The sequence below is a fragment of the Cellulophaga tyrosinoxydans genome, from assembly GCF_900176415.1.
Lineage (GTDB): Bacteria > Bacteroidota > Bacteroidia > Flavobacteriales > Flavobacteriaceae > Cellulophaga > Cellulophaga tyrosinoxydans.
In genome coordinates this window covers 1-115,343 of the sequence record NZ_FWXO01000006.1, presented here as the reverse complement: position 1 = coordinate 115,343, position 115,343 = coordinate 1, and the positions used below count along the sequence as shown (strand labels likewise).

Annotated in this window: 104 protein-coding genes, 1 rRNA gene and 1 other RNA gene (1 of these 106 running past the window's edge); 59 read left to right on the top strand and 47 right to left on the bottom strand. The window is 32.7% G+C overall.

Features of this window, described 5'->3' with window-relative positions:
* The 3 genes from B8963_RS14645 to B8963_RS14635 all read left to right on the top strand — a co-directional run.
* Nucleotides 1-399 carry the 3' end of a DUF3810 domain-containing protein gene (locus B8963_RS14645; RefSeq protein ID WP_084062906.1) on the top strand. Its footprint begins 669 nt before the window's first position, so only the last 399 of its 1,068 coding nucleotides appear in the window; its start codon lies off the left edge, out of view; its stop codon occupies nucleotides 397-399.
* 142 nt (nucleotides 400-541) lie between these two features.
* Nucleotides 542-3,493, top strand: coding sequence for an amidohydrolase family protein (locus tag B8963_RS14640; protein ID WP_084062903.1), 2,952 nt, complete (start codon nucleotides 542-544; stop codon nucleotides 3,491-3,493).
* Between the two features lie 10 nt (nucleotides 3,494-3,503).
* Nucleotides 3,504-4,796, top strand: coding sequence for an amidohydrolase family protein (locus tag B8963_RS14635; RefSeq protein ID WP_084062901.1), 1,293 nt, complete (start codon nucleotides 3,504-3,506; stop codon nucleotides 4,794-4,796).
* Between the two features lie 59 nt (nucleotides 4,797-4,855).
* On the opposite strand, the gene B8963_RS14630 is transcribed toward B8963_RS14635, so the two are convergent.
* The 9 genes from B8963_RS14630 to B8963_RS14590 form a co-directional block, all read right to left on the bottom strand.
* Nucleotides 4,856-6,046 carry a molybdopterin molybdotransferase MoeA gene (locus B8963_RS14630; protein ID WP_084062898.1) on the bottom strand — a complete coding sequence of 397 codons (1,191 nt, stop codon included), beginning with the start codon at nucleotides 6,044-6,046 and terminating at the stop codon, nucleotides 4,856-4,858.
* Nucleotides 6,043-6,819 (bottom strand): sulfite exporter TauE/SafE family protein, encoded by a 777-nt coding sequence (locus B8963_RS14625; protein ID WP_084062896.1) that lies wholly within the window; start codon nucleotides 6,817-6,819, stop codon nucleotides 6,043-6,045. Before B8963_RS14625 ends, B8963_RS14630 begins: the two co-directional genes overlap by 4 nt.
* Nucleotides 6,806-7,876: a HesA/MoeB/ThiF family protein gene (locus B8963_RS14620; RefSeq protein ID WP_084062893.1), complete on the bottom strand. Its 1,071-nt coding sequence runs from the start codon at nucleotides 7,874-7,876 to the stop codon at nucleotides 6,806-6,808. The genes B8963_RS14625 and B8963_RS14620 overlap by 14 nt, the downstream gene beginning before the upstream one ends.
* Complete coding sequence (locus tag B8963_RS14615) at nucleotides 7,876-8,469, bottom strand: NTP transferase domain-containing protein (RefSeq protein WP_084062891.1); 594 nt, start codon at nucleotides 8,467-8,469, stop codon at nucleotides 7,876-7,878. Before B8963_RS14615 ends, B8963_RS14620 begins: the two co-directional genes overlap by 1 nt.
* Entirely contained in the window at nucleotides 8,453-8,926 is a 474-nt protein-coding gene (moaC, locus tag B8963_RS14610; RefSeq protein ID WP_084062888.1) for a cyclic pyranopterin monophosphate synthase MoaC, read from the bottom strand. Before moaC ends, B8963_RS14615 begins: the two co-directional genes overlap by 17 nt.
* Nucleotides 8,926-9,909, bottom strand: a complete 984-nt coding sequence (gene moaA / locus B8963_RS14605; protein WP_084062886.1) for a GTP 3',8-cyclase MoaA — start codon at nucleotides 9,907-9,909, stop codon at nucleotides 8,926-8,928. The genes moaC and moaA overlap by 1 nt, the downstream gene beginning before the upstream one ends.
* A gap of 3 nt (nucleotides 9,910-9,912) precedes the next feature.
* Nucleotides 9,913-10,329 (bottom strand): molybdenum cofactor biosynthesis protein MoaE, encoded by a 417-nt coding sequence (locus tag B8963_RS14600; RefSeq protein ID WP_084062883.1) that lies wholly within the window; start codon nucleotides 10,327-10,329, stop codon nucleotides 9,913-9,915.
* 2 nt (nucleotides 10,330-10,331) lie between these two features.
* Entirely contained in the window at nucleotides 10,332-10,574 is a 243-nt protein-coding gene (locus tag B8963_RS14595) for a MoaD/ThiS family protein (RefSeq protein ID WP_084062881.1), read from the bottom strand.
* A gap of 72 nt (nucleotides 10,575-10,646) precedes the next feature.
* Nucleotides 10,647-11,444, bottom strand: coding sequence for a DUF6503 family protein (locus B8963_RS14590; RefSeq protein ID WP_084062878.1), 798 nt, complete (start codon nucleotides 11,442-11,444; stop codon nucleotides 10,647-10,649).
* A 77-nt stretch (nucleotides 11,445-11,521) separates the two neighbouring features.
* Here B8963_RS14590 and B8963_RS14585 point away from each other — a divergent pair, with 77 nt between their 5' ends.
* The 5 genes from B8963_RS14585 to B8963_RS14565 are packed head-to-tail and all read left to right on the top strand — an operon-like array spanning nucleotide 11,522 to nucleotide 17,639.
* Entirely contained in the window at nucleotides 11,522-12,331 is an 810-nt protein-coding gene (locus B8963_RS14585) for a TrmH family RNA methyltransferase (protein WP_084062876.1), read from the top strand.
* A gap of 31 nt (nucleotides 12,332-12,362) precedes the next feature.
* Nucleotides 12,363-13,595, top strand: coding sequence for a M48 family metallopeptidase (locus B8963_RS14580; RefSeq protein WP_084062873.1), 1,233 nt, complete (start codon nucleotides 12,363-12,365; stop codon nucleotides 13,593-13,595).
* A gap of 44 nt (nucleotides 13,596-13,639) precedes the next feature.
* Complete coding sequence (locus tag B8963_RS14575) at nucleotides 13,640-15,844, top strand: RelA/SpoT family protein (RefSeq protein WP_084062987.1); 2,205 nt, start codon at nucleotides 13,640-13,642, stop codon at nucleotides 15,842-15,844.
* 43 nt (nucleotides 15,845-15,887) lie between these two features.
* Nucleotides 15,888-16,355: a Fur family transcriptional regulator gene (locus tag B8963_RS14570; protein WP_084062870.1), complete on the top strand. Its 468-nt coding sequence runs from the start codon at nucleotides 15,888-15,890 to the stop codon at nucleotides 16,353-16,355.
* A gap of 12 nt (nucleotides 16,356-16,367) precedes the next feature.
* Nucleotides 16,368-17,639, top strand: a complete 1,272-nt coding sequence (locus B8963_RS14565) for an adenylosuccinate synthase (protein ID WP_084062867.1) — start codon at nucleotides 16,368-16,370, stop codon at nucleotides 17,637-17,639.
* 67 nt (nucleotides 17,640-17,706) lie between these two features.
* On the opposite strand, the gene B8963_RS14560 is transcribed toward B8963_RS14565, so the two are convergent.
* Nucleotides 17,707-18,318: a hypothetical protein gene (locus B8963_RS14560; RefSeq protein WP_143312551.1), complete on the bottom strand. Its 612-nt coding sequence runs from the start codon at nucleotides 18,316-18,318 to the stop codon at nucleotides 17,707-17,709.
* Between the two features lie 187 nt (nucleotides 18,319-18,505).
* Between B8963_RS14560 and B8963_RS14555 the strand changes: the two genes are divergently transcribed.
* From B8963_RS14555 to B8963_RS14515, 9 genes are all read left to right on the top strand, one after another.
* Nucleotides 18,506-20,299: an OstA-like protein gene (locus B8963_RS14555; RefSeq protein ID WP_084062863.1), complete on the top strand. Its 1,794-nt coding sequence runs from the start codon at nucleotides 18,506-18,508 to the stop codon at nucleotides 20,297-20,299.
* Between the two features lie 4 nt (nucleotides 20,300-20,303).
* A complete protein-coding gene (locus B8963_RS14550; RefSeq protein ID WP_084062861.1) occupies nucleotides 20,304-21,479 on the top strand; it encodes an aspartate aminotransferase family protein in 1,176 nt (391 codons plus the stop codon).
* A gap of 100 nt (nucleotides 21,480-21,579) precedes the next feature.
* Entirely contained in the window at nucleotides 21,580-22,980 is a 1,401-nt protein-coding gene (locus B8963_RS14545; RefSeq protein WP_084062858.1) for a tetratricopeptide repeat protein, read from the top strand.
* A 26-nt stretch (nucleotides 22,981-23,006) separates the two neighbouring features.
* A complete protein-coding gene (locus B8963_RS14540; protein ID WP_084062856.1) occupies nucleotides 23,007-23,924 on the top strand; it encodes a polyprenyl-phosphate transporter in 918 nt (305 codons plus the stop codon).
* A 3-nt stretch (nucleotides 23,925-23,927) separates the two neighbouring features.
* Entirely contained in the window at nucleotides 23,928-24,938 is a 1,011-nt protein-coding gene (locus tag B8963_RS14535) for a DUF368 domain-containing protein (protein ID WP_084062854.1), read from the top strand.
* On the top strand, nucleotides 24,919-25,668 hold the full coding sequence (locus tag B8963_RS14530) for a shikimate dehydrogenase family protein (protein ID WP_084062852.1): 750 nt from the start codon (nucleotides 24,919-24,921) through the stop codon (nucleotides 25,666-25,668). The genes B8963_RS14535 and B8963_RS14530 overlap by 20 nt, the downstream gene beginning before the upstream one ends.
* Before the next feature lie 129 nt (nucleotides 25,669-25,797).
* Entirely contained in the window at nucleotides 25,798-27,786 is a 1,989-nt protein-coding gene (locus B8963_RS14525; RefSeq protein WP_084062847.1) for a DUF349 domain-containing protein, read from the top strand.
* Between the two features lie 310 nt (nucleotides 27,787-28,096).
* Nucleotides 28,097-29,437 carry a carboxypeptidase-like regulatory domain-containing protein gene (locus tag B8963_RS14520; RefSeq protein WP_084062844.1) on the top strand — a complete coding sequence of 447 codons (1,341 nt, stop codon included), beginning with the start codon at nucleotides 28,097-28,099 and terminating at the stop codon, nucleotides 29,435-29,437.
* 197 nt (nucleotides 29,438-29,634) lie between these two features.
* A complete protein-coding gene (locus tag B8963_RS14515) occupies nucleotides 29,635-30,687 on the top strand; it encodes a S66 peptidase family protein (protein ID WP_084062842.1) in 1,053 nt (350 codons plus the stop codon).
* On the opposite strand, the gene recQ is transcribed toward B8963_RS14515, so the two are convergent.
* Entirely contained in the window at nucleotides 30,684-32,885 is a 2,202-nt protein-coding gene (gene recQ, locus B8963_RS14510; RefSeq protein WP_084062840.1) for a DNA helicase RecQ, read from the bottom strand. The two genes, B8963_RS14515 and recQ, sit on opposite strands and share 4 nt — an antisense overlap.
* Nucleotides 32,886-33,086: 201 nt before the next feature.
* Here recQ and B8963_RS14505 point away from each other — a divergent pair, with 201 nt between their 5' ends.
* The 4 genes from B8963_RS14505 to lptB all read left to right on the top strand — a co-directional run bounded on the left by B8963_RS14505 (nucleotide 33,087) and on the right by lptB (nucleotide 36,117).
* Nucleotides 33,087-34,052 (top strand): KpsF/GutQ family sugar-phosphate isomerase, encoded by a 966-nt coding sequence (locus B8963_RS14505; RefSeq protein WP_084062837.1) that lies wholly within the window; start codon nucleotides 33,087-33,089, stop codon nucleotides 34,050-34,052.
* Complete coding sequence (gene tatC / locus B8963_RS14500; RefSeq protein ID WP_084062835.1) at nucleotides 34,052-34,888, top strand: twin-arginine translocase subunit TatC; 837 nt, start codon at nucleotides 34,052-34,054, stop codon at nucleotides 34,886-34,888. Before B8963_RS14505 ends, tatC begins: the two co-directional genes overlap by 1 nt.
* Nucleotides 34,881-35,231: a carboxymuconolactone decarboxylase family protein gene (locus tag B8963_RS14495; protein WP_084062832.1), complete on the top strand. Its 351-nt coding sequence runs from the start codon at nucleotides 34,881-34,883 to the stop codon at nucleotides 35,229-35,231. The genes tatC and B8963_RS14495 overlap by 8 nt, the downstream gene beginning before the upstream one ends.
* A 145-nt stretch (nucleotides 35,232-35,376) precedes the next feature.
* The gene (gene lptB, locus B8963_RS14490) at nucleotides 35,377-36,117 is read left to right on the top strand and encodes an LPS export ABC transporter ATP-binding protein (RefSeq protein WP_084062830.1); all 741 of its coding nucleotides are present in this window, start codon (nucleotides 35,377-35,379) and stop codon (nucleotides 36,115-36,117) included.
* A gap of 289 nt (nucleotides 36,118-36,406) precedes the next feature.
* On the opposite strand, the gene B8963_RS14480 is transcribed toward lptB, so the two are convergent.
* Nucleotides 36,407-37,168, bottom strand: a complete 762-nt coding sequence (locus tag B8963_RS14480; protein WP_084062825.1) for a CDP-alcohol phosphatidyltransferase family protein — start codon at nucleotides 37,166-37,168, stop codon at nucleotides 36,407-36,409.
* Between the two features lie 99 nt (nucleotides 37,169-37,267).
* On the opposite strand from B8963_RS14480, the gene B8963_RS14475 reads away from it, so the two are divergent.
* The 7 genes from B8963_RS14475 to B8963_RS14445 all read left to right on the top strand — a co-directional run bounded on the left by B8963_RS14475 (nucleotide 37,268) and on the right by B8963_RS14445 (nucleotide 46,909).
* Entirely contained in the window at nucleotides 37,268-38,446 is a 1,179-nt protein-coding gene (locus B8963_RS14475; protein WP_084062822.1) for a lipoprotein N-acyltransferase Lnb domain-containing protein, read from the top strand.
* A 27-nt stretch (nucleotides 38,447-38,473) separates the two neighbouring features.
* Nucleotides 38,474-40,348 (top strand): ABC-F family ATP-binding cassette domain-containing protein, encoded by a 1,875-nt coding sequence (locus tag B8963_RS14470; RefSeq protein ID WP_084062819.1) that lies wholly within the window; start codon nucleotides 38,474-38,476, stop codon nucleotides 40,346-40,348.
* A 6-nt stretch (nucleotides 40,349-40,354) separates the two neighbouring features.
* The gene (locus tag B8963_RS14465; protein ID WP_084062816.1) at nucleotides 40,355-40,843 is read left to right on the top strand and encodes a hypothetical protein; all 489 of its coding nucleotides are present in this window, start codon (nucleotides 40,355-40,357) and stop codon (nucleotides 40,841-40,843) included.
* Nucleotides 40,844-41,059: 216 nt separating this feature from the next.
* Nucleotides 41,060-41,632: a cob(I)yrinic acid a,c-diamide adenosyltransferase gene (locus B8963_RS14460; protein ID WP_084062813.1), complete on the top strand. Its 573-nt coding sequence runs from the start codon at nucleotides 41,060-41,062 to the stop codon at nucleotides 41,630-41,632.
* A gap of 127 nt (nucleotides 41,633-41,759) precedes the next feature.
* On the top strand, nucleotides 41,760-41,984 hold the full coding sequence (locus B8963_RS14455) for a DUF2795 domain-containing protein (RefSeq protein ID WP_013551418.1): 225 nt from the start codon (nucleotides 41,760-41,762) through the stop codon (nucleotides 41,982-41,984).
* A 176-nt stretch (nucleotides 41,985-42,160) separates the two neighbouring features.
* Nucleotides 42,161-45,523, top strand: a complete 3,363-nt coding sequence (gene secA, locus B8963_RS14450; protein ID WP_084062811.1) for a preprotein translocase subunit SecA — start codon at nucleotides 42,161-42,163, stop codon at nucleotides 45,521-45,523.
* A gap of 183 nt (nucleotides 45,524-45,706) precedes the next feature.
* Entirely contained in the window at nucleotides 45,707-46,909 is a 1,203-nt protein-coding gene (locus B8963_RS14445; protein ID WP_084062808.1) for a sensor histidine kinase, read from the top strand.
* A 116-nt stretch (nucleotides 46,910-47,025) separates the two neighbouring features.
* Here B8963_RS14445 and B8963_RS14440 read toward each other — a convergent pair whose 3' ends face one another.
* Both B8963_RS14440 and B8963_RS14435 read right to left on the bottom strand, forming a co-directional pair.
* A complete protein-coding gene (locus B8963_RS14440; protein ID WP_084062806.1) occupies nucleotides 47,026-47,268 on the bottom strand; it encodes a hypothetical protein in 243 nt (80 codons plus the stop codon).
* 184 nt (nucleotides 47,269-47,452) lie between these two features.
* Nucleotides 47,453-48,133, bottom strand: coding sequence for a peptidoglycan DD-metalloendopeptidase family protein (locus B8963_RS14435; protein WP_084062803.1), 681 nt, complete (start codon nucleotides 48,131-48,133; stop codon nucleotides 47,453-47,455).
* Nucleotides 48,134-48,265: 132 nt separating this feature from the next.
* On the opposite strand from B8963_RS14435, the gene msrA reads away from it, so the two are divergent.
* Entirely contained in the window at nucleotides 48,266-48,931 is a 666-nt protein-coding gene (gene msrA / locus B8963_RS14430; RefSeq protein ID WP_084062801.1) for a peptide-methionine (S)-S-oxide reductase MsrA, read from the top strand.
* Between the two features lie 8 nt (nucleotides 48,932-48,939).
* Here msrA and B8963_RS14425 read toward each other — a convergent pair whose 3' ends face one another.
* From B8963_RS14425 to B8963_RS14415, 3 genes are read right to left on the bottom strand one after another with little or no spacing between them, the layout of a single operon-like run.
* On the bottom strand, nucleotides 48,940-50,433 hold the full coding sequence (locus tag B8963_RS14425) for a cell envelope integrity protein TolA (RefSeq protein WP_084062799.1): 1,494 nt from the start codon (nucleotides 50,431-50,433) through the stop codon (nucleotides 48,940-48,942).
* Nucleotides 50,411-50,998, bottom strand: coding sequence for a hypothetical protein (locus tag B8963_RS14420; protein ID WP_084062793.1), 588 nt, complete (start codon nucleotides 50,996-50,998; stop codon nucleotides 50,411-50,413). Before B8963_RS14420 ends, B8963_RS14425 begins: the two co-directional genes overlap by 23 nt.
* Nucleotides 50,976-51,539: an RNA polymerase sigma factor gene (locus B8963_RS14415; RefSeq protein WP_084062790.1), complete on the bottom strand. Its 564-nt coding sequence runs from the start codon at nucleotides 51,537-51,539 to the stop codon at nucleotides 50,976-50,978. Before B8963_RS14415 ends, B8963_RS14420 begins: the two co-directional genes overlap by 23 nt.
* Nucleotides 51,540-51,628: 89 nt before the next feature.
* Here B8963_RS14415 and B8963_RS14410 point away from each other — a divergent pair, with 89 nt between their 5' ends.
* Complete coding sequence (locus B8963_RS14410; RefSeq protein WP_084062788.1) at nucleotides 51,629-52,531, top strand: aldose epimerase family protein; 903 nt, start codon at nucleotides 51,629-51,631, stop codon at nucleotides 52,529-52,531.
* A 53-nt stretch (nucleotides 52,532-52,584) separates the two neighbouring features.
* Here the strand turns inward: B8963_RS14410 and B8963_RS14405 are convergent, their stop codons facing one another.
* The gene (locus tag B8963_RS14405; protein WP_084062785.1) at nucleotides 52,585-53,010 is read right to left on the bottom strand and encodes an Ohr family peroxiredoxin; all 426 of its coding nucleotides are present in this window, start codon (nucleotides 53,008-53,010) and stop codon (nucleotides 52,585-52,587) included.
* Nucleotides 53,011-53,095: 85 nt separating this feature from the next.
* Between B8963_RS14405 and meaB the strand changes: the two genes are divergently transcribed.
* Genes meaB through B8963_RS14390 form a run of 3 tightly spaced genes read left to right on the top strand, consistent with a single transcriptional unit; the run spans nucleotide 53,096 to nucleotide 56,063 of the window.
* On the top strand, nucleotides 53,096-54,223 hold the full coding sequence (meaB, locus tag B8963_RS14400; RefSeq protein ID WP_234989679.1) for a methylmalonyl Co-A mutase-associated GTPase MeaB: 1,128 nt from the start codon (nucleotides 53,096-53,098) through the stop codon (nucleotides 54,221-54,223).
* A 33-nt stretch (nucleotides 54,224-54,256) separates the two neighbouring features.
* Complete coding sequence (locus B8963_RS14395) at nucleotides 54,257-55,213, top strand: glycosyltransferase family 2 protein (protein WP_084062782.1); 957 nt, start codon at nucleotides 54,257-54,259, stop codon at nucleotides 55,211-55,213.
* A complete protein-coding gene (locus B8963_RS14390; RefSeq protein WP_084062779.1) occupies nucleotides 55,197-56,063 on the top strand; it encodes a lysylphosphatidylglycerol synthase transmembrane domain-containing protein in 867 nt (288 codons plus the stop codon). The genes B8963_RS14395 and B8963_RS14390 overlap by 17 nt, the downstream gene beginning before the upstream one ends.
* Nucleotides 56,064-56,066: 3 nt before the next feature.
* Here the strand turns inward: B8963_RS14390 and B8963_RS14385 are convergent, their stop codons facing one another.
* From B8963_RS14385 to mazG, 5 genes are all read right to left on the bottom strand, one after another.
* Nucleotides 56,067-57,728 (bottom strand): ArnT family glycosyltransferase, encoded by a 1,662-nt coding sequence (locus B8963_RS14385; protein WP_084062777.1) that lies wholly within the window; start codon nucleotides 57,726-57,728, stop codon nucleotides 56,067-56,069.
* The gene (locus tag B8963_RS14380; RefSeq protein WP_084062775.1) at nucleotides 57,725-58,294 is read right to left on the bottom strand and encodes a phosphatase PAP2 family protein; all 570 of its coding nucleotides are present in this window, start codon (nucleotides 58,292-58,294) and stop codon (nucleotides 57,725-57,727) included. The genes B8963_RS14385 and B8963_RS14380 overlap by 4 nt, the downstream gene beginning before the upstream one ends.
* A gap of 5 nt (nucleotides 58,295-58,299) precedes the next feature.
* Nucleotides 58,300-58,527 (bottom strand): hypothetical protein, encoded by a 228-nt coding sequence (locus B8963_RS14375; protein ID WP_084062772.1) that lies wholly within the window; start codon nucleotides 58,525-58,527, stop codon nucleotides 58,300-58,302.
* 65 nt (nucleotides 58,528-58,592) lie between these two features.
* On the bottom strand, nucleotides 58,593-59,969 hold the full coding sequence (locus tag B8963_RS14370) for an MATE family efflux transporter (protein WP_084062769.1): 1,377 nt from the start codon (nucleotides 59,967-59,969) through the stop codon (nucleotides 58,593-58,595).
* Nucleotides 59,970-60,052: 83 nt separating this feature from the next.
* Nucleotides 60,053-60,826 (bottom strand): nucleoside triphosphate pyrophosphohydrolase, encoded by a 774-nt coding sequence (gene mazG, locus B8963_RS14365; RefSeq protein WP_084062767.1) that lies wholly within the window; start codon nucleotides 60,824-60,826, stop codon nucleotides 60,053-60,055.
* A 111-nt stretch (nucleotides 60,827-60,937) separates the two neighbouring features.
* Between mazG and B8963_RS14360 the strand changes: the two genes are divergently transcribed.
* On the top strand, nucleotides 60,938-61,453 hold the full coding sequence (locus tag B8963_RS14360; protein ID WP_084062764.1) for a GNAT family N-acetyltransferase: 516 nt from the start codon (nucleotides 60,938-60,940) through the stop codon (nucleotides 61,451-61,453).
* A gap of 7 nt (nucleotides 61,454-61,460) precedes the next feature.
* Here B8963_RS14360 and B8963_RS14355 read toward each other — a convergent pair whose 3' ends face one another.
* Complete coding sequence (locus B8963_RS14355) at nucleotides 61,461-62,402, bottom strand: NAD(P)H-dependent flavin oxidoreductase (RefSeq protein ID WP_084062762.1); 942 nt, start codon at nucleotides 62,400-62,402, stop codon at nucleotides 61,461-61,463.
* A 1-nt stretch (nucleotide 62,403) separates the two neighbouring features.
* On the bottom strand, nucleotides 62,404-63,594 hold the full coding sequence (mnmA, locus tag B8963_RS14350) for a tRNA 2-thiouridine(34) synthase MnmA (protein ID WP_084062759.1): 1,191 nt from the start codon (nucleotides 63,592-63,594) through the stop codon (nucleotides 62,404-62,406).
* 259 nt (nucleotides 63,595-63,853) lie between these two features.
* On the opposite strand from mnmA, the gene B8963_RS16210 reads away from it, so the two are divergent.
* Nucleotides 63,854-65,869 carry a fasciclin domain-containing protein gene (locus B8963_RS16210; protein WP_084062757.1) on the top strand — a complete coding sequence of 672 codons (2,016 nt, stop codon included), beginning with the start codon at nucleotides 63,854-63,856 and terminating at the stop codon, nucleotides 65,867-65,869.
* A gap of 269 nt (nucleotides 65,870-66,138) precedes the next feature.
* On the opposite strand, the gene yidC is transcribed toward B8963_RS16210, so the two are convergent.
* The 3 genes from yidC to B8963_RS14330 form a co-directional block, all read right to left on the bottom strand.
* Nucleotides 66,139-67,995 (bottom strand): membrane protein insertase YidC, encoded by a 1,857-nt coding sequence (gene yidC / locus B8963_RS14340; RefSeq protein ID WP_084062754.1) that lies wholly within the window; start codon nucleotides 67,993-67,995, stop codon nucleotides 66,139-66,141.
* Between the two features lie 94 nt (nucleotides 67,996-68,089).
* Nucleotides 68,090-69,703, bottom strand: a complete 1,614-nt coding sequence (locus B8963_RS14335) for a CTP synthase (protein ID WP_084062752.1) — start codon at nucleotides 69,701-69,703, stop codon at nucleotides 68,090-68,092.
* 60 nt (nucleotides 69,704-69,763) lie between these two features.
* Nucleotides 69,764-70,000: a DUF3820 family protein gene (locus B8963_RS14330; protein WP_084062750.1), complete on the bottom strand. Its 237-nt coding sequence runs from the start codon at nucleotides 69,998-70,000 to the stop codon at nucleotides 69,764-69,766.
* Nucleotides 70,001-70,198: 198 nt separating this feature from the next.
* Between B8963_RS14330 and B8963_RS14325 the strand changes: the two genes are divergently transcribed.
* A complete protein-coding gene (locus B8963_RS14325; protein WP_084062747.1) occupies nucleotides 70,199-71,065 on the top strand; it encodes a hydroxypyruvate isomerase family protein in 867 nt (288 codons plus the stop codon).
* 7 nt (nucleotides 71,066-71,072) lie between these two features.
* On the opposite strand, the gene B8963_RS14320 is transcribed toward B8963_RS14325, so the two are convergent.
* From B8963_RS14320 to guaA, 4 genes are read right to left on the bottom strand one after another with little or no spacing between them, the layout of a single operon-like run.
* Entirely contained in the window at nucleotides 71,073-71,552 is a 480-nt protein-coding gene (locus tag B8963_RS14320) for a DUF922 domain-containing protein (RefSeq protein ID WP_234989678.1), read from the bottom strand.
* A 32-nt stretch (nucleotides 71,553-71,584) separates the two neighbouring features.
* A complete protein-coding gene (locus B8963_RS14315; RefSeq protein WP_084062741.1) occupies nucleotides 71,585-71,989 on the bottom strand; it encodes an OsmC family protein in 405 nt (134 codons plus the stop codon).
* 5 nt (nucleotides 71,990-71,994) lie between these two features.
* Complete coding sequence (locus tag B8963_RS14310) at nucleotides 71,995-74,148, bottom strand: LysM peptidoglycan-binding domain-containing protein (protein ID WP_084062738.1); 2,154 nt, start codon at nucleotides 74,146-74,148, stop codon at nucleotides 71,995-71,997.
* Nucleotides 74,149-74,202: 54 nt separating this feature from the next.
* Nucleotides 74,203-75,735 (bottom strand): glutamine-hydrolyzing GMP synthase, encoded by a 1,533-nt coding sequence (guaA, locus tag B8963_RS14305; RefSeq protein WP_084062735.1) that lies wholly within the window; start codon nucleotides 75,733-75,735, stop codon nucleotides 74,203-74,205.
* Between the two features lie 174 nt (nucleotides 75,736-75,909).
* On the opposite strand from guaA, the gene B8963_RS14300 reads away from it, so the two are divergent.
* Nucleotides 75,910-76,455 (top strand): pyridoxamine 5'-phosphate oxidase family protein, encoded by a 546-nt coding sequence (locus B8963_RS14300; protein ID WP_084062732.1) that lies wholly within the window; start codon nucleotides 75,910-75,912, stop codon nucleotides 76,453-76,455.
* A 1-nt stretch (nucleotide 76,456) separates the two neighbouring features.
* Here B8963_RS14300 and B8963_RS14295 read toward each other — a convergent pair whose 3' ends face one another.
* The 3 genes from B8963_RS14295 to bshC are packed head-to-tail and all read right to left on the bottom strand — an operon-like array spanning nucleotide 76,457 to nucleotide 80,844.
* Nucleotides 76,457-77,827 (bottom strand): pyridoxal phosphate-dependent decarboxylase family protein, encoded by a 1,371-nt coding sequence (locus tag B8963_RS14295; protein WP_084062729.1) that lies wholly within the window; start codon nucleotides 77,825-77,827, stop codon nucleotides 76,457-76,459.
* A gap of 17 nt (nucleotides 77,828-77,844) precedes the next feature.
* Entirely contained in the window at nucleotides 77,845-79,233 is a 1,389-nt protein-coding gene (locus B8963_RS14290; RefSeq protein WP_084062726.1) for an ArnT family glycosyltransferase, read from the bottom strand.
* Between the two features lie 3 nt (nucleotides 79,234-79,236).
* Entirely contained in the window at nucleotides 79,237-80,844 is a 1,608-nt protein-coding gene (gene bshC / locus B8963_RS14285) for a bacillithiol biosynthesis cysteine-adding enzyme BshC (protein WP_084062724.1), read from the bottom strand.
* A 163-nt stretch (nucleotides 80,845-81,007) separates the two neighbouring features.
* Here bshC and B8963_RS14280 point away from each other — a divergent pair, with 163 nt between their 5' ends.
* The 9 genes from B8963_RS14280 to B8963_RS14235 all read left to right on the top strand — a co-directional run bounded on the left by B8963_RS14280 (nucleotide 81,008) and on the right by B8963_RS14235 (nucleotide 92,921).
* On the top strand, nucleotides 81,008-83,458 hold the full coding sequence (locus tag B8963_RS14280; protein WP_084062722.1) for a M14 family metallopeptidase: 2,451 nt from the start codon (nucleotides 81,008-81,010) through the stop codon (nucleotides 83,456-83,458).
* A gap of 82 nt (nucleotides 83,459-83,540) precedes the next feature.
* The gene (locus B8963_RS14275) at nucleotides 83,541-84,332 is read left to right on the top strand and encodes a hypothetical protein (RefSeq protein ID WP_084062719.1); all 792 of its coding nucleotides are present in this window, start codon (nucleotides 83,541-83,543) and stop codon (nucleotides 84,330-84,332) included.
* 202 nt (nucleotides 84,333-84,534) lie between these two features.
* A complete protein-coding gene (locus tag B8963_RS14270) occupies nucleotides 84,535-85,314 on the top strand; it encodes a hypothetical protein (protein ID WP_084062716.1) in 780 nt (259 codons plus the stop codon).
* A 170-nt stretch (nucleotides 85,315-85,484) separates the two neighbouring features.
* The gene (locus B8963_RS14265; protein WP_084062713.1) at nucleotides 85,485-85,973 is read left to right on the top strand and encodes a P-loop nucleotide/nucleoside kinase family protein; all 489 of its coding nucleotides are present in this window, start codon (nucleotides 85,485-85,487) and stop codon (nucleotides 85,971-85,973) included.
* A gap of 220 nt (nucleotides 85,974-86,193) precedes the next feature.
* Nucleotides 86,194-86,883 carry a hypothetical protein gene (locus B8963_RS14260; RefSeq protein WP_084062711.1) on the top strand — a complete coding sequence of 230 codons (690 nt, stop codon included), beginning with the start codon at nucleotides 86,194-86,196 and terminating at the stop codon, nucleotides 86,881-86,883.
* 248 nt (nucleotides 86,884-87,131) lie between these two features.
* The gene (locus B8963_RS14250) at nucleotides 87,132-87,716 is read left to right on the top strand and encodes a hypothetical protein (protein WP_143312550.1); all 585 of its coding nucleotides are present in this window, start codon (nucleotides 87,132-87,134) and stop codon (nucleotides 87,714-87,716) included.
* Nucleotides 87,717-88,095: 379 nt separating this feature from the next.
* Nucleotides 88,096-89,241 (top strand): hypothetical protein, encoded by a 1,146-nt coding sequence (locus B8963_RS14245; RefSeq protein ID WP_084062699.1) that lies wholly within the window; start codon nucleotides 88,096-88,098, stop codon nucleotides 89,239-89,241.
* Between the two features lie 88 nt (nucleotides 89,242-89,329).
* A complete protein-coding gene (locus tag B8963_RS14240) occupies nucleotides 89,330-90,073 on the top strand; it encodes an MORN repeat-containing protein (RefSeq protein WP_084062694.1) in 744 nt (247 codons plus the stop codon).
* A 4-nt stretch (nucleotides 90,074-90,077) separates the two neighbouring features.
* Nucleotides 90,078-92,921, top strand: a complete 2,844-nt coding sequence (locus B8963_RS14235) for a CHAT domain-containing protein (RefSeq protein ID WP_084062692.1) — start codon at nucleotides 90,078-90,080, stop codon at nucleotides 92,919-92,921.
* A 180-nt stretch (nucleotides 92,922-93,101) separates the two neighbouring features.
* On the opposite strand, the gene B8963_RS14230 is transcribed toward B8963_RS14235, so the two are convergent.
* The 5 genes from B8963_RS14230 to B8963_RS14210 all read right to left on the bottom strand — a co-directional run bounded on the left by B8963_RS14230 (nucleotide 93,102) and on the right by B8963_RS14210 (nucleotide 98,517).
* Nucleotides 93,102-95,969 (bottom strand): M16 family metallopeptidase, encoded by a 2,868-nt coding sequence (locus tag B8963_RS14230; RefSeq protein ID WP_084062690.1) that lies wholly within the window; start codon nucleotides 95,967-95,969, stop codon nucleotides 93,102-93,104.
* A gap of 159 nt (nucleotides 95,970-96,128) precedes the next feature.
* A complete protein-coding gene (rny, locus tag B8963_RS14225; protein ID WP_084062688.1) occupies nucleotides 96,129-97,700 on the bottom strand; it encodes a ribonuclease Y in 1,572 nt (523 codons plus the stop codon).
* Nucleotides 97,701-97,749: 49 nt separating this feature from the next.
* Nucleotides 97,750-97,858: non-coding RNA, 6S RNA (gene ssrS / locus B8963_RS14220), on the bottom strand.
* 61 nt (nucleotides 97,859-97,919) lie between these two features.
* On the bottom strand, nucleotides 97,920-98,216 hold the full coding sequence (locus B8963_RS14215) for a cell division protein ZapA (protein WP_084062686.1): 297 nt from the start codon (nucleotides 98,214-98,216) through the stop codon (nucleotides 97,920-97,922).
* Between the two features lie 10 nt (nucleotides 98,217-98,226).
* Nucleotides 98,227-98,517 (bottom strand): hypothetical protein, encoded by a 291-nt coding sequence (locus B8963_RS14210; RefSeq protein WP_084062985.1) that lies wholly within the window; start codon nucleotides 98,515-98,517, stop codon nucleotides 98,227-98,229.
* Nucleotides 98,518-98,700: 183 nt separating this feature from the next.
* Between B8963_RS14210 and B8963_RS14205 the strand changes: the two genes are divergently transcribed.
* The 3 genes from B8963_RS14205 to B8963_RS14195 are packed head-to-tail and all read left to right on the top strand — an operon-like array spanning nucleotide 98,701 to nucleotide 103,497.
* Nucleotides 98,701-100,392: a M23 family metallopeptidase gene (locus B8963_RS14205; protein ID WP_084062684.1), complete on the top strand. Its 1,692-nt coding sequence runs from the start codon at nucleotides 98,701-98,703 to the stop codon at nucleotides 100,390-100,392.
* 51 nt (nucleotides 100,393-100,443) lie between these two features.
* Nucleotides 100,444-102,840: a TonB-dependent receptor gene (locus tag B8963_RS14200; protein WP_143312549.1), complete on the top strand. Its 2,397-nt coding sequence runs from the start codon at nucleotides 100,444-100,446 to the stop codon at nucleotides 102,838-102,840.
* A 9-nt stretch (nucleotides 102,841-102,849) separates the two neighbouring features.
* Nucleotides 102,850-103,497 carry a hypothetical protein gene (locus B8963_RS14195; RefSeq protein WP_084062679.1) on the top strand — a complete coding sequence of 216 codons (648 nt, stop codon included), beginning with the start codon at nucleotides 102,850-102,852 and terminating at the stop codon, nucleotides 103,495-103,497.
* A 2-nt stretch (nucleotides 103,498-103,499) separates the two neighbouring features.
* On the opposite strand, the gene B8963_RS14190 is transcribed toward B8963_RS14195, so the two are convergent.
* Nucleotides 103,500-104,648 carry a cysteine desulfurase family protein gene (locus B8963_RS14190; RefSeq protein ID WP_084062677.1) on the bottom strand — a complete coding sequence of 383 codons (1,149 nt, stop codon included), beginning with the start codon at nucleotides 104,646-104,648 and terminating at the stop codon, nucleotides 103,500-103,502.
* Between the two features lie 178 nt (nucleotides 104,649-104,826).
* Between B8963_RS14190 and B8963_RS14185 the strand changes: the two genes are divergently transcribed.
* Entirely contained in the window at nucleotides 104,827-105,333 is a 507-nt protein-coding gene (locus B8963_RS14185) for a hypothetical protein (RefSeq protein WP_084062674.1), read from the top strand.
* Here the strand turns inward: B8963_RS14185 and B8963_RS14180 are convergent.
* On the bottom strand, nucleotides 105,330-105,875 hold the full coding sequence (locus B8963_RS14180) for a Smr/MutS family protein (RefSeq protein ID WP_084062671.1): 546 nt from the start codon (nucleotides 105,873-105,875) through the stop codon (nucleotides 105,330-105,332). The genes B8963_RS14185 and B8963_RS14180 overlap by 4 nt on opposite strands.
* A 234-nt stretch (nucleotides 105,876-106,109) precedes the next feature.
* Here B8963_RS14180 and B8963_RS14170 point away from each other — a divergent pair, with 234 nt between their 5' ends.
* From B8963_RS14170 to B8963_RS14155, 4 genes are read left to right on the top strand one after another with little or no spacing between them, the layout of a single operon-like run.
* The gene (locus tag B8963_RS14170) at nucleotides 106,110-106,409 is read left to right on the top strand and encodes a DUF2752 domain-containing protein (protein ID WP_084062664.1); all 300 of its coding nucleotides are present in this window, start codon (nucleotides 106,110-106,112) and stop codon (nucleotides 106,407-106,409) included.
* Nucleotides 106,410-106,427: 18 nt separating this feature from the next.
* Nucleotides 106,428-106,763 carry a CCC motif membrane protein gene (locus tag B8963_RS14165; protein ID WP_084062661.1) on the top strand — a complete coding sequence of 112 codons (336 nt, stop codon included), beginning with the start codon at nucleotides 106,428-106,430 and terminating at the stop codon, nucleotides 106,761-106,763.
* A gap of 36 nt (nucleotides 106,764-106,799) precedes the next feature.
* A complete protein-coding gene (locus B8963_RS14160; protein ID WP_084062658.1) occupies nucleotides 106,800-107,138 on the top strand; it encodes a CCC motif membrane protein in 339 nt (112 codons plus the stop codon).
* A 2-nt stretch (nucleotides 107,139-107,140) separates the two neighbouring features.
* Nucleotides 107,141-107,455, top strand: a complete 315-nt coding sequence (locus B8963_RS14155) for a CCC motif membrane protein (RefSeq protein ID WP_317043723.1) — start codon at nucleotides 107,141-107,143, stop codon at nucleotides 107,453-107,455.
* Nucleotides 107,456-107,518: 63 nt separating this feature from the next.
* Here B8963_RS14155 and rocD read toward each other — a convergent pair whose 3' ends face one another.
* Nucleotides 107,519-108,799 (bottom strand): ornithine--oxo-acid transaminase, encoded by a 1,281-nt coding sequence (gene rocD / locus B8963_RS14150; RefSeq protein WP_084062653.1) that lies wholly within the window; start codon nucleotides 108,797-108,799, stop codon nucleotides 107,519-107,521.
* A gap of 253 nt (nucleotides 108,800-109,052) precedes the next feature.
* Between rocD and rlmD the strand changes: the two genes are divergently transcribed.
* Genes rlmD through B8963_RS14135 form a run of 3 tightly spaced genes read left to right on the top strand, consistent with a single transcriptional unit; the run spans nucleotide 109,053 to nucleotide 111,744 of the window.
* The gene (gene rlmD, locus B8963_RS14145; protein ID WP_084062648.1) at nucleotides 109,053-110,462 is read left to right on the top strand and encodes a 23S rRNA (uracil(1939)-C(5))-methyltransferase RlmD; all 1,410 of its coding nucleotides are present in this window, start codon (nucleotides 109,053-109,055) and stop codon (nucleotides 110,460-110,462) included.
* Nucleotides 110,463-110,486: 24 nt separating this feature from the next.
* Nucleotides 110,487-110,984, top strand: a complete 498-nt coding sequence (locus B8963_RS14140) for a DUF6452 family protein (protein ID WP_084062644.1) — start codon at nucleotides 110,487-110,489, stop codon at nucleotides 110,982-110,984.
* On the top strand, nucleotides 110,965-111,744 hold the full coding sequence (locus tag B8963_RS14135; RefSeq protein WP_084062640.1) for a DUF6048 family protein: 780 nt from the start codon (nucleotides 110,965-110,967) through the stop codon (nucleotides 111,742-111,744). Before B8963_RS14140 ends, B8963_RS14135 begins: the two co-directional genes overlap by 20 nt.
* Here the strand turns inward: B8963_RS14135 and B8963_RS15975 are convergent, their stop codons facing one another.
* The gene (locus tag B8963_RS15975; protein WP_159447303.1) at nucleotides 111,745-111,897 is read right to left on the bottom strand and encodes a hypothetical protein; all 153 of its coding nucleotides are present in this window, start codon (nucleotides 111,895-111,897) and stop codon (nucleotides 111,745-111,747) included.
* 81 nt (nucleotides 111,898-111,978) lie between these two features.
* On the bottom strand, nucleotides 111,979-113,142 hold the full coding sequence (locus B8963_RS14130) for a THUMP domain-containing class I SAM-dependent RNA methyltransferase (RefSeq protein ID WP_084062635.1): 1,164 nt from the start codon (nucleotides 113,140-113,142) through the stop codon (nucleotides 111,979-111,981).
* Between the two features lie 79 nt (nucleotides 113,143-113,221).
* Between B8963_RS14130 and B8963_RS14125 the strand changes: the two genes are divergently transcribed.
* Complete coding sequence (locus B8963_RS14125; protein ID WP_084062631.1) at nucleotides 113,222-113,893, top strand: ZIP family metal transporter; 672 nt, start codon at nucleotides 113,222-113,224, stop codon at nucleotides 113,891-113,893.
* The gene (locus B8963_RS14120) at nucleotides 113,894-114,322 is read left to right on the top strand and encodes a DUF4268 domain-containing protein (protein WP_084062628.1); all 429 of its coding nucleotides are present in this window, start codon (nucleotides 113,894-113,896) and stop codon (nucleotides 114,320-114,322) included.
* A 2-nt stretch (nucleotides 114,323-114,324) separates the two neighbouring features.
* On the opposite strand, the gene trhA is transcribed toward B8963_RS14120, so the two are convergent.
* Nucleotides 114,325-114,957 (bottom strand): PAQR family membrane homeostasis protein TrhA, encoded by a 633-nt coding sequence (trhA, locus tag B8963_RS14115; protein ID WP_084062624.1) that lies wholly within the window; start codon nucleotides 114,955-114,957, stop codon nucleotides 114,325-114,327.
* Between the two features lie 99 nt (nucleotides 114,958-115,056).
* Nucleotides 115,057-115,168 (bottom strand): 5S ribosomal RNA (gene rrf / locus B8963_RS14110).
* Nucleotides 115,169-115,343 lie beyond the last annotated feature (175 nt).

Below are 115,343 nucleotides of genomic sequence, written 5' to 3'. Positions count from 1 at the left end.
TTTAGATTCCCTGTTATTTGCGGGCATGAAATTGGGCATCAAATTGGCTATTCTGCGGAAAACGAAACGAATTTAATAGGTTATTTGGCAACCCTATATAATGATGATATTTATTTTAAATACGCGGCCTATTCCTATGCCTTGAGCTACTGTTTAAGTAATTTAAAGGAGAATGATGAAAAAACGTTTAATTCACTCATTTCGAAAGTAAATCCTGGTGTTCGTAAAAACTATCAAGAACTTAATGACTTTTGGTTGCGCTACGAAAATATTTCAGAACCCATTTTTAAATCGGTTTTTAATACCTTCTTAAAAGCAAACAATCAGGAAGACGGTATAAAAAGTTATAGTAAAGTTGTTTTGTTAATGGTGAGTTATCATAAAAAGCACCCACTATAATTCTATCATTTTTAAAATGCTAATTATTTTTTTAAGGATTCATAATTACATGCCAAATAACTGTTAAAAAATGGCGTATCCTATACCTCTTAAAATGATTTAACTTATTTTTAAGACAGACTAATTAACTAATTCTAACATTATGAAACTGCGATTACTCGTGCTCACCTTCCTATGGTGCAGCAGCCAATTATTTGCGCAAGATTATTTTCCTAAAAATGATGGCGTAAAATCAAAAAACAACAATTACACCGCCTTTACCAATGCTAAAATCTATGTAACACCTACCCAGATTATTGAAAAAGGAACTTTGCTAATTCAAAATGGTAAAGTAAAGCAAGTTGGGAATACAGTTACCTTGCCTAAAAATGCGGTGGTGATTGATTTAAACGGAAAATCTATCTATCCCTCCTTTATTGATATTTATTCAGATTTTGGGGTAGAAAAGCCAAAAAGACCATCTGGTGGTGGAAGAACAGCAGAGTACGAACCTTCACGCGAAGGGTTTTACTGGAATGACCATATTATGCCAGAAACCAACGCGGTAGCTCAATTTAAATACGATGCTAAAAAAGCCAAAGAATTACGTGAAGCTGGTTTCGGAGTTGTAAATACCCACCTACAAGATGGTATAGCGCGTGGAACAGGGGTTTTGGTAGCTTTAAATAACGAAGGCACAGATGCCAATAGAGTATTGGATAACAAATCGGCTCAGTATTTTTCTTTTGATCGCAGTGTAGTTAAAAATCAGTCTTACCCAACTTCTTTGATGGGTACCACTGCTTTATTACGACAAATGTATAGCGATATGAATTGGTACGCACAAGGAAAATCTGATACCCGAGACCAATCCTTAGAAGCATTAATAGCTAATAAAAATTTAATTCAAATATTTGAAGCGAAAGATAAAGGCAATGATTTGCTTGCCGATAAAATTGGTGATGCTTACGGCATTCAATATGTAATTTTAGCAGGTGGAGATGAATACGAGAATATAGCTGATATAAAAGCGACCAATGCCAAATATATTGTGCCTTTAAACTTTCCTGATGCGTATGATGTTTCAAACCCATATCAAGCAGGTTATGTTTCATTGGAAGATATGAGATATTGGAACCAGGCTCCCGCCAATCCAAAAACAATGGCAGAAAACGGAATTACTTTTTCATTTACCATGTATGATTCAAAATCTTCATCAAAATTCAATGAGAATCTACAAAAAGCCATTTCATTTGGTCTTTCTAAAACCAAAGCTTTAGAAGCCTTAACAACAGTTCCGGCTAGTATTTTAGGAAAGAGTGCACAAATTGGATCTTTACAACCAGGTAGTTTTGCCAATTTTTTAATTACTTCAGGTGATATTTTTGACAAAAGCACTACACTTTACGAAAATTGGGTTCAAGGTGATAAAAGTGTGGTGAATGACATCAACACTATAGATATAAGAGGAGATTATAACCTGCCTATTGATGGCACAACGTTTAACCTATCTATTACAGGGGAACTAAGTAAGCCAAAATTAGAGGTTAAACAAGATACTTTAAAACTGAGCTCTAAACTTAGTTATGCCGATAATTGGATGGATATTTCTTTTAACACAAAAGAAAGCGAGAAGATTTATCGTATGACTGGCATGGCGCGTAATAATTCCGATGAATTATCCGGAAGGTTAATTCTACCCACTGGAAAAGAAGCTTTTTTCAAGGCGGTAAAAACGAAAAGTTTTACTGAAAAAGAAAAAGAAGAAAAGACAGAAGAAACGCCCAAAATAATGGCTGTTACTTACCCCAATATTGGATATGGTAATGCAACAAAACCAGTACAAGAAACCATTCTTTTTAAAAATGCTACTGTTTGGACTGGTGAAGCTATTGGAATATTAGAAAATACCGATGTTCTTGTAAAAAATGGAAAAATAGCCAAAATTGGCACAAATTTAAATGGTAGTGGCGCCAAAGTTATTGATGCAACCGGAAAATACTTAACTGCAGGTATCATAGACGAACACTCTCATATTGCACTATTAGATGTAAATGAAGCAGGACAAAATTCTTCAGCAGAAGTATCTATGGAAGATGTGGTGGATAACGAGGATATGAATATTTACCGCAATCTTGCAGGTGGAGTTACCTCAGCACAATTACTACATGGTTCTGCAAACCCAATTGGTGGTCGTTCTGCTATAATAAAATTAAAATGGGGAGAATCTGCACAAAATATGATCTACGCTAACAGTCCTAAATTCATAAAATTTGCTTTAGGAGAAAACGTAAAACAATCCAACTGGGGAAGCTTTAGCCGTTTTCCACAAACAAGAATGGGTGTGGAACAAGTTTTCATTAATTATTTCCAAAGAGGAAAAGAATATGATGCTTTAAAGAAAAGCGGAAAGCCCTACCGTTATGATCAAGAAATGGAAGTAATTGCCGAAATTTTAAATGGCGAACGTTTTATCTCTTGCCACTCATATGTACAAAGTGAAATTAACATGTTAATGAAAGTTGCAGAAAAGTTTAATTTTAAAATTAACACTTTCACTCATATTCTTGAAGGGTATAAAGTAGCGGATAAAATGGCTGAACATGGCGTTGGTGGCTCTACATTTAGCGATTGGTGGGCCTACAAATACGAAGTAAATGATGCCATACCTTATAATGCAGCGATAATGCATAGTCAAGGGATTACAGTAGCTATTAATAGTGATGATCGCGAAATGTCTAGAAGACTAAACCAAGAAGCTGGTAAAATTGTAAAATACGGTGGAGTTTCGGAGGAAGAAGCTTGGAAAATGGTAACCATTAATCCTGCAAAATTATTACACTTAGATCAGCGAACAGGTAGTATCAAAGAAGGTAAAGATGCTGATTTAGTATTATGGTCAGATCATCCATTATCTGTTTATGCAAAATCTGAAAAAACACTCATAGACGGAGCTGTTTATTTTGATATTGAAAAAGATAAATTGCAAAGAGAGGCGATACAAACAGAGCGTAATCTTTTAATTAATATGATGTTAAAAGAAAAAGACGGAGGAAAACCTACACAAGGTCCTAGAAAAAAGGATAAAGAAGAATTTAACTGTGATAGTTTATAAAATTAGAAGCATGAAAAATATAAAACAAATACTAGTATTACTTTGTTGCTCTACTCTTGCTTTTGCGCAGCAAACACCTGCAGCCAAACAAACAGAGGCAATAACTATTGAAGGCGCCACTGCACATATTGGTAACGGCACCATAATAGAAAATTCACTTTTAATGTTCGAAGACGGTAAACTAACTTTTGTTGGTGATGCCAAAATGAAAATTGCACGTAAAGGAAAAATAATAAATGCCGCAGGCAAACATGTTTATCCTGGATTTATAGCACCTGCCAAAACTTTAGGTTTAGTAGAAGTTGATGCAGTTAGAGCGAGTGACGATCAGGATGAAATTGGAGAAATGATTCCTCATGTTCGTAGTTTAATTGCGTATAATGCTGAGTCTAAAGTTGTAGAAAGTATGCGCCCAAATGGTGTTTTATTAGCACAGATTGCACCACAAGGAGGACGTATTTCAGGAACTTCATCTATTGTACAATTCGATGCATGGAATTGGGAAGATGCTGCTGTAAAAGTTGATGATGGTATTCATTTAAATTGGCCAAATTCTTTTAAACAAGGACGTTGGTGGGCAGGTGAAGAACGTGGCTTTAAACCAAATGATAAGTATAAAGATGAACTGGATGAAATCAGCATGTTTCTGAAAAATTCCATTGCCTACGGGAAGGCTTCTGCTCCAGAAATGAATCCTGCATTTGCAGCTATGCAAGGGTTATTTACTGGCGCTCAGAAATTATATATTTATGCAGATGGCGAACGCGAAATGATTGATGCCGTAACTTTAGCAAAAAACAATGGCATTAAAGAAGTAGTAATTATTGGCGGCTATGAAGCACATAAAATAACCGATTTTCTAAAAGAAAATAACATTGCTGTTCTTATCAACTTTACCCATAATACTCCTGAATTTGAAGATGATGATTACGATTTACCTTATAAAAATCCGAAATTATTGGTTGATGCAGGTATTTTAGTGGGATTGCAAAATGCATCTGCAGCAAATTTCCAAACTAGAAATTTACCCTTCTACGCAGGTCAGACTGTTGGACAAGGATTAGATAAAGAAATTGCATTACAATTAATCACCAGTAATACGTCTAAAATATTAGGTATAGATGCTCAATACGGTACTCTAGAAGTTGGCAAAAGTGCAACTTTATTTATATCTGAAGGCGATGCTTTAGACATGCGAACCAATATATTAAGTCACGCTTATATTGATGGTAGAGCCTTATCTTTAGAAACGCACCAAACAGAACTTTGGAAACGTTATATGGGAAAATATCAAGGAAAATAACTAGTACAACCAAGTATAAAAAAAAGCGTCTAATAAAAATAGACGCTTTTTTATTGCTATTATTTTACTGGTATATAAGGCACCAAAAGCCCTCGATAATAAGGAATTTCTTGAGGCGGCAAACAAACGAATCCGTCGGAATAGGCTAAACAAGTTAAATCCCCTGATCCACTATTTTCGATTTTTCGAGCCATTAAAGTTCCTTTATCCCAAAAAGTTTTTACAGGTATAAAAAGAGTTAAAGGTGTAGTATTAGGTAGGTCTTCATCTAAGATCACAAATTCACTTTCATTATCAACACCTAAAGAGTTGTATAACCATGGAAGAAAATAAATATGATAATTAGCGAAGGTAGAAACAGGATTACCAGGAAAAGAAAACACAGCTGTTTTTAAGCTTTCATGCCTGCCAAACCACATAGGTTTGCCAGGTCTTTGTAAAACTTTGTGAAACACTTTATCAACGCCAAGATCGTCTAAAACCTCAGGAATAAAATCGTATTTACCCTTGGATACACCTCCACTAAGTAATAACACATCGTATTCTCTCAAAGCCACTGTTAATTTTTGGGTTATGCTTTTTTTATCATCTAATAAATGAATATGATCCGCATGTATATTTTCAGACGCCAATGCTGTCTGAAGTGATAACACATTAGAAGTCCGTATTTGATGTGCTAATGGTGTTTCTGAAATGTCTACTAATTCATTACCTGTAGAAATAACACAAACTTTGGGTAATTTTTTTACTAAAACCTCAACCTTACCTACAGTAGCAAATACCCCTATATCTGCAGGTGAAATTCGGATTCCTTTTTCTAAGAGGACTTCACCTTGTTTTTTATCTTCCCCTTTTTTATGAATATTCTGTCCTTTTCTAGGGTTTGATTTAATGGAAGCAAAGCCATCTACTATCTCGATATCTTCGTACATCACAATGGTATCTGTATTATGTGGTAAGACAGCACCTGTCATTATTTCCAAACAATTTTCTTCACCAATTAATTTTTGTTGTGGCATTCCTGCACTGACCACTCCTTCTACATTAAAATAAGGGATTCCTTTTTCAAATGATTCATACTTTATAGCAATGCCATCTTTTGTAGCTCGATCAAAAGGAGGAAAATCACGATCCGCATAAATAGATTCTGCTAAAATTCTATTGGTACTTTTCATCAAATCTACCGCTTCATCACCAAAATCCTTGGTATTAAGCATAATTCGTCTATATGCTTCTTCAAATGTAATCATAGCACTTCAAATCCGTTTTTTAATACTACTCTAATACCCACTACTAAAACTAATATAGCAGTTACCCGTTTAATTCCGTTTGGAGTTAGCTTTTTTAAGCTAATTCTAATTCCCAATTGTCCTCCTAATAAAACCATCACTACCAATAAAATTGTCTCTTTCCAAGGTAATTCTAAGGTATCGTTTAAATATAATCCCGCTAGTCCAGAAATGGAATTCACCAAAATAAAAAAACTAGCTAAAGCAGCTATTCTAATAGCGGTACTCCATTTAAAATGATTGAGTATAGGTGCTAAAAATATACCTCCGCCAATTCCCACAAGCCCAGAAAGCAATCCGATGGCTCCTCCAATAAGATAGCTAAAATAAGAAGGATAAGTTCTTACTTCATTGTCTTTTGTACTATGACCATAGGTCTGTCCAATCAATGCCAAAGCTGAAAATACTAATGAAAAACCTAATATAATAAAAAACACATTTTCTTTTAATGGATACGTTGCTCCAATAAATGCTAATGGTATACTGGTAATGATAAAAGGTAAATATGACTTAAAATTAGTATGATTATTTTTAAAATATAAATATGTACTTGAAGAAACTACTACTAGATTACAGACCAACGCAATAGAACGAATTACAAAAAAGCTAGTTACAAACAATGTTAAAAGTGCCAAATAACTGGAGCCCCCGCCAAAACCAACCGATGAGTAAAGCGTAGCAATCACAAAAAAACCTAAACACATTAAAATTAGATTTTCATTACTTAGCAGCATATACCGTAAATTTATTTAATCCTCCATTTACATGTATAAAAGATGTTCGTGGTTGCATTTTTTCTAAAATAGTTATCGCCTGCTGACTTCTAATTCCTGATTGACAAACAACATAAACAGTATTAGAAAAATCGAGTTCATAGGCTCTATCTTCTAATTCTAAAATAGGAATATGAATCGATGAATTTATATGAAAATTCTCGTATTCTTCAGCTGTGCGAACATCTAATAATTGTACTTTTTTTGATTTTAAAAGTGCCTCAAATTCATTAGCCTTTATACTAACTATAGCGCTATCACAGCTAAAATCATAGGTTTCTTGCAACTCCTTTATTTCGCCATTTTCAAGAACTTTTGAAAAATTTATTTTCTGGTAATTTTGGTTTAACCCATCAAATAATAATAGTTTTCCAGAAAGTACTTTTCCAATTTCAGTAATTACTTTGACGGTTTCTAAAGCTTGTAAATTTCCAATTATTCCCGGAACAACTCCTAAAACCCCATTTTCATCACAATTAGGGACCTCCATAGCATTAGGCATTTTTGGAAAAAGACAACGGTATGTTGGTCCGTTTTTATAATTAAACACACTTACTTGTCCTTCGAAACTATGCAATGCTCCATATACACATGGCTTGCTTAAAATTACACAAGCGTCGTTCACTAAATAGCGTGTTGCAAAATTATCTGATGCATCTACGACAACATCGTAACCCACTATAATTTCTAAGGCATTTTCTTTCGTTAAAAACGTTTGATATGAAATAAGCTTTGTTTTGGAATTTTGAGCCTTTAATTTTTGTATTAGCGTTTTGATTTTTGAATGCCCTAAATCTTTTTCCTCATAAGCCACTTGTCTGTGCAAGTTAGATTCACTAACCACATCATTATCAATAAGCCCCAGAGTTCCAACACCCATCGCATTTAAATAGGTAAGTACTGGAATGCCCAAACCACCTGCGCCTACTACCAAAACTTTAGCATTTAAAAGTTTCTTTTGAGCTTCTAGACCAAATTCTTTTAACTGTGTTTGTCTGGAGTAGCGGTCAAAATTCATTATTGTGCAACAATTTTTATGGCTTCCTGGTAATCATTTTCAGAATTTGCATTGAGTAATACTCTTTCATCAGTAGGAAAAATTAATTCCACATCATTATTAATCAGAAATTTACGCGGACAACTTCCTTGTTGACTGTTCATATAAAGTACCGAAGCTTTTAAACCATCAGCTTCCCAAATAGCGCATAATGGCTCTGGCAAAGGATTTTCTTTTACAGCAAATGCTGTTGCAAATTTGGTTGTATTTCTTCCTTTAATTAATTCTTTTAAAGCAGCTACATCAATTAAAGGCAAATCGCAAGCTAAAACTAACCAAGCTACATTTGGGTATTTTTGATGTGCAGATAGTATGCCATTATAAGGGCCTTTATACACATCTTCATCTACAATTACTTGAAATTCTTTTGGTATTTCAGTCACTTGATCCTTTCTGACACTTAGAAAAGTTTCATCGCAAACTTGGGTCAATAAATTATAAATATAATCGCGCTGAGGAATTCCATGGTATTCAATAAGTCCTTTGTCTTTTCCCATTCGCGTACTTTTACCTCCTGAAAGTACTAATCCGTATAGCTTATCTCTTGAAGTCATGCTTCCCTCCTGTTTTTTTATCTAACCGAATATCAGAAATAACAATGTCCTGCGAAAGCGCTTTACACATATCATAAATAGTCAATGCACTTACGGAAACTCCTGTTAACGCTTCCATTTCTACACCTGTTCGTTCGGTACATTTTACAGTACATGTTATTACTAAGCTGGTACCAACAGGCTTAATATCTATATTAATTTTAGACAATGCTATTTGATGGCAAAGCGGAATTAAATCTGATGTTTTTTTTACTGCTTGAATACCTGCAATGATAGCAGTTTGTATAATGCTCCCTTTCTTACCTAAAAATTCTTGATCAGCCAGCGTTTTAAAAACAGCATCGGGAAATAGAACCTTACCAGTAGCTATAGCTACTCTTGCTGTGGCTTGCTTATCAGAAACATCAACCATAGTTGCGTTACCTGAATCATCTATATGTGATAGTTTTTGTTCCATTACCCTCCTATTGATGTCATCGAATTAGAAAAAACATTTTTGTATTTCTTTTGTGCTTCGAATCCTGTTTTTGCTCTACTGCCTATAGCTTTTTCTATATATTCTTTTACTTTTTCATCGGTATCAGTTTCGCGCAAAGCAGTTAAAAGATTACTACTTGCTTTTGCGTACAAACAGGTAATTATATCGCCTGTTGCAGAAATTCTTAACCGGTTACAAGAACCACAAAAAGTTCTACTAAACGAGGGTATTAGTCCAAAACTACCTTCAAAACCAGATATTTTATAATTAATGGATGTAGATGTTTTTGGGGATTCTAACTGATAATAATCTGGATACACTCCAGCAATATGCTCTAAAATTCGCTTATAATCCCAATTGATGGTAGTAAAACTTTTACTCCCACCATTAAAGGGCATTTCTTCTAAAAAGCGCACACAAACATCGTAATGTTTGGTTAAATCCAGCATCGGAATAATATCGTCTGTATTCTGACCCTCAAGAGCAATAAAGTTAATACGAACATTAAAACCTTCTGTTATTAAGCGGATGATATTTTCATACACCACATCGTATTGATTACGCCGGGTAATTTTTTCAAAAGTTGCCTTTGAAATAGCATCCATACTCACATTGATATTTTTAATTCCCAATGTTTTTAATTCGGATATATATGGACCAATAAGGGTAGCATTTGTAGTTATCGAAATGTCCTCTAAACCATTCATTGCAGAAAGTTCCCGAAGCAATACCATTAAATCTTTCCGCACAAAGGGCTCACCGCCAGTTATTCTAATTTTATTTATTCCTTGAGCAACCACTATTTTACTTAACCGAATCAACTCTTCAATGGAAAAAAGTTTATCATTGTTCGCAAAATTTATCCCTTCAGATGGCATGCAGTAATTACAGCGTAAATTACAACGGTCTGTAACCGCCAAACGCAAGTAATTAATGGTTCTATTGTGATTGTCTACCAACATATTTTAAGGATGTGCCGAAACCCAAACGGATTTATTACTAAATACTTCTTTTTTCCAAATTGGAACACGCTCTTTTAAGGTATCAATTAAAAAACGACAAGCTTCAAAACAAGCATCGCGGTGTGCAGATGATGCCCCAACGACAACAACAGGTTCTTCTACTTTTTTTAGTCCTACAGCATGCCGCATAACTACCTTATTTAACTGCCATTTCTCTATTGCTTCTGCTGCAATTTTCTCCATTTCTTTAAGTGCCATGGACTTATAGGTTTCAAATTCCAAAGAAACTACAGCTTCATTATTTGTAAATTCTCTAACTGCTCCTACAAACACACAAATTCCACCACTACCAGCATCTGACAAATCTTTATAAACCTGTGCAGTATCAATTTCATCAACTATTTCTATGTACATTTTCATTCTTAACCTCCGCTTACTGGTGGAATAATAGCAATTTCATCACTCAAATGTAAAGACACGTCTTCGCTAGCATATTCGTTATTAACGGCAACCGCAAAAGAGGACAGTTTCCCAAAATCTGGAAACAAACGAACCAAAACATCCTTCAATTCTAATACGGTTGAAGGGTATTTTGGTTCGGAAGGCACTTCAAATTCTGAAGTTCCAATAATGTCTTTTGCGATGCCAAACAATAATACTTTCATTGCTTTTTTATTAAAGCAGAAAGTTAAGGATAATCGCTGGCATTAAAAATCCATTCTTGTTATATTTTTACATTACTTTCTCTCGGCTATTTTAGCACTTTCAGGCTTAGCGTAATACGTATGGTCCATAGCATTTGTGGAAAGTGTTGCATTTTCAAAAACAACAGTATTAGCTACCTCCATAATTTTATTCCCTTCGGACTTATGCCAAGAAATAGATTTTGGGAGTTTAACCCCCGAAATAACGGTCCATTCATTATAATGAATCCAACTTATTTTATCTGATTTTTCACCAGTTCTGTAGGTCACGGTATAACCCAACCAAGCCATTTGGTTCGTTTCGTCATCATAATACAAGTAGTATTCATCTTTTGGTGATTCCCCTACTCCATCACCAAAAGTTATTTTTATTCCTGGATAAGAAACACCTTCTACCTCCAAATTATCAACCTCGCTGTAGTGTAATCCTTTGTCTGCTAGCACAAATGGCATTGCATAAAAATAGAAGTACAAGTTTTTATAAAAAATAGCATCACCTTTAAACTGGTTTTCAGGGTCTAGAACCCAAACATTTTCTCCATCAAAACCACGCACAACAGTGCCACTAGTCACCTTTTCTTTTCTAGTTTGCAAATCAATAGTATACACCTCATTAACTTCGGAAGTAGGTTTATTAAATACCAAAGTTTTTTGTGCTTTCCATGTTTCAACACCTCCATGTGCTTGTAAAACTTTCGCTAGTGCTTCAGGATAGTTAGCTGCTACCTTAGTTTGTTCTGTGGTTGATGGAACAGGTGATTTTATAGACTTGTCATTTTCTTTACAAGCTACAATGGTAATAAGTACTAATAATAAGCTGATTGTTTTCATTATATCTTTTTTAAAGTGATGTATGTTTCGTCGATCATAAGTACATTAGTTTACAAGATTAAATTACTTTTGTATTAATGAATGCTATCAAACTAATTAGTAGTCTACAAAACCCGCTTATAAAGAGCGTACTGGTGCTTAAAGAAAAATCTCGAGAACGTAAAAAAACAGGTGAATTTGTTCTGGAAGGTTTTAGAGAATTTCAATTAGCGTTAAAAGGAAATTACACCATTAAAACTCTATTGTTTAACGAAGATATAATTTCTGAGGCTGAAGTAAATTCTTATACTACAACATTGAATCAAGCGCCTGAACTTATAAAAGTTTCGAAAGAGGTGTATCAAAAAATTGCTTATCGTGAAACCACAGAAGGTATACTGGCTATTGCCAAAGCAAAATCGCACCTTTTAACCGATTTAAAACTTAGCACAAAAAATCCATTGGTTTTAGTTGCCGAAGCCACCGAAAAACCAGGTAATATTGGCGCCTTATTGCGTACGGCAGATGCTGCCAATTTAGATGCTGTTATAATTGCCAACCCAAAAGGAGATCTATATAACCCAAATATAATACGCTCTAGTATTGGCTGTGTATTTACGAATACCATTGCCACTGGCAGCACTGAAGAAGTTATAAAATTTTTAAAAGAGCATAATATTGCAATCTATTGCGCAGCTTTAAGCGCTTCTGAAAATTATACCAAAACCAATTTTACCAAACCATCTGCAATTGTTGTTGGCACCGAAGCAACAGGACTTTCTAATGAATGGCTTGAAAATTCTACTCAAAATATAATTATACCAATGGAAGGCGAAATAGATTCTATGAATGTATCTGTCTCCGCAGCTATTGTTATTTTTGAGGCTAAAAGACAAAGAGCAGTGTAGCTACTTTTGCTAACCAAATTAAACCAACCAAATGACAAACGAATATTTATTTTTTATAATTATTGGTATTCTAACACTTCAATTTATCATAGAAACCTGTTTAGATTATTTAAATGCCAAACATTATAATGACCCTATTCCGAGTGAATTACATGATGTTTTTGATAAAGAAGAATATCAAAAATCTCAAGATTACCAAAAAACCAATTACAAATTTGGTATAATAACTTCTACATTTTCTTTTGCGCTAACCTTATCATTTTTACTCTTTGGTGGCTTTGAGTGGATAGATACATTTGCAAGGAGTATTACGGAAAACCCAATTATAATTGCCTTAATTTTCTTTGGTATAATAATGATTGGTAGTGATATTATAACCACCCCATTTTCGTATTACGCTACTTTTGTTATTGAAGAAAAATTCGGATTCAATAAATCTACCCGAAAATTATTTATTCTTGATAAGTTAAAAGGATGGTTAATGCTAGCCATTTTAGGAGGAGCTATTTTAGCCCTAGTTATATGGTTTTTTGAGTGGGCTGGAGCTAACTTCTGGATGTACGCTTGGGCAGTTATTGCGGTATTTTCCTTAGCTATGAATCTTTTTTACAGCAAATTAATTGTTCCATTGTTCAATAAGCAAAAACCTTTAGAAGAAGGTTCTTTAAAAACTAAAATTGAACACTACGCCAAAAAAGTTGGGTTTGAGCTTCATAACATTTTTGTAATCGACGGCTCAAAAAGATCCACTAAGGCAAATGCTTATTTCTCTGGATTTGGAAAAGAAAAAAGAGTAACCTTATACGACACCTTAATCAATGATTTAGAAGAGGACGAAATTGTGGCCGTTTTGGCACACGAAGTGGGGCATTATAAGCGCAAACACATCATTTTTAATTTAATTAGTTCTATTGCCTTAACAGGTTTTACCTTATATTTATTATCCCTATTCATTAATACACCTGCAGTGTCATTGGCTATAGGAGTTAGCGTTCCAAGTTTTCATGCTGCATTAATTGGTTTCGGAATTCTATACAGCCCTATATCTGAAATAACCGGATTAATTATGAATTATATGTCGAGAAAATTTGAATACGAAGCAGATGATTATGCTAAAAATACATTTAACGCTCAACCATTAATTTCATCACTAAAAAAACTATCAAAGAACAGTTTAAGTAATCTTACACCGCACCCGGCATATGTTTTTATGCATTATTCACATCCACCATTAATTGCAAGAATAAAAAATCTAAAGGCATAATTTTTGTAGGATACTTAAAAGTATTGTATTAATTTTAAGATATGATGACAGAAGCTGCCATAGAAAAAGAAAATAAGCAAATTGCCAAGCAATACAAAGAATTGCTGCGAATTAGTTATCAAACCCTTACCGAGGATGATAAGAAGCTAATACGTTCCGCTTTTGATGTAGCTGTTGACGCCCATAAAAATCAACGCAGAAAATCTGGAGAAGCCTATATTTTTCATCCAATTGCTGTGGCTAAAATAGTAGCATCGGAAATTGGTTTAGATGCCGTTTCTATTGCTTCTGCTTTATTACATGATGTAGTTGAAGACACCGAATATACCTTAGATGATATTGAACGTATGTTTGGAGAGGCTGTTGCCAGAATTGTAGACGGACTCACAAAAATTGCTCACCTTAAAAAAGATATGAACATATCGCAACAGGCAGAGAATTTTAGAAAAATGTTATTAACACTCAATGATGACATAAGAGTTATCATTATTAAAATTGCAGACCGTTATCATAATATGTTAACGATGGATTCTATGCCTGAATACAAACAGGTGAAAATTGCATCGGAAACCTTATATATCTATGCGCCACTTGCTCACAGAATTGGGCTTTACAACATAAAAACAGAATTAGAAGATTTAAGCTTAAAATACACAGAACCAGAAGTCTATAACGATATTCTAGGCAAGATTGAAGAAACGAAAGAAGAGCAAAAAGAATATATTGAAAACTTTTCTGCGGTTATTGGGGATTCGCTTGATAAAGAAAATTTAAACTACCACATAAAGGGTAGAATGAAATCCATTTATTCTATTCGAAGAAAAATGGTAACCCAAAATGTGACTTTTGATGAAATTTATGACAAGTTTGCGATCCGTATTATTTATAAATCCGATAAGCAAAACGAAAAGTTTTTGGCATGGAAAATTTACTCTATCGTAACAGACCACTTCACCCCTAATCCTGTGAGATTACGTGATTGGATTTCTTCGCCAAAATCTACAGGTTATGAAGCGTTACACATTACCGTAATGGGGCCAATGGGAAAATGGGTAGAAGTTCAAATTAGAAGTGAGCGAATGCACGAAATTGCAGAAAAGGGTTATGCTGCGCATTTTAAATATAAACATGGTAATCAAAAAGAACAAGGTATTGAAGAATGGTTAAACAAACTTCAGGAAGCCTTGGAAAATGCGAATACGAATGCAGTAGATTTTGTTGAGGAATTTAAATTAAACTTGTATTCAAAAGAAATATTTGTATTCACACCTAAAGGAGAATTAAAGTCGTTACCAAAAAATTCCACTCCCTTAGATTTTGCATTTAATATTCATACCGAAGTAGGTATGCATACGCGTGGTGCAAAAGTCAACGGAAAATTGGTTCCACTAAACACCACCTTAAACAGTGGCGATCAAGTAGAAATTATTACCTCAGAAAACGCACAACCAAATCAAAGTTGGTTAGATTATGCAACTACTGCCAGAGCAAGAGCCAAAATAAAATCTACTTTAAGAGAAGAAAAAAAGAGTGTTGCCCTAGAAGGCAAAGAAATATTACGCCGAAAATTAAGATCGCAAAAAGTTAATTTCTCAGAAGATACCATTAACAAAATGGTGCTTTATTTTAAATTAAAAACAAGCCTTGATCTTTTTTATCGTGTGGGAATTGGTGCTATTGATAATCAAAAAATAAAAGATTTTACTTCGTCTGATAACAATGCTTTTATTAACTTCTTTAAAAATAAAATACGAAGAGCACAGACTGTAGAAGATATTGATAAAGATGAAATCACCTCTAAATACGATTTATTAGTTTTTGGCAAAGAAGAGGAAAAATTACCTTATAAATTATCCCCGTGTTGCAACCCTATTCCAGGCGATGATGTTTTTGGTTTTGTAAGCATAAATGAAGGTATTAAAGTACATTCTAAAAATTGTCCAAATGCCATAGCATTGCAATCTAACTACGCTTACCGCATTATGTCCGCAAAATGGATAGATTCTAGTCAACAGGAATTTACCTCTGAAATAAATTTAACCGGAATAGATAATTTAGGTTTAGTTAGCAAAATAACTGAAGTAATTTCAGGAAACATGCATGTAAATATGCGTAATCTTAATTTTAGCACAGATGGCGGAACTTTTAAAGGCCATATAACGGTTGTTGTAAAGAATAATGAGATTCTAAAAAAACTTATCAACAATTTAAAGGGGATTAACGGTATTGACAAAGTAACTAGAATTTAAATTTTAGCTGTACATTTGTAATCTGAATGATGCAAAAGTTCTTATGAGCAATAACAAGAACCAAGACATCGTAAAAAATGTCTTTACCAATTTTTTAGAAGAAAACGGGCACAGAAAAACACCTGAACGTTACGCTATACTCCAAGAAATCTACGCTAGTGAAGATCATTTTGATATAGAGAGTCTTTATATTAAAATGAAAAACAAGAACTATCGTGTAAGTCGTGCTACATTATACAATACCATAGAACTACTATTGGATTGTAAACTAGTGCGTAAACATCAGTTTGGCAAAAACCAGGCTCAATATGAAAAATCTTATTTTGATCGCCAGCATGATCATGTTATTTTAACCGATACAGGAGAAGTAATGGAGTTCTGCGATCCACGAATTCAATCTATTAAAAAAACCATAGAAGAAGTTTTTGATATAAAAATCAATACGCACTCACTCTATTTCTATGGAACGCGCAATAAAGAAGAAAACAAAGAAGATAATACAAATAACTAACCAATTACACTAATGGCAGTAGATTTACTACTTGGGCTTCAATGGGGAGACGAAGGAAAAGGAAAAATTGTTGATGTACTAACAGAAAATTACGATATCATAGCGCGTTTTCAAGGTGGACCAAATGCAGGGCACACCCTTGAGTTTGACGGAATTAAACATGTTTTACATACCATACCTTCTGGAATTTTCCACAAAGGTGCCATGAATATAGTGGGTAATGGTGTTGTTATTGATCCTGTTATTTTTCAAAAAGAACTTGAAAACCTAAAGAAGTTTAATTTAGACATAAAATCTATTTTATTAATTTCTAGAAAAGCGCATTTAATTTTACCTACTCACCGTTTGTTAGATGCTGCGTCGGAAGCTGCAAAAGGAAAAGCTAAAATTGGTTCTACTTTAAAAGGTATTGGCCCAACATACATGGATAAAACTGGCCGTAATGGTATGCGTGTTGGTGATCTTGAGTTTTCTGACTGGAAAGAAAAATATCGCAATTTAGCTGACAAGCACGAAGCCATGATTGGTTTCTATAATGTTGATGTACAGTACGATCTTGAAGAATTAGAAGCAGACTTTTTTAAAGCTGTAGAAGAATTAAAGAAACTTACGTTTATAGATAGTGAGGAATATTTATTCAAGGCTCAAAAAGAAGGAAAGAAAATATTAGCTGAAGGGGCTCAAGGTTCATTACTAGATATAGATTTTGGTACCTACCCATTTGTTACTTCCTCTAACACAACAGCCGCTGGTGCTTGTACTGGTTTAGGTGTTGCACCAAACCAAATTGGTGAAGTAAAAGGTATTTTTAAGGCATATACTACACGTGTAGGTAGTGGCCCTTTCCCAACCGAATTATTTGACGAAGATGGCGCCACCATGGGAAGAGTTGGAAACGAATTTGGTGCTACAACAGGTAGACCAAGACGTTGTGGCTGGTTAGATTTAGTAGCATTAAAATATGCTGTACAAATAAATGGCGTTACTGAATTAATGATGATGAAAGGCGACGTACTTAGTGGTTTTAAAAAGCTAAAAGTATGTACAGCCTATGATTATAAAGGTGAAAAAATCACCCATTTACCTTATAACATTGAAGCAGAAAATTTAACCCCTATCTATACTGAAATGGATGGCTGGGCTGCCGATTTAACAAAAATGACTTCGGCCGATCAATTACCAAAGGCATTAAATGATTATATTCAATTCCTTGAGAAGGAATTAGAAGTTCCAATAAAAATTGTTTCTGTTGGTCCAGACAGAAAACAAACAATTCACAGATAATAAAAAAGCCACTTTCGAGTGGCTTTTTTAATATGAAATATCTTTTATAGTTAACCTCAACGACCTGTTATTTATCACATTCTTTATTATAAAATTCAACAATAGCTTGTATATCTTCTTTATTGAAATCTTTGTTTTCTATTTTTTCAACTAATTTGGGGCAATCATTAAAATAGAAAGAAGCGGCTTTTTTAAAATTTTTACTAAACAAAAGATTTGAACCTAAGGAAGTTGCTTCTTTTTCTCCCTCTTTTAATACATATAAATTATTTATGGCGTAATAATTTCCGCCTGTGAAAATAGGGGCCCCACCAGCATTCATAGGTCCCATACCTATTGTGTATCCTTTAGAAACTAAAGTATAAAGTGATACTTTTCCTTCTACAATTTCTTCCAACACCAAATGACTTTTTTTACCAGAAACGGGCACAAATTTATATATAGCTACTTTATCTCCATAATAGAATTTTGCATAATCCAATTCCGAAAAATGATATTTTATAGCTTTTTCATACTTTTCGGGTTTTAATTTCACATTTTCAGCTCCAGAAAATTTTAAGAAACCTTGTTTACTATTTCCATCTTTAAACATTAAGACTCCAGGAGTAGTTTGTGAGAATAATGTATCGCTACCCATGAAGAAAAACACAAGTATTGCAAGGAACTTAATTTTAATCATATATTCATATTAAAGATTGTAATTATCAGTCTAAATAAAATTTAACAAAAAAAATTCATGTCATAATATTCAGAAGAGCAACTAAAATAGCAAAATACTTTCTTTTTCATGGGAGCAGTTACTAAAATTATCCCAATCTATTTATGTCTGTATTAAAATTCGCTATTTTTGACCAAAATTATTTTTAGTGCAAAAGCTATTCTATTTTTTATTATTCATCGTATTTTCCAACTTAGGCTTTAGTCAAGACAAACCGGTAGAAGACAAACAAATAAACATTGTTTACGGTGGTACATTTACCAAAGACGAAGTAAAAGCTCCAGGCGCGTCTATCTTTAGTAAAGATGATCGTCAAGTGCAATTTCAACATCAGGGTGCTGATTTATGGTGCGATTATGCTATTTTTTATCAGAAAGAGAACCGATTAAAAGCTGTTGGCAACATAAGACTACAACAAGGAGATTCTGTACAGATGACCAGTGGTAAAGTAGATTATGACGGGAATACAAAGCTTGCAAAAGCTTGGGAAAGTGTTGTGCTCGAGCAAACGCCCGGTATGAAATTACAAACCGATACCTTACGATTTGATCGAGAAAAACAAGAAGCCTATTACAAAGATTTTGGAACGGTAATAGATTCTGTGAATACTTTAACAAGTCAGATTGGAAGGTATTATATGGAAACTAAAAAATACCAGTTTTTAGATAGTGTACATATTGACAATCCTCAGTATACCGTAGATTCAAAGCAATTAGATTATTACACCACTTCTAAGAATGCCTACATGTATGGTCCTTCTACCGTTACTGGCAAAGCCTATAAAATATACTGTGAACGTGGTTTTTATGACACCAAAATTGAAAGTGGTTACGGAATAAAAAACACCAGAATTGATTATAACAACAGAATCATAGTTGGTGATAGCGTATACTTTAACAAAGCTCGTGAATTTGCCTCCGCAACAAATAATATAGTGATAACAGATACCATAAACAAAGGTATTGTTCGTGCTCATTATGCCGAAGTATACAAAGCCAAAGATTCGGTGTTTGCTACCAAAAGAGCGGTCGCTATTAGTCTTGTAGAAAATGACTCTTTATACCTGCATGGCGATAAATTAATGATTACTGGAAAACCTGAAAAAAGAGTTTTAAGAGCATTTAAAAATGCGAAATTTTATAAAACAGATCTAAGCGGTAAAGCCGATTCTATTCATGTAAATCAAGAAACGGGACTTACAAAGCTCATTGGACGAAAAATACCTGCTTCCACAGAAGAAATAGATTTTCCAAAATTCTATCCTATTATTTGGAATGGAGAAAACCAAATGACAGGGGATAGTATTCATTTAATATCAAACGTAAAAACCGAAAAACTAGATTCCTTAAAAGTGCTGGATCATGCTTTTATAGTTTCCTTAGATACAGTAGGAAAAGTAGGCTATAATCAAGCAAAAGGAATAAATTTATTTGGAAAATTTATTGAAAATGAACTTAAGGAAGTAGATTTAATAAGCAACACAGAAGTTATCTATTGGATGTATAACGATGATCAAGAATTAATAGGGATCAATAAAACAAAGTGTAGTAAAATAAACATCACATTTGCCAATAACGATGTTGAAGACCTTACTTTTTTCACGAATCCTGATGGAGAAATCTCACCTGAAAAAGATATGCCCGAAGAAACTAGAATATTAGAAGGAATGGTCTGGCGTGGCGATGAGCGTATTTTAACCAAAGACGATATTTTTGACGAAGATGATAACAACATAAAATTAGTAGTTATTCAGGGTATTGAAAATCCGATAGACATAGACGCAGAAGAGGCCGAACGGAGCAAAAACAGTTCTGATCCTATAAACAAAATACCGGAAAACAAGGCCACCAATTCGAAAACAACTAAAACTACTCCTAAAAAACCAGACGTATCTCCTAAAAAAGATAGTAATCTAAATGCACAATTAAAAAAGTCGAACTAGTTTCATGAAGGAGGATTTTTACAGATATCAAACACAAACATCTCCACACCCTTTGGCATTAGAAATTTCACATGCCAAAGGAAGCTATATTTATGATATTGATGGCAATGCTCATTTAGACTTTGTTGCTGGGGTATCAGCATGTAGCTTAGGCCATTGCCATCCCAGAGTTACTAATGCAATTAAAAATCAGTTAGACAAATATGCTCATGTAATGGTTTATGGCGAATATATTCAAGAACCAGCAGTTGCATATGTCAAATTATTAGCATCGCATTTACCAGAAAATTTAGAAACTACTTATTTAGTAAATTCCGGAACCGAAGCTATAGAAGGGGCTCTAAAATTAGCAAGGCGAGCTACAGGAAGAACAGAGCTAATTTCCGCAAATAGTGCTTATCATGGAAATACTATGGGTAGTTTAAGTGTTATGGGCTATGAAGCACGAAAAGGAGCATTCCGACCTTTAATACCTGATGTACATTTTATTAATTTTAATGATGAAAGTGATCTTGAAAAGATTACTGAAAAAACAGCAGGCGTCTTATTAGAAACCATTCAAGGTGGCGCAGGATTTATTGAACCTGAAAACAACTATTTAGCTAAAGTAAGACAAAGATGTACGGAAGTTGGCGCTCTGTTAATCCTAGATGAAATACAGCCTGGATTTGGCAGAACAGGTAAATTATTCGCATTTGAACATTACAATTGCATTCCTGATATTCTTGTGATCGGCAAAGGAATGGCTGGTGGATTACCCGTTGGTGCATTTGTAGCATCTAATAAATTAATGCAAACTTTACAACATTCCCCAAAACTAGGGCACATAACTACTTTTGGTGGCAATCCTGTAATTGCAGCGGCAAGCCTAGCAACTTTGCAAGAAATCACAGAAACTAATTTAATTGCTGAGACACTAGAAAAAGAGGTTCTTTTTAGAACATACCTACAACATAAATACATAAAAGAAATAAGAGGAAAAGGGTTAATGCTTGCGCTAATAATGGAAAACAGTGAAGTAGCAAATGAACTTATTTTAACAGCAGCAAAAGAAAAATTAATACTGTTTTGGTTGTTATTTGAACCTAATGCAGTACGATTATCACCTCCATTAACCATATCAAACAGCGAAATAAAAGCAGGTTGCGATCAAATAATATCTATATTAAATAGGTTCTAATACTATTTTGTTAACTATTTTGTTAATAATATAGACCCTAAACCGACTTTTAGATAAGTTCTAAATACTATTTTTAAAACAAGACAAAATAGAAAGGCCTATGGCATTAGATGCAGAGGAAAGACCTAGCCAACCAATTACCAAGTTTGAATCCATGTTGAAAACCGATGACGTCTATTTCTTTGACGCTGAGGATTTTGAAGATATAATACACCACTATTTAAACAATGGAAAAATAGCGCTTGCTAAAAAAGCTATAAAAATTGGTTTGCAGCAACATCCAGAATCTATTGAAATAAAATTATTACACATAGAGGTTCTTGTTTTTGAAAACAAACTTGAAGATGCGGAGAAAATGTTGGATGAGCTTCAAACATTAGATATGCATAACGAGGAAATCTATATTCAACGTGCTAATATTTTCTCTAAAAAAGACAACCATATTGCCGCTATAAATCTTTTAGAAAAGGCACTTGAAATTAGCGAAGATACTTTTGACATCTACTCTCTTTTAGGAATGGAATATCTTTTTATGGATGATTTTGAATTAGCCAAAAAGAGTTTCATGAAGTGCGTGGAGTTCGACGATGAAGACTATTCATCTTTATATAATGTAATTTATTGTTTTGAATTTTTGGAGGACTTTGACGGAGCCATTCATTATTTAAATGATTACTTAGAAAAAAATCCTTATGCAGAAGTAGCATGGCATCAATTAGGAAAACAATATTTTTCCAAAAAAATGTACAAAGAAGCTTTAAGTGCTTATGATTTTGCCATCATTTCCGACGATACTTTTATTGGAGCTTATTTTGAAAAAGGCAAAGTCTTAGAAAAATTAGGATTATATAATGAAGCCATTGAAAATTACGAAACTACGATAAGCATAGAGGATCCAACATCACACGCCTATTTAAGAATTGGTAAGTGTCATGAAAAACTTGGAAATACTGATATGGCAAAATACTATTTTTACCATACGGTGCACGAAGATCCTTTGTTAGATAAAGGTTGGCTAGCGATAACAGATTTTTACTATCGCTTAAAAAATTATGAAAAAGCAGCATACTATATCAATAAAGCAACAAATATTGATGGCGAAAACCCACTATATTGGAAAAAATGTGGTAAAATAAAAACTGCGTTAAATAAACTTGACGAAGCTGATTTTGCTTACAAACAGGCTGTAGACTTTGGCAATTATGATCTTGACACATGGTTGTTGTGGGCAGATGTAGTTCAAAAAAATAATGACCTAGAATCAGCAATACAAATATTAAAACAGGGAAGAGAATTTCACCCAGATGACGCGGCTATTCTATTTAAACTATCTGGAATTCATAGTTTATTATCAGAAACCAAAAAAGCTCAAAAATATTTGGCAGAAGCCATCATTTTGAATGCTAATGGGCTTGAAAAATTTCAAATTAACTTTCCAGAATTTTGCGCAACTGATTGGATGAAAAACATATTGGAACAATATAAAAATGCTTCCAAATAAAAAAACTATTTTTGTTTTTTTAGTGTATGGGAAATCGAAATTTTATTAGCTACTTTTTTATTGTTTTAAAAGGAATGGCAATGGGAGCTGCAGATGTAGTTCCAGGTGTTTCTGGCGGAACAATTGCATTTATTTCTGGCATCTATGAAGAATTAATAGAATCCATTAACAATGTTAATTTATCCTTATTCAAAACCTTAAAAAAGGAAGGCATAGCCGCTTTTTGGAAACAATTAAACGGTAATTTTCTAGTTGCTTTATTTTGTGGAATACTTATTAGCGTTGTTTCATTAGCAAAAGGCATCAGTTGGTTACTTTTAAATCAGCCCATACTATTATGGTCGTTCTTTTTTGGCTTAGTAGTCGCAAGTATTTTATTTGTTGGTAAATCAATTAATAAATGGAATCTAGCAACTATTGTAATGTTAATAATTGGCGCTATTGCCGCCTATTATATTACGACCTTACCACCATCAGAAAATACAGATAGTTTACCCTATTTATTTTTCTCAGGAGCATTAGCCATTTGTGCAATGATACTTCCTGGAATTTCTGGAGCGTTTATTCTTGTATTATTAGGTTCTTATAAGGTAATTTTAGATGCAGTACATGAAAGAGATATTAAGATAGTTGCCACCGTTGGATTGGGTGCAATTTTTGGACTATTAAGTTTTGCAAGACTCTTAAAATGGATGTTTAAAAACTACAAAGATCTTACCTTAGCCATACTTACTGGCTTTATCCTAGGCTCTTTGAATAAGATTTGGCCATGGAAAAAAGTTCTAGAAACAAAAGTATTTGGCGACAAAATAATAACAGTAGATGAACAAAGTATTTCTCCCTTTGCTTTTGAGGGTGATAATCAATTATTATTTGCAATTCTACTTGCTGTATTAGGATTCTCACTTATTTTACTTTTAGAAAAATTAGCTTCTAAAAAATAAATCATGTACGAGCCTCGGACATTTATAGATAAATTTTGGCTCTTTATTAAAGGATTGTGCATGGGTGCAGCCAATAAAGTTCCAGGTGTTTCCGGAGGAATTGTAGCATTTGTTGGTGGCTTTTATGAAGAATTTATTTACTCACTACAAAAAGTAAACTTAAAGGCATTTAAACTATTATTCAACGGCAGATTCAAAAGCTTTTATCGTTATGTGAACGGGCAATTTTTAAGCTTGCTTATATTTGGAATGCTGGTTAGCTATTTTAGTATTTCAAAAATTCTAGATTATTTTTTAGAGCGAAAAGAGCTTTTTGTTTGGTCTGCTTTTTTCGGAATGATTTTAGGCTCTATTTACTATATCGCCAAAGATTTTAACTTTTGGAATAAGAAAACAGGCATTGCTGGTATTATTGGTTTAACAATCGGCATTGCCATAAGCTTTTTAAGTCCAGCTACACAAAACGATAATTTAATATTTATATTTTTCTGCGGAATAATTAGCGTTTCCGGCATGACACTCCCAGGGTTATCAGGCTCTTTTATCCTTATTTTATTAGGGAATTATGTGTTACTATTAGTAGATTCCGTAAATGCATTATTTGACACCATGGCAGAACTATTGAAAGGGGATTTTAGTTTTGTACGGAACACCAAAAGATTGCATACCCTAAAAATTCTAGCAGTATTTACCACAGGATCTGCCGTAGGTCTTGTTACATTATCACATGTGTTAACGTATTTACTTAAACATTATAAACATATAACGACCGCAATAATAATAGGATTCATTACTGGTTCTTTAGGAGTAGTTTGGCCATGGAAAAAAACTATTTACAAAACAAACATAGATGGTGTATTAGCAGTAGATTCCAATGGTAATGCCGTTATAATAAATTACGAAAGGTATATTCCTAATTTTTCTATTTCAGAAACATGGTGGGCATTTTTCTTTATAATTGTAGGCATTGCTATTCTTTTAGGCTTAGATTGGTATGGAAAAAACAGAAAATAAAAATAGATTTGGATTAATAGGTAAAAACATAGACTACTCTTTTTCACGTGGCTATTTTACCCAAAAATTCAAAGATTTACATTTAGAAAATTACACGTATGAAAATTTCGATTTTCAACATATTGATGAATTTAATACTGTCTTAACAACAGAAAAAAACATTAGAGGTTTTAACGTAACCATTCCTTACAAAGAAGCCGTAATCCCTTTTCTCACCGAAATAGATGAAATAGCACAAGAGATAGGTGCTGTTAATACCATAAAATTTACTCCAAAGGGATTAAAAGGTTTTAATACTGATTATTATGGCTTTCAAAGATCTATAGAGCCATTCATAAAAAAGCACCATAAAAAAGCATTAATATTAGGTACCGGAGGAGCTTCTAAAGCCATTGCATATGTTTTAAAGCAGTTTAAAATAGCATATACCTTTGTTTCTCGTAATCCTAAAAAAGGCGAAATTGCCTACTCCGATTTAGATAAAACCACATTAGAAAATTATACCATAATTATAAATTGTACGCCTTTAGGCACTTATCCTGAAATAGATCGAAAACCTGATATTCCTTATCAATTTCTAAACAATAAACACTTACTTTTTGATTTAATTTACAATCCTGCTAAAACTGCTTTTTTATTAGAAGGAGAATCACGAGGTGCAACGATAAAAAATGGTGATAAAATGCTAGAACTCCAAGCTGAAAAAGCATGGGAAATATGGAATAGTTGATAAGCTTTCCTTATCATTCGAAGAAATCTTCGTTTTATTTCTGAAATATCTTCTTTATATTTTTTTTGCTATTCAAGAGGTTGTTACTATCTTACCAATGAAATAGGCAATAAGCCAAATACGTACAAAATGTTGGACGAAAAAGATGAGAAACTATCTAATGATAGTAGCGATGATAAGTTAATAGAAACAAACAATACTTCTGAGGAGTCTCAAGAAGAAGTTTCTAATGACAATACTGAAGAAAATAGTGTAAATTCTAAAAATTCAGATGATGACGTTCTGAATGAAATAGACGATTCTAATGCAGAAGATGCTGAAGATGCAGATAATCATCAGAGGCATATAATTCCTGTGTTGGATTATCATTCCATGTCTATGGAAAATTTGGTGGGCGAACTACAACGTTTAGTAAAGAATGAAAAAGTTCAGGCCATTAAAAAACATGTAGATGGTATTAAATACGAGTTTGATTTAAAATTTCAAGAATTTTTAGATCATAAAAAAGAAGAGTTTATTAGTAATGGCGGTAATGAAATAGATTTTAAATACAACTCTGTTACTAAAAGACAATACAATGAAGTCTATACAGAATACCGGGAAAAACGAAACCAATATTACAAAAACTTAGAGAAAAATCTAAAAGACAATCTCGCACATAGGTTACAAATAATAGAAGATTTAAAGGGACTAATTAATGTAGAAGAAGATATTAATACCACCTATAAAAACTTTAAAGATTTACAAGAAAGCTGGAAGTCTGCAGGCCCAATACCTAGAAACAATTACAATGATGTTTGGCGCACTTATCATCATCATATTGAAATGTTTTATGATTTTCTACATCTTAACAGAGAGCTAAGAGATTTAGACTTTAAGCGAAATTTAGAAGAGAAAGAAAAACTTGCTGAGCGTGCCGAAGCATTAGAAAAAGTAGAAGATTTAAATGTTGCTTTTCAAGAATTACAAACATTGCATAAAATCTGGAAAGAAGATATTGGACCGGTAGATAAAGAACACCGAGAAGCTATATGGGATAGATTCAGTAATGCAACAAAGGCCTTGCATAATAGACGTCAGAATTATTATTCAGAACTAGAAAAAACATTTGAAGTTAATCTGATTAAGAAAAATGAAATAATTGAATCTATAAAAAGGATTACCGCTAAAGTATCTGATTCGCACAAAGGACTTCAGCAGCAAATAAAGGAAATTGAAAAATTACGCGACGAGTTCTTTAAAGCGGGTAAGGTTCCACAAAAAGTAAATGAAAAAACATGGTCAAGATTTAAAGACAGTGTTCGCGATTTTAATAGAAAAAAGAACGCCTTTTACAAAGAACAAAAAAGAGAACAGCAAGACAATCTAGATAAAAAAAGAGCGCTTTTAGATTTAGCTATATCACTTAAAGACAGTGAAGACACTGCAATGGCTACCGCTGAAATGAAGCGTATTCAGAACGAGTGGAAAAAAATAGGCCACGTTCCTAGAAAATTCTCTGATAAAATCTGGAAGCAATTTAAAGAAGCCTGCAATCATTATTTTAATCGTTTGCACGCCAGCAAAAATGAATCGCAAAAAGATGAACTAGAAAATTTTGAAAAGAAAACAGAATGTCTTGAACGCTTACAGGCTTTTGAATTAACCCAAAAACGAGGTAAAGATATTGAAGTAATAAAGGAGTTCATAGCCGAATGGAAATCTTATGGTAGAGTACCATTCAACAAGAAGAACATTAATGTTAAGTTCAATAAGATAATAGATGCACTTTTCAAAAAGCTCGATGTAGATAGACAAGAGGCTGAACTCATGAAGTATGGCAATAAAATTCAAGAAATATCCGATGGAGAGAATACTGAATATGCCTTACAAAGGGAACGCACCTTTATACGCCGCAAAATAGATGAATGTAAAAGTGAAATTAGACAGTTAGAAAATAATTTACAATTCTTTTCAAATGCCTCCGAAGATAGTCCAGTGGTTAAAGATGTTGTAAAAAACATTAACATACACAAAGAAGAACTTGCCACCTGGAAGGCCAAACTTAAAAAGCTTAATATTTTTAAAAATAATTTAAATAAAGAAGAGGACGCTGAGGATAACTTAGATGAAGCTTAACTAGTTATTTTCCATAAAATCATTCATGAATTGACTTCTTAGAACCTCTGTACTAAGAAGTCAATTTTGTTTTAATGCAATTAGCGTAAGCAACTTATACGTAGCATGGCGCATTATCACGAAAAAGAAGGAAGCACATAAATTATAAAAAACCAGTATAACCTTATTCCATTAGGAGCGGTATGTTGCTTCTTTCTCAGTTCGAATATCCAGATAAATGTAAAATATTTAACAAACAATTATTAGCCTAGTATTCTAAAAATCACTAACTTAAGTGGTAATATTTGTCTCAACTTAATATTCTAACACTATGATACAGAAATTTTTAACAATCCTAAACAAATCCTTAGCAGCAGCAATGGTAGTATTGCTTTTTGTTGGGGTCACACAGAAGATTGAAGCAGCCATTTTGTTTCAAGACCAAACAGAGAATGAATCATTTAATCAATACAAAGGAAAAGTAGTTGATGAAGATTCTAATAAAGAATTAGTTTTCGCCAGTTTATCTGTTGAAGGTTCTAACATTAGTACTGTAACCAATACAGAAGGTGAATTTTCCTTAAAGGTTCCATCTAGCATGAATGAAAAAAGCGTTATTGTAAGCTTTTTAGGATATAAATCTAAAACTATAAATTTATCCGACTTAAAAGAAAACAATAATAAAATAGCATTAAAAACTTCTGTAATGGAACTTTCAGAGGTAAATGTAATTGTTCCAAAGAATGCTGAAGAACTGTTACGAGAAACACTGAAAAACAAAGGAGAAAACTATTTTGAAAGTCCTACGCTAATGACAGCTTTTTATAGAGAAACTATAAAAAAGAGAAAAAAGAATGTTTCATTATCTGAGGCTGTAGTTAATATCCACAAGAGTCCTTATACTTCCAATCAAAGGGATAATGTAGAATTATACAAAGCAAGAAAAAGTACTGATTATGATAAGTTAGATACTCTTGCATTAAAACTACAAGGAGGACCTTTTAATGCATTATTTGTAGATCTAATGAAGTACCCAGAATATGTATTTACAGAAGAAACATTGCCGCTATACACCTATAGCTTTGAGCGATCGGCTAGAATTAATGACAAGCTTATCTATGTAGTTAATTTTAAACAAAAAAATGAAAATATAGATCGGCAATTATACCAAGGTCAATTATTTATTGATGCAGAAAATAAAATCTTAACTAGTGCTATATATTCTTTAAACATTACAAATAAATATGTTGCTTCAGAAATGTTTGTAAAGAAAAAGCCAGCTAAGGCGAATGTTTACCCAACCGAAGTAGCCTACAGAGTGGATTACAGAGAAAAAGACAACAAATGGTATTATGGCTATAGCAATGTACTTTTAGAATTTAAAATTAATTGGGACGATAGATTATTCAACTCGGTTTATAGCATGACCTGTGAAATGGCTGTTACGGATTGGGAGAAGAATTTATCTGGAAATTTAAAAGCCAAAGAAAAATTACGTAGAAATATTATTCTAAGTGATGAAGCTATAGGATTCTCAGATCCTGATTTTTGGGGTGAATACAACATTATAGAACCAGAAAAATCTATAGAATCTGCCATTAAGAAAATTCAAAAACAATTAAAGAAAGATAAAATAGGTGGTACTGTTGCAGTATCTGACCCAAACCCTTAGATTTAATTGATTTATATTAATACACAAAAGACCGCAAATAGCGGTCTTTTTTTTATTCTTCTACGAGAAAGAAACACTTTCCCTGTCAAATAATAACTAGAAGTAAATAATAGCGGTAATAGATACTTTATGCTTTTATGACAACATTTTGTTCATAGAAATTAAATCTATTATATTTAGTAGATAATACTACAAGAATGAAAACACGCAGACACTTTTTCACTAATCTTTTTGGTATCTCAGCCGCAGCTTTTTTACCTGCCACTCTTTTTGGAAATACACCAAAAACTACGCATGATTTAATTACAGTAAAACCCAAAAAACTTAAAAAAGGAGATACCATTGGCTTAGTTGCCCCAGGTTATGCTATTAAACCTGAGGTTTTAGAAAAAGCAATAAGCACTTTAGAAGAAATGGGATTCATTCCATTTTACACCAATCGCATTCTTGGAAATCATGGTTATTTTAGTAACACCGATGAAGAACGCGCCAAAGATGTAAATGAAATGTTCGCCAACCCTAAAATCGATGGTATATTGTGTGCGCGTGGCGGGTATGGATGTACACGAATCATGCAACTTATAGATTACAATAGCATTAAAAATAACCCTAAAGCACTTATTGGCTTTAGTGATATAACTGCACTAGCTAATGGCATTTATAAAGAAACAGGACTAGTCACTTTTCATGGCCCAGTAGGCAGCACGCTTAATGATGCGTATTCTATAAATGAATTTAAAAAAGTGCTTATGCACCCTAAGGAAAAAACACTTATTGAAAATGTAACTTTAGATGAAAAATTAAAAAAAGATTCAGAATTTGAACGCTATACGATTACTTCTGGATCTGCCACTGGAAAATTAATTGGTGGAAGTTTAACATTAATAAATGCCCTAATTGGCACTCCACATGAAATAGATTTCACAGGAACCATTGTGTTTATTGAAGATGTTGAAGAATCTCCTTATCGGATTGATAGAATGCTCACCCAACTTATTGAAGGCCCAACATTTAATAAAGCAGTGGCTATAATGATAGGTGTTTGTAAGGGATGCGACAAACCTGCCAAACCCGAAACTTTTACACTTAAAGAAGTAATTCTTGATCGTATAAAACCTTTAGGCATTCCTGCAGCCTATGGTATGAGCTTTGGTCATGTAGCCAATAACTTTACCATTCCTATAGGAATTGCCGCAAACTTTAATGCAGATAAAATGACTTTAGAATTATTAGAAGAAGCCGTATCTTAATTGGCTACTTCACTAATAAATTTAATGCGGAACAATCGCAATTCCTCATCCTCATAATCACCATCAAACTCTTTTATAGCAACATCAATACCATCCGAATCTGCATCAATAAAATAGTCATGAAGTTCTTCTTGCTGATCTTCATCTAAAATTTCATCAATCCAATAGCTTATATTTAATTTGGTACCACTATAAACAATCTGCTCCATTTCTTTTATGAGCTCAGGAATCTCTAATCCTTTAGCAGAGGCTATATCATCTAGTGGTAATTTACGGTCCACATTCTGAATAATGTATAATTTTAAAGCAGAATTAGCTCCAGTACTTTTTACAACTAAATCATCTGGTCTGATAATATCATTATCTTCTACGTATTTTTTAATAAAATCTACAAAAGGTTTTCCATACTTTTTTGCCTTCCCTTCTCCTACTCCATGAATATTTACTAATTCTTCAACACTAACGGGGTATTTAAGCGCCATATCTTGCAAAGACGGATCTTGAAATATTACAAAAGGAGGCACTCCAAGTTTTTGACCTTCTTTTTTTCTAAGATCTTTTAATATTTTTAGTAGATTTTCATCGGCAACGCCACCACTAGTCTTAGCTGCACTTACAATAGCGTCATCCGCTGCTTGACTATAAATATGATCTTTAGTCATCATAAAGGAAACAGGATTCTTTAAAAACTCCTCTCCTTTTTCGGTCACATGTAAAATACCGTATTGCTCGATCTCTTTTCGTAAATAACCAGCTACTAATGCTTGACGAACTAGTGCCATCCAATGCTCCTTATCTTTATCTTTTCCAATGCCAAAAAAGTCTTTATCATCAGATTTATGTGATGCGATAATAGCATTTGTTTTCCCTATAATAACCTTTACGACTTCTTTTGATTTAAATTTCTCCATAGTTCCTTGAACTACTTTAATAACTTTTACCAAATCGTCTTTTGCCTCTTCTTTTTCTTTAGGATTTTTGGTATTATCATCCATCATGGCCCCATCGCCATTTACTTCATCAAATTCCTCACCAAAATAATGCAGTATAAACTTTCTCCTAGACATGGAAGTTTCTGCGTAGGCTACCATTTCTTGTAGTAAAGCATTTCCTATTTCCTGTTCTGCAACAGGTTTTCCAGACATAAATTTTTCTAGCTTTTCTATATCCTTGTAAGAATAGAAGGCCAAACAATGCCCTTCACCACCATCTCTACCAGCTCTTCCAGTTTCTTGATAATAACTTTCTATACTTTTCGGAATATCATGATGAATTACAAAACGCACATCGGGTTTATCTATTCCCATTCCAAAAGCAATGGTTGCTACCACAACATCTACATCTTCCATTAAAAACATGTCTTGATATTTAGACCTTGTTTTAGTATCAAATCCTGCATGGTAAGGAACAGCGCTAACTCCATTCACTTGAAGTACTTGAGCTAATTCTTCAACCTTTTTTCTGCTTAAACAATAAACAATTCCAGATTTACCAGAATTCTGTTTTACAAAACGGATAATATCCGCTTCAATATTCTGAGTTTTAGGTCGGACTTCATAAAAAAGATTAGGCCTATTAAATGATGCTTTAAATAAGTCTGCATCACCTATACCTAAGTTTTTAATTATATCTTCTTGTACCTTTGGCGTAGCGGTAGCCGTAAGACCTATTACAGGTATACTATCATCCAATCGACTGATAATGTTTTTTAGATTTCTATATTCTGGTCTAAAATCATGGCCCCATTCCGAAATACAGTGGGCTTCATCCACTGCTACAAATGATATCTTTACAGATTGTAAAAACTCCACATACTCATCTTTTGTTAATGACTCTGGAGCAACATATAAAAGTTTAGTAATACCATTGGTAATATCCGCCTTTACTTGTTTAATTTCTGTTTTTGTTAATGAAGAATTTAATACATGGGCTATACCCATTTCTGCAGATACTCCACGAATGGCGTCTACTTGATTTTTCATTAAAGCAATTAGTGGGGAAACTATTATTGCCGTTCCTTCTTGCATTAACGCAGGAAGTTGATAACAAAGCGATTTTCCACCGCCTGTAGGCATTACAACAAAACAATTTTTACCTTCAAGAATACTTTTTATTACATTTTCTTGAAGACCTTTGAACTTTGAAAATCCAAAATATTTTTTTAGTGAGGAATGCAAATCAATTTCACTCAAACTCATAATATTATTAACGATTAATACTAACGCTAAGACTTCAACGCATTATAATTTAATGAATTTCTTAGCAGGATTAAAATTAAGATAAAAACAAATGTTACTTTAAAGATTTTAAAATATCTTATAACATTAAGTTTATGTAATTTTGTAACTAAATATAAGACATTCTTTTAGGAAAACAATCAGATAATTGAATTAATTACCTTGAAAAAAACTACTGCAATACTTGATATAGCAAGAAAAACGATTGAAAATGAAGCGGAAGCAATTCAAAATTTATCATCTCTTTTAGATGAAAATTTTTCTAATGCAGTACTTCATATTTTTAATTCCACTGGGAGAGTTGTTATATCAGGAATAGGAAAAAGTGCATTAATTGCTTCAAAAATTGTAGCAACTTTAAATTCTACCGGAACTCCATCAATATTTATGCATGCTGCAGATGCAATTCATGGTGATTTAGGCACAATTCAAGAACACGATACCGTTATTTGTATTTCTAAAAGCGGCAACACTCCAGAAATTAAAATGTTAGTACCCCTTATTAAAAAAGGAGGCAATACGCTAATGGCTATTACTGGAAACCTTGAATCTACTTTAGCAAAACAATCTGATTTTGTACTTAATTCTTTTGTAGAAAAAGAAGCTTGCCCTAATAACTTAGCTCCAACAACCAGTACAACTGCGCAGCTTGTTATTGGAGATGCCCTTGCTATTTGTCTACTAGAACTAAGAGGATTTGGCAGCAAAGACTTTGCTAAATACCATCCAGGTGGTACCTTAGGCAAAAGATTGTACTTACGTGTTGCAGATATTGCAGAAAACAACTTAAAACCTCAAGTAGATATTAATGCTGATGTTAAAAAAGTTATTGTAGAAATATCTGAAAAAATGTTAGGCGTAACAGCAGTAATTGAGCATAATAAAATTGTTGGAATTATAACTGATGGTGACATCCGTAGAATGCTTAGTAAACATGACAATATTAAAGGATTAACCGCTAAAGATATCATGAGTGCAAATCCAAAAACAATTGAAAATGATGCCCTAGCAGTAAAAGCTTTGGAGCTTATGCAAGCTAAAAATATATCGCAACTACTCGCAGTAAAAAATAACACTTATATGGGTGTTGTACATATTCATAATTTAATCAACGAAGGAATTTTATAATGGCAAAGAAGCAAGAACCTAAAGAGATGTCTTTTTTAGACCATCTAGAGGAATTACGTTGGCACTTGATCCGTTCAACCATGGCAGTGGTCATTATTGGTTGTGTGGCATTTGCTATGAGTGGTTATATTTTTGACAATATCATTTTTGCACCTAGCAAAATGGATTTTCCTACCTACCGCTTTTTTTGCGAATTAGGCAATTACTTTAATTATGTATCGGATTTTTGTGCAGAAACACTACCTTTTACCATACAGAGTAGAACTATGGCGGGACAATTCTCTGCTGATATTTGGACCTCTATTTGGGCAGGTTTTATCATAGCATTTCCTTATGTGCTCTATGAAATGTGGAAATTTGTGAGTCCTGGTTTACATGCAAAAGAACGTAAAAATTCAAGAGGATTTATTTTTATAGCCTCTGTTTTATTTTTTCTCGGGGTTTTATTTGGCTACTATGTAGTAGCACCTTTTTCTATTAACTTTTTAGGTTCCTATTCCGTTAGTGATACGGTAACTAATGAATTTGATTTAGACTCGTACATTGCCACACTAAGGTCATCGGTAATTGCTTGTGGAGTAATTTTTGAGCTACCTATAATTATATTTTTTCTAACTAAAATAGGCTTAGTGACACCTGAAATTATGAAAAAATATAGAAAAATAGCCTTAGTTGTAATTCTAATATTATCAGCGGTAATTACACCACCAGATGTTGCCAGCCAGATTGTTGTTGCAATCCCTGTTCTATTGTTGTATCAAATTAGTATTTACATCTCTGCCTATGTTTTAAGGAAAGAAGCAAAAAGAGAATTAAAAAGAAAAAGCAATGCCTAATCAAATCGAAGAATTTAATGCTTACCGTTCTAAAATGAACGAAAAATTGTTAGCGGATAATAACAAAATCATTAAAAGAATATTTAATCTAGATACCAATGCTTATGCTGCTGGGGCTTTAGATGTAAAAACAAAAGAATTACTTGGACTCGTTGCCTCTGCAGTATTACGTTGTGATGATTGTGTAAAATACCATTTAGAAAGCTCGTATAATGAAGGCGCCACTAAAGAAGAAGTTATGGAAACTCTTGGTATTGCCACCTTGGTAGGTGGTACTATTGTGGTGCCGCATTTACGAAGAGCCTATGAATATTGGGAAGCATTGGAACAACAAGAAGGTTAAAAATTAATTAATTACTTTCATTGACAGACTTTTAGGTTTAGATTTGAAACAAAAATGATAAACTCTGATCTTAATTCAGAGTAAGTTCAACTTAATATTTTGATGTATTTGTGTTTAACAACTATGTCAAAAAACAGCATACTACATGAAGTTACGTGCAGAAAATATAATGAAGTCATACCGAGGCCGACAAGTAGTTAGAGGTATTTCTTTAGAAGTTAATCAAGGTGAAATTGTTGGACTCTTAGGACCAAATGGAGCTGGAAAAACAACCTCTTTCTATATGATTGTTGGACTTATTAAGCCCAATGGAGGTAATATTTTTCTAGATAATATGGACATTACCAAATTCCCCATGTACAAACGTGCACAAAACGGAATTGGTTATTTAGCACAAGAAGCATCTGTGTTTCGTAAACTAAGCATTGAAGAAAACATTTTGAGCGTTTTGCAACTTACAAAGTTGAGCAAAAAAGAGCAAGAAATGAAAATGGAATCGCTTATTGAAGAGTTTAGCCTTGGTCATATTCGTAAAAATCGTGGTGATTTACTTTCTGGTGGTGAGCGTAGACGTACTGAAATTGCTCGCGCATTAGCAACCGATCCTAAGTTTATTTTATTAGATGAACCTTTTGCTGGTGTAGACCCTGTTGCCGTTGAAGATATACAGCGTATTGTAGCGCAATTAAAAAATAAAAACATTGGTATTTTAATTACCGACCATAACGTACAAGAAACGCTAGCGATCACAGAACGTTCTTATTTAATGTTCGAAGGAGGAATTTTAAAATCGGGGATTCCTGAAGATTTGGCTGCCGACGAAATGGTTCGTAAAGTATACTTAGGCCAGAATTTTGAACTTCGGAAAAAGAAATTGGATTTTTAATTTTAATCTAATACTGGGACTGCCAGTAATAGCCAAACCCAAATCACACTCCATATTAAGCCCAAACTATTCAGTAGGATGACACCTATGTTTTCTCTGTACTTTTTTTTAAAAGTAAAAAAAGCTATAACCAGAAATATAAGACTTGAAATAGCAATTGAAACCATTAATCCACTAATTGTATCTCCTTCAGAACTCACTAGTGTCCTTATTAAAAAAAGCAATAAATAACAATTAACCAATATAATTAGAATTGCCAATATAGAATTTAAGAGTTTCATTTTAAAAATTAAATGGATCCATTCTTACTTTCTTTAATTGAGCTCATCAACGAAAGTAAAATATACAAGGCTATAATTGCTGGAATTGCTAAATATTTAAGGGTTGCTAGACATAGTATGCTTATGATAATAAAAATGTATCGCATTGCATTATCATTAAAACTCCAGTTTTTAAACTTCAACGCAAATAATTTCAGCTTAGAATTAAGCAAAAAAGCACTTAAAAAAGTAAGACCAATTAAAAACCACTGATTTAGAATTATACTATTTAAAATATCATTATTATGATACAGCATAATTAGCGGTAATGATATAATTAATAATGTATTTGCAGGTGTTGGCAAACCAATAAATGAATCTGTCTGGTTTTCATCAATATTAAATTTAGCCAATCTATAAGCAGATGCTAAGGTAATTATCAAGCCTAAAAGTGGTATCAAACCTTCTACATTAGATCCAAAATTCTTCCAAAAATTCGTTTCGGATCCTGCACTCCAACCACCCGTCGAGGCCATTTCTAACATTTTAAACATAACAATTCCGGGCACAACACCACTTGTAACCATATCTGCTAACGAATCTAATTGCAAGCCTAGTTCACTTTTTACATTTAATAATCGTGCTGCAAAGCCGTCAAAAAAATCAAAAACAATACCCAGAAAAACAAAAACTGCTACCATTTCAAACATACCGTGCACCGCAAAAAATATAGCAATACAACCACAGAAAAGATTAAGCAATGTTATCAGGTTTGGAATATGTTTTTTCATTTGTTAAGCTTTTGGTAAAAATAGGATATTTTTGCGGGAACCAAATATGTATCCCATTTTCTTCGCATATTTGTTTGTAGAAAAATTTCAATAAAAACTATGAGATTATATAAATGTATTCTTAGTTTACTTTTAGTCTTTTCAACTCTTGCATTTGCACAGCCAACATTATCAGATCATGCTAAAATAAGCATACTTACCATAGGGACTGCTGATGAATTATACGCCAAATTTGGACATAGTGCCATACGAATCCAAGATGCCGCTCAAGGTATTGATGTGGTTTACAATTATGGTCAGTTTGATTTTAACACACCAAATTTTTATTTAAAATTTACACAAGGAAAATTACTATACCGTCTTTCAAGAATTTCATTCGCCAACTTTTTATATGATTATGAAGTAGAAAACCGATGGGTGAAAGAGCAACAACTATTACTTTCTAGCAAAGAAAACAATGAATTATTCGCGTTCTTAGAAAACAACTACTTACCAGAAAATAGATATTATAAGTACGATTTTTTGTTTGATAATTGCTCCACCAGAATACCAGCGGCTTTAAAATCTGTTTTAGGCAATAAGTTAATCTTTGAATATGGCCATTTAAAAGATCATTATACTTTTAGAGAGCTTATTCATCAAAATTTAGAGGTGAATTCATGGTCTAATTTTGGAATTGATTTAGCACTAGGATCTGTAATAGATCGTAAAGCGACACCTTCTGAACATATGTTTTTACCTATATATGTGTATAAACAGTTGCCAAATACAAAAATTAATAAACAGCCATTAGTCCTTGACGATAAACTATTGTTAGACACAAAACCGGTTGTAAAAAACACTAATTTTTTCACTTCACCATTATTTTGGTTAACATTAGTGTCAATTGTAATTATCGGTATAACCTATAGCAATTTTAAATCTAAAACAAGATCCAGAATAGTAGATTTCACCTTGTTTTTTATAACTGGACTCGCAGGACTAATAATAGTTCTTTTATGGTTTGCAACGGATCATCAAGCCACTGCTAAGAACTTTAATTTTTTATGGACATTTCCTTTAAACCTAATAATTGCATTTGTGGTATTAAAAAAGAAGAAAATGCCCAAATGGATACTAAGTTATATGTATTTGTTACTGGCAGGGATTTTTATTTCTTTAGCAATTTGGCTATTTAAAGTGCAGATCTTCAACATTTTAATAATACCAATACTAATAGCGCTGGTAGTTCGATATTCCTTTTTAATTTATTCGGAAAGGTCAAACATAGTTCACTAACTTTGCCATCGTTAATAAATAAAGTTCATGAACCTACTCTCGGTAGAAAATATTGCCAAAGCCTATGGCGAACACGTATTATTTTCTGATATTTCATTTGGAATAAATAAAGATCAGAAAATTGCCCTAATAGCTAAAAATGGAAGTGGAAAAACATCCATATTAAACATTCTCTCTGGAATCGACACACCTGATTCTGGTCAGGTAAATTACCGCAAAGGCATTCGAGTATCTTTTTTAGACCAAGAGCCAAATTTAGACCCTAATTTAACCATTGAGGAAACCATTTTTGCTTCCGATAATGAAGTACTTCAGGTTATCCGTGCTTATGAAAATGCACTAGAAAATCCGGATGATGCTGATGCCTACCAACATGCTTTTGAAGGTATGGAGCGTTTTCAAGCTTGGGATTTTGAAACACAATACAAGCAAATCTTATCCAAGCTTAATTTAAATGATATTCATTTAAAAGTTGCCATACTCTCAGGTGGACAAAAAAAGCGTTTGGCACTAGCAAATGCTCTTATTAATAAACCAGATTTATTAGTACTTGATGAACCTACCAACCACTTAGATCTTGAAATGATTGAATGGTTAGAGGAGTATTTTGCTAAAGAAAACATGACACTTTTTATGGTGACGCACGATCGTTACTTTTTAGAAAGAGTATGTAATGAAATTATAGAACTTGATGAAGGTGTAATGTATCCTTACAAAGGAAACTATTCTTATTATTTAGAAAAGAAAGAAGCTAGAATAGAACAAGAAGTTACCGAGCAACATAAGTCTAAACTACTATTTAAAAAAGAATTAGATTGGATGCGTAGACAGCCTAAAGCTAGAACCACTAAATCTAAATCAAGAATAGATGATTTTTACGAGATTAAGGATAGGGCCAGTAAACGTAGAAATGAAAATCAAGTAGAACTCGAAATTAATATGGAGCGCATGGGAAGTAAAATTCTTGAGCTTCATAAAATTTCAAAATCATTTCCAGGAAAACCTATATTAGATAAATTCGAATATAATTTTCTTAGAGGTGAGCGTCTTGGAATTATTGGTAAAAATGGTACAGGAAAATCTACCTTCTTAAATATTATTAGTGGCAATGACGAACCAGACAGTGGAAAAGTGGTAGTCGGCGAAACTATAAAATTTGGTTATTACACCCAAAAAGGTATTAACATAAAAGAAGGTCAAAAAGTTATAGATGTTATTCGCGAATTTGGTGATTATATTCCACTAGCCAAAGGCCGTCAAATTTCAGCACAGCAACTATTAGAGCGCTTTTTATTTGACCGTAAAAAACAATATGATTTTGTTGATAAACTAAGTGGTGGGGAACGAAAACGCTTGTATTTATGTACAATTTTAATTCAAAATCCTAATTTTTTAATCCTCGATGAACCTACCAACGATTTAGATATTGTAACCTTAAACGTTCTTGAGAGTTTTTTAATGGATTTTCCTGGCTGTTTACTTGTTGTTTCACATGATCGTTATTTTATGGATAAAATTGTAGATCACCTTTTTGTTTTTAGAGGAGATGCAGTTGTCGAAGATTTTCCAGGCAATTATAGCGATTTTAGAGCATACGAAGATAGTGTAGTTATGGAATATCGCGCTTCTAAGAAAGAAAATACTCCTGTAGAACCAGAAAAAACAGTTAAGGTTAAAGAAGAGAAAAAAAAGTTAACCTTTAACGAGCAAAAAGAGTTCACTAATCTTGAAAAGGAAATAAAAAAGCTTGAGCAAAAGAAAGTAGATACACAACAAAAGTTTGCGGATACTTCTTTAACGGGTGAACAAATAGATAAACTATCCATAGAATTAAAAGAAATTGAAGAAACAATAGAAGCGAAAACAGAACGCTGGTTTGAGCTCTCTGCACAATTAGAATAATTGGTAATGTATTTTTTTCAACGTATAAAATTTCTATTAACCGCTACAAATCAACACGGCGTACACTCCCCTTTTGTGTATGCCTTTGTAACCAAGTGCCTATATAGTAAAAAGGTGTTCTGCAAAAGCAAATCACTCAACACTGCACAAAAAACACTGGCTTATTTTAATATATCTCAAATACAAACTATCGAAAAAAACAGCGCTTTAAAAAATCAAATTATTAAGAATTTTCCAAAAATTGGCTTTGATTATAATACAACCGACTTTGTTTATTTTGAAGAATTAACTGAAAACACATTTAAAAAGATTACTAAAACCAGTACCTTTCATAACGAGAGTATTGTTTTTATAAATGCAATTTATAAAGATTATAAAAATTGGGATCAACTTATTAAGCACAATGCTATTAAAGTTAGTCTAGATTTATTTTATTGTGGAATTCTTTTTTTTAGAAGAGAACAAGAAAAAGAACATTTTAAAATTAGAATATAATCCAGTAATTTTAGGCAAATACCCATAACATGAATAACTTTATTTATATACTTTTTGTCCTTTTAGCAGTAATTTTCTTTGTCAATCTGTTTTATAATAAAAAGAAAAATAAGGCCCGAAAAAATCGAAAGTTCATGGATCGACATAAAAAATAACACTCCTAATTCCATTAGAACACTTAGTGTTTAAACCATAATCAAGATTAATTTACCAGACATGAAAATTTACACAAAAACGGGAGATAAAGGCACAACGGCACTTTTTGGAGGCACCCGTGTAGCTAAACATCATATTAGAATAGAAAGTTACGGTACCGTTGATGAATTAAATTCTTGGATAGGTTTAATTAATGATCAGGAAATTGATGCACATTCTAAAAAAATATTGACCTTAATTCAGCATAAATTATTTATAGTTGGTGCTGTTTTAGCTACAGATCCAGCAAAAGCAATTTTACAAAATGGAAAAGATCGCTTAAATATTGATAAAATTAGTTCGGAAGACATTACAATTCTTGAGCATGAAATGGACGAAATGGAAAAACATTTACAACCAATGACACATTTTATTTTACCTGGAGGTCACACCACGGTGTCATACTGTCATATTGCCAGAACTGTTTGTAGAAGAGCAGAGCGTTTAGCCTCGCATTTAAATGATATTGAACCATTTGAAGAAAACGTGCTAAGTTATTTAAACCGATTATCAGATTATCTGTTTGTACTAGCTCGTAGATTATCGGCACTTTTAAACGTTGAAGAAATCAAATGGATTCCCGAAAAAAAATAAAGATAATATTCTGTTTTTCAACAATATATGATTTTTACCACAAAATATTTTTGTAATAAATTGAAATAAACTTGGATATATCAATTTAAAATTTATTTTTGCAAAAAATTAAAATCATACTACTAACATGTATTGGACTTTAGAATTAGCATCTTATTTAAGCGATGCGCCTTGGCCAGCTACCAAAGACGAGTTAATAGATTACGCAATTAGAACCGGTGCTCCACTAGAGGTTGTAGAAAACCTACAATCAATGGAAGAAGAAGGTGGCGAAATTTACGAATCGATTGAAGAAATTTGGCCTGACTATCCTACGGAAGAAGATTACCTCTGGAACGAGGACGAATATTAAAATATTAACGTAATAACATTAAAAAAGTCTCATCAGAGGCTTTTTTTTTACTTAATTTTGAACTTTAATGACAAAGAGAAAAGTAATTCGGGTCATTAAGGTTCATTCTGTCATGTTATTGCTTAAAAAAAGCTTTGGTACGGTTATAGCATGACACTTAAAAAATAATTTACAGTATGAGTTTTTTAAATTCTGTTTTGAAAATTTTTGTTGGCGATAAAGCCAAGAAAGACGTAAGCGCACTACAACCAATAATAGATAAGATACATTCCTTCGAAAAAGAACTTTCAGGTTATAGTCTTGATGAAATTAGAAATAAGACTATTTCATTTAAGGAGCAAATAAAGAAAGATACTCAAGAAATAAACGATAAAATAAAGACGCTAGAGGAAGAAGTTAAATCTTCTAAGGATATTGATAAAAATGAAGATCTTTATACCGAAATAGACCGCCTTAAAAAAGAAGCTTATGAAGTTTCTGAAAAAACATTAAACAACATTTTACCAGAAGCTTTTGCTGTAGTAAAAGAAACTGCAAAACGTTTTGCAAACAATACTACATTAACGGTTACTGCATCTGAATTCGACAGAGTACTTTCTGGAACTAAAGATTATGTTACCCTTGATGGAGATAAAGCAATTTGGAAAAATTCTTGGAATGCAGCAGGTAAAGAAGTGACCTGGGATATGGTTCATTATGATGTTCAGTTAATTGGAGGTATCGCACTACACCAAGGTAAAATTGCAGAGATGCATACTGGTGAAGGTAAAACATTAGTGGCAACGCTACCTTTATATTTAAATGCTCTTACAGGCAATGGAACACATCTTGTAACTGTAAACGATTACTTAGCAAAAAGAGATAGTGCGTGGATGGCGCCTATTTTTCAATTTCATGGCTTAACCATAGATTGCATAGACAATCACCAACCAAATTCTGACGGAAGACGTGCTGCTTACAATGCAGATATTACTTATGGAACCAATAATGAGTTTGGATTTGATTACCTAAGAGATAACATGGCACATACGCCAAGTGATTTGGTACAACGTCCGCATAATTATGCCATTGTGGATGAGGTCGATTCAGTTTTAATTGATGATGCTCGTACACCTTTAATAATCTCTGGTCCAGTACCAAAAGGTGATATTCACGAATTTGATGAATTAAAACCAAAAGTTAATGATTTAGTTAACTTACAAAGACAATATTTAACAGGAGTCTTAGCTGAAGCTAAAAAATTAATAGCTTCTGGAGACACTAAAGAAGGTGGATTTCAATTACTACGTGTACACCGCGGTTTACCAAAAAATAAAGCTTTAATTAAATTTTTGAGTGAAGAAGGAGTAAAACAATTGCTTCAAAAAACCGAAAATTATTACATGCAAGACAACAACCGCGAAATGCCAAAGGTTGATGAAGAATTGTGGTTTGTAATTGATGAAAAAAACAATCAAATAGAACTTACAGAAAAAGGTGTTGAGCATATTTCAGGCGAACAAGATCCGTCTTTCTTTGTAATGCCTGATATTGGTGGTGAAATTGCTAAAATTGAGAATCAAAATCTAGACATAGAAAAAGAAGCCGAATTAAAAGAAGTTCTCTTTAAAGAATTTGGCGTTAAAAGTGAGCGTATTCATACCCTGAATCAACTTTTAAAAGCTTATACCCTATTCGAAAAAGATGTAGAGTATGTGGTAATGGATAATAAGGTCATGATTGTTGATGAGCAAACGGGTCGTATTATGGATGGTCGTCGTTATTCCGACGGATTACACCAAGCTATTGAAGCAAAGGAAAGTGTAAAAATTGAAGCAGCTACACAAACTTTTGCAACAGTTACGCTACAAAACTATTTTAGAATGTACAGCAAACTTTCGGGTATGACTGGTACAGCAATCACTGAAGCTGGAGAATTCTGGGAAATCTATAAACTAGATGTTATGGAAATTCCGACCAACAGACCAATTGCTCGTGATGATAGAAATGATTTAATCTATAAAACCAAACGCGAAAAATACAACGCAATTATAGAAGAAGTTAGTAATCTTTCTGCAGCAGGAAGACCAGTTTTAATAGGTACAACCTCAGTTGAAATATCAGAACTTCTTTCACGAATGCTTACCATTCGTAAAGTTCCACACAATGTATTAAACGCAAAATTACATAAAAAAGAGGCCGAAATAGTTGAAGAAGCAGGTAAAGCAGGTATTGTTACCATTGCAACCAACATGGCTGGTCGTGGTACCGATATTAAGCTTTCAGATGCTGTTAAAAAAGCAGGCGGACTTGCTATAGTTGGTACAGAACGTCATGATTCTCGTCGTGTTGACCGTCAGTTAAGAGGTCGTTCAGGTCGTCAAGGAGATCCAGGAAGTTCGCAATTCTATGTTTCACTAGAAGATAACCTAATGCGTTTATTTGGTTCTGATAGAGTAGCAAAAATGATGGATAGAATGGGATTAGAAGATGGTGAAGTAATTCAACATTCTATGATGACCAAATCTATTGAACGTGCACAGAAAAAAGTGGAAGAAAATAACTTTGGTGTTCGTAAGCGTTTATTAGAGTATGATGATGTAATGAACGCACAACGTGAGGTGGTGTATAAAAGACGTCGACATGCATTGCATGGAGAGCGTTTAAAGGTAGATATTGCTAACATGATTTACGATACCTGTGAGGTAATCGCAGAAACCAATAAAAATGCTAGCGACTTTAAGAATTTTGAGTTTGAATTAATAAAATACTTTTCTATAACGTCTCCTATTACAGAATCGGAGTTTGCGAAAAAAAGTATTCAAGAAATTTCAACGCAATTATACAAATCGGCCTACAACCATTATCAAGAGAAAATGGAGCGTAGCGCTGCTGTTGCTTACCGTGTTATAAAGAATGTTTTTGAAGAAGAAGGCAATAAATTTGAGCGAATAGTGGTACCATTTTCAGATGGCATCAAAACCTATAATATTGTCACCAATTTAAAAGATGCTTATGAAAGTGATGGTAAACAATTAGTTACGGATTTTGAAAAAAACATCACTTTAGCAATTGTTGATGAAGCGTGGAAAGTTCATTTACGCAAAATGGATGAATTAAAGCAATCTGTACAATTAGCTGTTCATGAACAAAAAGATCCACTTTTAATTTACAAATTCGAAGCTTTTGAATTATTCAAAGGCATGATTGAGAAAGTAAACAAGGAAGTAGTAGCATTCTTATATAAAGGTGAAATTCCATCAGGCAACAATACCAATATTCAAGAAGCTAAAGCGGTAAGTCGTCCTAAAGAAAAATTAAACGTTAGTAAAGAAGAGGTTTTAAATAGCGATGAACTTGCTGCTCAAAATCGTGCTGTTGGTCAAAATCAAGGAAATAGACCACAAGTTACTGAGACAATTACTAGAGAAGCACCAAAAATTGGCCGAAATGACCGTGTTACTATAAAAAATGTAATGTCTGGCGAAAGCAAAACATTAAAATATAAGCAAGCCGAACCCCTTATTTTAAAGGGAGAATGGGTGATTACAGAACATTAATCACTTAGATCAAAAAATAATGATAAAACGACAGCAAATTAAAGCTGTCGTTTTTGATTTTATCAAAAACATATTTAGCTTTACAGAAGTGTACTAGATATATATTTTAAAAAAAAGAAAAAAAACCATCAGGACGATAGTGAATTTCTTAACTTTAAAAATACAATCAGTTAAATTAACTAAATGGCATACCAACAACGCCTGAAAACCAAGACCAATTTAATATTAAGGGTAAACTATATATCCTCAATTCTCTCGTTGTTATTCGGAATTGTATGCTTTTATTTTCTTGACATAGTTAAAGTAATACCATTTGTTTTTTTTGGTTTCACCATTTTAAATTTAATCAACACCTTAGCATTTACATACCATAAAAATTTAACGCTTACTTACAACATTACTTCAATAACAGCACTATTAAGTGCAGTTACTGTAACATTATTTAGTGGAGGAATCAACAGTTCTTTTATTTTCGTACTCGCATTAATTGTTTTTGCAGGTTATGTAACTACAAAAAAATATGGCGCATTTTACCTTTATCTAATATTCGTAATTGTAACGCTAATATTTTTAGAAAGTTTTTTCAATTTTAAATTTGTACAAAACGAAATTCCTGAAGATTCAAGAAAGGTATTTAATTTTATCAGTATTCTATTTTCTGTTTATCTACTTGGTGGTGTTTTTGGAAAAGTATTGGTAAAAACACATTATAATCTATACCGTTCCAAAATGGAGGTAGAACAACAGGTGAAAGAAAAAGAAACTTTGCTTAAAGAAGTACATCACAGAGTAAAGAACAATCTGCAAACAGTTTCTAGTCTTTTAAGTCTACAAGCTAGAAACATGAAGGATCCTGACATGAGAACCATGATAAAAAGCAGCCAAAATAGAGTAAATTCTATGGCTATGGTTCATGAAATGCTTTATATGCGAGAAGATTTATCTAAGATTGAATACAAATCTTACGTAGAAGAATTAAGTGAATATTTGGTAAAATCTATAAAAGGCACTGATAATAGAATAAAAGTAGCCATTGATATTATTGATATCAATTTAGGGATTGACACCGCTATTCCACTTGGTCTTTTAATTAATGAGGCTATTACCAACTCCTTAAAATATGGTATTAAAGATAATTCTGAAGGCGAAATAAGTATTGCGCTTAAAAAAGAAACCGATGATGATTATATTCTAAATATAGGAGATAATGGTGAGGGGTATGCAGATACTATTACACCACAAACGAGTACATCATTAGGGTTAAAGCTTATCTATAATCTTACCAGACAATTAAAAGGTTCCATTTTAAAAGATGCTTCAAAAAAGGGAACAAATTATATTATTAAGTTTAAAGAAATAGGAGAAAATTTTCAGCCTATCGGCTAATTAAACTTTTCTAGACTTTACTTTTACAGGCTTCATTAAGGTAATCTTGTTGTAAAAATATACCAATGATACTAAAGATGAAATTCCAAAAATCAATACTAAAGATACGATCATAATTATGCTAATTTAGATTTGTTAGATTTAGTTGTGAAAGACAATTCCTTTTTTACTTTGTAATTTCTGTCCATGTACAAACGAGCAACTTTAGTTTCGTTGTTGTTTAATGTAGTTTTTATTGTTGAATTCACTAAAACAACATTTTCTGTTTGTGTTGCTACTTTTGCATCAACATTAGAATCTTGTGCATTTGCGAATAGACCGATAAAAAGAACAAATAAAATAGTTAAAATTGCTTTCATGACTTGGGTTTTACACTGTAAAGGTAATCCCACTTAGAAGCCTATTTCGTCGATTTTCGGTCAATACCGTTTATCTTTCGGTGAATGAACTTAATCTAGATGTAAGTAACTTTTTCCTCGATAACAGAAATTAGGATAAAATTCCGTTAACGTAAAAAGCTGCATTTAATCGATAACACTTTATCTATAAGCCCAACAATAGATTGGGATCCGGGCAATTACTTTTATAAAAAGCAAGATCATTTTCAGTACACACTCCTGGATAATCTCCATGATAAGCACCAATATCATTTATAATCTGAAAATGTAAATGTGGAGCATAATTCACATTTATATCCGGTGTGCCTAAAAAACCAAGTGTCTCACCTCGCTCAAATTCTTTTCCTACATATACATTTTTAATCGAGTCTAAGGAAAGATGCCCATATAAAGTGTAAAAGGAGCTATCATTAAATTGGTGATGCAATATAATTGTTGGCCCATAATCCCCCATAGCACTATTATTTTGAAAGCTATGAACCTTTCCTTTTATTGGTGCCAAAACAGAAGTACCTGCTTTAGCCCAGTAATCTATTCCTAAGTGTATATTTCGCAGCGCCATGGTGTTGCTAGAAAAATTACTTTTATCGGAATACAAATTGCGCTTTTCTAAATAGCCTCCATAAGCAACCTCAGCATGGTTTTTTTTCAAAACCGAATCTATATATTCTTGACAAGAGGTTGGGTTTGTAATGTTGTAAGCATCTAAAGCTGCATTCGTTATCGACAAATCAAGTGCCGTGTATGAATTAATACTTATAGCTGCATCTAATATTGGTATGGCGGTTGCAGACAAGCCATGCAAGATTGATTCTAACTTATTCATATTTCAAATATAATACAGGTTTATATTTGTAGATAAATCAACTTGTGTTATAATTACAAAAATATTAACATCTTCAGCAGTATTTCTTCGTAAGTAATTACAAATTTGGACTACTAATCTTAAAAAAAACATATGAATTATCTAAAAACATCCTTTTTAGCGGTATTTATAGTAACTGCAATAAGTTGCCAATCTAAAACCAAAGATAAAATATCATCAGCATCCGTAATTACTGAGTCTACACAAGACCTATCTAAATATGAAACCGCCTATTTCGCTAGTGGTTGTTTTTGGTGTGTAGAAGCAATTTTTGAGAGTGTAGAAGGTGTAAAAGAGGTTGTTTCTGGATATTCTGGTGGAAAAGAAAAAAATCCTACCTACGAAGAAGTTGGATATGGTAGAACTACACACGCTGAAGCCGTTAAAGTATATTATAACCCAAAGGAAATAAATTTTGAAACTCTTGTAAAAGTCTATTTTGGTTCGCATGATCCAACTACAATAAATGGTCAGGGACCAGATATGGGCAAGCAATACCGTTCTATAGCATTTTATAAAAATGATGCTGAAAAGAAAATAATTGAAGACTATATGGCGAAATTAACCTCTGAAAAGGTATATAATAAACCATTGGCTACAGAAGTTTCTAAGTTTACTATTTTTTATGATGCTGAAGAGTATCATCAAGACTACGAGAAAAACAACCCAAACAACTCCTATATTCGAAATGTATCTATTCCTCGATTAAACCGCTTTAAAAGTAAGTTTCCAGAGTTGCTGAAAAAAAACGGTCATTAAATATGCTTTTACTCCAAAACCACATCGCTATATTTAGATGTGATAAGAATTGATTTATCGGCAGTTTTATATTGGTTATAACCTTTATATAAAACAGTATTCTGATTTTTTGTCTTATTTAATTTAAGTGATGAAGGTGCTGTAAATTTGGAATTTTCCCCATTTGCTTGCAAAACAAATGGGATTGATGGAAGTTTACAATATAACTCGCCATTTTTCATTGAAACATTTATAGATGAAAAATCTTTAGACACCTGCTGTATGGACAATGCTCCAAAATTATTCTCAACAAGAATATTTTTTAAAAGATGTTCTATATTTACCTCAGAAGAATTTGAGTTCAAGGTTAATGAATTTACCTTTTTCAAATCAACATTATCAGAATAATTCACTTTTAGTTTCCCGTAGTTCCAATTTTGGACATTTACAGGAGAATAAGAGGCATCTATTTCAGTTTTATCACCATCTATCGTTAAAGCTATTAAATCAGAATATGAAAGCTTAGCATTCATATTCCTAGTGTTTTCGGCCAATTTTACTTCTCCATGACGCACGTTCATTTTAATAGTTGCAGATTTTGGCATCTTTATTTTTATATTCTTTTTTACTTTAACTTTTTCGCTTTTCCCATCTCCGTTAGCATTAATATAATAGACGTTTGGACTATTTACAAAACTTCTACTTATTTGTTTAGAAATTGTGTCACCATTTCTTATTAAAAACTGTAGTCGCCTTTCTTCTGCGTTTTCCTTTAATCTTGTTTGTAGCGCTTGCTGTCTTTCTTGCATTGCTGGCCTACGCTCATGGATAGCCTCTTTCCTATCGGCTTTGGCTTGTTCATAAGCTATAATTCTTTGTTTGCTTGCTTTTTCTGATTGCTTTCTACTTTTTTCATGATGCGCTTTACTTGCTTGCTCTGCTTTCATTTGCCAATCCGCCATTTTTTTCTCAAAATCCTCACCAAAATTTGTATCAAATTCTTTTTGCCATTTTTTTAAATAAGCATCGCCTTCTTTTTGAAAAGCATCATAATCAAAATCAGGTACTGGCATTGGTGGCACAGGTGGCATTTGAATACTGTCTATTACAAAATCCAAAAAATCTATTTCAGGTATTGCCGTAATTTCGGGTATTACTATAGCCTCATTATTCCACGAATTAGTGAATCCGCCAGTAGAGTGTTTAAAAAACCACGTATTTTCAACACCTGTAGTAACATCAATTTGTCTACTATTGCCTGTTATTTTTATTTCGTTTTGCTTAAAATAGGCTTCCATTTCTTTAGAACTGGCTCCCTCTATTTCAATAACTACCTCGATCGCTATTTGATTTTTATTCCATGTTTCAAACTCAATATCTGTATGTGTGGTATTTATATTTAATACCGCATTGTCATTTACATTAAAAATCTCGTTAAAGGTTTTAATTTGTTTTTGGGCGTTCCCGCTTATTCCTAAAAAGAATACGATGGAAACTAATTTATATACTAATTGCTGTTTCATTTTTTGATGACTTTAATTCGGTTAACTTTTCTTTTAGTTTTTTCAACAACTGTAAGCGTAACTGTAGATTTTGAATTAATGCGGAAATTGTTTGATCATTAGGGCCAATAGTATTCAGCTCCTTTGTTAAAAGTTGATATTCAGTATTTAATTCTGCCAACCGCTCCATATAACCATCTACAAGTAGTTTGTTTTCATCGGATACTTCTAATTGAGCCAATTCGAGATTAATCGTTGCAACATAATACTGCTCTATTTTTTTTAAATCTGGTGATAAATCGCCTAAAGAAATGGTGTTTATTTTATCATTTTCTTTTTGAACATCTACAACACTTGTTTGAGGATTGTTTTTAATATTTAAATTAGAATACCAATAAAAACCGAAACCAATGAACACCACAACCGAAGCTGCAATTTTAAAAACAAACCATTTAGACGTGCTTCTTTTAGGTAACTCCTGGTCTAAACGATTTAAAAACCGGTCTTTATGCCCTGACTTAAGCTGAAAGCTTTCCGTGGCTCTCTTTTCATCAAAAAGCTTTCTAAGATCTTGTTGTTGCTCCATTTCTTTTCTTTAACAAATTTTCTTTTAACATACATTTTCCTCTTGATAAATGTGTTCTACAAGTAGTTTCTGGAATATCTAAAATTTGCGATATTTCTGAATGATCATAACCTTCAATCAAATAAAGCATTAATACGTACCTATATTTATCAGAGAGTTCATTAATTTCTGTCCTCACTTCTTCTATAGTGATATCAGATTGTATTTGCCAATCATCATCGTCAACTACTTGTATTACATTTTCCTCGAGCGGCACATGTTCATTGCGCTTTGCTTTTAAAAAATCGATACATTTATTCACTACAATTCGTTTCAACCAAGCTCCAAAAGTTACTTCTCCTTTATACTGATCAATTTTTAAGAAAGCCTTAATAAATGCTTCTTGCAGAACGTCTTCTGCATCATCACTATTTCTTAAAAATCGCATTACAACGCAAAACATACCATCACAATACTTTTCATAAAGCTGTACTTGAGCTTTACGATTGTTAGCTTTACATTGCTCAATTAAATCTGTTTGGAATTTTAGCAAACTTTCCAAGTTAGTTTTTAGTTGTTGTTATCTTAAGGACGATACAAATATTTAGATGTTGCAAAAAAGTTTAGATTTGCGACTTAAAATTTTTCCAATTGAATCAAATTACGATTAAAAACGAATATATTGAATTAACAGTTCTAGATTTTGGGGCAATTATTCAAAAACTTATTGTTAAAGATAAAAACGGAAATCCAACAAATACTGTTGTTGGGTTGGAGTCTACCGAAGAGTATTTAAAAGATAACATGTATTTAGGTGCTTGCATTGGACGCTATGCTGGCAGAATATCCAATGGAAGTTTTACTCTTGAAGGTAAAAAATATAGGGGGTACCAACAGAATAATGTACATCTTCATGGCGGGCAAAGTGGGTTTAACCAAAAGTACTTTACTATTGAAGAAGTAAATCATGGTAAAGAACCTTATATAAAACTGTCATACTTGAGTCCTGATTTAGAGGAAGGTTATCCTGGAAATTTAAATGTAATGGTAACCTATACTTTGCTGGCTAATACATTAAAAATCACACACGAAGCTACAACAGATAAAACCACCGTTGTTAACTTAACCAATCATTCTTATTTTAAATTAGATTCCGAACCAGTTATAGATCATTATCATTTAAAGCTTAATTGCAATAAAATACTTGAAACACATACTAATCTTCTCCCAACAGGGAATTTTACAGAAGTTAACCAGACTAAATATGATTTTTTAAATAAAAAGATTATTGGAGAAACACGTTTAGACACGCCATTTGTAATTAACACTAACAACAATTTAGCAGCCGAGGTTAGTTCTGAAATATCAGGAATTACTATGTTAGTGAAAACCAATCAACCTGCAGTAGTAATTTATACCCCTCCAACTACTGGGTCTATTTGTTTTGAAACTCAAAATTTCCCAGATGCTCCTAATCATACTCATTTTCCCTCAAGTGTTTTAGAGCCCTCAGAAAAATATGTAAACGAATCAACCTTTACATTTAAAACATAAAAAAAAGCGGATATTTTTAAAAATATCCGCTTTTTCTTTATCATAAACATTCTTTATTCCTCTAGCAATAAATTAAGAGTTACCGTAATGTTATCTCTTGTAGCTTTACTGTAAGGACATATTTCATGTGCCGCATTTACCAATTTTTCTCCTTTTTTCTTATCCACTGTCGGAAGATAAGAATCAAGCGTAGCTTTAATTATAAAACCATCTTCTTCCTTTTGGAATGCAATGGTAGCTGTTACACTAAAATCACCTAAATCATCAACCCCATTTTCTTTAGCTACAGCCTGTAATGCGCCTGCAAAACATGTAGAATAAGCAGCTGCAAATAATTGCTCTGGATTGGTATGTGTTTCTTCTATTGTTGCATCACCAATAGGCATTTTAACATCTAAGTCTATAAGTCCGCCTTCACTAGTAACATGACCGCTTCTTCCGCCTTTATTTGTTGCCCTTGATTTAAATATTGTCTTCATTTTTAATTTTATTTAATTTTTATAGCATAATATAGTGATTGAAAAACACCTTACGAAAAATGAATTATTAAATTTGTGTGAATGTTTGAAAAAAGCCTTATTTTCCATCAATCCAATTTCCGAGTTTTTGAAAAAGCCAAAATCTAAATCTGCATTAGAAGAAAAAAAGGGAATAAAAGCTCCTGAGGTTTTTAATGATAAATCTATTGCTCAAATAAAATCTATTCGCAAAGAAAAAATAAGTACAGATACATTAATAAGTGGCATACTTAAAGGTGAAACAGCCACCTTAAGTAGAGCCATTACCCTAATAGAAAGCAACAATACATTACATGCAAAACAAGCAAATGAATTAATTGATGCTTGTATAAAAATCAAAACAGACAGCATTAGAATAGGTATTACCGGTGTGCCAGGTGTTGGTAAAAGTACTTTTATCGAATCTTTTGGGAAATTACTAACTACTAAAGGAAAAAAAGTGGCTGTTTTAGCTGTGGATCCTACTAGTTCAGTAAGCAAAGGCAGTATTTTAGGAGACAAGACAAGAATGGAGGCTTTAGTAAAAAACGCAAATGCATTTATTAGACCCTCTCCATCGGGGAGCTCTCTAGGAGGAGTTGCTAGAAAAACCCGTGAGACTATTATTTTATGTGAAGCTGCTGGCTACGATATTATATTAATAGAAACCGTAGGTGTAGGACAAAGTGAAACTGCCGTACACGGCATGGTAGATTTTTTTCTGTTATTAAAACTTGCAGGCGCAGGCGATGAATTACAAGGTATAAAAAGAGGCATCATAGAATTAGCAGACAGTATTGTAATTAATAAAGCAGATGGAGCGAACAAACAAGCTGCAAAAATTGCCAAAATAGAATTTACAAGAGCGCTACATTTATACCCTCCAAAACAGAATGGTTGGACGCCAAAAGTATTACAATGTTCCGCCATAGAAAACCAAGGCATCGATGAAATTTGGGAGACTATAAAAGAGTACATCGAGACAACTGGCGATTTTTTTCTTGAAAAGCGTAAACAACAAAATAAATATTGGTTGATACAAACTATTGAAGACCGTTTAAAAGCCGATTTTTATCAAAACAAAGCGGTTCAGCAAGAATTTGAATTGCTTTTAGAAAAAGTAATTAATGCTAAAATATCCCCATTTGTGGCCGCAGAACAATTGTTGTTAATTCACAGAAAAGAACTTAAATAAAAACCATAAATTTGCACCTTCAATAAATATGCTATGGCTATCTTAACTAACGACCTTCTTTCTATTGTAGTTCCTTTATATAATGAAGAGGAGAACGTTGTACTACTTACAAAAAAAATACATGAAAGTTTGGTAGGTTACACTTACCAAATTATATATATCGATGATTTTTCTACGGATGCAACGCGCAAAGTAGTAAAAGCAATGGACGATGAAAAAGTACATTTAATAGCATTAAAAAAGAACTACGGTCAAAGTTTGGCTTTAGCTGCGGGTATTGATTATGCTGAAGGGGAATATATTATTACCATGGATGGCGATTTACAAAATGATCCTTCCGATATTCCTCAAATGTTATCTTATACCGTTAACGGTGAATATGATTTAATCACAGGAATTAGACAAAAAAGAAAAGATTCTTTGGTAAAGAAAATACCTTCTAAAATAGCCAATTTTATGGTTAGAAGAGTTACTAAACTAGATATAAAGGATAATGGTTGCGCTCTAAAGGTTTTTACAAAAGATATTGCTAAAGACCTTAATTTATACGGAGAAATGCACCGTTTTATAACCTTATTAGCACATCTTGAAGGTGCCCAAATTAAACAAGTTCCTGTAAAACATCATGCCAGAAATGCGGGTGTTTCTAAATATGGCTTAGAGCGTGTTTTTAAAGTAGTGGCAGATATGATGCTTCTATTATTTATCCGCAAATATTTTCAAAGACCGATTCACTTATTCGGTATTTTTGGGGTGCTTCTTATAATGCTTGGGGTAGTTATAAATGCATACCTTCTTGTAGTTAAATTAATGGGTGAAGATATTGGAAATAGACCATTATTAATATTTGGATTGATGTTTATTCTCGCAGGAATTCAACTATTTACTATTGGAATTGTAATGGAGTTATTAATTCGTACTTATTACGAATCTCAACAGAAAAGACCTTACCGCATTAAAAACATATCAATAGGTGATAAAACCAAATAAAAAAATAATAACAGCACTTAAATTTATTATAAGTGCTGTTTTAATCTATTTTGTTTTTACTAAAATTTCTTTTAATGACGTTTTAGATTCCTTAAAAAAAACACAACCTATTTATTTAGTTTTAGCTATTGTTTTTTTTATTGTCTCTAAGATTGCTTCTTCATTTAGAATAAACCTATATTTTCACAAGCTCAATGTTTATTTAACCCAACTAAGTAATTTAAAGTTGTATTTGTTGGGTATGTTTTATAACCTTTTTCTACCAGGAGGTATTGGTGGAGATGCTTACAAAGGGTATTTAATTAAAAAGCAATTCCCAGTAGACACTAAAAAAATAGTTGCTGTATTGGTCTTAGACCGTCTGAGTGGGCTATTACTTTTATTTATTTACGCTTGTATACTTATCCTATTTTTAAACAACCCTATACTTAGCCATATTGAAGTTTATGCCAGTATTGCAATCTTTGGGAGTATTTTGGTATTATGGTATCTTAACAAACGTTTTTTTAGCTATGTTTTACCAATTTACTGGAGCTCATTTGGGTATTCAGCACTGGTACAGTTATTTCAACTAATTAGCGCATTTTTTATATTAAAAGCTTTACATATTGATGATAATGTAATAGCCTACCTATTTATCTTTTTAGTATCCTCAATTGTTTCTGTGCTACCCTTAACTATTGGTGGTATTGGTAGTAGAGAAGTAACTTTTTTCTATGGGGCGTCGCTGCTTAACTTAGATCAAGATACCTCAATTGGCATAAGTATGATTTTCTTTTTAATTACGGCTTTTGTTTCTTTATTTGGAATAGTTTACCACTTTAAAAAACCAGCGCTTATCATCAAGTAATTTTTAGTGGATAATATGTATAAGGTACTTACTTTTTAAAGTTTTCCTGCGAGAAGTAGGGTTTAAAAACTTAGCTTGTAACCTTGTAATTCTAAAATCATCTACAGTATATTGTTTATCCCAATCATAAACCGATTCACGAATAATTTGTAGTTCTTCATCTGATACATAAAGCCAGCTGTCATTTTTATTTTCTAGTTCTTCTAAAGAAATAATCTGCACCGGGTATTGATTATAAAAATCTAAAGACCAAGTATGTTCTTCCGTTAACTTATATATAGTATTTACCGGAATCTTATTTTCATGGATAATTTTAGACATTGCAGAACCTGCTTGGTATTGCAATAAATTAGGATAAAAATGAAAATTCATAACCGAATTTAAAAGTAACGATGCCGTAGTTGCTATAGTAATAATCCTAATGGAATATTCTTCTTGTTTTAAGGTGTAGTATGTAACAATTACACTGGTAATTGCCAATAATAGATAGGAATAGAATGATCTTAATTCGAAAACATAAAAACAGAAAAGCGTAATGGCTATAAAAACAATCCCTAGAATAAAGTATTGCACTCCAAGAAAAAACTTAATTACATTCTTTTTTGAGTAAACAGACAAACTAAATAAGTATGAAGCTGTTAATACTGAGAATAGCGGAATAATAGAATTTAAATAATGGGGTAGCTTAAACTGTGCAAAACTAATCAAGATAAAAATCAATGTTATTCCCCCTAACGTTAAAAATTCATACCTAGGGTTATAGTTAAATCTAAGTCTGATAAAAGTTTTTATTCTTCTATAATAAGCGGCTAAACCAATTATTGTCCATGGCAAGAAAACCCATAAAAAGGTATGAAAAAAGAAAAAGTAATCGCTACTGTTTTTACCTATACCCTCTCCGCTCATGCGCTCAAAACTTTGTTCCCATAAAATAAAGAAGATTCCGCTGCGGTTACTTCTTCCTCTAATTATTTTTTCAGGGTGAAGGTCAAATTGCACATAATATGCATACAGAATTGGTGCTATGGTTAGCAAAAACACCAATACACCAATGATAACACGCCAATTTATAAATCGATTCCATTTTCTAGTGTAAGCCAAATGACATAGAATTGGCAATCCAATAACCACAAGCGCTATTTGTCCCTTTGTTGAAAATGCAATTCCTGCACCAAAAGCACCTAAAATCATATGTTTTAGAGCGTTTTTTTCTATATATGCAGTTAATTGCCATAAACCAAAAATGGTAAATCCGGTTAAAACAGCATCTGTTCTAACATCAATTCCAGATAAAACAATGGTTTGGGAGGTAAGAAATATTAATGACGCTATTTTACCAACTTCTTTATTATACAATAATTTACCTAATCCAAAACAACTATAAGCTCCCAATAGTGTAGCCAATAGTCCTGGAATCCGATATGCCCAGTCATGTAAACCAAATAATTTAAATGATAATGCTGCAAGCCAATAATGCATATGTGGCTTATCTAGGTATTCGTTGGTACCTTTAATTAGGTTTATAAAATCGTTTTCTTGAACCATCCGCATGGCCATAACTGCGAATTGTGCAGAATCATTTTCAAATAGCGTTGAAAACATTCCCGCTATGTACACAACAAGTACAAGAAACATTAAAAACCAATACCTAACATTAGATATCATAAGCCAATTTTATGTGTTGCAAATATATATAACTTTAGAAATAACACACTAAATATCAAGCCTATGATTGCACCAGTAAGTATGTCTAATGGAAAATGAACTCCAATATAAATTCTACTATAGGCTACCAAACAAGCCCAGAATACCAATAAATAGCTTACGTATTTAAATTTCTGTTTTAGTAAAAAAGAAAAGAAAAAAGCTACTGCAAATGAATTTGCTGCGTGCGCTGAAAAATAGCTATACTTTCCGCCACAAGAATCTTTAACTAATCGGAACAACCCATTAAGCTCCTGGTCATAACAAGGTCTTAATCGTTTAAATCCATATTTAAAAACATTGGCTAATTGATCCGCTGCAGTAATTAAAAGAGCAACAAAAACTAATACAAATAGGGTTTTTTTAAGCCCGTAACTACGGTAAAATAAAAAAGCTAAAATTAAATAAACAGGTATGGAACTCCATTTATTTGTCACCATCATCCAAAAAGCATCCCAAGTACTGCTTCCTAAATTATTTAAAAAAAGAAAAAGCTCTTTGTCGTAATGAATTAACTCTTCCAGCATAATAGTTATTCCTCGTATCTAGAAACTTCACGGTCGTAAAATGCTGTAGCTTGTTCGATAAGATTTTCAGCTTCAACTTCAAGTTCTTTTTCATCTTCAGAAGAAAAATCCTCCAACCACTCTACTTCATCATTCTCAAGGTTAATGATAAATCTTGGATAATCTGTATGTATTACAAATATTGCTGTTGGATAATCTGTATTGTCGCCAAGCAAAAACTTAGGGAATTCCATAGTATACTATTTTTCAATGTTTAAAATTACAATTATTTGAAATAATACTTGCAAAAATTACTTTGCTATAATTCTTTAGTTGCTATTAACTTTTTTGTTTGCCTGTTAAACCTAATATACAGTAATACTGCCGCAGTGGTTAATCCTGCGAGTAAACCAATCCAAATTCCAGTACTTTTTAAATCTGTGTACAAGCATAAATAATAACTTGTTGGAAATCCTACAAGCCAATAGGCTATAAATGTTAATATTGTGGGGACTTTTACATCTTGCAAACCCCTTAAAGCACCCAAAATTACCACTTGTAAGCCATCTGAAATTTGAAAAACCGCAGCAACAAGTAATAATTGAGCAGCTAAAGCTATCACCTCAAAATTATCTAATTGATTTGCAGCATCATTTACATCTAAATATATTTTTGGCAACCAATCATTAAATGCAAAAAATAAGGCTGCAAAAACTATTTCAAGTAACAACGTAAGAAAAAATATAGAATAAGCCAATCTTCGTAATTCTTTAAAATCGCTTAGGCCTTTCTGGTTACCTACACGTATCATTGCGGCTACCCCCAGCCCCATTCCTACCATAAAGGTCATACTAGATAAGTTTAGTGCAATTTGGTTTGCTGCTTGATGATTTTTACCTAAAACTCCACTAAGCCAAACGGCAGAGGTAAAAATACCTACTTCAAAAAACATTTGTAAAGCCGATGGAAAGCCAAGATTTATAATCTTCTTTAGAACTTTTTTCTCCAAATTTCTAAAATTGAAGCCGGTTACATAATCGTGAAATTTCTTTTTATTCTTAAGTAAATACCAAATAAAAACAACCATGACTACTCTAGAAAATAAGGTACCGATAGCTGCACCGACTATTCCCATTTTTGGAAAACCAAGGTTACCAAATATTAAAACATAATTAAAAAATATATTCACAACATTTGCCAAAATGGTAGCATACATTGGGTATTTAGTCTGCGAGAGTCCTTCTGAAAACTGTTTAAATGCTTGAAAAATAATTAAAGGAACTAGCGAAAAAGCTACCAAATCTAAATAAGGCATTGCTAATTCAACCACTTCTTGTGGTTGTTTCATTAAATACATTAATGGCTTCGCCAATAAAATAAGTCCAAAAAGTGCTAAACCCAAAACCGTACATAAAACCAATCCGTGTTTTAGTGCACTTTTACCTTCTTCTGGCTTTTCGGCGGTATGCGATTCTGCGACCAAAGGTGTAATGGCCGTAGAAAAGCCAATACCTAAAGACATGGCTACAAATACAAAACTATTCCCTAAAGATACCGCTGCTAACTCCGCCGTACCCAATTGACCCACCATTATATTATCGGAAAATTGAACAAAAGTATGCCCCAGCATTCCAAAAATTACAGGAACAGCAAGGGTTAAATTGTACTTAAATTCTTTAGTGTATTGTTGAAGCAAATTATAATTTTTCAGTCGCAAAGATACCACCTTCCTTTTTAGATTTCATGCTTTTTAAAAAGGATACTTATAAAGCGTTTATATTAATTTTTTTTTGCTTCTTCCCAAAAAACATCCATTTCAGCTAAGGTCATATCTTTCAATTCTTTACCTAATCCTTTAGCTTTACTTTCTAGGTATTGAAATCTTCCTATAAATTTTTTATTGGTCCGTTCTAATGCATTTTCAGGGTTTATTTTTAGAAACCTTGCATAATTAACCATAGCGAAGAGCACATCACCGAACTCAGCTTCCATAGCATCTTTATTGTCTGACTTTACTTCATCTTGAAACTCTTGCAACTCTTCTTGAACTTTTTCCCAAACTTGTTCAGGCTTTTCCCAATCAAATCCTACCCCAGCTACCTTTTCTTGTATTCTACTGGCTTTAACTAATGAAGGTAAACCTTTAGGCACACCCTCTAAAACAGAGTTTTTACCTTCTTTTAATTTTAGTTTTTCCCAATTTTGTTTCACCTCTTCCTCATTGGCAACTTTAACATCACCATAAATGTGTGGATGTCTATGTATAAGCTTTTCACAAATATCATTTGCAACATCGGCAATATCAAAATCATTTGTTTCACTCCCTATTCTTGCATAAAAAACAATATGCAATAAAATATCTCCCAGCTCCTTTTTAACTTCTTGCAAATCGTTATTCAGAATTGCATCACCCAGCTCATAAGTTTCTTCTATTGTTAAGTGCCTTAAAGTTTCCATAGTTTGCTTTTTATCCCAAGGACATTGGGTTCTAAGCTCATCCATAATAGTTAGCAATCTATCAAAGGCTTGTAATTGTTGGGCTCTGGAATTCATAGAATTGAAATTTATACAAAAATACGAATGTTATAATTTTGAAAGGAACTTAGTTGTTATTTAATACCTAATTTAGATTTAAAATGATTAGCAAAAACTAAGATTTTAAATATGAAAATATTAGACACTACTAGATTAACATTAAGAGAATTTATTCTTACTGATACAAATTTTATTTTGGATTTAGTTAATGCTCCTAATTGGTTAAAATTTATTGGAAACCGAGGCATTAAAACCAATAAAGAGGCTGAAGAATATTTACTTACTGGCCCTTTAAAGAGTTATGCTACTCATGGATATGGGTTGTGGTTGGTTGCTCTGAAAAATACGAATATCCCAATTGGAATGTGTGGATTTTTAAAAAGAGATTATTTGAAAAATCCTGACATTGGTTTTGCTATTTTGCCTGATTATGAAGGATTAGGATATACCTATGAAGCCGCCATAGCCGCTATACACTATGGTAAAAACAATTTAAAACTAAATCCAATTCTTGGCATTACCACAGAAGACAACTATAAATCGAGAAACTTATTGGAAAAAATAGGTTTATCTGAAGTCGATACGATAAAATTAGAACCAGACCAAAAAGAATTATTAGTATTTTCTACGGAAGTTGCCGAATGAAATTGAGCTATAGCTTGGCCACAAAACTCTTTGCCATAGTAAACTCTTTCATTATATCGGCTATAATCATAGCAGCAGGTTTTATTTCATGAATAATTGCTGAAACTTGTCCAATTTCCAATTCTCCTTCCTCCATGTCGCCTTCAAACATACCGTGTTTTGCTCTTGCTCTACCAAGCAATATTTTTAATTCTTCGGCAGTAGCGCCTTTTTGATAAAGCGCTTGAATATCATTATAGAATTTGTTCTTTATTAATCGTACAGGAGCTAATTCTTTTAACGTTAGTTGCGTATCTCCCTCACTAATTTCTACAATTTTATTTTTAAAAGATTGATGGGACGATGCTTCATCACTTGCTACAAATCTGCTTCCAACTTGCACGCCATCAGCTCCCAAAACCATAACAGCTAACATAGCACTACCAGTAGCAATACCTCCTGCGGCGATTAATGGAATTTTAATATGTTCTTTTACGGCAGGTATTAAGGTTAATGTTGTTGTTTCATCTCTCCCATTATGTCCGCCAGCCTCAAAACCTTCTGCTACTATAGCATCTACTCCAGCTTCTTGTGCCTTAAGTGCAAATTTTAAACTGCTTACCACATGCACAACAGTAATATTTTTATCTTTTAAATAGGCTGTCCATGTTTTTGGGTTACCAGCGGAAGTAAAAACAATTTTAACGCCAAGTGTTACAATAATATCCATTAATTTATCTAGATCAGGATATAGCATAGGAACATTCACTGCAAATGGCTTATTTGTAGCTTGTTGGCATTTTAAAATATGCTCTCGAAGCACCTCAGGATACATAGAGCCAGCACCAATAATTCCCAAGCCACCAGCATTAGAAACAGCAGATGCCAATCGCCATCCACTAGCCCATATCATTCCTCCTTGAATAATTGGATATTTTATATTAAAAAGCGATGTAATTCTATTTGTCATATTATGATATAACCCCGGAGCCAATTAACTCATCATTTAAATGCCAAGCAACAAATTGCCCTTCGGTAATTGCGGATTGTTTTTCCTTAAAATCAACATACATACCACCTTCAATTTTATATAACGTTGCTTCTTGCAATTCTTGACGATATCGAATTCGTGCTTTTACTTGCATAGATTCATCATTTTGCAATGCCAAATCTGGTCGCACCCAATGCAATTCATCATCGGTTATGAATAATGTTCTACGGTACAAACCTGGATGATTTTTCCCTTGTCCGGTATAAATCACATTTTCGTTTACATCTGTTTCTATAACAAACAAAGGTTCTTTGGTACCGCCAACATCTAATCCTTTGCGTTGTCCTTTGGTAAAGTAATGCGCTCCTTGATGCTCACCAACCACTTTACCATCTTGTAAATGATAAACTGGTTTTTGAGAATTATATGCTAACTCCTCTGTAATTGTAGAAAATTCTGAAACTCTATTCTCATACTGACTAATCCCTGCAGGAACTTCCACAATAAGCCCTTTTTTTGGCTTTAGTTTTTGCTGTAAAAATTCTGGTAAGCGCACTTTGCCAATAAAACATAACCCTTGTGAGTCTTTTTTGTCGGCCGTAATAAGTTCATTTTTAGCAGCAATTTCTCTAACTTCTGGCTTTAATAATTCACCTATTGGAAATAATGTTTTAGCTAATTGTTCTTGTGATAACTGGCACAAAAAGTAAGATTGATCTTTATTAGGATCCTTTCCTGATAAAAGCTGATACGTTTCGGTACCATCTTCATTAGTAATAATTCCTTTTCTACAATAATGACCTGTTGCCACATAATCAGCACCCAATTGCATAGCAATTTTCATGAACACATCGAATTTTATTTCGCGATTACAGAGTACGTCTGGATTAGGCGTTCTACCTTTTTCGTACTCGGCAAACATATAATCAACAATACGTTCTTTATATTCAACGCTTAAATCTACCGTTTGAAAAGGAATCCCCAATTTATCTGCAACAATCATAGCATCATTGCTATCCTCTAACCACGGACATTCATCGGATATGGTTACCGAATCATCATGCCAATTTTTCATAAAAAGACCTATCACTTCATAACCTTCCTCTTTAAGAAGATAAGCTGCGACACTAGAATCCACCCCTCCTGATAGTCCTACTACTACTTTTTTCATTATTTAATTTAATAAGATTACAAAAATACAAAATTTGATAGTCAAAAATTAAGTCGCGACTTAATCCATAAAATTGCCTTTCATTTTACTAATCATATGTTAAAAAAACATCCTAAAAACCCTGTTATTATTCTTTTTTTGTTAAACTTTTACTAAAAAACATTAAACAAACGCAACCATTCAAAGATATAAGTATCTTCACATTGTTTAACCTTTATCTCTAAACATTAAACAATTTATTAACTTAATAACTAAAACGATGAAAAAATTAGTAAAAATTAAAAGTGTTTTCCTAAGTATTCTCTTTTTATCATTTGCAATTTCTTGTGACAAGGATGATGATAAAATGCCAGAAATGTCTCAAAACATAGTTCAAACGGCACAAGCAACTGACGCTTTGAGTAGTTTAGTTGCTGCTTTATTAAAAGCAGACGAAGGTACCAGTGCAAATTTAGTTGGTACTTTAAGTGGCAATGGTCCATTTACTGTATTTGCGCCAACCAATGATGCCTTCACAAATTTATTAGCTAGTTTAGAAGGATATGATTCTTTAGATGACTTTAATACCCCAGAAAAAAAAGAGTTACTAGCCACTATACTTACCTATCATGTTGTAGCAGGTGCTGCAGTAAAATCTACAGATTTAAGTAACGGTCAAGAAGTAACTACTGTGCAAGGTGAAAAATTAACAATCTCTTTGACAGGTGGAAACGTATTTGTTCAAGATGTTACAGAGGCTGATGCCAAAGTTGTTATCGCAGATGTAGAAGCTAGTAATGGTGTTGTACATGTAGTAGATAAAGTGTTAATACCTGAAGCAGCCTTAACGCAATTAGAAGAGATTGCTGCTGCCGAAAGATCTTTAGTAGATGTAGTAGTAAGCACTGATGCATTATCTATTTTAGAAGCAGCAGTTATCAAAGCTGATTTAGCAGCTACTTTAAGTGGTGCTGGACCATTTACCGTTTTCGCTCCAACCAACGATGCCTTTGTTGCTTTGTTAAATGCACTAGGTGATGATTATAACAGCCTAGATGATTTCGATACCGAAGCTGAAATCAACCTTTTAAGAAATATTCTTTTATACCATGTAATTCCGGCAAACGTACTAGCTGCTGATTTAGCTGCTGGAAATGTAGGGACTGCCCTTACTGATAACAGTATTGAGGTAATTGCTTCAGGAAATACCTTTGTAATTGGTGATGCCTCTACAACAAATGCCAATATTACTGGAACTGATATTTTAGCTTCAAATGGTGTGGCACATACTATTGATAAAGTTTTATTACCACAAGAAGCAATTGATTTTGTTACTGCTTTAAACAATGGTACTTTAGTAAATATAGTAGTTAACACAGATCCATTATCAATTTTAGAAGCAGCAGTTATCAAAACTGGTTTAGTAGACACTTTAAATGGTGCTGGACCATTTACCGTATTTGCTCCTACCAATGATGCTTTTGTTGCATTGTTAAATGCTCTTGGAGATGATTATAATAGCTTAGATGATTTTAATACTACTGCAGAAATTGATCTTTTAAGAAACATACTTTTATATCATGTAATTCCTGCCAACGTATTTGCTGCAGATTTAGCTGCTGGAAATGTAGGGACTGCGCTAGCTGATAATAGCATTGAAGTTATCGCTTCAGGAAATACTTTTGTAATTGGTGATGCCTCTTCAACTAATGCTAACATTACTGGAACTGATATATTAGCAACCAATGGTGTTGCCCATACTATTGATAAAGTATTATTACCACAAGAAGCAATAGATTTTGTTACTGCTTTAAACAATGGTACTTTAGTGAATATAGTGGTAAATACGGATGCTTTATCTATACTAGAAGCTGCGGTGATTAAAGCTGGTTTAGTAGATACATTAAATGGTGCTGGACCATTCACCGTTTTTGCGCCTACAAATGACGCTTTTGTAGCATTCCTTAACTTTTTAGGAGGAGATTTCCCAACCTTAGGTTTAGATGCTTTTAATACCACTGCAGAAATAGATGCACTAAGAAACATATTATTATATCATGTAATTACAAGTGAAGTTAAAGCTGGCGACTTAAGTGCTGGTAGTGTAGCCACTGCTTTTGCTCAAAACTCTATAACTATAGTAGCTTCTGGCAACACATTTGTAGTTAGAGATACCACCACTGGCAATACAGATGCGGGTATAACTGGAACTGATATTTTAGCAACTAATGGTGTTGCACACACTATTAATCAAGTTTTAGTCCCTGCTTCAGTATTAAGTGCTTTGGGTCATTAAAAACATACCAACAATTTAAAAAAAGCTGCATTAGAATTCTAATGCAGCTTTTTTTTATTTAAGACAAACGCAAGAAGTAATTATTGAACATCAAGAATGTATTATTTAATATACAATATTCGAGCCTTTACAACTAATATTTTAAAAAACCCTACATATGCCGCATTTTTGACATCCCAAAACTTACCAAACTAACCCAACTAAAAAGCTCCTAAGCAAGATTTATAAAAATCATAGCAAAGGAGCTTTTTATATTTTGAATTATTCTCTTACTTCTTAGAATTCTTTTGAGCTTCAGCTTGCTCCATCATCTCTCTCATCTTGCGCTGAAATTTGTTTTCCTTTTTAGGTTTCAATTTATTTTCTTGAATCTGAGCATGTATTTTGGCGTCATCTAAAATAAAATTCTTAATTGCTAACATTATAAAAATGGTAATTAAGTTAGAGATAAAATAATACAAACTCAATCCACTTGCATAACCATTAAAAAAGACCAACATCATCACTGGGGATAAGTACATGATAAACTTCATGTTTGGCATTCCAGGTTGCTGTGTCATATTCTGCCCGGTGGTCATCATCATATAAAAGAATATAGCAATCGATGCCAATATTGGGAACAAACTAACATGATCACCATAAAATGGAATTGTAAATGGTAATTGTGCTATGGTGTCATAAGAAGATAAATCATCCGCCCATAAGAACGATTTTTGACGTAGTGCAAATGAGGTTGGGAAAAAGCTAAAAAGCGCATAGAAAATTGGCATTTGAATTAATGCAGGTATACATCCACTTAAAGGACTTACCCCCGCTTTATTATTCAATTTCATGGTTTCTTGCTGTCTCTTCATTGCATTGTCCTTGTACTTTTCATTAATCTCAGCAATTTCAGGCTTTAACACCTTCATTTTAGCTTGAGATAAGTATGATTTATACGTAACTGGCGACATGGCTAAACGAACCAAAATAGTCATAACAATAATAGCTATACCTGCTGGTAGCATTGAACTTAAGAATGTAAAAACTGGAGTGAAGAAATACCTATTTATCCATCCAAAAATACCCCATCCAAAAGGTATGGAATCTTCTAAACCAAGCTTTTCGTATTTGGCCAATACTTTAACATCTGTAGGCCCGTAATACCAATCAAAATTATAGGCAAGTTCTCCACCTTCTAATTTTAAAGGAATTTCAGAAGCACTATAATCTTTCATATACTCTTGAGTATGACTCTCCTCTTTTACTAAATTTTTTGATGACAAACGAGCTGTATCAAAATGAGTATCTGTAGCAAGTATTGAACTAAAGAAATGCTGCCTAAATGAAATCCATTTTAAATCTGTTTCAGTTTCTTCATCATCATCGCTAGAATCTGATAATTTGCTAATTTTTCCGTCTTCATGATTATAGGTTAAACGAGAATACCTATTTTCATATTGAATACTTTTAGAGTGACGAATAGCTTTTAATTTCCAATCTAAATGAACAGGTTTAGAACTATTTATTACCCCATTTAAACCTTGCGATTTAATAGCGAAATCTACCATGTAATCATCTGGCTTTATTTCATAACGATATTCTAAATATTGATTATTAGAAACTTTGGCCTTCATGGAAAGTACAGAGCTATTTCCATTTTTAGTTAGTGATGGCTCAAAAAATAAATCTTTGGTATTTAAAACGCGATTATCAGATGTAGAAAAATTAAGCCCAAAAGAGGAATTACCGTCTTTTACTAAATATACTGGAACAGAATCATAAGTTTTAAACTTTTTTAAAAGTACCTCAACAATCTGCCCTCCTTTATTGCTCACTTTTAAAGAAACTAGATTATTTTCTAGCACTGTTGTAGCTTCGTTAGCTTGAGTAAAACCAAAAGCGCCTAACGTACTTTTATAATTGGCAAGAGCTGTAGAATCTTGTAAATTTAATGTAGCGGGTGTTACTACTTTCTCTTCAACTACTTTATTTTCTTTTGCCTTAGCATCAATTTGCCCTTGTTCTGCTTTTTTAGCTGCTATTTCTTCTGGTGTAGGTTGGTTCTGCCAAAACATAAAAAGCAGAATTCCAAAAATTAATACAAATCCAATTATCGTATTAACATCTAATTTTTTTTCTTCCATTTAAACTATTATAAATATCCTCGCATGTATTTGCTTGTAAACGGTTGCAAATATAGCCCCAATTCTACATTTTATGTCAAACTGACATATATTCTTATTTTTTTTGCTCCAATGCTGCTTTTACAAAACCTACAAATAATGGATGTGGGTTTAATACCGTACTCTTGTATTCTGGATGGTATTGCACGCCTATAAACCATGGGTGTGCTGGAATCTCTACAATTTCAACAAGACCTGTTTCTTTGTTTATTCCTGAAGCAACCATTCCAGCCTTTTCTATCTGTTCTTTATACTCGTTATTAAACTCGTATCTATGTCTGTGGCGTTCTGAAATTTCTTTAGCACCATGGTACACCTTACTTACTAAGCTGCCTTTTTTAAGTTCACAATCCCAACTTCCTAATCGCATTGTACCTCCTTTGTTGGTAATGTTTTTTTGAGCCTCCATTAAATTAATTACTGGATGCTCTGTACTTTCATGCATTTCAGTTGAAGTAGCATCTGTAAAACCCAATACATTTCTAGAAAATTCAATAACCGCCATTTGCATCCCTAAACATATACCCAAAAAAGGAATGTTATTTTCTCTAGCAAATTGTACCGCTTTTATTTTACCCTCTATTCCTCTTTCTCCAAAACCTGGAGCAACTAAAATTCCGTTTAAACCTTTTAATTTTGTTTCGAAATTTTTCTCGTTTATATGTTCAGAATGTATAGAACGTACATTTACTTTTACTTCATTTACAGCTCCTGCATGTATAAAAGATTCTAAAATAGATTTATATGAATCTTGTAATTCTACATATTTACCTACTAAACCTATAGTAACTTCATGCTTTGGATTTTTATGTTTATTTAAAAACTGATTCCATTGCTCTAAATTAGGTTTTGTAGTATCTGGCAACGCCAAACGCTGTAAAGTAACTGTGTCTAAGCCTTCTTGTTGCATTAATATAGGCACATCATAAATGGTTGATGCATCAATAGATTGTATTACGGCTTCTCTTTTTACATTACAGAATAAGGCAAGTTTGTGTTTTATCTCATCAGAAATTTCATGTTCGGTTCTACAAACTAAAATATCTGCTTTTATTCCACTCTCCATTAATGTTTTAACAGAATGTTGCGTTGGTTTAGTTTTAAGTTCGCCAGCAGCAGAAAGATAAGGCACAAGGGTTAAGTGAATAACTATACCGTTATTATCACCAAGCTCCCAAAGTAATTGACGCACCGCTTCTATGTATGGCAACGATTCTATATCTCCGACCGTTCCACCTATTTCGGTGATAACAATATCGTAATCACCGCTTTTACCTAATATTTGAATGCGGTCTTTAATTTCATTTGTAATATGCGGCACTACTTGAACAGTTTTGCCTAAAAACTCTCCCCTACGCTCTTTTTCTATAACACTTTGGTATATTCTACCTGTAGTTACATTATTGGCTTGTGAGGTTGTAGAATTCAAAAAACGTTCGTAGTGACCAAGATCTAAATCGGTTTCTGCTCCATCATCGGTTACGTAACATTCTCCATGCTCGTAAGGATTTAAAGTTCCTGGATCTACATTTATATAAGGATCTAATTTTTGGATGGTAGTTCTATACCCTCTTGCTTGCAATAATTTTGCTAAAGAGGCGGCAATAATACCTTTACCTAATGAAGAAGTAACCCCACCGGTTACGAAAATATATTTTGTCTGTGACATGAAGCGTTAGGTTGAATTCTTAACGCAAGCAAAAATACAAATTGAATCTAGATTAATGGACTATTGTTTAGGAAAATCTTTTTGAATCTTTCTTATGAGTCCTTCTAGTCCATTTATTTTAATCTCGGTCATTGCTCTCAGTAATTCCCCAAGCTTTCCTTCTGGAAATCCCTTTTGCTGAAACCAAATTAAATAAGGCTCTGGTAGCTCCACTAAAAAACGTCCTTTGTACTTCCCAAAAGGCATACGATAATGGGCAAGCTCTATTAATTTTTTAGTATCTGGCTGAATTTGCATAATTTATGTAGTTCTTGAGCTATAATAGTAGCTGTCTGTAAAAATATTCATTCTAAAAGTAATAGTACCTAGAATTAATAGTAAATTTAGATACAAAGCACGTATAAAGCTTTAACACATCATCGCTTTATTAAACGTAAACATTACATTTATTTATCAAAATATTTTATATTTGAACTATAGTAAATAGCAATCATCATGAAAAGAAGAGATTTTATTGGAACAACTGCAGCTGGCACTTTAGGCATTATATCATGTAACGCTGTAAACACTAAAGAATCGACTATGGCAAAAGACTTTGAGTTAAAAAATAATATTAACCATAGTGTTTGCCATTGGTGCTTTAATAGTATACTCTTAGAAGATTTTCTTATTAAAATGAATGAGCTTGGTATTAAAGCAGTTGACCTAATGGGGCCAAAAGAATGGCCTTTGCTTAAAAAATACAATATACATAGCGCCATGTGCAATGGGGCCGAAATAAGCCTAACGGAGGGTTGGAATGACCCAAAATATCATGATGTTTTAATAAAAAATTATAGCGAAATGATCCCCAAGGTTGCCGAAGCAGGTTACACCAATTTAATTTGTTTTAGTGGAAATCGCCGCGGAATGAACGATCAAGTAGGTTTGCAAAATTGTATAGACGGACTTTCAAAAATTATGCCTTTGGCAGAAAAGCACGGTGTTGTACTACAAATGGAACTTTTCAATAGAATTAACCATCCTGATTATATGTGTGATACTTCTGCTTGGGGAATTGAGCTATGCAAAGGTTTAGGATCTGAAAATTTTAAATTGCTATATGACATTTACCACATGCAAATTCAAGAAGGAGATATCATCAGAAGTATTCAAAACAACCACCAATATTTTGGCCACTACCACACAGCAGGTGTACCAGGCAGACATGAAATAGATGAAAGCCAAGAATTATACTACCCTGCAATTATGCGCGCTATTTTAGCAACTGGATACAAAGGTTATGTTGCTCAAGAGTTTATTCCCGAAAGAGAAGACAAAATAGAATCTCTTAAACAAGGGTTTTTAATTTGCGATGTTTAAATCAGGATTATTCTAGCAATTTTTTCACTTTTAATTCCCAAGCTAGTTGTGCTTCTCTATTACGAGAGAAATTAGTCTCTGAGTCATACAAATTTTGAAAATCATTTAATTCACTATTTATAGTGTTATAGATTTGCTTGACTTCATTCTTAACATTATTCGAAAATTTTTTCGCTTTTAAAAGCTTTATGAATTTTCGTGCATATACTTCGGTTATATCAAAATGTAATTGTTCGTGCCCAAGAATAACTGTATCGCATACTTCTGGTCTATACCACGATTTGCTTGGGTAAAAATGTGAACTCACCGTAAAATCTATGTCTACTACTTGATTATTTTTCTTTGTTGTAGAAAATTCATAGGTTAAGCCACTAGCTGTAACTGCTGCAGCTCTAGTATTTTCAGGAGCACCCTTAAAATCTTTCCATGTAAGTTTTCTTGATTTATACCAAAGAATTACTTCTTCGTTTTGAAAGGGTACGTTCAAAACAAAGACAAAACAAAAAATAAAAAGTGTTTTTATAAATCCCAATTATACGTAATTACCTTTTCTATATCCGGATGTAAACTATAGTGAACAGGACAGGTATTGGCAGTATGCACTAATATTTTTCTGTCCTTTTCTGAAACTCCAGAAGGAAGATGCAAATTCACTTCAATTTTCGATATTCTTCTAGGGTTGGCTGCCATATGTTTTGTAACCTCAGCAGTTGAATTTTTAAGATCTATATTCAAGCCATTAGCTTTAATCCCCATCATGGTCAACATGCAACTAGCCAAGCCTGTTGCAACGGTATCAGTAGGAGAAAAAGCTTGACCTAAACCATTATTATCAACAGGAGCATCGGTCGTGAAAGTTGCACCGGAAGCCATATGCTCACAACTATTTCTTAATCCACCAGTGTAAATTACTTTTGACGTCATTCTAATTAATTAGCTTGTTTAATCCACATATTATCATATGCCATTATATAGCAAGCAGTGTTAAAATAACCAGCAGCCCCTTTACGTGTATAATTAAATTTATTTGCGCTGTATTTAGTTTCAGTGACAAACTTTGAAGCTTCAAATAAATTTTGTTTATAAGCCAGTTTCAACAAAAGATCATAAGTAATATCAAATCCACGATAAGCTGACTTGTCTGGAGATTTTCCTCCAAACATTTTTTTATAATTCGCTTCAAAAGAATCATTCTTCTCCTCTCCTTCTACAGACGGATATGTAAATGATAAGTTAGACAAATGGGTGTTATTTATTTTTTTATCATCAAAAGCTTTTCCCTTATTGGTAGTAAACAATCTTATTTTAATTTTTTGAGTTGCCGATGCATTAAGCACAGAAACAACACTATTAATGGTGTTAAATTGATCCGCCTCTAAAAACACCCAATTCTCTTGAGTTGAAGACAATAAAGAAATGATTTTATCTTTCATTGCATATTTCTCTACCAACTGTAAAGATTTGGCTTTTGGAAATTCTTCAAGTATTAATTGCTTAATAGCTTTGTGTTCATCATCTGCAATTACCACTATATTCTCTGTAGTACGTTTTTCTTTTACAAAATTAATAATGGCATCTTTTAAAATATCATCTGATGGCACAGAATAGAATACATTATTTAAGCTAATATCACTTTTTGTTGGCAATGGTGCTATAACAGGAATTTGATATTGAGCCATTCTAGTGGCAACTTCTTGTAATGATTGTGAATCTAAAGGCCCTATAATAGCGTCAACTTTTTTAAGCTCTGGTTTTAATAATAATTCTTTTGTACGCTCTAAACTTTTCTCGGTATCTAAAACCGAAACATTAACTTTTAATCCTAGTTTTTTAATAGAATCTAATGCAACCAAAGCGCCGCTATACAACCCTAAACTCCAATTAGAATCTTTTCTATTATCTATTAATTCCGCTGCATTGGCTTTATTATTAACATCAATCAAATCTAATCTAAAAGGTAGCATTAGCACTATATTTGGTTGATTGTTTGTGTTTACCAATTCTGCCAAATTAATGTTTTCAATAACCAAAGAATTTTTTACTTCAAAATCTCCAGTGCTATTTTTAGGCAACTTTAAAACCATTCCAGCTTTAAAACCAGATTGAAGCTCAGGATTATATTTTAATAATTCTTTGTAAGAAAGTCCTAATTTTCTAGTTAATCCGTATTCTGCTTCTCCTGGTTTAACTTCATAAAAAATAAAATTCTCCGTATTTACAACTGTCGTATCTGCCTTTTTTTGAGGTATTCTAATCACCATTCCTTCTTTAAGACCGCCTGTCTTAAGTTCAGGGTTTAGTGCTTTTAATTCTTCTTCGGTAGCACCAAATTCTCTTTCCAATGCCAAATACCCTTTTTTTGGAGGCACGGTATAAGACACATATAATTGCGTAGTTTGATTTTGTGTTGTACTACCCGGTAATTTCGGTAATCGTAATTTTTGACCTGCAGCAAGTGAGGTATCATTTGGCGACAAATCCGGATTTAAAACCAATAAGCTATCCATACTTATTCCATATTTATTAACGATGGACCATCTGGTTTCTTTTGGTTGTACCGTATACATTTCAAAATTATCACTATTTAGAGGATTCTCTTCTGGCTTAATTTTACGGTATTTAGGAATCTTTAAAGTCATTCCCTTTTTTAGCTGTACGGAATAGAGTTCTTTATTATAACGCTTTATCTCTTCTTGAGTAACGTTGAATTTTTCCGCCAATCTAAATAAGTTATCCTTTCTTTTTACACTATAGGTTGTAAAACCTATAGGTTCTTGTTGAACTAAAACTAGTTGTTCTCCATTAGCAGTGCTTGTTTTTTTAACCACCACTTCGTTTGTATCAGCCGCCTTAGCATCAAGAGGAATCACAAGAATTGTATTCGGTTTTAATTCATCAGCACTTTTAATTTCTTTATTAAGATTTAAAATACTTTGTGGAGTAACCTTATATTGTCTAGAAATACTTTGCAAAGTTTCTCCTTTTTTAACCGCATGGGTTGTGAATTTTTGAGCAAATGCAGAAATACTAAACAACAGTATAAAAATGGTTGTTAGACAGTATTTAATAATAGGTTTTTTCATTTAATTATATTTTCGCTTAATAAAGAGCAATTTAAAAAGATACGTATTTTACTATTATTCCCATTCAATAGTTGCCGGTGGTTTAGAACTAATATCATAAACTACCCTGTTTACCCCACGAACTTTGTTAATTATATCATTAGATACTTTTTGCAAAAACTCATAAGGTAAATTTACCCAGTCTGCAGTCATACCATCGGTACTTTCAACAGCACGTAAAGCTACACATTTTTCATAAGTTCTTTCATCGCCCATTACGCCTACACTATTTACGGGTAAAAGCATTGCTCCAGCCTGCCAAACCTTATCATAAAGCCCAGCATCTTTTAATCCGTTTATAAAAATTGCATCTACTTCTTGTAGAATTGCCACTTTTTCTCTTGTAATATCACCTAATATTCTAATAGCTAAACCAGGTCCTGGAAATGGATGTCTTCCTAACAACAATGGATCAAGACCCATACTTGCCCCCACTCTACGAACCTCATCTTTAAAAAGCATTCGTAAAGGCTCCACAACACTCAATTTCATAAAATCTGGCAATCCACCCACATTATGATGACTTTTTATTGTTGCCGATGGTCCACCTGTTGCTGAAACAGACTCAATTACATCTGGATAAATGGTTCCTTGTGCTAACCATTTAGCATCTTCTACCAAGTGCGATTCATCATCAAAAACTTCAATAAAAACGCGGCCAATAATTTTACGTTTTTTCTCTGGGTCGCTTTCCCCTTCTAATTCATCCAAAAAACGTGCCGAAGCATCAACTCCTTTCACATTAAGCCCCATTCCCTCGTATTGTTTTAAAACACTTGGGAATTCATCTTTACGCAACAAGCCATTATTTACAAAAATACAATGCAAATTTTTCCCTATTGCTTTATGTAATAACATAGCCGCAACGGATGAATCTACACCGCCTGAAAGGCCTAATATTACTTTATCTGTTCCAATCTTTTCTTTTAACTGCGCTACTGTTGTTTCCACAAAAGAATCTGGAGTCCAAGTTTGCGCAACTCCCGCTATATGTACTAGAAAATTCTCTAGTAACTGTTTCCCATCAGTAGAATGATAAACTTCTGGATGAAACTGAATGGCATAAGTATCTTCGCCTTCTAATTTATACGCTGCGTTCTTAACATCGTTAGTACTCGCTAATAATGTGGCATTCGTTGGAAGATCTTTAATCGTATCTGAATGACTCATCCAAACCTGACTTCCTGTTGAAACATTTTCGAAGAAAGGTTCATTAGTCTTTATAAACGATAAATTAGCTCTACCATATTCCCTTGTGTTTGATGGTGCTACATTACCTCCTTGAAAATGCGCCAAATATTGTGCACCATAACAAACCGCTAATAAAGGTTTTTTTCCTTGAATTTGAGATAAATCTGGATGCGGAGCATCTTCTCCCCTTACCGAATAAGGAGAACCTGAAAGAACCACTGCTTTATAGGTTGATAAATCTTCTGGAAGTTTATTGTAAGGTTTAATCTCACAAAAAATATTAAGTTCTCTAACTCTTCTAGCTATGAGTTGCGTATACTGAGAACCAAAATCTAAAATCAGGACATTATTTTGCATCCGCAAAAATAGTAAAATGAAAATTTTAAGAAAGTTAATTAAAAGATATTTATTAGCTATTTAATGAACTTATTTAAAATGTGAGTATTTAAAACAAATAGATGTAAATTTAGTTAGTAAATTACCCAACAATTATAGACCAACATCGCAACACCTGCCAAAATCATACAATTAATGATGAATCCTTATATACAAGAAATAGAAACAGAATTTAAACTTGCGCTCCAGGAAAGAGATCATCCTTTAAAATTTTGTGTTTTGGCCACCGAAGGTTTAAACAATGCGCCCCAATCCAGGTTAATTGTTTTAAGAGAAATGACTTCCGATTTTAAGTTCACTTTTTTTACTGATGAACGATCTGGTAAAGTTGCTCAAATAAAAAACAACCCTAAAGTATGTTTGTTATTTTACCACCCTATTAAAAAAATACAGTTAAAAGTTGAAGGGATAGCAGCTATTGTAGAAGATAAAGGCATTCTTGAGAAAAAATGGTCCAGCCTAAGTACAGTTTCACAAAAAAATTACACTACAGATCAAGCGCCTGGAAGCAAATTAGTAGAAAACAAGGATATAGAATATCTTAAAAATAAAAATTACTTCTGCATATTAGAAGTGCAAGCCCAAGTAGTGGAATACCTTAAACTAAGAGAAGTAAACCATTTTAAAGTGCAATTCCATAAAGATATAAATGGCTGGGTAAGTGAATTTTTAGTTCCTTAAATTATTTCATGGTCTCTAAAATTGCAACAATATCATCATCTGTTGTATCAGGATTGATAAAACAAAATCGCGCTACTGTTTCAAAATCAGTCCCTTTTTTCCACTTTGTTGGTGTTACTAGAGCAAAGCCTTTACGGTGGTTTTCATAGGTCCAATTTCTATAATCATCAGGTGTCCATCCTATTCGCCTAAAAATAACACATGATAAACTAGGTTCCCTTACTAATTCTACATGAGTATTAGTGGTGATTAGCTCTCCAGCCTTATTCGCTAAAGTTATACCACGCTCTACCGCCCACTTATATTTATCAACTCCGTGCATAGCTAATGAAAACCACAAAGGCAAACCTCTTAATCTTCTTGTTAATTGTATCTGATAATCCGATGGATTGAAACCATGCGCACCTTCATCTTTGAAAATTTCTAAGTAAGATCCTTCTTGAGAATGTGCCGCTTTTGCTATTTCAGGATTTTTATATAAAACTGCGCCACAATCATATGGAGAGAACAACCATTTATGTGGATCTATAGTAATACTATTGGCCTTTTCAATTCCTTTAAATAAGTGACGTACAGAGTCTGCTAAAAGAGCACCACCGCCATACGCTGCATCTACATGAAACCACAAGTTTTCTTTCTCGCAAAAAGTTGCTACTCCTTCTAAATCATCAATAATACCGGCATTAGTAGTACCTGCAGTTGCAACAACAGCAAAAATTCTTTGCTTTTGGTCTTCTGGCAAGTTCGCATATATCGCTTCCAAGTCGGTTCTATTCATTCTTTCTTCCGAAGGCACCAATAGAATTTCTGCATCCATAACATTGGCCATTGCTTTTACAGAAGAATGCGCACCAATAGAGGCAATTATAATTCCCTTTTTATTATTATTTTCTTTATTTTGTCTCCACTGTCCTCTTGCCGCAACCAAAGCTGATAGATTTGCTGCAGTACCTCCGCTCGTAAAAACTCCAAAGGATCCTTTGGGCATTCCGGTGATAGAAACTAACCAATGCATTGCTTCATTTTCACAAAAAATACCTCCTGCGCCTTCCATCCAATACGCTCCATGAATACTGGATGCGGAAGTCACCAAATCAAACATAATTGCTGCTCTTGTAGGTGATGCAGGAACAAAAGCCAAATGCCTTGGATGATCAATTGGGACAGTGGCTTTTACCAAAACATCACGAAATAACTGAAACGCCTTTTCTCCACCAATACCCTCAGAGGTAATTGTTTCGCCTACTAATGCTTTCAGCTCTTCCTCTTTTTTAGGCTGACCTAGTTCAGGTGAAGTCTTTGTAATACGATTTATCACATATTTCATGACATCGAGTGTCATTTCCACTAATTCTATATCGATATTATGCATAAAGGAATGAGTATTAATTATTGGCTTTTATCGTCTCTGATAAAATATATCATTTGTTTGCGTCTTCCAAAATCTACAAGGCTATCCAGTACTTTAACATCACCTAAACCATCCTTACCAATAAGCACTTTAATAGCACTATTCTTATTTGGCAAAAATTCTGGTAACGAAAAATCATCCGCTGCATAAACCGGCACTCTTGAATTTAAAAGTTTTACATTCCCAGCATAGGTAACGTTTGGTAGCACCCAATCTTCATTAGCGTATTTTGAATTTAAAACATCTGAAATTGGTTGAAATCCGAAATGAACATCTGAAGGGATTTTTAGTAATTTTTCTATTGGCGTACGAATAGCTTGTGCAAAAAGGATAAAAAGAAATAAATAAAATCCTTTGGTCTCCCATTTTTTTATGGCTCCAAAAGTTATAGATTTCAATAAAAGTGGCAAGAAAGGTAGTAATAAGGGTAAAAACCAACGCTCCTCGGTCTTTTGAACATTCATAAAAATAAAAAATAACGCAATTACGGCCAACTGGGCAAACATGGTTTTAGCTAACCAATCGTATCTCGAAGAATTAAAACTTACTTTTTTAAATAATTTAAACACTAGAAAAATTACGAAAATTGGCAAGACAACTTTCACCAAGGTTAAAAGCATTGTAAATATTGTCGACAGTACAGGTATACCTGTTTTCTCCTGTCCCATTGTCTTTAATTCTACACTAGCCCTGAGCGCCGAAAGAAATTCTTGGTTACTTAGCAATTGATAAAAATGTGGTGTTACTAGCAAACCCGTGATAAGAATTGAAATAATAATATTCTTATTCCATATAATCTTGCGCAATTTTTCATCAATAAAACTTACCAATGCTATAGCTCCTAGTACCAGTACATAATTGTATTTGGCTAGTACACCAAAGGCTACAACTACTCCTAATAACACATAATTACGTATTGTTTTTTTTGCAATTAAATTTTGCAAAAGCATATAGGTTAATACAACAGCTAAACATAGTAGTGAAGTATGGGACAATCGGCGAAAAGTGAAATCTATAAATACAGGAATAATCGCCAATGAAAAAATTACCAAATTAGCCTTAGTTACTTCGTTCAAATACGTTTCGCTAAATTTATATAAGACTACTATTATGGATGCAAATATAATAGCTCTTAATAATGAAAAAGAAACAACGCTAATTCCAAAAACACTATTAATACCATATTGCAGCCATGTGTATAATGGAGGTTGATCATCATAAACAAAACGAAACCATTGCGAAAAATAGGCTTGCTCAGCATCCTCCAATTCCATTGCGCTTTTCATTAGGCTTATTGCTATAATGCCAATAAAACTAACCAAGGCAAGAAAATAACTTTTCTTTTGTAAAATGCTCTTTAGCTGCATAAACTAATTTTTCAAAACTAAAACTTCGAAATTTTTAGTCAAAGGCTCTAAGTTTGCTACTAACGTAGGAATTAAATTTTGACCATATTCCAAATAAAATTGAGAAAAATTTTGTTGCCTTTCTTGTAACGATTTATTTGGGAAGAGCTCATTTTGAATTTCAGTAATACGAATCACATGATCTTTTAATTTTCGCTTTTGGGCTTTTAAAAGTCTTTTTTCTAAAGCATCTAATCCCTTTAATTGTTTTACTTCTTGCGCTTTTACCGCTCCTAAAAAAGATTTATCTGTTTGTTCTGCTATGGAATATAAATACTGAAACTGTTCTTCTAGTTGCTTTTTCTGTGGTGAAAAATCTATATCAATATTAGAGATAGCTCTAATTTTTTTATTGATAAACGTGTTTTGTTTCAAAAATAAATCTGCTATGGTCAAATCTAATTTTTCTACTTTTTCTCTTTGCTTCTCAGTAACTAACAATACTGAATTACGCAATAGCAGCATTGGAAATGGCACCTCAACAGCATTAAAATAGGCTTTAAGTTCTAGCCAATAAGCAATTTCTCCGCCGCCACCAATATAACACAGGTTAGGCAAAATTACTTCTTGATACAAAGGCCTACACACTACATTTGGAGAAAAACGTTCTGGATGCTTTTCCAATTCTGTTAGTATTTCGCTCTTAGTAAAACTTAAGACAGTATCATTAATATAAAATGTGCCTTTTTTCTCTATAATGCGTTCTCTAATTCCATCAATCAAATAAAAATAATTTATTTCACGAGGATTTACCTGAACACTATAGTTTTCTGGTAATTGGTTTAATTTTTCAAGACTAGCAGAAACATTTTTAAATGATGTATTATCAAAAAGATCGGACTTGACATAAGGCACAAGCAATTGTTTTAAATCTGCATCGTCACCATCTACAATTACTAGTCCGTAATCTTTAAACAATTCATTAGCCAAATACCTTGTAGCTTCGGTTAAATTATTATGCTTTAAATACGCCTCGGCAAATAATTCTACTAAATATTTGGCGTTGGTAGAACTCCCTAATTCCGATGATAATGTATCGCATACTGCCTCAAGACCATTGGTATCTAGCTTACCAACAGCACCAGATACTTTTTTATTCCACTGTAATTTTTTACCGTTAAGGTTAAAATAATTTATTTCCTCAAAATCATGATCTTCTGTAGCCATCCAATATACTGGCACAAAAGTATTTTCAGGGTATTTCTCTTTTAATTTCTTAGCTAAATTTATTGTAGCAATAATTTTATGTAAAAAATATAATGGTCCAGTAAATAAGTTAAGTTGGTGCCCCGTAACAATAGTAAAAGCATTTTCATCTAATAAAGAATCAATATTGCTTTTGGTTAGCTCACTGGCAGTAGTGTTTTTGTATTGGTGTTTTAGTGCTGCAACCAATACGTTCCTGTGAGATTTAGGAAAATTATCTTTTTTCTCCTTAATCTGATCTTTAAAATTTTCAAAAGTTGGAAAACGATTATAAAAGGACTTTAGTCCTTCTTTTTCTTCTAGATAATCTACAATTAATTTCGAAAAATAACCTGTTTGCTTGAAGGGAATACCATCAATCTTCATAATAACATTTAAAAATGGTTGTAAAGATAAAACTCTTGACCTTTATTAAAACCTAAAAATACGTTAAGTAGTTGTATCTATAGCACTAATAAATAAATTTATAAAGGCTATACGAGCATTCCTAATTTATTGTTAGATTTGAGTCTATTCAAAATTTTACTTCATGAAAAACATTTTAGTCGCTTTAGTACTTCTTTCTTACAGTTTTCTTCACTCACAAGATATTAAATCACCCTCCGAATTTTTGGGATATGAATTAGGTACCGAATTTTCAAGGCATCATGAAGTGGTAGATTATTACGAATATCTGGCTGAAAAGTTGCCTAATAACATAAAACTTCAATACTACGGAAAAACAAATGAAAGAAGACCTTTGTTTGTAGCTTATGTTTCTTCCGCTAGCAATATTAGCAATCTAGAAACTATTAGAACAGAACACCTTAAAAGTACAAATAGTCAAACAGTGCCTGACAAAGCCATAGTTTGGTTAAGTTATAATGTTCATGGCAATGAAAGTGTAAGTACCGAAGCGTCTATGCAAACTATTTACGAGTTATTGACAAAAAAAATGAATTACCTTGAAAATACAGTGGTAATTATGGATCCGTGTATTAACCCTGATGGTCGCGATAGGTATGTAAATTGGTACAACGAAAACAGAAACTCGCCTAATAACGTAGACCCTAATAGTAAAGAACATAATGAAGGTTGGCTTAACGGAAGAGCAAATCATTATATGTTTGATTTGAATAGAGATTGGGCTTGGTTAACACAAGTAGAAAGTCAGCAACGTTTAAAAGTTTACAATACATGGTTGCCTCACATTCATGTAGATTTTCATGAACAAGGAGTTGACAGTCCGTATTATTTTGCGCCTGCCGCAGAACCTTATCATGAAGTCATCACTAATTTTCAAAGAGATTTCCAAGTGACCATTGGAAAAAATCATGCTAAGTATTTTGATGAAAATGGCTGGTTTTACTTCACCAAAGAAGTGTTCGATTTATTTTACCCTAGTTATGGTGATACCTATCCATTATACAATGGTGCCATAGGCATGACCTACGAACAAGGCGGAAGTGGCGAAGCAGGATTAGGCATACTAACCAAAATTGGCGATACCCTCACGCTAAAAGATAGAATTGCGCACCACTTTACTACCGGAATGTCTACAGTTGAAGTAGCAGCTAAAAACACGGTTAAATTAAATGAAGAGTTTCAGAAATTCTATACCAATAGAAATTTTAAATACAAGAGTTATGTATTACAAGGTGATGCTGGTAAAATAGATGCTTTAACAAAACTCTTAGACCAACATGAAATAAAATATGGCTGGACAAATGCTACTACAATTAAAGGCTTTGACTATAGTAACGGACAAACCAAAAGTGTAAAAACAAAAGATGCATCACTAGTAGTCTCTACGGACCAAACTAAAGGAACACTCGTAAAAGTATTGTTCGAACCCAATGCCATTTTATCCGATTCTTTAACGTACGATATTACCGCATGGTCTTTACCTTATGCCTATGGCCTAGATGCTGTAGCTTCGGAAAGCAAAATAAATGCAACAGCTACGGTAAACAAACCAGCTACTTCCGTTTTACAAAATAATGCGTATGCGTACCTTACTAATTGGAATAGTATGAATGACGCTCGTTTTCTAGCAGAATTACTAAAAGAAAACATTAAAGTTAGATTCACTCAAAAACCATATACACTAGAAGGGAAAAAGTACGATAGAGGCAGTTTAATTATTACTAAGTCTGATAATAAAAATAACAACAATTTTATTGAAAAGCTTACTACAATTACCGCTAAATATGCTAAAACCTTAGTGCCAACTACCACTGGGTTTGTAGACGGTGGCAATGATTTTGGTTCGAGTTCTGTACACATGATTAAAAATAATAACATTGCTGTATTAACAGGATCGCCCACTAGAACCCTACAATTTGGCGAAATATGGCACTTTTTTGAACAACAACTACACTACCCTGTAGCGGTATTAGAAGCTGAGTATATTAACAGCTCCGACCTTAAAAAGTACGATGTTTTAATTTTACCAGATGGCTGGTATGGTCGTTTTTTAGATAAAGAAAAACTAGCTGAGTTAAAAGATTGGGTTAAAAATGGCGGTAAGTTAATTGCCATGGGTGGCGCAATAAAAGGATTAGAAGGTGAAAACGGATTTGCAATAAAATCTAAAGAGATTAAAAAAGATTCTACTGCTACAGATGCCTTAACTACTTATGACGATACAGAGAGAGAAAGCATTAAAAATTACATTACAGGAGCAATATTTAAAACAAAAGTAGACCATACCAATCCACTAGCTTATGGTTATGACGATCATTACTTTACTTTAAAATTAGGAGATGATGCTTATGAATATTTAAAAGAAGGTACTGCAGTTTATTTGGAGAAGAACACCAATCCAATGGCAGGTTTTGCGGGTAGCGAAGCTAAAAAGAAGATTGCAGAAACATTGGTATTTGGCGTTGAAAATTATGGACACGGACAAGTGGTTTATATGGTAGACAATCCACTTTTTAGAGGCTTCTGGGAAAATGGTAAATTGTTTTTTGTGAACGCTTTATTTATGGTAGATTAATAATAACCTAATTACATAGTGTGGATATAGTTAATACGTATATCCAATTGTTAGCGGTAATTATGCCGAACCCGAAAATCTGATGGATAAAAAACTAATATGTAAAGGAAAGCTGTATTGTTATACCGAACAAGGTATGGAAGGAGGACAATTGGCTTTTTCTGATTTAAGTTATATAAAATTACAGTACCCTAAATACGGTTTTCAAGAGAATGAAGAAGTTTGGGACAATAAGCATAAGAATAAAAAAGGAATAACATTCAACCCTGAAACATTTTTAAATGGTTCTTGGTTACCATCAAGAGACCCAATTCTTGATGAACCTGATTATCAAATATCTTCGTTATTCTGCGGGGAAGAAAAGGGAGATTTTAATGCCGACAGAAGATTGATGAAGAAATATAATTTTCGAATGAAATATACTAAAGAAAGAGCTGATGAAACTTATGGTATAGGAAATTGGAAATTCAAAAAGAATAATTCAGAAATAATTCTCAATAATGGGAATGTTGTAATAATGGGAGGAACACCATACTGCGAACCCAATAGACCTTACCACCTTCCACTTGCAGAATTTTCACGAGTTACAGTTAATTGGAATGATGGAACAACGGAATCTCAGCGTAAATCCGACACATTACTTATTGAACATGGAAGTTATGAAGGTCTGCAAATTTTAAAGGAAACAGACTATTTAAAAATTATAAATTTAGATACTGACGAAATAATATGTGAAGGACAAATAAATTTAATTTCATTAAAGACTTTTAGTCATACACTAGAAGGCCATTTTGAAAATATCAAAGATGGCAACGACTGGAAAGAATATTTTACAAATGGGCATTATGGAGAACTATATCGAGAAACTAAATAACTACCGCTAACAATAGCTATAAGTAATGCGGAGTTTAGGGTTTAATCCAAAGTTCTATGTACATTGATATAGTCGCTAAATCTTATGAATTTAGCTTTAGAAAAAAAATAACTAAATAAAAGCTATGGCTTTTTGCCTTAGCTCTAGTTTTAGGAAAAGTATTAACGGAACGATATTTGAGGTTATTTGAGAAACTAACTTCATGAAAAAAATCGTTATCCTTTTAGTGCTAACTTTAAGTGTGAAACCTCTATTTGCAGATTGTGCAGAAATGGGAATGCAATTCTTACCTTCAACAAAAGAAATCAGCTTAAATTCAATGTTCATTATTGAAGGTTATGCCTTTAGCCAAAACATAATAAAAAGTTTTAAAGAGAGAACAGTATATCTCGAAAGTGAAAACGGAGAATTAATTAAACTAGATCTTCAAGAAATATTGACTGGACAAATGCTGTTAACCCAAGCTATATTCTGTCCAACATCTGAATTAAAGCCAAATACCAAATACTTTTTAAAATACGCAGACCAAACTGAAAATGAAGTTGGCGAAATGACAACATATAACCGAGAAAAGAATGAAAGTGAAAAAGTATATTGGATAACCACAGATAAAAAATCAATTGAGCAACTGAATGACAATCTTACAATTGAATTTGAAAAAACGAATTTTGTGTATTATGGTTGTGGTCCCGAGGCAAGTGCAATTTTCAAAATTAAAAACAAAGCTGAATCTGAAATATGGTACAAAACAGAAGTTCTAGAAACAGAAACAAATAAGAAATCAGTCTATTATATAAAAGAATGGAATGGAACATTAAATGTAGGACACGATATGTGTTCAGGCGCATTTAAATTTAAAAGAAAGGGGAAATACAAAGTAAGATTTACACCCATGAATATTGATGGAAATTCACTAAAAACAACGGAATGGACAACTTTTGAAAGTCCGTTTATGAATGATAAAAGTTCATTCGGTTATTAAACTAGGTGAACTAGTTCCTTAAGTAATGAATTGCTTCTAAAAGTCTATTTAAGAATCCCCAATCCTCACTACTGAAATAATTTTCTACATGGCTTCTATTTGCTAAATTAGACCCCTAAATAGGTTACTATTTATACACACCAACGGTACAACTTATTTTAGAAAACACTATGATACATCTAATAGTTGGAAACACAGGTTCTGGTAAAACAACGTATTCCATAGCATTGAAAAGTAAAACCAACGGCATTATTTTTTCAATTGACAAGTGGAATAAGACCTTATTTCTTCCCGACAAAAATGCGGATGACGGATTGGAATGGTTTTTAGAAAGAATTGATAGATCAGAGAAAATAATCATGGAGCTAATTAAACAATTAGAATCTTCGCAGACTGATTCTATTCTCGATTTGGGTTTGTCAAAATTTGAACACCGCGAAAAATTCCGAAAATTTGCTGAGACAAATGACTACGAACTAAAAATTCATTTTTTAGATATATCAAAAGAAACACGATTGAAGAGAGTAATGAAAAGGAACAATGAAAAAGGCGCTACTTATGAATTTGAAGTGACGAAAGAAAACTTTGATTTTATGGAAAATTGGTTTGAGAAACCAAGTGAAAAAGAGGTTAATGGTGGTGTTATTATTACGGAATAAAAATTTATGCTAAACCTATAAAATTAGCTTCTGGAAGCCTATTTCAAAATGCTGATTCTCGGAGATTCAAAGATAATCAATTTGGAATATCGCGACGGTTTTAAATTTAGTATATTAGAAATCACCAAACATAAACTTTGCTTTGTGCATAGACGGATATGAAAATATATTCTTAATTCCACCCTACATTTAACTAAACTCAACTATTTTAATACATTAAATGAAAAATATCTACAATTTCAAAAATCTACTAGTAATTACAATAATTTACCTTGTTTCGCTTAGCGCAAACGGGCAAGACCTTTATGATAAATTCTCAAAAAAACTTTGCCAATGTCTTGAAAAAGAAAAAGTGACTACCGATGAGGCGATGCCACGATGCTTTGAAGAACTATTAGTTAAAAACATTGACGAGCTGAAAGAGTATTACGGTGTTACTTCTTTTAGAGAAATAAATACCGAAGAATTAGGTAATAAAGTTGCGGCTAAATTGCTAAAAAATTGCGATTATGCCTTAGAAGCATTTTCGAATCAACAAAAGCAAGAAGATAAAATTGTGACTAAACAACCGAACTTAACCTGTGAGGATCTAAAATCAGGTGATTTTTATTATTTGAATGGACGATCAAATACCGCTATATCTGATACAACATACGTAACTATTTCTAACAATATGTTTTTGGAGCGTATGAAAAATGGAAGGACATATTCATTGCTAAATTTAGAATGGAAAGGCGAGTGTAAATTTAAACTAATATTTAAAGAAAGTAACGACCCTTTTAAAAAAGAACTTAGTAAGCCTGGGGATACTTATTTGTATGAAGTTATGACAAATGGTCCTGAATCAATTGTGGTGAAAGTTTATTGGAGAAAAGAGGAATTTCAGGTTGAATTGTTCAAAGCTAAATAATGTTTTACAAAAACTATATAAAAATCGAGAAATAATAATCTACACAAAAAGTGTCTTTTTTAAAGAAAAGTGTTCCTTAAAAATTAAAACTTTATAAAGGTAAAAGCCATATGAAGTTCTACCCAACTTTTGTTCTTTTTCATCAACATAATGGGTCTTTTCAGGAATGCAATTCATTTTACTTTGGTAATCGATCTTACAATTTTCTTTTATAAATTCATCCAATAGAATTGTATCAAAAATTGAAAATGAAACACATTAGTAGAAAAAATTTTAATACTCTTGATACGTTAGCCATACTAATCTTTACATTATTGGCAATCTATAGTAATCAAGTTACTATTTTTTACATTCTTTATCTTTTTTGGTGGAATGAAGTGCTGTATTCAATCGTAACTCATTACTTTAAAAAAAGAAAAAATCTTGAAGCTAATTTATCATCTAAATTTTTTCTGATGGGCATTTATTTCATTTTTATTGTTTTGTTTTTTGGTTTCATTGCACATTATAAAAAATACGAATTAGTAGCCATAAATTTTGAGATTTTGTTTTTCAAGAATATATTTTTTAATTTCAATTTAGTACTGTTTTTACTAGAAATTATATGGTTCTACAAGTCCAACCCAAACGAAATAGAACAAGCAAACATACATCCTTTTAGCGCTAGAGGTATAATTTTACACATTTCCATTATTTTAGGAGCTTTTATGATGTTGCTAGTAGTGCCAAATTTTCCCAATCTTTTTACACCTGATAATAATTGGAATGCCGTTGCTATTATTTTACCGTTCATAGCTTTACGTTTTTTATTTCAAAGAAAAGGATTGCTCTAAAATAGGGCAATTGTCGTATGTTTTTACCCTTATGATTTTTTTTCTTTTGTAGCATAAATTTCTCATTATACGACATATTTTCTTTTTTACACTTTTTTCTCTAAGTAATCTTTTTGCGCAAAATGGTTTATTAACCAATGTAAGCTGGAGTGATGATTTAAAAATTATCCTTAATAAAGATGAAACGCACTGTTTAATCTGGAACGGCAAAAGTTATGGATTAATTTATGATTTAGCTACTGGTGAGCAAGTTAAAGAAGTAATTTTTGATGGATATACCAAAGATAATAATTACACTGTTCATGTATTTGATTTTAGAAATGGGAAAACTCTAATTGCAGGTTGGGATAACAACGGTTTAAAACAAGAGCACTATTTTTTGTGGTACGAAGCTACTAATAACTTTTACCCAGGCGATGTTTTTACAAGTCCAATGCACGGAATTATTAAAACTATCATAGAAGACGAAGTTGTTTTTGCTTTTACCATTTATAAAAAAGATGGTAAAGGAAGATTAAATTTAAAAAAGCCTTCACATAGTTTTGTACAGTTTTACAATTGGAAAACTAAAAAATGGAGAGAGTTCAAGTATCCTTATGAATATGTAGACAAGCTAAATTCGGAAGATCTACTGTTGTTTAGAGAAGATAATAAAATGAAATTTTTAGACTTAAAAACACTAACTTTTTTAAACAAAGAAACAATAAGTTTTGATAATATTCTTACCAATTATAATGACGGAATCGTTTATGCATCTACATATGACAAAGGAATAGATAAAGTTGCTCTTTTAAATGAAAAAACGTTTGAAGTAGGTAAATTTTCAAAAGCTCCTTCAAATCAAAATTTAGAATATTATTGGGGTGCTATGTGGAAATATCAAATAAAGTTAGATAGAAAACAAAACGCTCAAAAGAAATATGATGTAGACTTATTTATTAAAAATAAAAAAACAGGCTTAGAAAATATAACTCGAATTTCTACTACTAATGAAGATGAAATAAGCCTCCTAAAAGAGCGTATTAAAACAATTCAAGATAACAGGCAACAAAGATCAAAAGACGATTTAAACAAAAAATACGCTAAACAAATCGAAGAAATGAAAGATTTTGAAAGCAATTTCTCCATATTGCCTAATGCTTTTACTTATGATTATAGCAAAGCTCAAGGTAGAGATATTACCAATTTAAAAATGTCTAAAAGATTATTTCTTACACCAAACACAACCGTTTATGCTTTAGGGAAACTTTTTGAATGTGATGAATCTATTGTTTTTTTAGTCATGTTGCGTGGACCACAGGCAGAAGGAACAGAATCGGTTTATGCTGTCTTGAAAACCGATCATTTTGGCAATCGTTTGCAGTATCAAATCATTTCAAGAACTATTCGCAATAATTTAGGATATATTCAAATGGATGAATTTTCGGTTGCGACTCATTTAAACAACAACACCACTATTTCTGTAACAGAAAATTATATGGGTAACGAAAAGAAACAAGCGTACAAATTCTATTGTTTAAATTAATTTAAAATCAATATAAAATACGGCAACTGTCGTATGGTTTTTAACTTATCACAAAATTAAATTTACAATATCTTAAAATTCAAAAAAAATGAAAAAAACAACTCTAATTCTATTATTCTTATCTATTACAGTAGGTTTTTCACAACAAAATTTTGGCAACCAAGTTGGAAAAAAGGAGGTAAAAAAAGACCTTATTACTTTTAAAAAGTTCACCAATACCGATGGTGCTATTTCATATGGGTTCAGAATGGATGGCTTAATTGTTGGACCAAATATGGTGCTTCATACAGACGGTAAAACAACTTTTACTAACTACAATAAAGACCATCAAAAAGATGGTACTTTAATTGAAATGAACAAAGAGGAAGGAAGCATAGAATTATATACCTATCGAAATGATAAAAAAGAAGGTCCAGCCTTTAAAATGGCTGGAGGGAAAATTGCATGGCAAAAGCAATTTAACAATGACAAAGAGGATATTAAAGGATATAAAGCTGATGTAGTAGATTTTGGTTACGGTCAAAATAGCAATGGATACAACGGATTTAATATGGAGAAATATGATAATGATTCATATGCAATAGGTTATTTTTTATTTTCAAAAAGATCATTCCCTATAATACATGTTTGGAAAGATGGCGCCCAATACATGGGACAATGCATACAAGGCCTAAGAAAAGAATTTGGGGTCTATTTCTATGCAGATGGATCAAAATATATAGGCTCTTGGCATAAAAATAATAAGGAAGGTTTAGGCTTTAAAATAGATAAAAATGGTACTATAACCGAAAAAGGTTATTATGAAGATAATGTATTAAAAACCGCACTATAACCATATGAAAAATTTGTTTGTATTATTTTTTGTTTTAGGCAGTGTTTTTTGTTTTTCACAATCCAATGGTTTCAACGATTATTACAACAACTATCTTGAAGGATATACATCTAACGATTTATCCAAAATGAAAGAAAATAGCGAAGAATTAATGATTAATTTTTCGGATGAGTTTACCGGCTATTATCTACATGCATATTACCAAATATTAAATGGTGATTTTAACACGGCCCAATTAGCTTCTAGACAAACATTAAATATTCAGCCATTAATGCCATTTCCCTATTTTACAGAAGCTTATATTAACTTTTTGGAAGGAAATAATGAAAAAGCTTTTCAAAATCTAGAATGGGCTATGCAATTGTCTACATTTCAAAATCCTCAAGAAACAATAGATGATATGGTAAAGATAGAAACGTTTACTAAAAAAGATTTGTCTCCATTAAAAAACAAATGGCTGGCTTATTATCAAAACAATACAGTAAACATCAACAAAGCCATTGAATTAGACAATTGTGTGTATGGTATTCTTACCCAAGGAAAAAAATGTGCCAATTTAGATGCTTTATTTTCTTATTATTCTAGTCAAAGAAATGCCAATCCTTTATTCCAAAAAATGTTGCCTTTACTTAAAGCAGTAACGTTTTATTATGGAGGTAATACTAGTGAAAGCAATAACCAATTTGAGTATTTTTTAGAAATTAGTAAAAACGATTTTGCTCTGGCTAGTCAAAGAGGTTACGCCCTGTATTTTTTATCAGTAATCAAAAATAATTCCTTCAACAAACCAGGTGCACTGGTAAATATCAACGATGGATTAAGTGAAAAACTCAAGTTACCTTATCCGACATTAGCTCTAGCGAATATGCAATTGCACAAAATTCATGTGCTAGCTAAAATGGAAAACAAGCAAGAGGAAAAATTACAAACAGCCTACCAATTAGAACAAACAGCAAGCAAAATAAATAACGACTATTTTAAGGCAAAAGCCTATAATTCTATTGGAGCATATCATATTTTTGATGGTCCACAAGCAGAAAGATCAAAAGCCGGAACCTATTTAACGAAAGCCTACAATTTAGCCAAAGCAATAAATGATCAAAGTTTAATCCATGAGATTAGTGGAAATTTAGTCGTTATAAAAGCAAAACAAGGCTTACATGATGAAGCTAAAAAATTGACAGAAGAAGCAGTTGCCTACAGCTTGAAAGAGAACGATTTTGCAGGAGCACAAAACTTATACAATAATTTAGGATTTCTCTATTACAACCAAAAAGATTATAATAATGCCATTACTCAATTTGAAAAAAGTATCGCTTTGGCTGATAAAGTAAAAGAAAATCTAACAGCTAAGCAAAAATTAGAATATACCAATACTATTGAAAGTGTGTATTCAGGGATGATTATGAGTTGTCAATTCACTAAAGATGTTTCAAAATTATTTTACACACAAGAACAAAGTAGAAGTGGCTATTTAAAGGAGCAAATGAACAAAAACATTCCTTTGGCCTCTATAAATGATGCACAACAACTTTTACAAAACGATGAGGTATTAGTAAGCTATTCTATTGGTCAACCTGGAGAAATTATCATGAGTGTGATTACAAAAGATAAAGCCGAAATCAGATACAATTATCCTATAGATGAATTGCTTCGCTTAAAAAAAATATATACCAATAACGCTAAAAAAATTCCATCGAACATTAATCCGTATTTAAGTGATTTACAAGTTGATTACGAAGATGGTGAATTAGTCCGTTATGCTACTAAACAAGCCGCTTATAAAAAAGAAGATTTTGTAATGCTAATAGAATGGACTAGACAACTTTTAAAAGAAGCAAATCCACAACTCCAAAATGTACAAAATGATTTTCTTCATTTTTGGTATAATTTAACCCTACAACCTATTCAAGATATTTTAGTAAATCATCCAAAAGTAATTATTAGTGCGGCAGAAGAGCTGAATTACTTACCTTTTGAAAGCTTTTTATCAGCAAAAAATCAATATTTGGTAAGTACGCATAATGTAAAATACATTCCAAATACCACAATTTGGAAAATTATAGCCAATAGAAAATATGCAGAAAACAGAAAGTCAGTGATAGCTTTTGGAGGCGCCATTTATCAACCTTCTGGAAATGTAAAGCCTACAGCGCGTGGCTTGGAAGACTTTTATAAAATTTCTGATGCCGTAAGCCAAAAAATCAATAAAGGCATTTATAATTTTAAACCTGAATTGGAAGCCATAGGTTTTGGTGGTGCCAATTATTTAGCAGGAACCCTAAAAGAAGTACAGTTTGTAAGTACACTCTCAAACGATATAAAAGTTTTTACAGGACTTAATATGAGCGAAAGTAATTTTAAAAAACTTAATGCCAATGGAGAGCTCAAACAATATAAAAACCTATTAATTTCTACCCATGGATTCACTGGAACGATCATTCCAGAATTTAGTGGAGTCATGTTTTCGCAACCTAATGGAGGCGATGAGAACGAAGACACCTTTTTATTAGCGCCAGAAATAGCAAAATTAAATTTAAATGCAGATTTAATAGTGTTAAGTGCTTGCGACACGGGTGTGGGTAAACTTTATGGAGGAGAAGGCATTAACGGATTGAACTCTTCCTTTTTTGTGGCGGGTTCCAATGCAACATTGCTCTCTCTTTGGCCAGTTGATGATGCTGGTACGGCTTTAACCATGCAAAATTTATTTAAAAATGTGGTTCAAAGGAATGCAAAAGCAGATGCTGCGCTAAACGAAATTAAAAGAGCATTTATTAATGGTGACTTTGGAGAAAGATATAAACATCCTCAGTTTTGGGCACCATTTCTTTATAATGGTGTTTAGACAGAACTTTTGTTAGAAGTATGGAAGCTTTAGGTCGTTTCTTAAGGCCTACTTTATAATATTTCTTGAGTTTGTAAACAGTTTTCGCTAAATTTTAAATCCTGATTTTAATTTAAAAAGCACAAACAAAAAAGGTTGGTGCTTTCACACCAACCTTTTATAGTTAAATAAGGAATAAAGTTATTTTTTTACGCCATCCATTGTAGCTTCTTCACCTTCTTTAGTAATTAGCTTTACTTCATCAAATCCCATTAATTTAAACTGTGCGTATTGCGTTGCAGCATCACCTACCACTAAATAAGCCATTTTATCTTCGTTCAACAATTTATTAGCTAAAGCCTTGTGTTGCTCTAATGTCATATTTCTAATGATTTCTTCTTCATTTTTAATATAATCATTAGCTAAGCCGTACTCACTCATTTCTTGAAGCATTCCTAACAATGATCCTTGAGTTTCAAAACGACGTGCATTTGATTTAATAAGAGCATTTTTAGTAAAGTCTAAATCCTCTTGAGAAATCCCTTCTTTATACTTTTTAATTTCATCTTTAAAAATACTCACAGATTCTCCAGTAGTATTTGTTCTTACACTAGAAGACGCCGTAAAGGTTCCTGGTATTTTGCTTCCACTAAACCCTGAACGTGCACCATAGGTATACCCTTTTTCTTCTCTTAAAATAAGATTTACATTACCTGAGAAAGAGCCTCCTAACTTATAATTCATAACCTCAGCCGGGAAAAAGTCTTTATCTGTTCTCGATAATCCTATATTTCCAATATTAATTACAGATTGTTTAGCATCAGGAATATCAACAAAGTATAATGAAGACTTATCTCTATTGTTAACAATTGGATATTCTGGAATAGTAACCTCTTTGGCAGCCCATCCGGTTTCCAGACCTTTTAATGTTTTTAAGGTAGTTGCTTCATCAATCTTACCTACCACATGCATGGAACTTATGGAAGGAGAAAAATTCTTATTATAAAATGCTTTTAAATCATCAATAGTAAGGGCTTCAACCGAAGCAACTGTTCCGCTAGTTGGGTAACTAAAAATATGTTTTTCTCCGTATAGCAATTTATTATACACACGGTCTGCCACAGCATTAGGGTCTGCATCTGAACGCTTAATGCCATTTATGGTACTGGTTTTAATACGTGCAAATTCCTCTTCATCCCATCTAGGTTCTAAAAGAATTTCTTTTACCAAATTTATTGTTTTGTCAAAATTACGAACCAAGGTATTACCGCGAATAATAATCGCTTCGTTAGTGGTATACATATTTATGTTTGCTCCCAACATTTCAATTTCTTCTTCTAATTGTTCAGGGGTTTTATTTTTAGTCCCTTCCATTAGAATATCTGTCATTAAGTTGGCTACACCATTTTTATTGATATCGTCCATTAAGTGACCACCGTCTATTCGTAAACTAAAATTTACCGTTGGTATTTCATTTTGCTCTATACCATAAACTTTCATCCCATTGCTTAAGGTAGAAGTCCAACTCTTAGGAATGTTTAAACTTGGAGATTCCCCTTGTTTAGGCTCAATAGAACGATCTATTTTTGAAGGTGTTTTTACAATTTCTTCTTTTGTTTCTTCTATTACCTTAGCTACATTGGCTTTTATTTCTTCCTCTACTACAGGTGCTTTTGTAGAGTTTTCAGCAATCAATTCCATTTGTCCTTTAGGAACAAAACTTGTGATTACAAAAGGTTTATCCTTTATGTATTTGTTATACACACGCATTATATCTTCTTTGGTAACCTTTTTTATGTTTTCAATATCTTTTTCTATAAAACCTGGGTCACCGGCAAAAGTATTGTACTGTGCAAGTTGAAAAGATTTACCTAAAACACTGCTAATACCGTTATAAAAGCTAGTTTCTAAGCCTGCTTTTATTCTTTCTACATCGCGATCGGTTACACCCTCTTTCTCAAAACGAGCAAAAGCCTCGAACATACCCTTTTCAATATCATTTAAACTTTTACCACTATTTGCGGTAACCACAACATGAAATTCGCCTGCTAAAACTTGAGAATTATTATACGCGTAAAATCTTGATGACAATTCTTTTTCTTTTTCCAACACCTTATACATTGGTGCCTTTTTACCACTTGAAATTAACTGTGCTAAAAAATCTAAAGCATAAGCATCATCTGTATACTGATAGGTTGTTGGCCAAACCATATTTAACTGTGCTGTATTGGCAAAATTATCTTCATGGTATAATCTTACAGTTTCTGCAATAGTTACAGGTTGCGGCTGTAAAGGTTCTACTTCTTGTCTTCTTTTTATCTCTCCAAAATATTTTTCAATTAAAGCTTTCGCGTCTTCTTTTTCAAAGTCACCTGCTAATACTAAAGTGGCATTGTTTGGGCCATAAAATTTATCGTAAAACTCTTTTACATCTTCTACAGTAGCATTTTGCAAATCTTCTAATTCGCCAATTACTTGCCAATTATAAGGGTGTCCTTCTGGATAGATGTTTTTATCTAAAACCCAATCTTCATGACCGTATGGGTTATTATCCACACGTTGTCTTTTTTCATTCTGTACAACCTCTTGTTGATTGTTAAATGCGGATTCTGTTACGGTATTAATCAAATACCCCATTCGGTCACTTTCTAACCACAAAACAGTTTCCATAGCGTTCTTAGGAACTACTTCGTAATAAATAGTTCCATCTTTCCAAGTACCGCCATTTAAAGTGCCACCAGCATCTTGAATTTTCTTAAAAAACTGATCTTGAGGTACATTTTCTGATTCTTGAAAAAGCATGTGTTCAAATAAATGTGCGAACCCTGTTCTTCCCGTTTTTTCACGATTGGAACCTACATTGTACTGTATAGCAACAGATACAATTGGATCACTTTTATCTTGATGTAAAATTACATCTAGACCATTTTCCAATTCGTATTTTTCAAATTCTACAGATAGCGACGCTACGTCTTCCGCTGCCGCTTGTTTTTCTTTACACGAAGTAAAAGTTAATACCACAGCGAATGCCGCTAGCAAAGAATGCTTAAACATTGATTTTGTTGTCATTATAAATAGTTTTAGTCTCTTTAAAGATACAATTTGGAGTTTCTAATATTCTAAAAAAACTGTTAAATCATGTAGGAACCTATTGACAATTGGTTAGTTACAAAACAAGAAAAGCGAATCGGTGAGATTCGCTTTTCTTGTTTAAGTATTAGGTTATTTTTATTTAGCTACATTCACCGCTCTTGTTTCACGGATTACGGTAACTTTTACTTGACCAGGATAGGTCATATCTGTTTGTATTTTTTGAGATATTTCAAAAGATAGTTCTGCAGCTTTATCATCTGTAACTTTTTCACTTTCCACAATAACACGCAGTTCTCTACCCGCTTGTATCGCATATGCTTTCTGTACTCCTCCAAATCCGAAGGCAATATCTTCTAAATCTTTAAGTCTTTGTATGTATGAATCTAAAACCTGTCTTCTTGCTCCTGGTCTTGCGCCACTAATAGCATCACAAACCTGTACAATAGGCGCAATTAGGTTTTTCATTTCAATTTCATCATGGTGAGCACCTATGGCATTACACACTTCTGGTTTTTCTCCATATTTTTCAGCCCACTGCATCCCTAAAATAGCATGTGGTGTTTCCATCTCCGCTTCAGAATTTGGCACCTTTCCTATATCATGAAGTAAACCAGCTCTCTTAGCCATTTTGGTATTTAATCCAAGTTCTGCCGCCATTACACCACAAAGCTTAGCAACTTCTCTAGAGTGTTGTAGTAAATTTTGTCCGTAAGAAGAACGATATTTCATTCTACCTACCGCTCTTATTAACTCAGGATGCAAACCATGAATCCCTAAATCAATTACAGTACGCTTACCTATTTCTACAATTTCTTGTTCAATTTGCTTTTCAGTCTTTTTAACAATCTCTTCTATTCGTGCTGGGTGAATTCTACCATCGGTAACCAACTTGTGTAATGATAACCTTGCAACTTCTCTTCGAACCGAATCAAAACAAGAAAGTATTATTGCCTCTGGAGTATCATCAACTACAATTTCTACACCTGTTGCAGCTTCTAATGCTCTAATATTTCTACCTTCACGACCAATAATCCTACCTTTTACATCATCAGATTCTAAGTTAAAAACAGAGACACAATTCTCCACTGCCTCTTCCGTTCCTATACGCTGAATGGTATTAATAATGATTTTTTTAGCCTCTTGCTGCGCAGTTAATTTAGCTTCTTCTAAAGTAGCTTGCATATAAGACATGGCATCTGATTTTGCCGTTTCCTTTAAAGATTCTAATAATTGAGATTTTGCTTCATCCGCAGATAAGCCAGAAATAACTTCGAGCTGTTGTACTTGATTTTTATGAAGCCTATCTAATTCCGACTGCTTTTTATCAAAAAATTCGCTCTTGTATTCAACTTCTTTTAACTGCTCTTCTAACTGATCGCTAAGCTTTTTATTTTTTGCAAGTTCACTGCTTATTTGCGACTCTTTATCTCTAGTTCTCTTTTCTGCCTCGGCAATTTTTTTATCCTTGCCAATTATTACTTTTTCGTGCTCAGCTTTTAATTCTAAGAATTTTTCTTTTGCTTGAAAAATTTTGTCTTTCTTAATATTTTCTCCTTCTACATTTGCATCCTTAATAATTCTAGTGGCTTCTTTTTTTGCATTTAAAACTATTTTAGAGGCCTTACCTTTTTCTAAAAATTTTGCGATAATAAATCCGATTGCTAAACCAACTATTACTGCTATTATACCTATTGCTGTACTATCCATAATTTAATCTATTTATATAAAAAAACCCACATTGGACGAAGTTTTGTACAAACTCCAAAAAAACAAGTTTAGGGCTAACAAATTGCTCAAGGATCCTGTACTAGCAGGCATGCTTTTACAACTTAAACTCACCCTTTTCAAACAATTTAACGTTGAGTTTGTCAAAAATAATTACCAATGTGGGTAGTAACTTTATTTATTTTAAAGAACGTATTTACTTTATTTTACACTAAGCTTTTGAGACACTAATTCATCTAAGGCTTTTAGTTTTGCCGTAACTTCTGTGGTGTCTTCCATTTGTTCAATACTCCGCTGCTCAATTTTTGAAGCAAACTGTAAGGCACACATGGCCAATACATCTTGCTTATCTCGGACAGCATAATTCTGCTCAAAATTCTTTGCGAGCTGCTCAATATTTTTGGCTGCCTTTCGCAATCCTTCTTCTTGACTAGGATCTATCGTTAATGGATATACCCTATCTGCAATCGAAAGTTTTATTTTAAGCTTCTCCGCCATTGTATTTGTATTATTCAGACAATTGTGCGATACAATGATCCAACTCTCTGATTAATGTATTTATTTTAAGCTTAGCTTCAGTTTTATTCGTATTACTACCCAGCATAGAATTTGCTAACTTAAGAGCGTTATATTTCTCTTCCCAAGCCGTTAATGAATTAATAGTGTCGTTTTTTTCGTTTTTTACAACTAAAAGCTCTTTCTCTAAATTCAGATTTGTTTGCTGCAACAATTCGATCTTGTGCAGTAACTTGCTGATTTTGTTCTCTAAAGAGTCTACTATTTCTACTAATTCACTCATGTGCAAATGACCATGCATTTTACACAAAGTTAACACACATCTTAAGACTTCCCAATTCTTTTTTAAATATTATTTATTTAGTTGCTTTTTTACCAAAACTTAGGCTTAATTTTTATTTAAATGGTTAATGTTTTTAATGTTTAATTTGTATTAATTACATTCGTACTTTAAGTTAATAGAATTATGAGAGCAACCATATTTGGTTTATTATTTTTGATTAGTACCGCATTAATTTCCCAAGAAAATTATCCACAAGACGCTTTTAGATCTCCTTTAGATATTCCACTAATATTAGCTGGAACATTTGGAGAATTGCGTAGCAATCATTTTCATTCAGGAATAGATATTAAAACGCAGCAACGTGAAGGATTAAAAACTTACGCCATTGCAGATGGTGTTGTAACACGTATAAAGGTATCGCTATGGGGTTATGGAAAAGTATTATACGTTGCACATCCAAATGGATATACATCGGTTTACGGACATCTTCAAAAATTCTCTCCCAAAATAGAAGCTTACGTAAATAAAATTCAATACGAGAAAAAATCATACGAGATTGAAGTTTTTCCTGATTTTGACGAACTAAAACTAGAAAAAGGTGAAGTTATTGCTTACACCGGCAATACCGGTGGGTCTTCTGGACCACATTTACATTTTGAAATTAGAAGTAGTGTTTCTGAAAAACCTACTAACCCATTATTATATGGTTTGGATATTAAAGACAACACCCTGCCCATATTATCTAACTTATATGTGTATCCATTAGATCAAAACAGTCAAGTAAACCAGAGTAATGATAAAATTGAATTAAAATTTTCTAAACAAAGTGACGGCTCTTTTTTAGCAGAAAAAGTATACGCCAACGGAACTATTGGATTTGGGATAAACTCCTTTGATCGACAAGATTTGGCAGCAAACCAGAATGGTTTATACAAAGTACAAATGCAAGTGAATGGCAAAACTTATCTTGACTATGACTTAGAATCATTTTCATTTGGTGAAACAAGATATATAAATACACTTATAGATTATAAACATTTTGGAATCTATAGACAACGTATTCAACGCTTGTTTAAAACACCTAGAAATAACATGAGTATTTACAAAGAAACTTATAACGATGGAAAAATTAATGTTTCTGAAGGTCTAAGTTATTCAGTTGATATTTTCATGAAAGACATAGAAAATAATACTACTAAAGTTACCATCCCTATTGAAGGCAAAAAAGAGGATGTCAAAATCAGAAAAAAAGAGGACAAAACAGATACTTTTTTAATAGCTAAAAAACCAAACACCTACGATTTAGGTGGTGCGCAAGTGTATTTTCCTGCAAATACTTTTTACGAGGATTTTTATATTGATTTAGAAAAAGGTATCGATACTGTAAAAATTCACAATAGCACAGTACCCGCGCATCAAAACTTCACAATTACATTTGATACTTCTAAATATTCGGCTGAAGAATTGCCACAACTTTTTATTGCAAGGCTAAACAGCAAGTTAATACCTAATTATGTTTCAACCTATAAAAGAGGTAAAACATTCTCCACAAGAACTAGAGATTTAGGAACCTATACCATAGCTAAAGATAGTATAGCACCAAAAGTGCGTTCTAAAAATTTTAAAGAAAACCAGTGGTTAACAAATTTCAAATATTTAAGCTTAGAAATTTCTGATGATTTGAGTGGTATTGACACCTATTCTGCTACCCTCAATGGAAAATGGATTTTAATGGAATACGAACCTAAAAAAAATACCATTACTTATAATTTTGACGCCAATATTACAGATCAAAAAAAATGCGATCTTGAAGTTATCGTGACCGACAATGTTGGGAATAGTACTACCTTTAAGAGCACATTTTATAGAAAGTAACTATTGAGAACGTTAAAGTTATTCTTATTTTTCATAATCCCCAGCTGTATCATGGCTCAAAAAGCCATCATAACGGGTGTAATTTTAGATAAGAATAATGAGGCTTTATCGAATGTTAATATCAGCACCGATAACCACGGTACGAGTTCTGATAAAAACGGATTCTATTTATTGGAGATAACCGCCGATCTCCCTGTTACCATTACCTTTACACATGTTGGCTTTAAAGAGGTTACACTTAAAAACCTACTCCTTTCCACCAACGAAACTTTTGAGTTTAATCCTATTCTAAACTCAGACGTTACACAAATTGATGAAATAACGCTTACCGCAACGGGAGAAAAGACAGTCTCAGCAATTACTACCATAAATCCAAGTTTAATTCGATTAATACCAGGAGCTAATGCAGGTGTTGAGAATATACTAAAACTACTCCCAGGAGTTTCTTCAAATAATGAATTGAGCACGCAATACAATGTGCGTGGAGGTAATTATGATGAAAACTTGATTTATGTCAATGAAATTGAAGTTTACCGCCCATTTCTAATACGATCTGGTCAACAAGAAAGCTTAAGTTTTATAAATAGTGCTATGATACAAAACGTAAAGTTTTCAGCAGGCGGGTTTCAAGCTAAATACGGTGACAAATTATCCTCGGTATTAGATATTACTTATAAAACACCCGTAAATTTTGGATTACAGGTTGATGCTAGTTTACTCGGTGCAAGTACAACCCTAGAAACGAGCAGTGCTAACAAAAAACTGAGCAGCATTACAGGTATACGGTATAGAGATAACAGCTTATTTATTAATAGCCAACAAACAACAACAAATATCAACCCCATTGCATTTGATTTTCAAACTTATGAAAACTACAGCTTTTCAAATAAATTTAATTTAGGTTTTCTAGGGAATATTTCATTAAACAATTATCAAAATCAACCTAAGACCAGAACCACAAATTTTGGTACCCTCAATGACCCAAAATCACTTTCCATATTTTATGCAGGTAGCGAAAAAAACAAATACACTACAACATTAGGGGCCTTAAAAGCTACTTACATTGTAAATGATAAAACAGTATTAAAACTTATCCCATCAATATATCATGCATTAGAAGAAGAAGCTTCGGACGTCATTGCACAATATGAATTAGGAGACTTAGACACTAGTTTAGGAGAAATTAGCAATGTTAAAAGACTGGGCACTCAATTTAATAGAGCTAGAAACACTTTAGATGCATTAATTTTTAATATTGAGCACAAAGGAAAATTTACCACCAATAAAAAGGCTATAGATTGGAGTTTAAAATATACCCATGAAGACATTAGAGATCAATTACGGGAATCAGAATTTTTAGATTCATTAGGTTATTTTGTAAGACCTAACTCATCAGAATTTTTCAACAATCAACCAGAAGAGCCTTTTACTGCGCCGCTTGAAGCCTTGCAAAGTATTAACGCTACAAATTTTGTACAAACCAATAGAGTTTCGGGCTACGTACAATTAAGCAATCAAATACAATTAGGTCGTAATGAGGTGTATTATAACTTAGGTATTAGAGGCCAATTTTGGTCCGTATCACATGATACTAATGAATCAAAAGGTCAATTTATATTTAGCCCCAGAGGCCAATTTGCTATTAAACCAGATTGGAAAAAAGATATGCTTTTTAAACTCGCAGCCGGTATTTATCATCAACCCCCATTTTATAGAGAATTAAGAGCAAATGACGGCCGTGTAAACCCCGATGTAAAAGCACAAAAATCTTTTCATTTGGTATTGAGTAATGAGTATAGTTTTATGCTTTGGGATGGACCGTTTAAATTAATAAGCGACATTTATTATAAAAATTTATCCAATGTCAACACCTATACTTTAGAAGATGTTCGCATAAGATATGTAGCCAATAATGACGCAACAGCCTACGTTTATGGTGCAGATTTTAGAATGACAGGAGCATTTGTTCCTGGAACAGAATCATGGATTAGTTTAGGGTATTTAAAAACAGAAGAAAATAGTACTAATAGAGGTTATATTTCTAGACCAACGGATCAAAGACTAAAATTGGGGATTTTATTTCAAGATTACATACCCACTATTCCAGATGTAAAAATGTATTTAAATTTAGTTTACAATACAGGACTTCCAGGAGGATCTCCAAATTATTCAGATCCTTATAACTTTAATAGTAGATTAAGAGATTATAAGCGGGCAGATTTAGGAATTTCATATACTTTTGTAGGCGAAAACAAAAAAGCACCTAAAAACAGCTGGCTGAATAGTTTCGAAGAACTTTCTGGTGGATTCGAAATTTTCAATATGTTTAACAATCAAAATTCTATTACCAATACATGGGTAAGAGATATTGACACAAAACAACAGTATGCCGTGCCAAATTATTTAACAAGTAGAATTTTAAATATTAAAATTCACATGAGGTTTTAAAAAAGTACAATGAAAAAAATTATAGTAGCATTCCTTTTTATAAGTTTTCAAATGTCTTTCTCTCAAAAAGATATTTACGAAAGCCCTAATTTTAATGAACTATCTAAAAATCATAAAGAATTAGCCATTCTTCCATTTTTTACCGATTTGGATTTGGAAAAAGAAGTGACAAGTGACGAGAAAAAAAAGTTAGAACAACGCGAAGGTTATGCTGTACAAGATGCCTTAGAGGTTTATTTTTCACAACCTAAAAAGAAAAAAAGATTTACAGTAAATTTTCAAAACACTAAAAATACTAATGCCATACTAGCCCAAAACAATATCACCTATGCAAATATTGATATTTATAGTATTAAGGAATTATGCAAAATATTGGAGGTAGACGGTATTATAAGTGGCAACACTCATCTTAACATTTTATTGTCTGATGGTATCCCGTCGGAGTTTAGCTTTATAGATTATATTTTAGGTGATGCTGATTATGGCAGAATTGGCATCAAAATAAGCGATGGGAAATCTGGCAAATTACTTTGGCGTTACGAAAAGAAAATCAATAAAAAATCGGGCAAAAACACCAAAGATTTAATTGATTTAATGATGAAGCAAGCTACCAAGAAATTTCCTTACGACAAAGAACGTGTAAAAGCTAAAAAGTAATTTTAGTTTTCGGCAAACAGCTTTAATTCATTAATTACGTAGTCTAACTCTTCCTTTGTTGTGTATTTTGAAAATGAAAATCTAATGGATGGTTTTTTCATTTCTTCTACACTTAATATTTGTGTCAACACATGCGAACCCAAATCGCTCCCAGATTGACATGCACTGCCTTTTGAACAGGCAATTCCTTTCATATCTAACTGAAATAAAAGCATCAAAGATTTTTGTTGATCAAAAGGTAATCTAGCATTCACCAAAGTATAGGTGCTTTTCTCCAAATCGCCTGAATGTCCATTATATTCAACTTCTGGTAATGCCAATTTTAAATTTTCAATAAAATATTTTTTTAGCGCCAAAACCTGATCTCTTTCTTCTTGTAAATTTTCATAGGCACAAACAAAAGCCTCTTCTAGCCCTACTATATTATGAAAAGCTTCTGTACCTGCTCTAAAACCACGTTCTTGAGAACCACCAAAAAGTAATGGTTTTAAGCCAGAATTGCGTCTAACAAATGCAAAACCTATACCTTTAGGGCCATGGAATTTATGTGCAGCAGCCGTTAAAAAATCTGCTTTTATTTCTTGAACATCAAAAGGCAAATGCCCCAAAGACTGAACGGTATCAGAATGAAATAAAGCATGGTGTTTTTTACATAAATCAGCAACAATGGCAATAGGTGTTATATTTCCTATTTCATTATTTACATGCATTAAACTCACGAGCTTTTTAGTTTCATCTTTTTGCAATAATTGTTCTAGATGATCCAATTTTGGATTTCCATATGTGTCTAACTCCACATAATGCACCGCAATTCCATATTCCTTTTCTAGTTCTTCCACAGTGTGTAGTACTGCATGATGTTCTATTTTTGACGTGATTATAGTTTTCACCCCTAAATCGCGAACAGCACAACGCAAAATCATATTATCTGCCTCGGTACCTCCAGAGGTAAATATAATTTCAGAAGGGTGTGCATTTAAGTACTTTGCAATGATTTTTCTAGTTTTCTCAATAGCTGTTTTAGCTGAGCGCCCAAAACTATGTGTTGAAGAAGGGTTTCCATAACAATCAGCCAAAGCCTGTTGCATTTTTTCAATTACAGATGCTCTTACTTGTGTTGTAGCAGCATTATCTAAATAGACTTTTTGCATGTGGTGTATTTCGGTTTCAAAAATCACAAAATTAATAGAATTTTACTTTCTTTCTCACAAATTGAACATAAACCTCTAGGATTTTAAAAGCTAATTCTTGTAAATTTGAAAATTATTAGTGTAGACTGATATTATCAGCAAGAATTAAATTTGTAAAACCACATTAGATACTATCAAAATGAAAAAAATACTTTCTGTTTTATTACTTATTTTCTGTTTCTCATGCGATGATGGCGATTTACAAATAGAATCAATAGATTTTAGCGCTGGCACTATACAAACATGCGAAACAGTAGATGTGGCTCAACCATCCATTCTTTTCAAAATAAATTCAGACGAAGCACTTATTTTAAGCTTAGCAGCTAATGTTTTTAAAAATGAAGAAGGTACAGTAGCTTTAGAACTAACAAGCACAACTGCATCAACTATAATCTATCGCCTTTTCTCAGGCACGGTAACAAACACTTATTTTTGCAGTGATATTCCCCCAACCTCACCAACTGTTCAAGATGAGATAGTAGCAACTACTGCATCGATAACCATAACAACTACTTTAGATACTACAGCAACTGTTCCAACGCATACACATCTTATTACGATAACCGCAATAACACTAGAAACCGGAAATAATCAAAGAATTACCAATATTGGAGAGAATATATTTGGTACAATAACTACCAATTAAGCATTCTGAAAAATATAAACTTCGGTAGCGCCTAAACCATATTTCTGATAATCTGCATCGTAGTATTTTACATTGTCATATCTACCAAAAAGAAACTGTAATTCTTCTTTTAAAACACCCTGACCTACGCCGTGGATAAAAACAACTTTTTGAATTTTTTTACTTATTGCAAAATCGAGTTGTCTTTTAGCGGTTTCCATTTGTATGTTTAATATATCATAATTACTCATTCCTCTTTCCGAAGAAACAAGATTATGTATATGTAGATCAACCTCCATTTTTGGTGTTGTGCGTTCTTTAGGCTTTACCACAGGAGTATTCTTCCTTTTTTTAATAGCCTTTTCAGCCTTAATTTTAGCTACTTCGTAATTACTAACAGTTAAATTACGATCATTAATTATTTTAATTAATTCAGATGGCTGATAAACTAATAAGAAACCATCATCACTTAAAACAGTAATTTTAGTTTCATTTATTGATTGGATAACACCTGTTATAGTATCATCCATTGCCTCTACCCTATCCCCTTTTTTAAAGTTCATGCTTCAGAATCCTTATGGTTTGTTTGATCTTCTTTCCATGAAGTACTCATTTTATAAATTCCAAACATGAGTAAAATAATTCCAATTATCAAAGCATATTCTTTTGTATTGAATAGACTTTGAAAGGATATTACTAGAGCTCCTGCTAGAATTATAAAAAAATAAATAATTTGTTTTATTTTCATTGGTCAAAAATAATAGTAATTTTCGGCTTAGAATTCAATTTATAGTAAAATGCGTATAATATCTCTTTTTATTGATGCAGAGAAGTATATGCTGCCATGTTTTAGTAAAAAAATATTTGGAGTAGATTGCCCAGGCTGTGGTATTCAACGTTCCGTTGCACTTATTTTGCAAGGGGAGTTTGTTGCCGCTTTTAAAATGTATCCAGGCATCTATACGCTTATTTTACTATTTGGATTTTTATTGGTAAATAATTTTTACACCATTAAACACTCCAATAAAATAATAATAACTTTAACCATTTCCACAGTATTCTTAATATTGACTAATTATATATTAAAATTTTTATAACAACTAAACCTTTAAATTATGGAACAACAAAAATTACCAAATGCAACAATGATCATCGTACTTAGTATCTTGGGCTATCTATGCTGCTGTTTTGCAGGAATTGGAATTATCCCTTCTGGAATTGCTTTTTTTATGGCAAATAAATCGCAGAAAATGTACGAAGCAAATCCTGAATTATATGATAATTACAGCACAATCAAAACAGGTAAAATTGTTGCAATTATTGCTGTTGTATTAAATGTTTTAATGATAATTAACGTTATATACACCTTAGCTACAGTAGGCTGGAGCGAATGGTCCGAAGAGTTCTCGAGAAAATGGCAAGAAGGTATGGAAGCTGGCGGACAATATTAATCGATAAATTTTAAAAGGGACTAAACTTTTTAAATCATGGAACAACAAAAATTACCTAATGTAACTTTAATTATAATTTTAAGTATTGCCTCAATTGTACTTTGTTGGTGCTACGGAATACTTGGATTAATCCTAAGTACTATAGCTCTTATATTAGCTACTTTATCAAACAAAGCCTACAAGGAAAGTCCAGAAATATACTCAGGTATTGGAACTTTAAAGACTGGTAAAATATTAGCAATTGTTGGTTTAATATTAAATATTTTATTCATTGCCTTCATAATTTGGTTTGTAATGGCAATTGGTTGGGATGTATTACAGAGTGGAGACCAACAATTAATTCAAGAAAGGATGGAAGAATTTTTTGGACAATAATTATGATGAACCAACAACCTTTACCTGGTGCAAGTAATGCATTAACTTATGGCATATTATGCATCGTTTTAACCTTGTTTTGCTGTGGACCATTTGGGGCAATTTTTGGTTTTATCAGTCTGTCTAATGTAAAAAAAGCAGAACGTATTTACAATCAAAGCTCAGGGGTGTATTCAGGATATGAAAATGTTAAAACAGGAAAAATATTATCCTATATAGGACTAGCCTTTGCTGCTGTATACTTATTATTTTTCTTGTTATATTTTGGCGTTATCGCAGCTTTTATAATTGCTGCAGCCTCTGAAGGTAATTTTTAAAATTCACATTTTATATATTAAAAATCCCGAAGTAATACTTCGGGATTTTTTTATACTCTTTTACTACTTTTTAAACTCCGTAAGTGTTTTAATAATAATGGCTACACAATCTAGCAATTGTGCTTTAGTCATTACTAATGGCGGAGCAAAACGAATGATGTTACCATGGGTAGGTTTCGCTAATAAACCATTCTCTTTTAATGCCATACAAATATCCCAAGCCGTAGAACTCTCTTCTGTATCATTAATTAAAATAGCATTCAATAAACCTTTACCACGAACGGCATTTACTAAATCACATTTTGGTATAAACTTACCCAACTCTTCACGGAAAATTTCTCCAAGTTCGAACGCATTTTGAGCCAGTTGCTCTTCTTTAATAACTTCTAAAGCAGCAATTCCAACAGCAGCAGCTATTGGATTTCCACCAAATGTACTCCCGTGATTCCCAGGTTTAATCACTCCCATAATACTATCATTTGCCAATACCGCAGAAACCGGATAAGCGCCTCCAGACAAGGCTTTACCTAATATTAGAATATCTGGCTTCGTTTCTGGTGTACCACTACAATGCTTATCAGAGCAATTACAATTACCACAAGTAGCTAACAAACGACCTGTTCTTGCAATGCCTGTTTGCACTTCGTCTGCAATAAATAAAACATTGTGTTTTTCACATAATGCCTTGGCATCTTTCAAATAATTATCTGAAGGAACATACACACCCGCTTCACCTTGAATAGGCTCAACTAAAAATCCAGCAATATTAGAATTCTCCTCTAAAACCTTTTGTAAAGCTATTAGATTATCGTATTCAATTTTTATAAATCCGTCTGTATAGGGTCCAAAATTTTTACGAGCAACAGGATCGTTGGAAAATGAAATTATAGTGGTAGTTCTACCATGAAAATTATTCTCGCAAACAACAATTTGTGCCTGATTTTCTGGAATACCTTTTTTCTCGTAAGCCCATTTTCTACAAATTTTTAATGCTGTTTCCACTGCTTCAGCACCTGTATTCATTGGTAATAATTTGTCGAAACCAAATGTTTCTGTAGCATACTTTTCGTACTTCCCTAAAACATCATTATAAAATGCTCGTGAAGTAAGTGTTAAGGTCTGCGCCTGCTTTACCATGGCACCAACAATTTTTGGATGACAATGACCTTGATTTACCGCGGAATATGCCGATAAAAAATCGTAATACTTTTTTCCTTCTACATCCCAAACAAAAACACCTTCTCCTTTGCTTAAAACTACTGGTAAAGGATGGTAATTGTGAGCTCCAAATTTTTCTTCTAAGGCTATTGCATCCTTAGAAGTCATTTTTTCTAAAACTGACATGTTAATAATTTTTAAAATAAAACTTTAGCAATTCCTTCTGTACCTTTATCCTTTCGAATCCCGATAGTTTTCGGGAGAAAATTCAGCGTGGGAGAGAAATCATCCTTGTAGAACTGTAAAATTACAAATTATTCTGGTATAATTAAAGTTTTTAAAAGTGTGTTGAGCGGACTTTTATTTAGATTGACAAACTAAACCATTATAAAGTCTTAAACTTCTATTTACTTTACTAAAAACATTCTATTTTTGCGCCATGCGTAGAAAAAATAATAGAACGGTTTTTGAAAACGTAACCGTTATAGATGCTGGTGCAAAAGGCAAAACAATAGGAAAAGCTCCTGACGGACGTGTAATATTCTTAACAAATGCCGTACCTGGTGATGTTGTTGATGTGCAAACCACAAAAAAAAGAAAAGCCTATTTTGAGGGTGTAGCCACAAATTTTCATTCTCTATCTGATAAAAGAGTAACACCTACATGTGAGCATTTTGGCACATGTGGTGGTTGTAAATGGCAAGATATGGGCTATGAACACCAACTATTTTATAAGCAAAAAGAAGTAGAAAATAATTTAAGAAGAATAGGACATTTAGAATTACCAGAAGTTTCTCCAATTCTCGGGTCTAAAAAACAATATTTTTATAGAAATAAAATGGAATTTTCATTTTCTGATAGCCGTTGGTTAACCCTAGAAGAAATAAATTCTGATAAAGAAATAGCAAATAAAAATGCTCTTGGATTTCATATTCCAGGCATGTGGGATAAAATTCTAGACATAAAAAAGTGTCATTTACAAGAAGATCCATCAAATGCAATTCGTTTAGAAACCAAAAATTTTGCCTTAACTAATAATTTATCATTCTTTAATCCAAGAAATCAACATGGCTTATTAAGAACCATGATGATTAGAACGGCATCTACTGGTGAAATTATGGTCTTGGTACAATTTTTTGAAAATGACAAGGTTAAAAGGGAATTGTTATTGAATCATTTGTCTGCAAAGTTTCCAGAAATAACATCGCTTTTATATGTTATCAATTCTAAACAGAATGACACCATTTACGATCAAAAGATCATCTGTTTTTCTGGTCGTGATCATATTTTTGAAGAAATGGAAGGGCTAAAATTTAAAATAAATGCCAAATCTTTCTATCAAACTAATTCAGATCAAGCCTTTGAATTATATAAAATAACAAGAGAATTTGCCGGCCTTACAGGAAATGAATTGGTTTACGATTTATATACTGGCACAGGCACAATTGCCCAATTTATAGCTAAAAAAGCCAAAAAAGTGGTAGGTATAGAAGCTGTACCTGAAGCAATTGAAGATGCAAAAGCCAACGCCATTTTGAACAACATAGAGAATACCACATTCTTTGCTGGGGATATGAAAAATATATTTAATAAAGAATTTATAGCTCAAAACGGCACTCCAGATATCATAATAACAGATCCGCCAAGAGATGGCATGCATAAAGATGTGGTAGAACAGATTTTATCCATTGCGCCACAAAAAATAGTTTATGTTAGTTGCAACAGTGCAACACAAGCTCGAGATTTAGAAATGATGAAAGATCTTTATAAAATAACAAAAACTCAGGCTGTAGATATGTTTCCGCAAACGCATCATGTAGAAAATGTTGTACTTTTGGAAAAACGATAACCAACAATAGTATTGGATTTGTAAATGAAAAAAATAACCTACAGTATAGTTCTACTATTAGTTTTTATAGGATTTAATTCTTGTGAGAAAGATGATATTTGTGTTGACGGCACAACACCACTCTTAATCATAAGCTTTTATGATATTGATGATACAGAAACCTTAAAAGCTCCCGCTAATTTGGTAGTTAAAGGTCAGTTATATGATGATACCTTTGGAGCAGTAATTACCAATACAGGAACAGATTCTATTCAAGTTCCTTTACGTTTAGAGGCATTGAATACCGTTTTTAGCCTTACAACAAATGAAACTACTGATGCTACTAATGATAATGAAGATCAAGTTAATTTCATATATACATTAAAAGAAGTTTTTGTTTCTAGAGCATGTGGATACATTGTTAATTACGAGAATCTAACAGTAGATCTTACATCAGACACGAACAATTGGATAAAAAATATTCAGGTAGTAAATACTACTGTAGAAAATGAAAACGCGGCCCATGTTAAAATATATCATTAGTACTATATGTATAGTACAGGTTTCGTTGGGCTTTTCACAAAGTAAACCAATAGACCTTCAGCCAAAAGACACGGTAACTAAAACTGAAAAATATGGTGTTCGTGTAGGTATTGATTTAAGTAAAATAGTAAAATCTACTTTAGACGAAGACTACACCGGCTTAGAATTAGTTGGTGATTACCGATTAAAATCAAACTTGTATTTAGCCGCAGAATTAGGAAACGAAAAATCTACACAACAAGAAGATCTATATAATTTCACTGCTTCAGGAAGTTATTTAAAAATGGGTGTAGATTATAATACTTATGAAAACTGGTTTGGAATGAGAAACCTTATTCATGTTGGAGGAAGATTTGGTTTCAGCAGTTTTAGTCAAACCCTCAACAATTATCAAATTTTTAGTACAGATAGATATTTTGAAGAAACCGACTTTGCTCTAGGACTAAATAGCCCTGTAGAATATAAATCATTAAGTGCATCATGGCTAGAAGCCGTAATTGGTACAAAAGTAGAGCTTTTTCATAATGTATATCTTGGAGCAACTGTTCGACTCGGGCTCTTAATCACCAATAAAGATCCAGAAAATTTTAGAAATTTATGGATACCAGGTTTTAATAAAGTTACCGATAACAGCAGATTTGGAAGTAGTTATAATTATACCATTACCTATTTTATTCCTCTTTATAAGAAGAAAAAAGAAGCGCGTAAAAAATATGTAGACAAAGGTCCGCAACAACCTCCACCGCCTCCAAAAAATTAACTAGAGTTTCTTAAAACCTTTTAAGAATACCCATTTCATCATTATTTGTTCTCCTTCTTTATTCTTTAAAACAGCAAATTTTGGTGCTAATACCATTGTAAGTATTGCGGACAGTAAAGATTTTAAAAAATGAGTGTCAACAAAATAGCTCATTACAAAAAAGCGTAAGACAATAAAGATGATGGCAAAACTTAGAAAATTGTATAAAAGTGTTTTATTTTTTAAAGACATATATTACGAGTCTTGATTTTGAAATTTCGCTTTTTTACTGCCTTCATACATTACATATTTAACTAATCTTGACTCTAAATGACTGTTAAATACTTTAATTCTTCTAGAAGGTCGTAGTCCCACATATTTCAATGCTTCCAAATTAGAAGTAATTAACCACGCGTCAGTTCCGGCATAATGATTTTTAAGGGTGTCGCCAATATTCTTGTAAAACTCCTCCATTTCAATATCTAATCGTTCTCCATAAGGCGGATTAAATAATATATGCAAATGGGTATCAACAGATTTTTCTGTTTCAAAAAAGTTGAATTGCCCAACTTTTATATATTCGGATAAATTAGCATTTTCAATATTATCTTGTGCCTTACGTATTGCCGATGGAGCCTTATCATATCCGGCAATTTTAAAATGAAATTCTCTTGTTTTATTTAAACAACTCTCTACAATTTTATCAAACAAATCTTGATCAAAATCGGGCCACTTTTCAAAAGCAAATTCCTTTCTATTTATATTAACAGGAATATTGCAAGCAATCATAGCAGCTTCAATTAAAATAGTACCACTACCACACATAGGATCTAAAAAATCTGATTGTCCATCCCATCCGCTAAGTAATAATAAGCCTGCAGCCAAAACTTCATTTATAGGAGCTATATTCGTTGCTGTTTTATATCCTCTTTGATGCAAAGATCGTCCAGAAGTATCCAAAGAAACATTACAGTGATCCTTTTGAATATGAATATTTATTCTAATATCTGGAAATTTAATATCCACATCAGGTCTAATACCATCTAAATCTCTAAACTTATCTACAATGGCATCTTTTACTTTCTGCGATACATATAAAGAATGAGAAAAATGATCCGAATTTACTGTGGTATCGATGGCAAAAGTAGTATGCGGAGTTAAATATTCTGTCCAATCAAAAGCATAAATCTTTTTGTATAATTCTTCCTCGCTAGTAACACTAAAAGAATGTATAGGTTTTACAATTTTAATAGCCGTACGTAAACATAAATTAGCCTTGTACATAAACCCTGTATCGCCTTCAAAACTTACGCTACGCACCCCTTCTTCTATATTCATAGCACCAAGTTTACGCAACTCCTTAGCTAAAATACTTTCAAAGCCAAACATTGTTTTGGCTACCATCTTGTAATTCTCCATATCTATCTAAAACAATACCGCAAAAATACATTAATTTTACGGCCTCAGGTTACAATTTAAAAAAACCTAATTATAAAGCATGACCTATTTATTACCAATTCTAGCTGTACTATTAAGCTTTACATTTGTTTACATCACCAAACCAAAAAAGAAAGAAGGTATAAAACTACTTCTAGCCTTTAGTGGCGCATTTTTACTAGCACTCACCATTTTTGAATTACTTCCTGAAATATACAATAGTACGGATCAGAAAAGGGTAGGCGTTTTTGTTATGCTTGGAATTTTACTGCAAATTTTTTTAGAATTTTTTTCTAAAGGCGCTGAACACGGACATGTACATTTAGATAGTACAAAAAAACAATTTCCATGGTTATTATTTATTAGCCTATCCATACATTCTCTTTTAGAAGGTATTCCAATAGATAGTCATCATAATATCTTATATGGCATTTTGGTGCATAAAATTCCGATTGCATTAATACTAAGTATTTTTCTAGTAGGTTCTCAAATGAAATCTAGAAATGCTTTATTTTTTATTATTCTTTTTTCTATCATGACACCATTGGGAACATTTTTAGCTGCAAATATTGAATTTCTGTCGCCCATAACACCACAATTAAATGCTGTAGCCATTGGAGTATTTCTACATATTTCTACTGTAATTTTATTTGAAAGTTCGGAGGGTCATAAATTTAATTTAGGCAAGTTGGTAGTTATAATAATTGGAATTACAATGGCTTATTTTTTATAGATGTTTAGTAAAAACGAAGCAAAACAACTGAGACAAGATTTTTGGATTGCATTTGGTAAATCTTATCCTCGTAAATGGATACTCTATAATACCAAAATTAAAGATTTCTCCTTCAAATTTTATTTTGATACCACGAAAGCAATGGTATCCTTAGACATCGAATGTAAGGATTTAGAAAAAAGAATAGATTTATGGGAAAAAATCACCGCCCTAAAAACTGTTCTAATAGAAAATTTTCTTGCCAAGGCTCAATTTGAAGAATATGTTTTTTTGGAAAACGAAACCGAAATATCTAGGGTTTACGTGCAACTTAACAACGTTTCGATCCATAATAAAAATACTTGGCAAGAAACGATGGTTTTTTTGAATAAAAATATGATTCAATTCGAAGCTTTTTTTAGAGATTTTGAGGATGTTTTTAAAGATTAACGCTATACAACATCTATATAAATAAAGAACCAATGACTAATACTCCCTCCTAGTACAAACAAGTGCCATATAAAATGATTATAAGGAATCTTTTTAATCGCATAGAATAGAATGCCTAAGGTATAAAAAGCTCCACCGAGCATTAAAAGTTTAATTCCACTAGCAGAAGTTGCATCCATTAAGCTAGAAAAATCAAAAACAATTAACCATCCCATTACTAGATAAAGTAATAGTGAAAGAATTTCATATTTACCTGTGAAAAATAATTTCAAGATAGCTCCGAATAGTGCAATACCCCAAACTATTGCGAAAATTAGCCAGCCATTTCCATTTACAAGAGTAATTAGAGCTACTGGGGTATAGGTTCCTGCAATTAAAAAATAAATGCTTATATGATCTAGAATTCTAAATTTCTTCTTTACACTAGGCTTTGCCATCGCATGATATAAAGTTGATGCAGAATATAGTAGTATAATTGAAAAGGAATATATATAAATCCCTAATACAGCGAAATTAGTTTTATCAGCGCTTTTTTTTAACAATAAGAAAAAACCTACAATACCAAGAAGTATTCCCAATCCGTGAGATATGGTATTTAGCAGTTCTTCTTTTTTATATTTTGAAAGTACTTCCATGAATTTTTAATTGTATTAGCAAGAATTCAAAAATACAAATTCAGCAAACCTTTATAAACAAAAAAAGTCCTCAATATTTCTATTGAGGACTTGCTTAAAAAAAGGCGACGACCTACTCTCCCACTTGGTATAGCAGTACCATCGGCGCTGATGGGCTTAACTTCCCTGTTCGGAATGGTAAGGGGTGGACCCCATCGCCATGGCCACCTTAAATCTTTAGTTGCGTTTACATATTTAAGTAGACTAACAACAATTTTGTTAACATATTAAAGGGACAAAATGGGTGTCTATGACACTCACAAATAACACTTGAATTAATTTAAAGTAAACTAGGATATAATTTTTACAAATGATGTAAAAAAGGAGTTCTGCCCCCTAATGAAAGG

What these genes read in the sequence shown, in the direction of transcription:
- B8963_RS14640 (WP_084062903.1), top strand. Translation starts at nt 542, where the DNA reads ATGAAACTGCGATTACTCGTGCTCACCTTCCTATGGTGCAGCAGCCAA.
- B8963_RS14635 (WP_084062901.1), top strand. Translation starts at nt 3,504, where the DNA reads ATGAAAAATATAAAACAAATACTAGTATTACTTTGTTGCTCTACTCTT.
- B8963_RS14630 (WP_084062898.1), bottom strand. Translation starts at nt 6,046, where the DNA reads ATGATTACATTTGAAGAAGCATATAGACGAATTATGCTTAATACCAAG.
- B8963_RS14625 (WP_084062896.1), bottom strand. Translation starts at nt 6,819, where the DNA reads ATGCTGCTAAGTAATGAAAATCTAATTTTAATGTGTTTAGGTTTTTTT.
- B8963_RS14620 (WP_084062893.1), bottom strand. Translation starts at nt 7,876, where the DNA reads ATGAATTTTGACCGCTACTCCAGACAAACACAGTTAAAAGAATTTGGT.
- B8963_RS14615 (WP_084062891.1), bottom strand. Translation starts at nt 8,469, where the DNA reads ATGACTTCAAGAGATAAGCTATACGGATTAGTACTTTCAGGAGGTAAA.
- moaC (WP_084062888.1), bottom strand. Translation starts at nt 8,926, where the DNA reads ATGGAACAAAAACTATCACATATAGATGATTCAGGTAACGCAACTATG.
- moaA (WP_084062886.1), bottom strand. Translation starts at nt 9,909, where the DNA reads ATGTTGGTAGACAATCACAATAGAACCATTAATTACTTGCGTTTGGCG.
- B8963_RS14600 (WP_084062883.1), bottom strand. Translation starts at nt 10,329, where the DNA reads ATGAAAATGTACATAGAAATAGTTGATGAAATTGATACTGCACAGGTT.
- B8963_RS14595 (WP_084062881.1), bottom strand. Translation starts at nt 10,574, where the DNA reads ATGAAAGTATTATTGTTTGGCATCGCAAAAGACATTATTGGAACTTCA.
- B8963_RS14590 (WP_084062878.1), bottom strand. Translation starts at nt 11,444, where the DNA reads ATGAAAACAATCAGCTTATTATTAGTACTTATTACCATTGTAGCTTGT.
- B8963_RS14585 (WP_084062876.1), top strand. Translation starts at nt 11,522, where the DNA reads ATGAATGCTATCAAACTAATTAGTAGTCTACAAAACCCGCTTATAAAG.
- B8963_RS14580 (WP_084062873.1), top strand. Translation starts at nt 12,363, where the DNA reads ATGACAAACGAATATTTATTTTTTATAATTATTGGTATTCTAACACTT.
- B8963_RS14575 (WP_084062987.1), top strand. Translation starts at nt 13,640, where the DNA reads ATGACAGAAGCTGCCATAGAAAAAGAAAATAAGCAAATTGCCAAGCAA.
- B8963_RS14570 (WP_084062870.1), top strand. Translation starts at nt 15,888, where the DNA reads ATGAGCAATAACAAGAACCAAGACATCGTAAAAAATGTCTTTACCAAT.
- B8963_RS14565 (WP_084062867.1), top strand. Translation starts at nt 16,368, where the DNA reads ATGGCAGTAGATTTACTACTTGGGCTTCAATGGGGAGACGAAGGAAAA.
- B8963_RS14560 (WP_143312551.1), bottom strand. Translation starts at nt 18,318, where the DNA reads ATGATTAAAATTAAGTTCCTTGCAATACTTGTGTTTTTCTTCATGGGT.
- B8963_RS14550 (WP_084062861.1), top strand. Translation starts at nt 20,304, where the DNA reads ATGAAGGAGGATTTTTACAGATATCAAACACAAACATCTCCACACCCT.
- B8963_RS14545 (WP_084062858.1), top strand. Translation starts at nt 21,580, where the DNA reads ATGGCATTAGATGCAGAGGAAAGACCTAGCCAACCAATTACCAAGTTT.
- B8963_RS14540 (WP_084062856.1), top strand. Translation starts at nt 23,007, where the DNA reads ATGGGAAATCGAAATTTTATTAGCTACTTTTTTATTGTTTTAAAAGGA.
- B8963_RS14535 (WP_084062854.1), top strand. Translation starts at nt 23,928, where the DNA reads ATGTACGAGCCTCGGACATTTATAGATAAATTTTGGCTCTTTATTAAA.
- B8963_RS14530 (WP_084062852.1), top strand. Translation starts at nt 24,919, where the DNA reads ATGGAAAAAACAGAAAATAAAAATAGATTTGGATTAATAGGTAAAAAC.
- B8963_RS14525 (WP_084062847.1), top strand. Translation starts at nt 25,798, where the DNA reads ATGTTGGACGAAAAAGATGAGAAACTATCTAATGATAGTAGCGATGAT.
- B8963_RS14520 (WP_084062844.1), top strand. Translation starts at nt 28,097, where the DNA reads ATGATACAGAAATTTTTAACAATCCTAAACAAATCCTTAGCAGCAGCA.
- B8963_RS14515 (WP_084062842.1), top strand. Translation starts at nt 29,635, where the DNA reads ATGAAAACACGCAGACACTTTTTCACTAATCTTTTTGGTATCTCAGCC.
- recQ (WP_084062840.1), bottom strand. Translation starts at nt 32,885, where the DNA reads ATGAGTTTGAGTGAAATTGATTTGCATTCCTCACTAAAAAAATATTTT.
- tatC (WP_084062835.1), top strand. Translation starts at nt 34,052, where the DNA reads ATGGCAAAGAAGCAAGAACCTAAAGAGATGTCTTTTTTAGACCATCTA.
- B8963_RS14495 (WP_084062832.1), top strand. Translation starts at nt 34,881, where the DNA reads ATGCCTAATCAAATCGAAGAATTTAATGCTTACCGTTCTAAAATGAAC.
- lptB (WP_084062830.1), top strand. Translation starts at nt 35,377, where the DNA reads ATGAAGTTACGTGCAGAAAATATAATGAAGTCATACCGAGGCCGACAA.
- B8963_RS14480 (WP_084062825.1), bottom strand. Translation starts at nt 37,168, where the DNA reads ATGAAAAAACATATTCCAAACCTGATAACATTGCTTAATCTTTTCTGT.
- B8963_RS14475 (WP_084062822.1), top strand. Translation starts at nt 37,268, where the DNA reads ATGAGATTATATAAATGTATTCTTAGTTTACTTTTAGTCTTTTCAACT.
- B8963_RS14470 (WP_084062819.1), top strand. Translation starts at nt 38,474, where the DNA reads ATGAACCTACTCTCGGTAGAAAATATTGCCAAAGCCTATGGCGAACAC.
- B8963_RS14465 (WP_084062816.1), top strand. Translation starts at nt 40,355, where the DNA reads ATGTATTTTTTTCAACGTATAAAATTTCTATTAACCGCTACAAATCAA.
- B8963_RS14460 (WP_084062813.1), top strand. Translation starts at nt 41,060, where the DNA reads ATGAAAATTTACACAAAAACGGGAGATAAAGGCACAACGGCACTTTTT.
- B8963_RS14455 (WP_013551418.1), top strand. Translation starts at nt 41,760, where the DNA reads ATGTATTGGACTTTAGAATTAGCATCTTATTTAAGCGATGCGCCTTGG.
- secA (WP_084062811.1), top strand. Translation starts at nt 42,161, where the DNA reads ATGAGTTTTTTAAATTCTGTTTTGAAAATTTTTGTTGGCGATAAAGCC.
- B8963_RS14445 (WP_084062808.1), top strand. Translation starts at nt 45,707, where the DNA reads ATGGCATACCAACAACGCCTGAAAACCAAGACCAATTTAATATTAAGG.
- B8963_RS14440 (WP_084062806.1), bottom strand. Translation starts at nt 47,268, where the DNA reads ATGAAAGCAATTTTAACTATTTTATTTGTTCTTTTTATCGGTCTATTC.
- B8963_RS14435 (WP_084062803.1), bottom strand. Translation starts at nt 48,133, where the DNA reads ATGAATAAGTTAGAATCAATCTTGCATGGCTTGTCTGCAACCGCCATA.
- msrA (WP_084062801.1), top strand. Translation starts at nt 48,266, where the DNA reads ATGAATTATCTAAAAACATCCTTTTTAGCGGTATTTATAGTAACTGCA.
- B8963_RS14425 (WP_084062799.1), bottom strand. Translation starts at nt 50,433, where the DNA reads ATGAAACAGCAATTAGTATATAAATTAGTTTCCATCGTATTCTTTTTA.
- B8963_RS14420 (WP_084062793.1), bottom strand. Translation starts at nt 50,998, where the DNA reads ATGGAGCAACAACAAGATCTTAGAAAGCTTTTTGATGAAAAGAGAGCC.
- B8963_RS14405 (WP_084062785.1), bottom strand. Translation starts at nt 53,010, where the DNA reads ATGAAGACAATATTTAAATCAAGGGCAACAAATAAAGGCGGAAGAAGC.
- B8963_RS14395 (WP_084062782.1), top strand. Translation starts at nt 54,257, where the DNA reads ATGGCTATCTTAACTAACGACCTTCTTTCTATTGTAGTTCCTTTATAT.
- B8963_RS14385 (WP_084062777.1), bottom strand. Translation starts at nt 57,728, where the DNA reads ATGATATCTAATGTTAGGTATTGGTTTTTAATGTTTCTTGTACTTGTT.
- B8963_RS14380 (WP_084062775.1), bottom strand. Translation starts at nt 58,294, where the DNA reads ATGCTGGAAGAGTTAATTCATTACGACAAAGAGCTTTTTCTTTTTTTA.
- B8963_RS14375 (WP_084062772.1), bottom strand. Translation starts at nt 58,527, where the DNA reads ATGGAATTCCCTAAGTTTTTGCTTGGCGACAATACAGATTATCCAACA.
- mazG (WP_084062767.1), bottom strand. Translation starts at nt 60,826, where the DNA reads ATGAATTCCAGAGCCCAACAATTACAAGCCTTTGATAGATTGCTAACT.
- B8963_RS14360 (WP_084062764.1), top strand. Translation starts at nt 60,938, where the DNA reads ATGAAAATATTAGACACTACTAGATTAACATTAAGAGAATTTATTCTT.
- B8963_RS14355 (WP_084062762.1), bottom strand. Translation starts at nt 62,402, where the DNA reads ATGACAAATAGAATTACATCGCTTTTTAATATAAAATATCCAATTATT.
- mnmA (WP_084062759.1), bottom strand. Translation starts at nt 63,594, where the DNA reads ATGAAAAAAGTAGTAGTAGGACTATCAGGAGGGGTGGATTCTAGTGTC.
- B8963_RS16210 (WP_084062757.1), top strand. Translation starts at nt 63,854, where the DNA reads ATGAAAAAATTAGTAAAAATTAAAAGTGTTTTCCTAAGTATTCTCTTT.
- yidC (WP_084062754.1), bottom strand. Translation starts at nt 67,995, where the DNA reads ATGGAAGAAAAAAAATTAGATGTTAATACGATAATTGGATTTGTATTA.
- B8963_RS14335 (WP_084062752.1), bottom strand. Translation starts at nt 69,703, where the DNA reads ATGTCACAGACAAAATATATTTTCGTAACCGGTGGGGTTACTTCTTCA.
- B8963_RS14330 (WP_084062750.1), bottom strand. Translation starts at nt 70,000, where the DNA reads ATGCAAATTCAGCCAGATACTAAAAAATTAATAGAGCTTGCCCATTAT.
- B8963_RS14325 (WP_084062747.1), top strand. Translation starts at nt 70,199, where the DNA reads ATGAAAAGAAGAGATTTTATTGGAACAACTGCAGCTGGCACTTTAGGC.
- B8963_RS14315 (WP_084062741.1), bottom strand. Translation starts at nt 71,989, where the DNA reads ATGACGTCAAAAGTAATTTACACTGGTGGATTAAGAAATAGTTGTGAG.
- B8963_RS14310 (WP_084062738.1), bottom strand. Translation starts at nt 74,148, where the DNA reads ATGAAAAAACCTATTATTAAATACTGTCTAACAACCATTTTTATACTG.
- guaA (WP_084062735.1), bottom strand. Translation starts at nt 75,735, where the DNA reads ATGCAAAATAATGTCCTGATTTTAGATTTTGGTTCTCAGTATACGCAA.
- B8963_RS14300 (WP_084062732.1), top strand. Translation starts at nt 75,910, where the DNA reads ATGATGAATCCTTATATACAAGAAATAGAAACAGAATTTAAACTTGCG.
- B8963_RS14295 (WP_084062729.1), bottom strand. Translation starts at nt 77,827, where the DNA reads ATGCATAATATCGATATAGAATTAGTGGAAATGACACTCGATGTCATG.
- B8963_RS14290 (WP_084062726.1), bottom strand. Translation starts at nt 79,233, where the DNA reads ATGCAGCTAAAGAGCATTTTACAAAAGAAAAGTTATTTTCTTGCCTTG.
- bshC (WP_084062724.1), bottom strand. Translation starts at nt 80,844, where the DNA reads ATGAAGATTGATGGTATTCCCTTCAAGCAAACAGGTTATTTTTCGAAA.
- B8963_RS14280 (WP_084062722.1), top strand. Translation starts at nt 81,008, where the DNA reads ATGAAAAACATTTTAGTCGCTTTAGTACTTCTTTCTTACAGTTTTCTT.
- B8963_RS14275 (WP_084062719.1), top strand. Translation starts at nt 83,541, where the DNA reads ATGGATAAAAAACTAATATGTAAAGGAAAGCTGTATTGTTATACCGAA.
- B8963_RS14270 (WP_084062716.1), top strand. Translation starts at nt 84,535, where the DNA reads ATGAAAAAAATCGTTATCCTTTTAGTGCTAACTTTAAGTGTGAAACCT.
- B8963_RS14265 (WP_084062713.1), top strand. Translation starts at nt 85,485, where the DNA reads ATGATACATCTAATAGTTGGAAACACAGGTTCTGGTAAAACAACGTAT.
- B8963_RS14260 (WP_084062711.1), top strand. Translation starts at nt 86,194, where the DNA reads ATGAAAAATATCTACAATTTCAAAAATCTACTAGTAATTACAATAATT.
- B8963_RS14250 (WP_143312550.1), top strand. Translation starts at nt 87,132, where the DNA reads ATGAAACACATTAGTAGAAAAAATTTTAATACTCTTGATACGTTAGCC.
- B8963_RS14240 (WP_084062694.1), top strand. Translation starts at nt 89,330, where the DNA reads ATGAAAAAAACAACTCTAATTCTATTATTCTTATCTATTACAGTAGGT.
- B8963_RS14235 (WP_084062692.1), top strand. Translation starts at nt 90,078, where the DNA reads ATGAAAAATTTGTTTGTATTATTTTTTGTTTTAGGCAGTGTTTTTTGT.
- B8963_RS14230 (WP_084062690.1), bottom strand. Translation starts at nt 95,969, where the DNA reads ATGACAACAAAATCAATGTTTAAGCATTCTTTGCTAGCGGCATTCGCT.
- rny (WP_084062688.1), bottom strand. Translation starts at nt 97,700, where the DNA reads ATGGATAGTACAGCAATAGGTATAATAGCAGTAATAGTTGGTTTAGCA.
- B8963_RS14215 (WP_084062686.1), bottom strand. Translation starts at nt 98,216, where the DNA reads ATGGCGGAGAAGCTTAAAATAAAACTTTCGATTGCAGATAGGGTATAT.
- B8963_RS14210 (WP_084062985.1), bottom strand. Translation starts at nt 98,517, where the DNA reads ATGAGTGAATTAGTAGAAATAGTAGACTCTTTAGAGAACAAAATCAGC.
- B8963_RS14205 (WP_084062684.1), top strand. Translation starts at nt 98,701, where the DNA reads ATGAGAGCAACCATATTTGGTTTATTATTTTTGATTAGTACCGCATTA.
- B8963_RS14200 (WP_143312549.1), top strand. Translation starts at nt 100,444, where the DNA reads ATGGCTCAAAAAGCCATCATAACGGGTGTAATTTTAGATAAGAATAAT.
- B8963_RS14195 (WP_084062679.1), top strand. Translation starts at nt 102,850, where the DNA reads ATGAAAAAAATTATAGTAGCATTCCTTTTTATAAGTTTTCAAATGTCT.
- B8963_RS14190 (WP_084062677.1), bottom strand. Translation starts at nt 104,648, where the DNA reads ATGCAAAAAGTCTATTTAGATAATGCTGCTACAACACAAGTAAGAGCA.
- B8963_RS14185 (WP_084062674.1), top strand. Translation starts at nt 104,827, where the DNA reads ATGAAAAAAATACTTTCTGTTTTATTACTTATTTTCTGTTTCTCATGC.
- B8963_RS14180 (WP_084062671.1), bottom strand. Translation starts at nt 105,875, where the DNA reads ATGAACTTTAAAAAAGGGGATAGGGTAGAGGCAATGGATGATACTATA.
- B8963_RS14170 (WP_084062664.1), top strand. Translation starts at nt 106,110, where the DNA reads ATGCGTATAATATCTCTTTTTATTGATGCAGAGAAGTATATGCTGCCA.
- B8963_RS14165 (WP_084062661.1), top strand. Translation starts at nt 106,428, where the DNA reads ATGGAACAACAAAAATTACCAAATGCAACAATGATCATCGTACTTAGT.
- B8963_RS14160 (WP_084062658.1), top strand. Translation starts at nt 106,800, where the DNA reads ATGGAACAACAAAAATTACCTAATGTAACTTTAATTATAATTTTAAGT.
- B8963_RS14155 (WP_317043723.1), top strand. Translation starts at nt 107,141, where the DNA reads ATGATGAACCAACAACCTTTACCTGGTGCAAGTAATGCATTAACTTAT.
- rocD (WP_084062653.1), bottom strand. Translation starts at nt 108,799, where the DNA reads ATGTCAGTTTTAGAAAAAATGACTTCTAAGGATGCAATAGCCTTAGAA.
- rlmD (WP_084062648.1), top strand. Translation starts at nt 109,053, where the DNA reads ATGCGTAGAAAAAATAATAGAACGGTTTTTGAAAACGTAACCGTTATA.
- B8963_RS14140 (WP_084062644.1), top strand. Translation starts at nt 110,487, where the DNA reads ATGAAAAAAATAACCTACAGTATAGTTCTACTATTAGTTTTTATAGGA.
- B8963_RS14135 (WP_084062640.1), top strand. Translation starts at nt 110,965, where the DNA reads ATGTTAAAATATATCATTAGTACTATATGTATAGTACAGGTTTCGTTG.
- B8963_RS15975 (WP_159447303.1), bottom strand. Translation starts at nt 111,897, where the DNA reads ATGAGCTATTTTGTTGACACTCATTTTTTAAAATCTTTACTGTCCGCA.
- B8963_RS14130 (WP_084062635.1), bottom strand. Translation starts at nt 113,142, where the DNA reads ATGGAGAATTACAAGATGGTAGCCAAAACAATGTTTGGCTTTGAAAGT.
- B8963_RS14125 (WP_084062631.1), top strand. Translation starts at nt 113,222, where the DNA reads ATGACCTATTTATTACCAATTCTAGCTGTACTATTAAGCTTTACATTT.
- B8963_RS14120 (WP_084062628.1), top strand. Translation starts at nt 113,894, where the DNA reads ATGTTTAGTAAAAACGAAGCAAAACAACTGAGACAAGATTTTTGGATT.
- trhA (WP_084062624.1), bottom strand. Translation starts at nt 114,957, where the DNA reads ATGGAAGTACTTTCAAAATATAAAAAAGAAGAACTGCTAAATACCATA.